This is a genomic window from Pseudomonas sp. LBUM1678 (genome assembly GCF_059695575.1).
The window spans coordinates 4,577,820-4,693,162 of record NZ_CP166775.1 but is presented as its reverse complement, the minus strand read 5'-3'; the positions used below and the strand labels follow the sequence as shown (position 1 = coordinate 4,693,162).

The window sequence follows — 115,343 nt, the reverse complement described above, 5'->3', positions numbered from 1 at the left end:
TTGCGCCGGGCGCTGAGGTTGTGGATATGCCGGGCCACCAGCTCCTTGCCGGTGCCGGTTTCGCCGATGATCAGCACGCTGGCTTCACTCGGCGCGACTTGTTGAATGTGGGCGAGCAAGGCCTGGGATTTAGGGTCTTCGAACACCTGCGCGGTCGCGCGGATCGAAGTGGCCAGAGCGGGCGAGGGCGGTAAGGTCAGAAGTTGCATCGGGCAGGCTCCATGAATGGAAGGCTATGAATAGAAAGTCGGGATCGGCAGGGACTGGTTCAGCGCCCAGTCACCCAGTTCATGGAGTTTGTAATCCACCGGGTCGTGCAGGGTCTGCGTGCGCAGGTTGCGCCAGTGGCGGTCCAGTCGCAGGGAGGCATGGGTCGAACGCGCGCCGGTGACTTCAAACAACCGGCTACAGATGTCCAGGCCATTGCGCGTGGCCGCGACTTTCGCGGTGGCGATGGCCGTGGCGAGTTGCCCGCGTTCTTCGGCGCTGAGATTCGGGCCTTTGGCCCACGCCTTGTCGAGCAACTCGGCGGCGCGTTCCACCAGCAGTCGAACGCCTTCGAGGGCGACCCAGAATTCGCCGTAATGGCCGAGCACATACGGATCCTGACGCACATCCTGCGCGCTGGATTTGTGCCACGGACGGGTTTCGGTGAGCGTGTATTGCCGCGCTTCTTCGAAAGCCCCTTCGGCAATGCCGAGGAACATGTGGGTAAAGGTCAGTTGGGCAATCAACGGCCGCAGGCAGGCAAACGGTGTGCTCAGCGGACCCGGATCGAGCAGCAGTTCCGATTCCTCGACCCGTACTCGCTCGAACGTCGCGCTGCCGCTGTCGGTCTGGCGCTGGCCCATGTTGTTCCAGTCGTTGTGCAGGGTGATGCCGCTGCGACCGCTGGGGATGGCGGCGATCAACAGCTTGCCGCCGGCACTTTCGTCAACGGCCGACGCGATCAGCATTTCCGAGTCGCTGGCACCGGAGCAGAAACTTTTCTTGCCGGAAAACTCCCGCCACCCGCCGAGGTTTTTCACCACGGTGCGGGTGTCCAGCGGGTTGAGGGCGTTGCCCCAGAACCAGTTCTTGCGCGCGGTCTGTTCAAACCACGGCTGCCACTGCTCGGGCTTGGCGAACAGGCGCACGGTGGCGAGCATCAGGTGATGGAAGCCGAAGACATGGGCGATCGAACTGTCGACCTTGGCGAACTCGCGCACGATGCTCAGGGTTTCACTCCAGCTGGCACCGAGGCCGCCGTACTGGACGGGAATGCTTAACGCGAGCAGACCGCTGTGGCGCAGCGCGTCACGTTCGGCCTTGGGCGTACCGCCACGCTCGTCGCGCTCGACGGCGGTCAGGGCAAACCCGGCGGCCAATTGGCGGGCGGTCTGCAAGGGGCACAACAGGGCGCTTTGCGGCTTGGCAGTCACGTGGGGTTCCTCATAGGACTCATCTCAAGTTTCCTGGGGGACTGGGGCTTTTGTGGCGAGGGAGCTTGCTCCCGCTCGGCTGCGAAGCAGTCGTAAATCGGCTTGCACGGTCTTTCAGAAGATCCGCGCTGAGCGGTTAAGGGACTGCTTCGCAGTCCAGCGGGAGCAAGCTCCCTCGCCACAAGTTTCTTGATCCACAGGAGAACGGTTTTCAGGCCGTGGCTTTGGTGGGCAGTACGTCATTGGCGATCATTTCGCCAAACGGCCCGGTGAGGTTGGTGACGCCGCGCCCCGCGAGACTCGCGTACGGCTCAGGCAGAAGCGGGAACACCAGCTCGGCAAAGCGATAAGCCTCTTCGAGGTGCGGGTAGCCGGAGAAGATGAAACTCTCGATGCCCAGGTCCGCGTACTCCTTGATCCGCGCCGCCACTTGCTGCGGGTCACCGACCAGCGCCGTCCCGGCACCGCCGCGCACCAGGCCGACACCGGCCCAGAGGTTGGGCGAGATTTCCAGGTTGTCGCGGCGCCCGTCGTGCAACGCGGCCATGCGACGCTGGCCTTCGGAGTCGAAACGCGAGAACGACTTCTGCGCCGCGGCGATGGTCTCGTCGCTGATGTGCTCGATCAGTTTGTCCGCCGCTTTCCAGGCTTCCTCGGCGGTCTCGCGAACGATCACGTGCAAGCGAATCCCGAACTTCACCGTACGACCGTTTCGCGTTGCACGCTCACGCACATCAGCCAGTTTTTCTGCGACGGCGGCCGGCGGTTCACCCCAGGTCAGGTAGACATCAACCTGCTCGGCGGCGAGTTCGTGGGCGGCTTCGGATGAACCGCCGAAGTACAGCGGCGGATACGGTTTCTGCACTGGCGGGTACAGCGCCTTGGCGTTCTGCACTTGCAGGTGTTTGCCTTCGAAATCCACCGATTCGCCTTGCAGCACGCGGCGCCAGATCTGCAGGAACTCCTCGGTGACTTCATAGCGTTCGCTGTGATCGAGGAAGATGCCGTCGCCACGGTTTTCATCCGGATCACCGCCGGTCACCACGTTGATCAGCAAACGGCCATTGGACAGCCGATCCAGCGTGGCGGCCATGCGTGCCGAGACCGTCGGCGAGATGATCCCGGGGCGGATCGCCACAAGATACCGCAGGCGTTCGGTCAACGGCACCAGCGCCGAGGCAATCACCCACGAATCCTCGCAGGAGCGCCCGGTAGGAATCAGCACGCCGTGGTAGCCGAGGCTGTCAGCGGCCTGCGCCACTTGTTTGAGGTAGTTGAGGGTCACCGGGCGCGCGCCCAGGGTGGTGCCCAGGTAATGGCCGTCACCGTGGGTCGGCAGGAACCAGAAAACATCCATGAAGAAATCCTTAAGCGATTTTCAGCAGATTTTTGGGCTGTACGCCAAACAACGGCGCGGCGCGTTCTGCAGCAAGACGAATGCGGGCCTTCAAGGGCTCACTGGTTATTTGGTAATTGGCAAAATCGGCTTCAGTGGCGTAGACGCCAATTGGCAAGGTCAGGGCCTGGAAGAAACTGAACAGCGGCCGCAACTGATGATCGAGCACCAGCGCATGCCGCTCGCTGCCACCGGTGGCGGCCAGCAACACGGGCGTGTCGATCAGCGCATTGAGGTCGATCAGGTCGAACAGATGCTTGAGCAGGCCAGGGTAGGAGCCGCGATAAACCGGCGCGGCGACGATCAGCAGGTCGGCGTTCTCGATCGCTTGCAGCTCGGCTTCGATCTCGGCGCTCAATTCCTGGCGGGACAGCGCGGCGCCCAGTGGCCGGGCGATGTCGCCCAACTCGATCAGCTTGCTCTCGATCGGCAATTGCTCGGACAGCTCGGCCAATAGCGCTTGGGTCAGCACCAAGGTGCGAGACGGACGCCAGGTGCCACCGGAGAGGGCAACGACTTTCAATGGACGCGACATGATCAGTTCCTTTTTAAACAGTTGCTCAGGGAGCAGTGAGGAGTCACTGACTTGAGCAAGAGCTGTACCAATCCTTGCAAGCCCCGTTTTCCGGGGCTTGCAACGCATCGGTCAGTGGGCGCTGTGCGATTTCGAGGGTTGTTTGTTGAATGACTGTTGCCTGGCAAACAGTTGCGTGAGCAACAGTGCGTGGAGGCGGTGGAGTCGTTATAGAGGCTCGTTGTTATTCCGTAAAAGACATTAAATTAATATTTATAGATCTTTTGGAAATATGTGATGGGCTGGCTGAGCGTCGTTAGCCAAATTCGATAGCCACTATCGAGAGCGTTGATTTCTGCCCATCGAAGGGCGCGAGTAGCCTGTGTTCATTGCCCCGAACCCAGATGCCAGGACGCCACAGATGAAAACTCTAATCGCCACTTTCTTGCTGCTCGCGGTCTCCGTTCTCGCCGGATGTGCCAGCCATGTTTCACCTGAATTGCGGCCGTACACCGCAGAAGAAAGTCGCGAACTGGCGTTGGAAGCCTTGAACCGTCGTGGTTTGTCCTTCGACGAGTACCATGCGAAAAAAGCCGAATTGCTCGGCCAGCCGCAAAAATCGTTCAGTTTCGACAAACAAGGCGAGATGAACGCCGAACGTGCTGTACAGCTCCACGGTCGTCCAAGCTGATCGCAAACTGTACCGTTCGAAGTTTCACGTAACTGTCCATGGGTTTCCCTCGGGGCGTGCGATAGGGTCAACACCTGACTGACCCTGATTGGACTGCCGCTCATGCTCTCGCTCGATCTGCTGCTGGGCTTCGCCCTGTTTGCCCTCGTCACCTCGATAACGCCTGGCCCCAACAACACCATGTTGCTGGCATCGGGTGTGAACTTCGGTTTTCACCGCACCATCCCGCACATGCTGGGCATTACTTGCGGCTTCTTCGTGCTCGTCGTGGCGGTCGGTTTCGGCCTGGGCGCCGTGTTTCAAACCTATCCATTGCTCTATACGGTGCTGCGTTACGTCGGTGCGGCGTACTTGCTGTACCTGGCGTGGAAAATCGCCCATTCAGGTCCGGTTTCCGAGAGTGAAAAGGGCGACAGCAAACCGATAACCTATCTGGGTGCGGCGGCGTTTCAGTGGGTCAATCCCAAGGCGTGGATCATGGCCATCGGTGCCATCAGTACCTACACGCCAATGCAGGGCTACTTCACCAATGTCATCGTGATTGCCGCGGTCTTTGCCGTGATCAACCTGCCGAGCGTTGGCGTCTGGGCCGGCTGCGGCACGTTGTTACGCAATGTGTTGAAGGATCGCCGCTGGTTGCGGCTGTTCAACTGGGGCATGGCCTTGCTGTTGGTGGCTTCGCTGTACCCGTTGTTGCTCGAGAGCTTTAGCTGACACATCGCTTCAACCGGTTGGCCGATGCCTGTTAAGCTCGACTTCAGGAGCGTTCCTACGCACTTTTAAATGAAGTTGTTCTTCTTTAACGGCCTCCGATCAGGTATTTCTAACGCTCTGAACGATCGGCGCAGCTCACGAGGCTGCGCTTTGATGTTTCAGTGACGAGCCTCCTGATCCCGGAACATGCTCTGCGAGTTTTCTATGAATAAACGTCCTCTGTATTTTGACTACGCCGCCACCACGCCGGTGGATGAGCGGGTCATCAAGGTCATGGTCGAGTGTCTGGGTTTCAACGGAAACTTTGGCAACCCGGCGTCCAGCTCCCATGCCTTCGGCCAACAGGCCCGGCAAACGGTCGAGCAGGCGCGGCGCCAGGTCGCCGAACTGGTCGGCGCCCAGGCAGAACAGATCGTCTGGACCTCCGGCGCGACCGAATCGAACAACCTTGCCCTCAAGGGCGTGGCCCAGGCTCGCGGGGTGTCCGGCGGCCACATCATCACCAGCCAGATCGAACACAAGGCCATCCTCGACACGGCGAAGCAATTGCAGGACGCCGGCGTTGCCGTGACTTATCTGGTGCCTGACGCCGAGGGTCTGATTACCCCGCAAGCGGTCAGCGAGGCGATGCGCGAGGACACCTTCCTGGTGTCGCTGATGCTGGTCAACAACGAACTGGGCACGGTCAATGACATCTCGGTCATCGGCCAGATCGTGCGTGATCGTGATGCGTTGTTCCATGTTGACGCGGCCCAGGGCGCGGGCAAAGTCGCGATCGACCTTGCTGTATTGCCAGTGGACCTGATGTCGTTTTCGGCACACAAGATTTACGGCCCCAAAGGCATCGGCGCCCTGTACGTCGGCCCACGCGCGCAGCAACGTTTGCAGGCGCAGATTCACGGTGGCGGTCACGAGGGCGGTTTGCGTTCCGGGACCCTGGCGACTCACCAGATCGCCGCCATGGGCGTGGCCTTCGCCTTGGCCGCCGCGGCGTTCGAGGAAGAAAAAGCCACGATCGTGGGGCTTCGCGAACGCTTGCTCGAGCAACTGCTGGGCATCCCCGGCGTTCGGCTCAATGGCAGCCCGACCCAGCGCATTCCCCATACCCTGAGCCTGACCTTCAACGAAGGCGACTTCAATTCCGCGGCGTTGAGCAGCGCGATCGCATTTTCCGCGACCTCGGCCTGTAACTCCGCCAGCAATGCGCCTTCCCATGTGCTGCTGGCCCTGGGGCATGACGCCCGCTCGGCGAGTCGCACCATCCGCTTGAGTCTCGGCCGGTTCACCACCGAGCTGGACGTCGACCAAGCGGCACAACTGATCAAAGCAGCCTGCGCCAGTGCCCCGGCATTCTGGCAATAAGGCCTGACAGTACCGGCGTTGATCGGCACTCAACAATAATGATGATGAAGTGATTAGCAGGAGACATGATGAGTACGCAGCTTTCGATCAATGAATCGGTGCCCGAGCGCCTGGCGCAAACCCGCGAACTGATGAGCCGCGAGGGCATTCATGCCCTGCTGGTGCCGTCGGCCGATCCGCACCTGTCGGAATACCTGCCTGGCTATTGGCAAGGGCGGCAGTGGTTGTCGGGCTTTCATGGTTCGGTCGGCACGCTGATCGTTACACCGGACTTTGCCGGTGTCTGGGCCGACAGCCGTTATTGGGAACAAGCGACCAAGGAACTCAACGGCAGCGGTATCGAACTGGTCAAGCTGCAACCGGGCGAGCCTGGCCCGCTGGACTGGCTGGCCGAGCAAACCCCTGAAGGCGGCGTCGTCGCGGTGGATGGCGCGGTAATGGCCGTGGCGTCGGCGCGTACGCTGGGTGGCAAGCTCGAAGAACGCGGTGCACGTCTGCGCACCGACATCGACCTGTTGAGTGAAGTCTGGTGTGACCGTCCGACGCTGCCGAATGAGCCGATCTATCAGCACTTGCCGCCGCAGGCGACCGTCAGCCGGGGTGAAAAACTCGCCAAGCTGCGTGAGGTTTTGAAGGCTCGCGATGCTGACTGGCACTTCATCGCCACCCTCGATGACATCGCCTGGCTGTTCAACCTGCGTGGCGGCGACGTGTCGTTCAACCCGGTATTTGTTTCCTTCGCCTTGATCAGCCAGGAGCAGGCCACCTTGTTCGTGGCCCTGAGCAAGGTCGATGCCGAGCTACGTGCGGTCCTCGAACAGGACGGCGTAACCCTGCGCGATTACAGCGAAGTGGCAGACGCCTTGAGTGCCGTGCCGAGTGGCGCGAGCCTGCAAGTCGATCCGGCGCGCGTGACGGCCGGTTTGCTGGATAACCTGAACAGCGGCGTGAAACTGGTCGAAGGTCTGAACCCGACCACCTTGGCCAAATCACAGAAGAGCCTGGCCGATGCCGAGCACATTCGTCAGGCCATGGAGCAGGACGGAGCGGCGCTGTGCGAATTCTTCACCTGGCTGGACACCGCGTTGGGTCGTGAACGCATCACTGAACTGACCATCGACGAACACCTGACGGCCGCACGTACCCGACGTCCGGGGTACGTTTCGCTCAGTTTCAACACCATTGCCGCATTCAATGCCAATGGCGCGATGCCGCACTACCACGCCACCGAAGAAGAACACGCGGTGATCGAGGGTGACGGTCTGTTGCTGATCGACTCCGGTGGTCAATACCTGGGTGGTACCACCGACATCACACGGATGGTGCCGGTCGGTACGCCGACGGATGAGCAGAAACGCGATTGCACGCGAGTGCTTAAAGGCGTCATTGCGTTATCCAGAGCTCAATTCCCTCGTGGCATTCTCTCGCCGTTGCTTGATTCGATTGCCCGCGCGCCGATCTGGGCCGAAAGCGTTGATTACGGACACGGCACCGGTCATGGCGTCGGCTATTTCCTCAACGTGCACGAAGGCCCGCAAGTCATCGCCTATCAGGCCGCCGCTGCCCCGCAAACCGCGATGCAACCGGGCATGATCACGTCGATCGAACCGGGTACTTATCGCCCTGGCCGTTGGGGTGTGCGGATCGAGAACCTGGTGTTGAACACCGAAGCGGGCAAGAGCGAATTCGGCGAGTTCCTGAAATTCGAAACCCTGACCCTGTGCCCGATCGACACCCGCTGCCTGGAACCGTCGCTGCTGACGTTGGACGAAAAGCAGTGGTTCAACGCTTACCACGCCGAGGTGCGCGAGCGCTTGAGCCCGTTGCTGGATGGCGCGGCCCTCGAGTGGCTGAACACCCGCACTGCGGCTATTTGATCGGCTGGAGTTCAGGCGCTGTTTCGAGCGCCTGGCTCATGTAGTCGACAAAGGCTTTGACCCTGGCGGATTGGCGACGATTCGCCGGGGACACTGCATGAATCGGTAAAGACTGCGCGGTGTAGTCCTGCAAAATCGCGGTTACTCGACCGGCGTTCAGATCCTCGCTGAACAACCACACCGGCGACAACGCAATTCCCAGTCCTCCCAGTACCATCTCCCGGATCGCCTCGGAGTTGTTGCTTTGCGCATTGCCCTTGATTCGTACTTCGTGACGCTGGGCACCCCTCTCGTAAATCCATAGGTTCTGACTGTTCAGCAAGTTGAATGGCAGGCAATTGTGTCCGCGCAGTTCTTCCGGTGTTGTCGGCTGGCCGTGTTGCTTGAGATAGCCCGGCGCTGCGACGGTCACCCGGTGGGTGGTGCCGATGCGGCGGGCGATGAGGCCGCTGTCCGTCAACTCACCGATTCTGAACGTAACGTCCAGGCCTTCGCTGACCAGGTCCTGATTCTGATCACTGAGTTGCAGGTCTATCTGAACCTGCGGGTGTTGCTTGAGAAATTCAGGCAGTCGCGGTGCAATCTGCAAGCGCCCGAAACTGACGGAGGAACCGATCTTCAGGTTGCCGGCCACGGTTTCGCGTCCTGATTGGAAGCTGTGTTCCGCCGCGTCCACGGCCGCCAGGATTTGTCGGCATTCGCTGTAGTAGCGTTGACCTTCGTCGGTCAGCGAGAGTTGGCGCGTGCTGCGGGAAATAAGCTTCCCGCCCAGTTCAGTTTCCAGCGCCCTTATTACTTTGCTGATGGTCGGCTGGCTGGTCTGCATCTCCCGGGCCACGGCAGAAAAGCTGCCGCGTTCGACGACCCGGGCGAAGATGGCCATTGCATTGAGTTTGTCCACGGGGTTTCTCATTGATGCCAGATGGGCATGGTCACTATAGCTATATAGCGTCTTATCGGCATGAGTGTGTGGGAGGAAGATCGGTCCTACAGCCACCTCTGACGGGAATTTGCGAAATGACTGACTCATTTGAAATGCGTGCTCTGATTGTTGATTCGGCCAATGGGCCTTTACGCTTGGCTTCCATCCAGCGGCCCGTACCTGGACCGGGTCAGGTGTTGGTCTGGATCAAAGCCAGCGGGGTGAACCCGTTGGATGCAAAGATTCGTTCAGGGCAGGCTGCTCATGCGCGTCAGCCGTTGCCGGCGGTGCTGGGTATGGATCTCGCGGGGACGGTTGAGGCGTTGGGAGAGGGCGTCAGCGGGTGGCTGCCGGGTGATGAGGTCTATGCGATGGCGACAGGAATCGGCGGTGCGCAAGGTTCACTTGCGGAATTCGCGGTGGTCGATGCGCGGCAGCTGGCGCACAAACCGGGCAATCTGAGTATGCGTGAGGCAGCCGGGTTGCCGCTGGTGCTGATTACAGCATGGGAAGGATTGGTGGACCGGGCTCGGGTTCGAGCGGGTCAGAAGGTGTTGATTCACGGCGGTGCGGGCGGTGTCGGGCACGTGGCTGTCCAAATAGCCCGGGCTTTGGGTGCTGAAGTGTTCGCCACTGGCTCGGCGGGGCAACAGGCGACCATCGAAAGCTTCGGTGCGACGTTCATCGATTACCGTAGGTCCTCGGTCGAGGACTATGTGACCGAGCACACGGCGGGAGAGGGGTTCGATATTGTCTACGACACGGTGGGCGGTGAAACGCTGGACGCTTCCTTCAAGGCCGCTCGGGTTTACGAGGGGCATGTGGTGAGCTGCCTCGGGTGGGGACAGCACAGTTTGGCGCCGTTGTCGTTTCGGGGCGCGACGTACTCCGGGGTGTTTACCTTGTTGCCATTGTTGACCGGCAAGGGAGGCGAGCATCACGGGCAGATTCTTCGGGATGCCGCGCAGTTGATTGAGGCCGGTAAGCTGAAGCCATTGCTCGACCCGCGGCAGTTCACATTGCAAACCGCCGGGGCCGCCCATGAACTGCTCACTACTGGAACGGCTCAAGGTCGCTTGGTTATCGAGATCTAACTCAGGGCTTCAAGGACGAAGTCCAGCCGATCCTGACCGAAGAACAACTGGTCACCGACGAACATGCTCGGTGCGCCGAATACACCTCGTTGGACCGCATTCTCGGTGTTGTCCTTGAGTGCGGTTTTGACTTCTTCGTCGGCGGTGAGCGCCAGTACTTCGTTCGGATCGAAACCGTTTTGCATCAGCACGGCTGCAACGGTCGCCGGATCATTAAGGCTGCGTCCCTCGACCCAGAGTGCGTGGAACAGGCAATCGACAAACGCGTGGAAGCGTTCGGGATGACGCAATTGCATACCCGTGACGGCACGCATCAGCATCAGGGTATTGATAGGAAAGTGGGGATTGAACTTCAGTGGTACGCCGTAACGTTTGGCGTAACGGTCCAGGTCCTGAAACATGTAGCGACCTTTGGCCGGGATGGTTGCCGGTGACGCGTTGCCGGTGGCTTTGAAGACCCCACCCAGCAGCATCGGTTTGTAGATCAGCTGGCTGTCGGTCTGCTCGCAGATTTTCGGCAACTGGGTATAGGCCAGGTAGGTGGCGGGGCTGCCAAGATCGAAAAAGAACTCCACGGTTTTGCTCATGGTCGGTGCGCTCTGCTTATTGTTGTAGGGGGGGAGGGCTTACCAGCGTTCGTTCCAGGGGCGCAGATCCAGCTCGAAAGTCCAGGCGTCCCGGGGCTGGCTGTGCAAATACCAATAGTTCTCGGCGATGTGCTCAGGATTGAGGATGCCGTCCTCGTCCTTGGTCGCGTACTTCTCGGGAAAACTGGTGCGAATGAAGTCGGTATCGATGGCGCCGTCGACGACGACGTGGGCAACGTGAATGTTCATCGGTCCCAGTTCGCGGGCCATGCTTTGAGCCAGTGCGCGAATTCCGTGCTTGGCGCCGGCAAACGCTGCAAATCCCGACGCACCCCGCAGGCCTGCGGTGGCACCGGTGAACAGGATCGTACCTCGTTGACGCTTGGCCATCCGCTTGGCCACTTCACGGGCATTGAGAAAACCCGAGAAGCAGGCCATTTCCCAGATCTTGAAATACTTGCGGGCGGTTTCTTCGAGAATGCTGCACGGCACATTGGCGCCGATGTTGAAAACGAACGCTTCGATGGGGCCGATCTCGGTTTCAATCTGCTCGACCAGCGCAATCACATCCTCTTCCTTGCGTGCATCACAGGCAAATCCGTGGGCGTCACCGCCATTGGCCTTGATTGCATCAACCAACGGCTGGAGTTTGTCCGCGCTGCGACGAGTGACGCAGGCAACGAAACCTTCCTGGGCAAAGCGCTTGGCAATGGCGCCGCCGGTGGCATCACCTGCGCCGACAACCAGTACGACCTTCTTGTTATTCATGGTAGATCCCTTTGCTAAACGATCGTTAACTAAACGAACGTTATGCTACGATTCGGCAGACGTCAAGACGATCAACCCTGAGGGAAAGGCGATGCGTTACTCAGCCAATCACAAGCTGGAAACCAAAGAGAAACTGCTGAGCAGCAGCGCGGTGCTGGCCAAGAAATCCGGTTTTTCCACGGTGGGTGTCGACGGCTTGATGAAGGCGATCGGCTTGAGTGGCGGCGCTTTCTACAGTCACTTTTCGTCGAAGGACGAACTGTTCGCCTCGATCGTCGAGCGCGAGTTGTGCCAAAGCCTGGAGCGATTGGGGGCTGATCAGGATCGCGACAGGCTGGAACGTTGCCTGAAGCATTATCTGAGCATGGCCCATGTCGAGCACCCGGAGTCCGGTTGTGCGTTACCGGTATTGGGAGCCGAAATTGCCCGTTCAGATATCGCTGTTCGCCAGCAAGCAGAGATCTGGATTTGCCAGTTGCAGGAGAGTTGGGCGAGGATTCTGGAAAGCGACAGCCAGGCATGGTCGGTGCTGTCGCAATGCATCGGTGCTTTGGTCGTGGCGCGAATGTTGGCCACTCCAGACGTTCAGCGCACCGTGCTGAAGTCCAGCTACGATGAGATTGGCCGCCAGATTGCCGGGCGGCCTCAATCTACTTGCAGATAACGATCATGCTTCGGCTGGTATAACCGGCAGGGTTGAGACCAAATGGATAATCGCCTGGCTCTTCCACTGCATCCCCCGACTTGGCGATGACTTTGTAACCCTTTGGTGCGCACGAGTTAGCGGCGCTGGTGTAGCACTTGTCCCAGGATGACGAGAGCCCTGAACAGTTGATATGCAGCCCTTTCTTGCCATGTTTGACTTGTGTTTTCGATGTCGCCGCGCAGCCCGCAACTGCAAGTACGGCGATCAGTAGCAAAATTCGTTTCATTACTGTCCTTATAGCGTTCCCGGATCTCGTGCCCGGGTCTGGCTGCATTCGCTTTCGATTGGAGCGTTCCGATATCCCTATCCTGAAAAATCCATGTCTGACACTGGGTTACGGGCCTAAACATGGCCTAATTGAGCGTTAAATACCAGACCTGCGTCAAATCCTGTATCAATCCGCCGCTACCGCAGGCTTGGCGGCGCTTCCCATGGTCATGGTCGCCCCTACGGAGGCCAAAATGATGCACAGGATCGCCATCCACTGCGACAGCGTGAGGTACTCGTTCAGGAACAGCAGGCCGGACAGCGCGCCAATAGCAGGTTCAATACTCATCAATGTGCCGAAGGTCCTGGTCGGCATTCGGGTGAGAGCGACCATTTCCAGCGTGTATGGCAAGGCTGTGGATAGTAGGGCTACACCGATCGCCACGGGGATCAATGACGGTGTCAGCAGGGCGGCACCGGCATGGACGATGCCGATAGGGGCGACGAACAGTGCGGCAATCATCACTCCCAGTGCTGCGGTCTGCACGCCATTGTCGGCACCCGCTTTCTGGCCGAACAGGATGTACAGCGCCCAGCAGACACCCGCGCCCAAGGCATAACCGGCACCTGCCAGGTCGATTCCCGCAGTCGTCGCTCCAGTCGGTATTAATAGCAGCAACCCGATGGCAGCCAGGGCTATCCACAAAAAGTCGATCGCGCGGCGTGAGGCATAGATAGCCACCGCAAGTGGTCCGGTGAACTCCAGGGCCACGGCAATACCCAGGGGGACAGTGCGCAAAGACATATAGAAGAGGAAGTTCATGCCACCCAGTGCCATGCCGTAGACGATGACGGTGCGCAGGGACTTTTTGGTGAGTTTCGCCCGCCACGGGCGCAAAAGGAGGAGCATGATCACGCTGGCGAAGATCAGCCGCAGGGTGGTAGTCCCCTGAGCACCGATAATCGGGAACATGCTTTTAGCCAGCGAGGCTCCGGACTGGATCGACGCCATGGCTATTAATAGCAGGCCAACCGAGAACAGGGTCGAGGCGAGACTGCGGGGATGTTCATTCATTGCGTGGCATCGTCCGAAGTGGGAAGCGAGAGTGTTGTACTGTGTATTGGGCAATATACTGCGCATTCGCGACGGTTGCGTCTATATGTAAGCAATGATTTTGAACATCCTGATAGAAAGGCTGAATTTGGGGTTGACGGCAGATTCTGGAAGTCTATAATTCGCCCCACTTCCGGCGCAGTCGAAACGGAAAACTCCTTGGAAAACAAAGAGTTACGCAGTTTTCGACAGCGAGTTGCTTCAGTTCATCGAAGCCCAGAAGGAGTTGATCAGGCAGGGTTGTTTGGCGTGATTGACGGTTCGATCTTCTCGGTCGAAAGCGGAGAAAAAGAGGTGTTGACAGCAGCGAGTAACGCTGTAGAATTCGCCTCCCGCTAACGAGAGATCGGAAGCGCAAGTGGTTGAAGTTGCAAAGGAAACTTTGAAAACTTCTGAAAATAACCGCTTGACAGCAACAGAGGCTGCTGTAGAATGCGCGCCTCGGTTGAGACGAAAGATCTTAACCAACCGCTCTTTAACAACTGAATCAAGCAATTCGTGTGGGTGCTTGTGGAGTCAGACTGATAGTCAACAAGATTATCAGCATCACAAGTTACTCCGCGAGAAATCAAGGATGTAACCAACGATTGCTGAGCCAAGTTTAGGGTTTCTTAAAAACCCAAAGATGTTTGAACTGAAGAGTTTGATCATGGCTCAGATTGAACGCTGGCGGCAGGCCTAACACATGCAAGTCGAGCGGCAGCACGGGTACTTGTACCTGGTGGCGAGCGGCGGACGGGTGAGTAATGCCTAGGAATCTGCCTGGTAGTGGGGGATAACGCTCGGAAACGGACGCTAATACCGCATACGTCCTACGGGAGAAAGCAGGGGACCTTCGGGCCTTGCGCTATCAGATGAGCCTAGGTCGGATTAGCTAGTTGGTGAGGTAATGGCTCACCAAGGCGACGATCCGTAACTGGTCTGAGAGGATGATCAGTCACACTGGAACTGAGACACGGTCCAGACTCCTACGGGAGGCAGCAGTGGGGAATATTGGACAATGGGCGAAAGCCTGATCCAGCCATGCCGCGTGTGTGAAGAAGGTCTTCGGATTGTAAAGCACTTTAAGTTGGGAGGAAGGGCATTAACCTAATACGTTAGTGTTTTGACGTTACCGACAGAATAAGCACCGGCTAACTCTGTGCCAGCAGCCGCGGTAATACAGAGGGTGCAAGCGTTAATCGGAATTACTGGGCGTAAAGCGCGCGTAGGTGGTTTGTTAAGTTGGATGTGAAATCCCCGGGCTCAACCTGGGAACTGCATTCAAAACTGACAAGCTAGAGTATGGTAGAGGGTGGTGGAATTTCCTGTGTAGCGGTGAAATGCGTAGATATAGGAAGGAACACCAGTGGCGAAGGCGACCACCTGGACTGATACTGACACTGAGGTGCGAAAGCGTGGGGAGCAAACAGGATTAGATACCCTGGTAGTCCACGCCGTAAACGATGTCAACTAGCCGTTGGGAGCCTTGAGCTCTTAGTGGCGCAGCTAACGCATTAAGTTGACCGCCTGGGGAGTACGGCCGCAAGGTTAAAACTCAAATGAATTGACGGGGGCCCGCACAAGCGGTGGAGCATGTGGTTTAATTCGAAGCAACGCGAAGAACCTTACCAGGCCTTGACATCCAATGAACTTTCCAGAGATGGATTGGTGCCTTCGGGAACATTGAGACAGGTGCTGCATGGCTGTCGTCAGCTCGTGTCGTGAGATGTTGGGTTAAGTCCCGTAACGAGCGCAACCCTTGTCCTTAGTTACCAGCACGTAATGGTGGGCACTCTAAGGAGACTGCCGGTGACAAACCGGAGGAAGGTGGGGATGACGTCAAGTCATCATGGCCCTTACGGCCTGGGCTACACACGTGCTACAATGGTCGGTACAGAGGGTTGCCAAGCCGCGAGGTGGAGCTAATCCCAGAAAACCGATCGTAGTCCGGATCGCAGTCTGCAACTCGACTGCGTGAAGTCGGAATCGCTAGTAATCGCGAATCAGAATGTCGCGGTGAATACGTTCCCGGGCCTTGTACACACCGCCCGTCACACCATGGGAGTGGGTTGCACCAGAAGTAGCTAGTCTAACCTTCGGGAGGACGGTTACCACGGTGTGATTCATGACTGGGGTGAAGTCGTAACAAGGTAGCCGTAGGGGAACCTGCGGCTGGATCACCTCCTTAATCGACGACATCAGCTGCTCCATAAGTTCCCACACGAATTGCTTGATTCATTGAAGAAGACGATAAGAAGCAGCCCGAAATTGGGTCTGTAGCTCAGTTGGTTAGAGCGCACCCCTGATAAGGGTGAGGTCGGCAGTTCGAATCTGCCCAGACCCACCAATTTTGTGTGGGAACCTGTAGAAATACGGGGCCATAGCTCAGCTGGGAGAGCGCCTGCCTTGCACGCAGGAGGTCAACGGTTCGATCCCGTTTGGCTCCACCACTACTGCTTCTGTTTGTTGAAAGCTTAGAAATGAGCATTCCACCAAGACGGTGATGAATGTTGATTTCTAGTCTTTGATTAGATCGTTCTTTAAAAATTTGGGTATGTGATAGAAAGATAGACTGAACGTTACTTTCACTGGTAACGGATCAGGCTAAGGTAAAATTTGTGAGTTGCTCTTAATTGAGTATTATCGAATTTTCGGCGAATGTCGTCTTCACAGTATAACCAGATTGCTTGGGGTTATATGGTCAAGTGAAGAAGCGCATACGGTGGATGCCTTGGCAGTCAGAGGCGATGAAAGACGTGGTAGCCTGCGAAAAGCTTCGGGGAGTCGGCAAACAGACTTTGATCCGGAGATGTCTGAATGGGGGAACCCAGCCATCATAAGATGGTTATCTTAAGCTGAATACATAGGCTTAAGAGGCGAACCAGGGGAACTGAAACATCTAAGTACCCTGAGGAAAAGAAATCAACCGAGATTCCCTTAGTAGTGGCGAGCGAACGGGGACTAGCCCTTAAGTGGCTTTGAGATTAGCGGAACGTTCTGGAAAGTACGGCCATAGTGGGTGATAGCCCTGTACGCGAAAATCTCTTAGTCATGAAATCGAGTAGGACGGAGCACGAGAAACTTTGTCTGAATATGGGGGGACCATCCTCCAAGGCTAAATACTACTGACTGACCGATAGTGAACTAGTACCGTGAGGGAAAGGCGAAAAGAACCCCGGAGAGGGGAGTGAAATAGATCCTGAAACCGTATGCGTACAAGCAGTGGGAGCCCACTTTGTTGGGTGACTGCGTACCTTTTGTATAATGGGTCAGCGACTTATTTTCAGTGGCGAGCTTAACCGAATAGGGGAGGCGTAGCGAAAGCGAGTCTTAATAGGGCGTCTAGTCGCTGGGAATAGACCCGAAACCGGGCGATCTATCCATGGGCAGGTTGAAGGTTGGGTAACACTAACTGGAGGACCGAACCGACTACCGTTGAAAAGTTAGCGGATGACCTGTGGATCGGAGTGAAAGGCTAATCAAGCTCGGAGATAGCTGGTTCTCCTCGAAAGCTATTTAGGTAGCGCCTCATGTATCACTGTAGGGGGTAGAGCACTGTTTCGGCTAGGGGGTCATCCCGACTTACCAAACCGATGCAAACTCCGAATACCTACAAGTGCCGAGCATGGGAGACACACGGCGGGTGCTAACGTCCGTCGTGAAAAGGGAAACAACCCAGACCGTCAGCTAAGGTCCCAAAGTTATGGTTAAGTGGGAAACGATGTGGGAAGGCTTAGACAGCTAGGAGGTTGGCTTAGAAGCAGCCACCCTTTAAAGAAAGCGTAATAGCTCACTAGTCGAGTCGGCCTGCGCGGAAGATGTAACGGGGCTCAAACCATACACCGAAGCTACGGGTATCACTTAGGTGATGCGGTAGAGGAGCGTTCTGTAAGCCTGTGAAGGTGAGTTGAGAAGCTTGCTGGAGGTATCAGAAGTGCGAATGCTGACATGAGTAACGACAATGGGTGTGAAAAACACCCACGCCGAAAGACCAAGGTTTCCTGCGCAACGTTAATCGACGCAGGGTTAGTCGGTCCCTAAGGCGAGGCTGAAAAGCGTAGTCGATGGAAAACAGGTTAATATTCCTGTACTTCTGGTTATTGCGATGGAGGGACGGAGAAGGCTAGGCCAGCTTGGCGTTGGTTGTCCAAGTTTAAGGTGGTAGGCTGGAATCTTAGGTAAATCCGGGATTCTAAGGCCGAGAGCTGATGACGAGTGTTCTTTTAGAACACGAAGTGGTTGATGCCATGCTTCCAAGAAAAGCTTCTAAGCTTCAGGTAACCAGGAACCGTACCCCAAACCGACACAGGTGGTTGGGTAGAGAATACCAAGGCGCTTGAGAGAACTCGGGTGAAGGAACTAGGCAAAATGGCACCGTAACTTCGGGAGAAGGTGCGCCGGTGAGGGTGAAGCATTTACTGCGTAAGCCCATGCCGGTCGAAGATACCAGGCCGCTGCGACTGTTTATTAAAAACACAGCACTCTGCAAACACGAAAGTGGACGTATAGGGTGTGACGCCTGCCCGGTGCCGGAAGGTTAATTGATGGGGTTAGCTAACGCGAAGCTCTTGATCGAAGCCCCGGTAAACGGCGGCCGTAACTATAACGGTCCTAAGGTAGCGAAATTCCTTGTCGGGTAAGTTCCGACCTGCACGAATGGCGTAACGATGGCGGCGCTGTCTCCACCCGAGACTCAGTGAAATTGAAATCGCTGTGAAGATGCAGTGTATCCGCGGCTAGACGGAAAGACCCCGTGAACCTTTACTATAGCTTTGCACTGGACTTTGAATTTGCTTGTGTAGGATAGGTGGGAGGCTTTGAAGCGTGGACGCCAGTTCGCGTGGAGCCAACCTTGAAATACCACCCTGGCAACTTTGAGGTTCTAACTCAGGTCCGTTATCCGGATCGAGGACAGTGTATGGTGGGTAGTTTGACTGGGGCGGTCTCCTCCTAAAGAGTAACGGAGGAGTACGAAGGTGCGCTCAGACCGGTCGGAAATCGGTCGTAGAGTATAAAGGCAAAAGCGCGCTTGACTGCGAGACAGACACGTCGAGCAGGTACGAAAGTAGGTCTTAGTGATCCGGTGGTTCTGTATGGAAGGGCCATCGCTCAACGGATAAAAGGTACTCCGGGGATAACAGGCTGATACCGCCCAAGAGTTCATATCGACGGCGGTGTTTGGCACCTCGATGTCGGCTCATCACATCCTGGGGCTGAAGCCGGTCCCAAGGGTATGGCTGTTCGCCATTTAAAGTGGTACGCGAGCTGGGTTTAGAACGTCGTGAGACAGTTCGGTCCCTATCTGCCGTGGACGTTTGAGATTTGAGAGGGGCTGCTCCTAGTACGAGAGGACCGGAGTGGACGAACCTCTGGTGTTCCGGTTGTCACGCCAGTGGCATTGCCGGGTAGCTATGTTCGGAATAGATAACCGCTGAAAGCATCTAAGCGGGAAACTAGCCTCAAGATGAGATCTCACTGGGACCTTGAGTCCCCTGAAGGGCCGTCGAAGACTACGACGTTGATAGGTTGGGTGTGTAAGCGCTGTGAGGCGTTGAGCTAACCAATACTAATTGCCCGTGAGGCTTGACCATATAACACCCAAGCAATTTGCTTGCTTCGAGCTGAAAAGCGAAAGAGCGCCAGATTGCGGTGTGTGAAGACGAAACGAACCGAAAGTTCGACTGTACTCACAAAAGCAGCACAAAACACCAAAAGCTGTCACATACCCATTCGCTGGAGCGTGAACCTGCAAAGGCCCACGACCTGGCTACCGAATTTCTTGACGACCATAGAGCATTGGAACCACCTGATCCCATCCCGAACTCAGCAGTGAAACGATGCATCGCCGATGGTAGTGTGGGGTTTCCCCATGTGAGAGTAGGTCATCGTCAAGATTAAATTCCGAAACCCCAATTGCGAAAGCAGTTGGGGTTTTGTTTTGTCCGCAGGAAAGTGACGTGGCTAACCAAGGATAGCCAGACGGCTATTCCTGGTTCCAGCAGCACCGTTAGTGAAACTTCGGCAGAACGTATTCAGCGATCTCTTCAATAACTTCAGCAACCGGTCGCTCGCTACGGCGCAGATGTAAGCCAACGTGCTGAACGCCCACGTCACGCAACGCCTGAAGCTCATCAATCAATGCCAACCGTCCACAACTGCCACCGAAACGTACACGTCGCATCGGTGCATGAGGGTTGGCGGATAAATCCAGGTGAACGAAGCTGATGTAGGGTTTATCGCCGCCGACTTCCCGCCACAGTCCGACTCGGCGTCGATGCTCATCCGGAGTGCCCGGATAGGCGAGCCAGCCGTCCATGTGTTGGCCAATCCAGGCAGGGGATTGTTGACCAAGACCCGCAATCAGCAAGGGCACCGGCTGATCTCGCTCCGGCAGCAGACGAGCACCCTCGGGCAAGCGGCCTTCACCTTGGCTGCGCAATAGCTCAACCGTGTCGCGAAAGATCTCCCCGCGCTGATCATAGTCCACGCCAAACAACGGGTATTCCATCGGACGGTCACCACTGGCGACCCCAAGAAGCAGGCGTCCGTCACTCAATTCATCGACACTGTTGGCGGCCTTGAGCGTTAGCCAAGGCTGACGCAACGGCAGCACAACCGCCGCCGTACCCAGCATGATGTTGGCAGTAATTCCAGCCAGATACCCAAGGTAGGAAAAGGTTTCAAAGACCTGTGCGGCATCGCCAAAGTCCGGGTCATAAACCGGCACATCACGTACCCAAAGTGCGCGAAAACCAGTGTTGTCAGCCAAGCGCGCCATCGTCGCGTGCTGCTTCAAATCCGGGACACCGAACGGTCGATCCTCAGTAATCCGCAGCCGCTGTCCATCGCTGGACCAATCGTTATCCAGCGGCAGTTCCAGTCCAATGGAAAACCCATTCGAGCCGAGTAAACGTTGAAATCGTGGATGCATGAAAAGACTCCCAAACAACAAAATGGAATGACATGCACCCAGTATCTACAGGCCCATCTGCAAGAAAAATGCATGAATCGGAATATCAATCTTGAGTAAAACGCACGAGTCAGACAAATAGCCGACTGTCGTTTTGGCCCTCAAGGACAGCCGTTCGAGAAAATCGCGCTAAAGTGACTGCACGGTTTTTGGTATGGTGCAGCTCGTTTTTTCACGGACTGATTTCAAGCCTACGGATCGGCACCCCCTTTTAAGTCAAAGAGCTGCTGCAGAAATGCCCGAACCGATACCCATCAAGGACCACGAAAAAGAAACGCGCCTGGTCAACAAGCGGCTGATCGCCTGCGCCTTGTTCGTCGCCGCCATTTCCTGCGCACTCGTGGTGCGCATGTATGTGTTGCAAGTGGTCGAATTCGACTATCACTCGACAATCTCCGAAAACAACCGTGTACATGTCCTGCCGATCACCCCTACGAGAGGGCTGATCTACGACCGCAACGGTGTCGTCCTCGCAGACAACCGCCCCAGTTTCAACCTGACCATCACCCGCGAACGCGCCTCCGACGTCAAAGAAGAACTCGATGAGGTGGTCAACCTCCTGCACTTGCCCGCCGAGGATCGGACACTGTTCGCTAAGGCAATGAAGCAGGCGCGCCATCCGTTCGTGCCGGTCACGCTGTTCTATGAACTCAGTGAGCAGCAAATCGCGGTACTCGCGGTCAACGAGTTCCGTCTGCCGGGGATCGAGGTCGAGCCCCAATTCGTCCGGCATTACCCGATGGGCGCACACTTCGCACACTCGATCGGCTACGTCGGTCGTATCAACGAAAAAGAATCCAAAGTCCTCGACACGGTGGAGTACCGCGGCACCCAATCCATCGGCAAGACTGGCATTGAAAAATTCTACGAGTCCGAATTGCACGGCCAGGTGGGTTACGAAGAAGTCGAAACCAATGCGCAGGGCCGCGTACTGCGAGTGCTCAAACACACCGATCCGATCCCCGGCAAAAACATTGTCCTGAGCCTGGACGTAAAACTCCAGGAAGCGGCTGAGGAAGCCTTGGGCGATCGTCGTGGTTCAATCGTCGCGCTCGACCCGTCGACCGGAGAAGTGCTGGCAATGGTCAGCAAGCCCAGCTTCGACCCGAATCTGTTCGTCACCGGCATCAGCTTCAAGGAATACGCGGCGCTGCACGATTCCATCGATCGACCGCTGTTCAACCGCGTCCTGCGTGGCCTCTACGCGCCGGGTTCGACCATCAAGCCCGAAGTGGCCATTGCCGGCCTCGATGCCGGGGTTGTCACCCCTCAGACCCGCGTCTTCGACCCGGGTTATTACCAACTCCCGGACTTCGATCACAAATACCGTAACTGGAACCACAGCGGCGACGGTTGGGTAGACATGGACGCGGCGATCATGCGCTCCAACGACACCTACTTCTACGACCTGGCCCACAAGCTGGGCATCGATCGCCTGCATGACTACATGGCGATGTTCGGCCTCGGCGAGAAGGTCTCGCTGGACATGTTCGAGGAGTCTGCCGGGTTGATGCCATCCCAGGCCTGGAAGCGTGCCACGCGCCGTCAGGCATGGTTTCCGGGCGAGACGGTTATCCTTGGCATCGGCCAGGGTTACATGCAAGTCACGCCGCTTCAGCTGGCCCAGGCCACCGCGCTGATCGCCAACAAAGGTGTGTGGAACCGACCGCGCCTGGCCAAGACCGTGGACGGCGTCGCGCCGGTGGACGAGCATCCGATGCCGAACATCCTGCTCAAGGACCCGCGTGACTGGGAGCAGGTCAACCACGGCATGCAAATGGTGATGCACGACGCTCGCGGGATTGCCCGAGCGGCCGCGCAGGGCGCCCAATATCGCATCGCCGGCAAGAGTGGTACCGCGCAAGTCGTCGCGATCAAGCAGGGCGAGCGTTACAACCGGGCGAAAACCCTGGAGCGTAACCGCGACAATGCCTTGTTCGTCGGTTTTGCCCCGGCCGAGCATCCGAAGATCGTCATCTCGGTGATGATCGAGAACGGTGAGGCCGGTGGTCGCGTTGCCGGCCCGGTCGTGCGGCAGATCATGGACGCCTGGTTACTCGATCAGGACGGCCATCTCAAGCCGCAATACGCCACGCCAAGCAAAGCGGGCGACCCTCACGTCTAAGCACTCAAGGATTGATGGTGTCTGGTAAATCGCCTTCGCGAGCAGGCTCGTTCCCACAACCAACGAATCGAACCACAAATTTGTGCACGACACTAAACCTGTGGGAGCGAGCCTGCTCGCGAAGAACGATAACGCGGTCCCCCAGATGAAGCACAAGCGCCGTAAGGCACTTGCCATCGCCCTGACGTTAACGTAAAGATTGCGGCAGGGCGCTGAAATACAAAGGCGCAAAGCGGACCGATCCGGAGCGCTTGATGACGCTAATAAAAACGACTCCTCCCAAGCTGCACCGCGAAGCCCGGCTGGCCCGGGAAAAGCTCCATCTCGAGGGCGAAGTCCCCGATGGCGTGCTGCGGGCAGAAATCGATGCATCGTGGCGGCGCAGTCTCAGCCATGGCGTGCATTTCAACGCCAAGCACGAACTGGCGCTGGAATCGAGCGCGGGTCTCGACGTGCTGCTGGCGAGCAATCGCCTGCTGATCGATGCCGCATTGCCGGCGATCGATTACCTGGCGGAACGCCAAGGCAAGGAAGGCCTGATTATCCTGGCCAATTCCGACGCCACCATTCTTGCCGTCGAAGGTCGCGCTGACCGCCTCAAGGGCAGCGGCCTGCAAGACATCACCCTCGGCGCCTGCTGGAGCGAAGCCGCACGCGGAACCAACGCACTGGGCACCGCACTGGTGGAAGCCCGGCCAACGATGATCGATTGCGGCGAGCATTACCTCGATCGTCTCAGCGATTTCTCTTGCACGTCGGTGCCGATCCATTGCCCCCAAGGCGACATCCTCGGGGTCCTCGACCTGACCCGCGAAGGCCCGCTCGGCCGCGTTCATGACAGCACCGCGTTGCTGGCCATGGCCGTCAGCCAGATCGAAAGCCGCGTCTTTAACTCAAGCTATCCGGACGAAATCGTCCTCGCCTTCCACAGCCGTCGGCAATACCTCGAATCCCCTTGGCAGGGCCTGTTGGCAGTGAGCCTCGGCGGCCAGATCCTCGCGGTCAGCGCTCAGGCCTGTCAGTTGCTGCGTGCCGAGCGCTCGGCACTGGTCGGCCGACGTTGCGAAGAGTTTCTGGGGGTCGATGGCCTGCAACTGCTCTCGCGTCTGCATCAGGGCGGCGTTGGCAGTTTGCAGACCGCCAAAGGCGAATTCTTCTACAAAACCCTGCGTGCGCCACAGCGTTCAATCAATGTCAGCACACCGCCGCGCACCACCGCGAAAACCGCCAAACCGCAACCGGATCTCGAATCCCTCGCGGGCAGCAACGTCCGTTATGCCCGGGCCTTGCGCATGGCCCGCCAAGGGCTGGCCAATGGATTGCCGGTGTTGCTGCTCGGTGAAACCGGCACCGGTAAAGAAGTCATCGCCCGCGCCCTGCACATGGCCGGAAACCGCTGCGACAAATCTTTCGTCGCGGTGAACTGCGCGGCGATTCCCGAAGGCCTGATCGAGTCGGAACTGTTCGGCTACCGCGAAGGCGCCTTCACCGGCTCCCGTCGTGGCGGCATGATCGGGCGGCTGCAACAGGCCCACGGCGGCACGTTGTTCCTCGACGAAATCGGCGACATGCCGTTGGCTTTGCAGGCCCGTCTGCTGCGCGTGTTGCAGGACCGCAAAGTGGCACCGCTGGGTGCCGGCGAGGAACAAGACATCGACGTCGCGCTGATCTGCGCCACCCACCGCGATCTCAAACGCCTGGTGGAAGAAAAGCACTTCCGAGAGGACCTGTTCTACCGGGTCAACGGCATCAGCGTGATGCTCCCGGCCCTGCGCGAGCGCGAGGATTTCAGCGGTTTGGTCGCTCGTCTGCTGGCCAAACTTGATGCCCCGGCGATGGTCCTGCATGACGACTTGAGCCGCTTGCTCGACGGCTACCATTGGCCGGGCAACATCCGCCAACTGGAAATGGTCTTGCGCACGGCGCTGGCCATGCGTGAGCCCGGGGACACGGTCCTCACCCTCGACCACTTGCCCGACAGCATGCTCGATGAACTGACCGCCACTGAACGCCCGGCGTCGGGCAGCATTCGCGAAAACGAACTGGAGCTGATTCGCCAATCCCTGGACAGCCATCAGGGCAACGTCTCGGCCGCCGCCGACGCCTTGGGCATCAGCCGCGCGACCCTGTATCGCAAGCTCAAACAGTTGCGCTCGTGATGCAGCGCTTGATCGTTCGGCTGATCGACAGCCAGAACCCCGAAGCCCTGCAAGCGGCGTTGCGTTGGCTCTACAGCTTTGTGCGGCCGCATCGATTGGCGATTGCCGGGCTGCTCGGTCTGTCGGTCTGCGCCTCCTCGCTGGTGCTGGTGCAACCGTGGCTGACCAAACTGCTGATCGACGATGGCTTGTTGGCGAAAAACTTTCCGATGCTGGTGCTGATTGCCGGGTTGATGATTCTTGCCGGCCTGCTGGGCACCGCGTTGTCGGGGATTAATCGCTACCTGCATACGCGATTGTCCGGGCGGATTCTGTTCTCGCTGCGCGACGACCTCTATCGACATCTGCAAACCCTGTCGCCGAGTTTCTACGGCCAGCGACGCATCGGTGACTTGATGTCGCGCCTCGATGGCGACGTCGCGGAGATCCAGCGCTTTGCTGTGGATTCGATGTTCTCTGCAGTATCCAGCGTCATTGGCCTGGTAGTCGCGGTGGCGATGCTGCTGACCCTGTCTTGGAAACTCTCGCTGCTGGCATTGGTTCTGATTCCCCTCGATGTGCTCTGGCTGCGTTGGATGCGGCGCAAGGTCGAACGCGATGTGCGTCAGTTGCGCGAGCGTTCGGCGGACATGTCTTCATTCATGGTCGAGACCTTGCCGGTGATGAAATTCATCCAGTCTGCCGGCCAACAACAACGTGAATCGCGACGTCTGGAAACGCTCGGTCAAGGCTACATGAGCCAGTTGCTGCGCCTGCAAGTCACCGAGTTTTTCACCCAGGCGGTGCCTGGCACGCTGACGTCATTGTCCCGGGCCTGCGCGTTTTTGATTGGCGGTTATTGGGTGGTGCAGGGGACCTGGCAACTGGGCGCGCTGATTGCGTTTTCCACCTACCTGGGGATGGCCGTCGGGCCGGTTCAGAGCTTGCTCGGGCTCTATGTTGCGATTCAGCGAATGACCGTCAGCCTTGGACGTGTCATGGAGTTGCGCGGTGAAGAACCGACCGTTCTCACACCGGTTGAACCCAAACCGATGCCGACTTCCGGCGAGCTGCGTTTCGACGATGTGCACTTCAGCCATCCCGGTCGCCCTACCACTTTGCGCGGCATCGAAGCGCGAATTCCCTATGGCTTGAAAGTCGCCCTGAGCGGCGGTTCCGGGGTCGGTAAATCAACGCTCATCGATCTGCTGCAACGCCATCACGATCCGCAGTCCGGTCGAGTGCTGCTGGGGGAAGTCGACTTGCGAGAACTGGACCTGTTCCAGCTGCGTCGACGGATAGCCGTGGTCAGTCAGGACATCGTGCTGTTTCGCGGCAGCCTAGCCGACAACCTCGCATACGCCGTGCCGGACGCCAGTCGTGAAGCGATTGCCGAAGTCGCGCGGCTGGCGCAACTCGACAGCCTGATCGAGTCGTTGCCCGAAGGTCTCGACAGCCCGTTGGGCGAGCGCGGCCAGCAACTCTCCGGCGGGCAGAAACAGCGCATCGCCATCGCCCGCGCGTTGTTGCAGGATCCGCTGATTCTGGTGCTGGACGAAGCGACCTCGGCGGTGGACGAAGCCACCGAGCGCGAAGTGATCGAGGCCATCGACCGACTGTTTGCCGGGCGTACGCGGATCCTGATCAGCCATCGACCTTCCACGCTGGCCGATGCCGATTTGCGCTTTGAATTGCTCGACGGTGTGCTCACTTCGAAAACGGTGCTGCATGAAGCCTGAGCTGCGGATTGGCGTGGTCGACAGCGGACATTCGGCGGCACAACGGGTGCAGGTGATCGCGGGGCGGCGCTTTTCGCTGCTGGAGGATGGTCTGGCTGAAAGCGACTTGCGTGACGACCCGCTCGGCCACGGCAGTGCGGTGATCGAAGCAATCGGACGACGGGCGCCTGCGGCAGTGTTTTGCGTGGGGCAGGTGTTTGATCAGCGCGGCGTCACCAGTGCCTTGCAGATCGCCACTGCCATCGACTGGCTGGTGGCGCAAGACGTTCGGTTGATCAATTTGAGCCTCGGTTTGCGTCAGGATCGAAGCCTGTTGCGCGAAGCTTGCGCAGCGGCGGTGGCGCACGGCATTTTGCTGTGTGCGTCCAGCCCGGCGCAGGGCGAGGGCGTGTTTCCGGCGAATTATCCTCAGGTGCTGCGCGTCACTGGCGATGCGCGTTGCGCCGAACATGAATGGTCGTGGCTCAACAGTGCGCAAGCCGATTTCGCGGCGTGCGTGCATGGGACCTATCCGGGGCAGTCGGGTGCGAGCCTTGGGTGTGCGGCGTTGAGCGGGCACATTGCGGGTTTCCTGGTTGCACATCCCCAAGCAAGCAACGAACACGTCATCGAGTGGCTGCGGGAGAACGCCCGTTATCGCGGCCCTGAACGGCGTTTCGGCCCATGATTCTGATTCTTGGTGCGGGGCCGGCGGGAGCAGCGGTTGCCTTGGGTCTGCGGCGGCTCGGTTATGCGGTGACGCTGGTCAGCGAGTGGCGCCGGTTTGCGGCACTGGAAGGCGTTTCCGTGCGGGTGCTGGAGGCCTTGCGCGGTGCGGGGTTGCATCAGGCGCTGGCGGATGCGGCGTTGCCCTCCCAGCGGCAGGTGTCGTGGAACGGCCAGCAACATGCGCAGAACATCGAATTTCTCTTGGACCGTCCGAGCTTCGACCGAGGCTTGCGCGAAGACCTGCGACTGGCCGGTGTCGAGTTGATCGAAGGCCGGGTGCTGAGCGTCCAGCCATCCGCTTCGGGGTGCCGGGTCGAGATTGAAGGACGCGAGGCGCTGAACGTGGATTTTCTGGTGGAAGCCCGTGGACGTCAGGCGCCCGCGCTTGGCAAAGGCCTGCGCGGGCCGGAGACGGTCAGTCTGCTCAATCGCTGGCAAGGCACGCCGGGCAGTACCGCCAGTGCGGTGGAAAGCCTTGAGGACGGTTGGGCCTGGATGGCACGACGAGCCGACGGTGAGTGTTATTGGCAATGGACGGTGGACGTGGCCAGTGCCGAGTTGCCGGGTAAGGCGACGTTGCTGGATTACTGTCGCGCGCGACGTCAGGGCTCGGCAGTGGCGCGTGAGTTTTTCGGTGACGGGCCTGAGATCGATCTTCAACTGCATGCGCGCAGCAGCACGGCGATTCTGTGTCCGCAGGTGTGTGGCGATCACTGGATTCGGGTCGGCGATGCGGCGATGGCGGTGGATCCGCTGTCGGGCAATGGCATCTTTCAGTCCTTGTCTTCAGCGTTACAGGCGCCCACGGTGATCAACACATTGTTGCGTAAACCGGAACGCGCGGCGCTGGCCCAGCGCTTTCATCAGCAGCGGGTGGAGCAGCTGTTTTTGCGTTTTGCGCGGATCGGTCGGGATTTTTATGCCGATGAGCAGCGGTGGCTCGATCAGCCGTTCTGGCAGGCGCGGCGACAGTGGCCTGATGCTGAAGTGGCCCATGCCGAGGCAAATTTTTCCTCGTTGAGCATCGAGCGCGCGCCCGTGTTGAAGGATGGTTTTGTGGATGAGGCCGAGGTGGTGATCACGGCGGATCAGCCGCTGGGGATCTGGCATGTGCAAGGGATTGAGCTGGCGCCGTTGGTGCGGCGATTGCGGACCGAACCGGCCGAGCAGGCGTTGGCCGGGTTGACGGTGGAGCAGGGGCGGGTGGTTCGGGGTTGGTTGTTGGCCCAGGGGTTTAAACCCTGAATGTTTGGTGACTGGTCTGGCCTCTTCGCGGGCAAGCCTCGCTCCTACAGGGTTGCGCAGCCCTTTGTAGGAGCGAGGCTTGCCCGCGAAGGCGACCTGAAGAACGCCGCAGATCAGAGCTTGATCAACACAGACTTCAACTCGGTGTAATGCTCAATCGCCGCATACCCCATCTCCCGTCCAACCCCCGACATTTTGTACCCGCCAAACGGCAGCGCCGGGTCCAGGGCGCTGTGGCAATTGACCCACACCGAACCCGACTTGATCCGCGGAATCATCCGGTGCACCGCCGCCAGATCGTTCGACCAGATACTCGCGCCCAGCCCGTAAGGACTGTCATTGGCCATGCGCAAGGCATCGGCCTCATCATCGAATGGAATCGCCACCAGCACCGGGCCGAAGATCTCCTCTTGCACCAGCGAGTGCTTCTGATCGACATCGACAATCACCGTCGGCTTGACGAAGAATCCCGGCCCGAACTGCTCACCACCGCAGGCAATGGTCGCGCCACTTTCCCGACCTTTTTCGATGTAACCGTAGACCCGTTCCTGCTGCCGCGCCGAGATCAGCGGTCCCATCTCGACACTCGGGTCCAGCCCGTTGCCGAGCTTCATGGCGTTGGCAATGTCAGCGATATCCGCCACCACATTGTCGAAATGCTTGCGCTGCACATACAGCCGCGAACCTGCGCAGCACACCTGGCCCTGATTGAAGAAAATCGCGCTGGCGGCTCCGGCTGCGGCGGTTTTCAGGTCGGCATCGGCCATGACGATGGTCGGCGATTTGCCGCCCAGTTCCAGGGTGACCCGGGTCATGGACTCCATGGCGATCTTGCCGATCTGCTTGCCCACGGCGGTGGAGCCGGTGAAGGTCAGCTTGTCCACCAGCGGGTTGTGGGTCAGCGCCGAGCCTGCGGTGATACCGGTGCCGGTGACCACGTTGAATACACCCTCGGGATAACCGGCTTCCAGCACCAATTCGGCAAGTTTCAGCGCGGTCAGCGGGGTTTCGTCGGCAGGTTTGAGCACCACGGTGCAACCGGTGGCCAGGGCCGGGCCGAGTTTCCAGCAGGCCAGCAGCAACGGGAAGTTCCAGGCGACGATGGCACCGACCACGCCCACCGCTTCGCGGCGGATGAAGCTGTGGAACTGATCGTTGGGCATCAGCGGCAACGACACTTCAACGCTGGAACCTTCGATCTTGGTCGCCCAGCCTGCCATGTAGCGCAGGAAATCGATGGACAGCTGCACGTCCATCACCTGGGCCACCGCCGCGCTTTTGCCGTTGTTCAGGCATTCCAGTTGCGCCAGCAGTTCGGCGTTGCGTTCCATCAGGTCGGCGAGTTTCCACAACAGGTTCTGCCGCTCCCGTGGGCGAGTACGGGTCCAGGCTGAATCATCGAAGGCCTGACGCGCGGCGAGCACGGCGCGGTCGACATCTTCAGGTGTTGCCTTCGGAACGACACACAGCACTTCACCGGTGGCCGGGTTGTGCAGGGGCATGGTCTGGCCGTCGGCGGCCTCGACCCAGTCACCGCCGATGAGCATGCGCGGGGCACGCTGGATGAACGCGGAAGTGGCGGGAAGCAAATAAGGGAGGGGCATGGCGAGACCTCTTTTTGTTCGTGAAAACAAGGCTTTCGCAATGGCTGTGCCAAGTACCTGCAAAGGCAGGAACACCCTTGGCCGGCGGGGTTTTGTGACGCTCAAGGGTGAGGCGGACGCTGTGCGGCTGTTGCAAATTGCGACAAGCATGAGACGACGAGCGACCCGGTTGAAGTCTTGAGGCACTCAGTGTTCAGGACTAGAATTTTCAGGCTCGGTGGGTGATATGAAGGAGCATTCACCCGGCAATACATCTGGCGTGAGGGAGGTAACGATGTTCCTTTCAACTCTGGAAATTCAAAACATCATTGAACACAGCATGCTGCCCGCCGTCTGCACGTGCAGCATGGAGGCAGACCAGTCCATGACGATCCGGGTCTGTGATTGCATGACGGGCAAAGTGGACCTGGTGGCGACCCATGTTCCGCTGTGGGAACTGGACAGCCCCCACGCGATCGCCACGTTGGTGGCGGATATGCGGCAAGAAATCGAAGCGCACAAACGCATTCAGCCGACGTCCTTCAGCTGAGGTGGCGACACGCCGCACCACAGAGGTGGTGCGGCGAGCCGCCGACGTTTCACGCGGGTATTTTCCGCAAAATCTCTTCGAACGTGGCGCCATCTACGGCAGCCAACAGCTTTTTGTCGTCTTTCAGCGTCGCCAGGAAGGTCACTTCGGTTTCCTTGCCGGCCAACATGAACCCTGCTATCGCGCCAATAGGCCCCAACAGCATCGCGCCCGCCACGCCGAAGCCGATGGCGTCCTTGATGTTGTTGATCGATTCCTCGTTGGCGACTTCCACGTGCTTGAACGATGAGAGCGGGAGGGTGATGCCGGGCCACGGGTGAAGCGACGTTCTAAGGGTAAAAACGCCGTCTCGGTACTCTCCATCACCCTGCAGAAAGTCCCCCGCCAGGACAGTGATGCTTGCCATTTTGTCCGCTCCTGACTGGCAATCGGTGAACACCCATTTCGCGCCCGCCTGCAACGGCCGTCAATCGTCGGGCGATGAACTGTTCCGGGCGGGGCATCTATGCTTGTCTCAGGTTGCAACACCTGTCGCGATATTAGACGCAAGTCAACGCGTCCAGACGCGAATCAAAGGCCTTCTTTTCACGTAACTGCTTGATAAAAAAGGCTATCGGCAAGCTGGCACGCTCCGTGTATTGCTCATCGCAGACGTTTCTCTTGCCTCCGTCAGCGGTGCGCTGCCGACGGCAGAAACCATAAAAACGATAAGCCACAAAAATAAGAAAGCACCGTGCGAGGTTCGACGTTGATGAAGAGAAGACTCCGATCAGGCCTGAGCGCCAGTCTGCTGGCCGTGGCCGCGTGTGTGGCACTGCATTCGCCTGACAGCCTGGCAGCCCGTGACGCCCAGACCATCCTCAAGGAAACCTGCCAGGGCTGTCACACCCCCGAAGCCGACAATGCCCTGAGCCGCATCAGCCACCAGCGCAAAACTCCGGAAGGGTGGCTGATGAGCATCGCCCGGATGCAGACCATGCACGGTTTGCAGATCAGCGATGACGACCGCCGCACCCTGGTCAAATACCTGGCCGACACCCAGGGCCTGGCGCCGAGCGAGACCGATGGCGTGCGGTATGCGCTGGAGCGTCGACTCAATACCGTCGAGAAGTTCGACGACCAGACCAGCCAGATGTGCGGCCGCTGCCACTCCGGTGCGCGGGTCGCCTTGCAACGGCGTCCGGCACAGGAATGGGAACGCCTGGTGAACTTCCACCTCGGCCAATGGCCGTCCCTGGAATACCAGGCCCTGTCTCGCGACCGCGACTGGTTCGACCTGGCCCGAAAAGACATGGTGCCGCTGTTGGCCAAGCGTTATCCGCTGGACAACCCGGCCTGGAAAAAATGGCTGAGCACTGCACCGAAAGCCGACGCGCTTGTGGGCGACTGGAGCTTCAGCGGCCACTTGCCGGGTAAAGGCGAACTGGCCGGGGTGATGAGCGTGACGGCCGATGGCAGCGACACGTTCAAGGTCAGCGTCAAAGGCCAATACGCCGACGGCAGCCCGTTCAATGGCGACGGCACTGCGATTCTCTACACCGGTTACGAATGGCGCGGCAGCGTGACCATCGACGGCGTGACCATGCGTCAGGTGTTCGCCGCTCAAGGCAATGCGATGCAGGGCCGGATGTTCGAGGCCGAGCATGACGAGCGCGGGCTGGACTTCGTCGCCGCCAAGCAGGGCAGCAGTCGTTTGCTGGCGGTTCAACCGGGTTACCTGAAGGCTGGCGCCGAGACCGAAGTCACCCTGATCGGCAGCGGTCTCACCGGTAAACCGAATTTCGGTAAAGGCGTGGAAGTGGTCGAAGTCGTCGAGCAAAGCCCGGATCGGATCAAGGTCAAACTCAAGGCCGCCGCCAACGCCCAACCGGGCCTGCGCACTGTCACCGTCGGCACGCTGAAAGGCCCGACCCTGTCGGTCTACAGCAAAATCGCCGAGGTCAAAGTGGTGCCCGAGTTCTCGGTGGCCCGAGTCGGTGACGGCGGTGGTTCGACGCCGAAAGTCCAGGGCCGTTTCGATGCCGAAGCCTGGGGCAAGGGCGCTGATGGAAAGCCGTACCGCATCGGCGTGTTCCCGGCGCAGTGGTCGGTCGAAGCCTTCGACGACCGCGCCAAGGAAGACGAGGACGTCAAGTTCGCCGGCACCATGCAGGCCGACAGCGGCGTGTTTACACCGGGCGATGCCGGGCCGAACCCGCAGCGCAAAATGTCCACCAACAATGCCGGCAACCTGAAGGTGATCGCCGCGGTCGACGACGCAGGGAAGTCCCTGACCGGCGAAGGCCACATGATCGTCACCGTGCAACGCTGGAACAATCCACCCATTCCATGAGTTGGCTGAAACCACAGGCTTCAGACACTTTTTCGGAATGACCGCAGGCCCCGTCAAACGGGGTTTGCACAGGAGGTTGCAATGGGCGCTATTTTGAATCTGGTCGAACGGAACCTGCACGAAGTGCACGTCGATGCGGACCGCATGCTGTTCCACATTCCCAGCAGTTCGCTGTTCGCCAGCGATGAGCTGACGGGCACCATCATCGATACGCTGCGCGGTCCCGGCTGTTCGTCGGACGACCTGATCCAGCGTTTGGCTTCGCGTTTCAACGGCGAGGAAATCACCGAGACCCTGCGTGAGCTGATGTCCCTGGAACTGGTCAGTGACGGCTCGCCGCTGACCCCGGACATCGGCACCAAACGGGTTGAGCGCACCGCGATCAACACCGTGGTGCTCAACGTCAACACCGGCTGCAATCTGAGCTGCACCTACTGCTACAAGGAAGACCTCGATAAGCCGTCGGCCGGCAAGAAGATGGACGTCGAAACGGCGGTGGCGTCGGTGGAAATGCTGCTGCGCGAATCGCCGGATGAAGAGCGTTTCACCGTGGTGTTTTTCGGTGGCGAACCGCTGAGCAATCGCAAGCTGATCGAGTACATGGTCGACTATTGCGAGAAGCGTTTCCGCGAGGCCGGCAAGTTCGTCGAGTTCGTCATGACCACCAACGCCACGCTGCTCACCGAAGAGACCGTGGACTACCTCAATGCCCACCGTTTCGGGCTGTCGGTGAGTATCGACGGGCCGAAAACCGTGCACGACCGCAACCGCATCACGGTGGGCGGGCAGGGCACGTATGACGTGGTACGGCGCAAGGCCGAAATGCTGCTGTCGCGCTACAACAGCCGTCCGGTGGGCGCTCGGGTCACGCTGACCACCGGCGTTACCGACGTCGAAACCATCTGGGATCATTTGTTCAACGAATTGGGTTTTGCCGAAGTCGGCTTCGCCCCTGTGACCTCCGGCGACATCAGCACCTTCAACCTGTCCAGCGACGAGCTGATCGAAGTGTTCGCCAACATGAAGAAGCTCGGTCGGCGTTATCTGGAGGCGGCGCTGGAGCACCGCAATATCGGTTTCTCCAACCTGCACCAGCTGATCACCGACATCCACGAAGGCCACAAAAAAGCCCTGCCATGCGGCGCGGGCCTGAAAATGCTGGCGGTGGATCACAAGGGCGAACTGAACCTGTGCCACCGGTTTACCGGTTCGAGTCTGCCGACCTTTGGCAACGTCCACAGCGGTGTGAAACAAGTGGAGTTGAACGACTTCCTGTCCCAGCGCCTGGACCGTACCAACACCGGATGCGAGGACTGCCAGATCCGCAATCTCTGCTCCGGTGGCTGCTACCACGAGAGCTACGCCCGTTACGGCGACCCGACCCACCCGACCTATCACTACTGCGAACTGATGCGTGACTGGGTCGACTTCGGCATCGAGGTCTACACCCGGATCATGGCCCACAACCCTGCGTTTATCAGCAGCTACATCACTCCGCGCAAGGCTCACTGATATGAAACATCTCAAGGCAATCAATAACAAAGCGTTGAAACTCGATGAGGCCGCGGCCGAAAACCGTATCGAAGAAGTGGTGGCGATGAGTTCTGTTGCGGGCTGCGCTTCGACCACTGACCCGGGTTGGGAAATCGATGCGTTTGGCGGTGTGTCGTCGCTGTGCCAGCCGATGGAAGCCGACCTTTATGGCTGCTCCGACCCGTGCTGGTGGCCGGCCCAGGTGCCCGACATGATGAGCACCTACCCGGACTGGAACAAGGATGCCCAAGCGTCCAACGACAACTGGCGCAACCTCGGGACTGTCTTTCCAAAAGACAAGTGATCGGTCAGATAAAAGGATTACAGCATGCCTAGCATCAAAGCCTGCGGCGTGGCCGCGTTTGCCGTCCTGAACGTCTGTTCGCTCACTGTTCTGGCCGATGAAAACACTGCATTGCAAGAGGGTCACGAGTACATGGTGACCACCAATTACCCGAATAACCTGCACGTCATCGACCTGGCCACCGACACGGTGCTCAAGACCTGCAAGATGCCGGACGCCTTCGGTCCCGGCAGCGTCCAGCTGTCGCCGGATCGCAAGACCGCTTACGTGCTGAACAATCACTATGCCGATGTCTATGGCGTCGAGCTCGACAGCTGCAAGCAGGTGTTCCACGCCAGCATCACCCAGAAGCCGGGGGAGAAAGCGAAGTCGATGTTCGCCTTTACCCTCAGTCACGATGGCAAGGAGCTGTTTGCCATCGCCAACCCGACGTTGATGCTCAACGATCGCTACGAAGTGCAGCAACCCCGGCTCGACGTGTATGCCACCGACGCCGGTCTGGACGCCAAACCCGTGCGCAGTTTCCCGGCGCCACGGCAACTGACGATCATGCAGAGCGGTGACGACGGCACGCTGTACGTGGCGGGGGCGGATATCTACAAGGTCGACGTGAAAACCGGCAAGTTCGACGTGCTGATCCCCAGTCGCCACTGGAAACGGGCGAACTACAGCGCGCCGGACGTGCTTTACGTGTGGAACCAGCAGACCTATCGCCATGACTTCTCGCTGCTCTACACCACCGCGAAATTCAAGGACAAGAAACAGGATCCAGCGACGGCCGAGTACCTGTATGGACTGTTCAGCATCGACCTGAAAACCGGCAAGACCGAAACCACCGACTTCGGCCCGCTGACGGAAATCTACTTCAGCGGCATGCGCTCGCCCAAGGATCCGAACCTGATGTTTGGCGTGCTCAACCGCTTGGCCAAGTACGACATCAAGGAGAAGAAAATGCTTCAGGCGGCAACGCTGGATCATTCCTACTACTGCATTTCCTTCAACAAGGACGGCAGCAAGATCTATCTGGCGGGGACGTTTAATGACGTGGCGATCTTTGATCCCGAGAGCATGAAGCAGATTGGCAACATCAAATTGCCGGGTGGGGATATGGCGATCACCACTGCGCAGATATTTGTCCGTTAACGGCGGCGTCTCATCTGACGCCATCGCGAGCAGGCTCACTCCCACAGTGGATCTTCAGTGTGATCACTATTGTGTGAACACCCTGAACCCTGTGGGAGCGAGCCTGCTCGCGATGAGGCCCTCACAGGCGCCAGAGCATCAAGCCCCAGGCACCGGGCAACTCATATCCCCTTCCTGGCACTTCAGATAATTCTTGAACGTCTCCACCCGCGCCTTGGTCAATTCCGTCACGCAGTTGCTGTAGACCAGCGGATACACACTCCCACCTTCCACCCCGGCGCTCGAAAACTTGCACTCGTTATCCCGAAACGCAATCCACGAACGCTGCGCCCCCAACAGCAACTTTTTACTGTCCGGATTGCTCTTCAACCGATTGGTGATCTGCTGGTAAAGCGCATTCAGTTCCTTATCCGCCGCCTTGTGCTGCTGCGCCGCGCACTGGTTCATCGTGGCCTGGTCGGTGGCGTTGTCGCAGTCCGCCGCGTGAACAATGGTGGTGAACAGCAAAGGCGTCAGCGCCAGAAGGAAGCGTGGATTCATGAGGGAAGCTCGCTGTGACAGGGGAAATTGAGGCGCAGTGTAGCGAAGCGGTGTCAGCTATCGACAGGTGCGCGTGACGTCGTGAGCAGATTATCCGCGTAAGTCTCGATGTCTTCACGCCCGTGCAGCTTTGCCAGCCAGCCTTGGGGAATGCCCCGCACACCGTAATGAGCCCCCGCCAACTGGCCGGCGATCGCGGCAGTAGTATCGGCGTCGTCACCCAGATTCGCGGCTTCCAGGATGCAGGCTTCAAAGCTGTCGGTATGGTGAAAGCACCATAGAGCCGCTTCCAGTGACGCAACGCAGTAGCCGCTGCCACGGATATCGCTTTTGGCTTTGCCGAGATAGTCGCCTCGGGCGATGGCTTTGACCTTGGGCTCCAGAAAAGCTGTCTCTAGTACGTTGCGCAGGTTGCGCTTGGACTCACCCTGCAAAGCCTTGTAGATCAACTCGGCAAACAGCTGGCAGCATTCAACGGCTTCCGGCGCTGCATGGGTGGTCAGTGAACTGTTCGCAGAAAATGTCCCGACTCGGTCGCGATCCGGGAAGTAATACAGAACCACCGGCACCAGCCTCATCAACGAGCCGTTGCCGGCGGTGTAAGGATCGGTGGAGCCTGCGAAGGGTTCACCGGTTTGCTGGAAACGCGTCAGGGCGTCACGCACGGTCATGCCAATATCGAAGCATTCGCCGGTTGAACTCAGGTAACCCCATTGCCACCAAATGAGGTAGCGGCCCATCTGGTCCGCCGCATCGAATCCCTTTTTTGTCAGCAGGCTTTCGGCCAGGCAAAGCGCCATCGAGGTGTCATCGGTCCATTGCCCTGGCTTCAAGCTGAAGGGGCCGCCGCCCACCATATCGGTCAAAGGTTCGAACGAACCACGTGGCTGGAATTCCACACTGGTGCCAACGGCATCGCCGCAAGCCAGGCCCAATAGGGCTCCGAGATAACGTTCCGTGAGTGAGGGCTGCATGAATCTTCCTTGTCTGGTTAACGTCGACCTTGCAAACGGTAGCAGTTCCAGAACGTTGGCTCTCGCTCCTGCACCAGAACTTATGGTCAGAAATGCAGCCGAATATTTCAGGCATGCTTGATAACAACTACCCATTGATACAACTTTAGGGTTGGTCTTGTGGTCTTACAGGCCTACTGTTCAGTACAGGAGGTGACTTATGAACCCAGCATCAGATCGCATCGAAAGGAAAATCCTGCTCAAATCGCCGCGCTCGCACGTCTGGCGTGTGGTGGCCAATGCCGAAGCCTTCGGGCAGTGGTTTGGCGTGGCGCTGGAGGGTAAGCGCTTTGTCGCCGGTGAATGGACGCAAGGGCAGATTACTTACCCAGGTTATGAGCACCTGCTGTGGAACGTGCTGGTGGAGCGGGTCGAGCCGGAGCGGGTGTTTTCGTTTCGCTGGCACCCGTATGCGATTGAGCCCGAAATCGATTACTCCCAGGAGCCCACCACGCTGGTGAAATTCGAGCTCGAAGACATGGATGACGGCACCTTGTTGAAGGTCACTGAGTCCGGTTTCGATCACATCCCGCAAACGCGCAGGCTCAAGGCGTTCCGCATGGACAGCCGTGGCTGGGATGAGCAGATGAACAATATCGAAGAGTTTCTGAAAACCAGCGCCAAGGCTCGCGAGGGTCAGGCTGAGTAAAGGCTGCATGTTTGAACCTTGGTTAAAGCGCTGGGCCCTGGTGCCGGACGGCGAACCGATCATCACGCCCGGCAGTCGTTTGCTGCCGGTACGGATGGGTGATTCGTCGGCCATGTTGAAGATTGCCGTCGATGCCGAGGAAAAGTTCGGCAATCTGCTGATGACCTGGTGGGTCGGCGAGGGCGCTGCGCGGGTTTACGCTCATCACGGCGATGCGTTGGTGCTGGAACGCGCCGAGGGCGAACGATCGCTGATGCACATGGCGCTCAACGGCCAGGATGACGAGGCCAGCCGGATCCTGTGCGCGGCGTTGGCTCGGCTGCACGCTCCGCGTCCCTCTATGCCACCGCCGCTGGTTCCTTTGTCATCATGGTTCGCTTCGTTGCGCCTGGCAGCCGAGCAGCAGGGTGGCATTTATTTACTCAGCCTGAAAACCGCCGAAGCGTTGCTCGCCGAGCCGCAGGATGTGGTGGTTTTGCACGGCGATATGCACCACGACAATGTTCTGGATTTCGGCCCGCGAGGCTGGCTGGCCATCGATCCCAAGCGAGTGATCGGCGAGCGCGGATTCGACTACGCCAACCTGATCTGCAATCCCGAATTGCCGACGGCGACTGATCCGCAGCGTTTCAAAAGACAAATCGATGTAGTGGCCCACACCGCAGGGCTCGAACATCGCCGGCTGCTGCAATGGGTGCTGGCGTTTGCCGGTTTGTCAGCGGCATGGTTTCTTGAGGATAACGATGACGTAGCGGCGCAAGGTCAGCTGCAGGCCGCTGAACTCGCGGCTTCCCTGCTGATTGCCTGACGCGTCTAAGGGTTTTCGGAAGGGCGGGTATAGCGAATGTCTTACACGCGATGGTAGCTATGTCGTCTATTGCACATTGGATCCGAAGCGTAATCTAGCCTCATCAACTGAAGCACAGGAAGTGCTCCAGGATCACGGATGATCGACCATTAGCAAGGATTCGCTGCCGACAGGGAGTCGACATGGTCTTGGGAAAACCCGCTTCGGCGGGTTTTTTTTCGTCTGCTGAAAACTGCGATCCCTTGTAGCAGCTGCAGCCGCTTCTTGATGTGTTAACCGATGAATTGCAGACATGGCGCGAAGTGTCGGTCTCCACCGATTTCTAAACCTAAATACGGTCCGTAGCAGCTGCCGAGCCTGCGAGGCTGCGTTCGGCGACGAAGTCGTCGTGAAATCAGCCCCCGCGATGTGTCAGGAAAACCGCATTTGCAGGGTTTACGACGACTGCGTCGCCGGACGCAGCCTCGCAGGCTCGACAGCTGCTACAAGGGTGGTGTTTCAGGCTCAAATGGTCAAAGGCTTACACCGGCTGACGGGTATATCGACTTTTGATGCTTCACTGAAGCGCTTATTCTGGATCCATCAACTGAAGCGCAAGGAGTGCTCAGGATCACGGATGATCGGCCATTGGCCAGGACGGCTGCCGACAGGATGTCGAAAATGGTCTTGAGAAACCCGCCGAGGCGGGTTTTTTTTCGCCTGTCGAAAAGTACAACTACAGTCTGGCGGCCGCCCGCTCAGTGATCTGCGTGCGTTGTTGCAGCGACGGCGCCGCACGCCGCTGAGCTTCTGCCAGCACGCCCTGCGGTGCTGTTACAGGGCAGCCTGCCTCGAACGGCGGTGCCGGGGCGTATTCCAGTTGCAGCTGCACCAGCTCTGCCGTGTCCTTATCGAACAACTCAGCGGCCAAGGTCAGGGCAAAATCGATCCCTGCGGTAATCCCGCCACCGGTCAGCAAATTGCCATCGCGCACCACCCGATCCTTCACCGGGATCGCCCCCAACGGCGCCAACAATTCGTGATAGGCCCAGTGAGTGGTCGCGCGTTTGCCCTTCAGCAGGCCGGCCGCGCCGAGCACCAGCGCCCCGGTGCACACCGATGTGACATAACGCGCGTTGGCCGCCTGAGCCTTGATGAAGGCCAATGTTTGTTCATCCTCCATCAATGGCCCGACACCGCTGCCACCGGGAATGCAGATCACATCCAGCGCCGGGCAATCGTCGAAGGTGGTGGTCGGCTTCAGCACCAGCCCGGTGCTCGAAGTCACCGGCACCAGGTCCTTCCAGATCAGATACACCTTCACGTCCGGCAGTGAGGCCAGCACGTCGTAAGGGCCGGTGAGGTCCAGTTGTTGAACCTGTGGAAACAACAGAAAACCGATCTGCAACGTCATGGTGTTTTTCTCATGAAGTGGGTGGACGACTTCACTCTAGGCTCGTAGGATCTGGCGTATACGCCAATAACCCCACGAATTACGCCAAATGTCTAAGACCATCCATGTGCTCGCATTCGCCAACGTGCAATTGCTCGACGTCACCGGACCATTGCAGGTGTTCGCCTCGGCCAACGACATCGCCCGCCAACAAGGCCTACCGCCGCCCTATGCCCCGACGGTGATTGTCAGCGGTGGCGGGGCGGTAATGTCGTCGGCGGGGCTGGCGCTGTTGGCCGAGCCGTTGCCCGAGCAAGGCAGCGACACCTTGATCATCGCTGGCGGCTGGGGTGTTTACGCGGCGGCGGAGGATCTGCCGCTGGTGGCCTGGGTGCGTGAGCATGCGACGGCGTGCCGGCGGGTGTCATCGGTGTGCACCGGGGCATTTTTACTGGCGGCCAGTGGTTGGCTCGATGGTCGGCGGGTGGTGACTCACTGGACCCGCTGCGAGCAATTGGCGCAGAAACATCCCCGATTGCGGGTCGAACCCAACCCGATCTTTATCAACGACGGCCCGGTCTGGACCTCGGCCGGCGTCACGGCCGGCATCGATCTTTCGCTGGCGATGGTCGAAGAGGATCTCGGGCGCACGATGGCCCTGGAAGTCGCCCGGCAACTGGTGGTGTTCCTCAAGCGTCCGGGCGGTCAGTCGCAGTTCAGCGTGACCCTGTCTCTGCAAAAGGAAGGCAGCCGGTTCGACGACCTTCACGCCTGGATCAGTGAACATCTCACCATGGACCTTGGCATTCCGACCCTCGCCTTGCAGGCCGGCATGAGCGAACGCAGTTTCGTTCGCCATTACCGCGCCGACACCGGCCAGACCCCGGCGCGAGCCATTGAACTGATCCGGGTCGAAACGGCGCGACGTTTGCTCAGTGATACCGGTCTGCCGATCAAACGGGTGGCGGTGCAGTGTGGGTTCGGCAGTGAAGAGACGCTTCGACGCAGTTTTCTGCGGGCCATGGGCGTGACGCCACAAGCGTATCGCGAGCGGTTTTCTGTCAGCGCTGAAGCAGATCCAGTATTGCCTTGAGTGTCGCTTCGGGCGCTTCTTCGGGAATGTTATGACCAACGCCCGCCAGCACTCGCCGCTCATAAACTCCAGTGAAATGCTCGATGTCGTCATCGACCTCCGGTGCCGGACCGACGCCATCGTCAGCACCACACAGGGAAATCGTCGGCACGCTGATTGGCGGCTGTCGGGTCAGCGCTTTTTCCATCCACTCCAGTGCCGGATCGCCGGGCGTGTACATGAATCGGTGACGGTAAGAGTGAATCACCACCTCGACGAAATCCGGGTTGTCGAAGGCCGGCGCGCTCAGCGGGTAGCGCTCAGGGCCTTTGGCCCAGGTCGGTGACCATAACTTCCAGAGTAACTCGCACAAATCATGGCGATTTTTCGTCAGCCCTTCGACTCCGCGCGGGGTGTGAAAGTAATACTGATACCAGAGGCGATGTTCGGTTTCCGGGGCCCGCGGCTGAGTGGAGTGGGGAATGTTCTGAAGGTTGTAGCCGTCGCCAGTCACCAGGCAACGAACCCGCTCCGGCCAAAGGGCCGCCACGATGCACGCCGCCCGACCGCCCCAGTCGTAGCCGCAGAGGGCGGCTTTTTTTATGTCCAATGCATCCATCAAATCAAGCAGATCCTGGGCGAGGACGGCTTGCTGGCCGGAGCGCAGGGTGTCGGGGCTGTTGAAACGGGTCGCACCGTAGCCGCGCAGGTACGGGACGATGACGCGGTAGCCCTGAGCGGCGAGGGCAGGCGCGATTTCGTCATAGGCGCGGGGAGAGTAGGGGAAGCCGTGGAGGAGGATGACCGGGTCGCCGGTGGTGGGGCCGTGTTCTTCGTAGGCAACCGTCAAAACCGGGGTTTTGGCGAACTGGATCAACGCTTCATTGTTCATCGGACACTCCAGGGGTGTTTTTTTGAAACGGATGATGCAAATCGAAGAGGGTGCCGTCGTCTCAGGCTTCGACTTCCGCCACCTGATTGAAGTACTTCGACCGGTCCGGCGTAAACGTCACCACCATCCTCGTCCGCGAACACGTCAGGGCCCGCTCTTCACCCAGATCAACATCCAGATCCTCTCCACGCAAGCCCTGCCATTGGGCGAGGTATTTGAGGGATCCGTATTTTTCGAGTTTCTTCAGGCTGCGGCTGACGCCACCTTTCCAGCCCAGCACGGGGAGTTCGCCGGCAAGGCTGCGTCGGGCGAGTTCGGGGAAGCGGGCGGCGCGTTGGCGGCCGATTTCCCAACATTTGATCAGGCCCTTGTCCTGGGCTTCCCACAATTCGTTGCGGTTCAGGCCTGAACGCAGTGGGGAGTCGATGTGACGGTGGATACGCTGGCTCATTCTGGTTCCTTGAATTCGGGTTTTATTGGGCAGCTCCGCTGCACCCGTTGAGCGTGGATGTTAGGGGGGGATGTAACGGCTGGCAACAAGGTATTTCCGGGGGGAGGAGTCAGGTGTTGTGTAACTAAACAGTAGGATTTGTATGGTCAGTGTAGGGCGCAAGCCTGCGCGTCTTGGGGTGGTGGGGCTTGCCCTCGACGGTACGCGGCAGTCTAGAAACCAGCAATCGCGGGGTTTCTGAGGGAGTGGGGTTGCAGATTTTGGGGCCGCTTCGCTGCCCAACGGGGGTAAACCCCCTCGCCACAGTAATGTGTTTTGTCAGAGAGGGCCGTGTTTAAGTGCTTCGCGGGTTAGCCTTGTTCCTACAAGCAGCGTCGTGAAAAGCGACGTTTTCGACACGCTTTGGCGGATAGTGAATTCAATTGTTTCTCTGTTCCGACTGATGGCCTCTTCGCGGGCAAGCCGCGCTCCCACAGGTTTCGAGTCGTTCGCAAATAGCGTGTTCGACACAAGACCCTGTGGGAGCGAGGCTTGCCCGCGAAGGCGGCAACGCGGTCTCAAGGCTGCCAGTAATTCTTCTCCCCGCTCAATTTCCGATCCAGAAAACTCGCCGCGCTGATCAGCGCCAGGTGCGTCAGCGCTTGCGGCGTGTTGCCCAAATGCCGCGCATGGCTGTCGAATTCTTCGGCGTACAACCCCAGTGGGTTGGCATACCTCAGCAACTGTTCGAATTCCAGATGCGCCTTTTCCACCTGACCCGCCCGGGCCAGGCATTCGACGTACCAGAACGAACACGCGGCGAATGCGCCTTCGGTGCCGTCGAGGCCGTCGATCTGGCTGTCTTCGTTGCGGTAGCGGTAGACCATGCCGTCGCGCACCAGGGTTTTCTGGATGGCTTGGAGGGTCGAGAGCCAGCGCGGGTCCTTGGCGCTGACGAAGCGCACCAGCGGCATCAGCAGCATCGAGCCATCCAGCGCGGTGCTGCCGATGTGCTGGACGAAATGCCCGCGTTCTTCGTTCCAGAAGTTGTCCCAGATGTCGGCGTAGATCGCTTGGCGGGTCTGGTCCCAGCGGGCGAACGGGGCGGGCAGGGAGCGTTTGGAAGCGAGACGGATGGCCCGGTCCAGGGCGACCCAGCACATCAGCCGCGAGTGCAGGAAGTGATGCTGCTCGCCGCGCATTTCCCAGATGCCTACGTCCTTTTGCTGCCAGGTTTCACAGACTTGATCCACCACGTCCACCGCGTGTTTCCAGCCCTCATGGGAGATGGCGTCGCCGTACTTGTTGACCAGGTACACCGCGTCCATCAGTTCGCCGAAGATGTCGAGCTGGACCTGATCGTACGCCTGATTGCCGATGCGCACCGGCGTCGAGCCGCCGTGGCCGGACAGGTGCGAAAGCTCGGTTTCCGGCAGTTCCTGACGGCCGTCGATGGCATAGAGGATGTTGAGTTTCATCGGTTTGCCGTGACAATCGCTGACCCGCCCGCGCAGCCAGCGCATGTAATCGTTGGCCTCTTGAACGAAGCCCAGGCGCATGAACGCGTAGACGGTGAACGAGGCGTCGCGGATCCAGGTGTAGCGGTAGTCCCAGTTGCGTTCGCCGCCGGGCGTTTCCGGCAGGCCGAACGTGGCCGCGGCGAGGATAGCGCCGTGTTTGCGCGAGGTCAGCAGCTTCAGGGCCAGGGCCGAACGATTGACCATTTCCCGCCAGCGACCGCGGTAGTTGGATTGGCCGCTCCAGTCGCGCCAGAACTTCAATGTGCGTTCCAGGCACAACCCGGCGGCGCCTTCCTTGAAACGCGGGTCATCAATGCCACCGAGCAGGAATTCGGCGTTCTGGTCTTGTTTGAGGGTGAATTCGGCCACTGCCGCGTTGCCGTCGATACTTAAGGTCTGATCGGATGACAGGCGCAGAGAGGGCTGATCGTCGGCCTCGAACGCCACGTCTTTTTCTTCCATGCGCGCGCGAGTCTTGGCGCGAGCGTAGTCATGCCGCACGGCGCAGCGCATATGAAACGTTGCCTGGCCGCTGACCACCCGAACCCGGCGCATCAGCACCGGCAGATCGTCTTCACTGTCGCCGATCGGCAGCAGGTCGGTCACTTCAACCACGGCGCTGTCGCTGAGCCAGCGGGTTTGCAGCACGTTGGTGTCGGGCAGGTAAATCTGTTCGCGGCGCGCATCGGGCAAGTCCGGCGACAGTTGAAAAATACCGGCCTCGGGCGTGTCCAGCAGCGAGCAGAAGATAGAAGGGCTGTCGAATTCCGGCCAGCAGAAAAAGTCCACGCTGCCCTTGTCATTGACCAGTGCCGCGCTGCGCATGTCGCCGATGATGCCGTGGGCGGCGATGGCGCTTTGTCGTTCGAGATGATGATCAGCCATTGCCGCGAAACTCCGGATAGAGGCTCATGCCGCCGTCGATGAACAGGGTAGTGCCGACGATGTAGTCGGAGGCATCGGAGGCGAGGAAGACCACCGCATTAGCGATGTCCTCGACCTCACCGACCCGGCCGTAAGGAATGAGTTTGAGTAGGTCCTGCAGGTGGTCACCCGAGGTGGCGTCGCGATTGATCGCCGTGCGAATCGCCCCCGGCGCGATGCCATTGATGCGGATGCGCTGGTGGCTGACTTCCTGGGCGAGGGTTTGCATCAGCATGTCCACGCCACCTTTGGACGCGGCGTAATTGACGTGGCCGGCCCAGGGAATCCGCTGGTGCACCGAGCTCATATGAATAATCTTGCCGGCGGCCCGGGACACGCCTTCGCGAACACCTTGCCGGTTGAAAATCCGCAGCGCGGCACGGGCGCAGAGAAACTGGCCGGTGAGGTTGACGCCGATCACCTGGTTCCAGTCGGCAAGGCTCATGTCCATCGCATTGGCGTCTTTCTGCATACCTGAGTTGGCGACCAAAATGTCCAGCGAACCGAACGCTTCGAGGGTTTGCGCGAACAGTCGTTCGACGTCCGCTTCCTGGGAAACATCGGCCCCGATGGCAATGGCGCGACCCCCTTCAGCGTTGATCTGCCGGGCCAGTTCCTCGGCGGGAGCGGACTGGGAGTTGTAGTTGATCACCACCGCGGCCCCGGCGGCAGCCAAAGCCTTGGCGGCGCCCGCGCCGATGCCGGAACTGGAACCGGTGACGAGGGCGACTTGATGGTCGAGGGAAATCTGCATCAGCGGTGGCGCCTTGAGTTGAGGGCTTAATTAGCTGACTGGCGGGTGCTGGAGAGAGTTCACGCCGAACTGTGAAAGTTTCGTCACCTGTCCGTTTCCATGTTTTGTGCGGGAACGATAAAGGAGGCGACTACGCTGGCCCCATCGCGAGCAGGCTCACTCCCACAGGGGATCTGCGCTAATGCCTAGATCAAATGTGGGAGCGAGCTTGCTCGCGATGGAGCCTTAACACTCACCCAACAATTGCCTGCTTTCCCCTTGATCAGCCTTATGGCAACTTGCACGCCCCAGCTGAGACCTGACCTCATGGCCAACCCCTACCGCGACCTCTTCAAAGCCCCTGGCAGCAAAGCTTTTGTGCTGGCCGGCATGATCGCGCGCATGCCGATTTCCATGACCGGCATCGGCCTGATCACCATGCTCTCGCAACTGCAAGGCGGCTACGGTCTGGCCGGTGCAGTGGCGGCGACGTTTGCCTTGGCCACGGCGTTTTGTGCGCCGCAAGTCTCGCGGCTGGTGGATCGCTATGGCCAGGGCCGGGTTCTGCCGATCTCGGCGCTGATAGGCGGTGGGGCGTTGTTGCTGGTGTTGCTGTGCACTCGCTTGCAGGCGCCGCAGTGGACGTTGTTTGTGTTCGCCGCGCTGGCCGGTTGCATGCCGAGCATGTCGGCGATGGTCCGGGCGCGCTGGACCGAGGTGTATCGCGGCGAACCGGAGCTGCAAACCGCTTACGCGCTGGAATCGGTGCTGGACGAAGTCTGTTTTATCGTCGGGCCGCCGCTGTCGGTGGGACTGTGTGTAGTGGCGTTCCCCGAGGCCGGACCATTGGCGGCGTTGCTGATGCTGGCGATCGGGGTGACGGCGTTTGTGTTGCAACGCGACACCGAGCCGGCGATTCATCCCCATGAAGAACACCATCAGGGCTCGATCATCCGTTCTCTCGACATTCAATTGCTGATGCTGTTGATGGTCGCCATGGGCACCATCGTTGGCGTTGTGGATGTGGTCAGCGTCGCCTTCGCTCAACAACAGGGCCAGCCGGCGGCGGCGAGCATTGTGTTGTCGGTGTATGCCATCGGTTCCTGCCTCGCGGGATTGGCGTTCGGGGCGTTACGCTCGAAAGTGCCGCTGCCACGATTGTTTCTGTATGGCGGGGTGGCGACGGCGGTGACCACACTGCCGTTGCTGCTGGCGACGAACATTCTCGGGCTGTCGCTGGCGGTGTTTGTCGCCGGGCTTTTCTTTGCGCCGACGCTGATTGTGGCGATGGCGTTGGTGGAGCAAATTGTACCGCCGGCCAAACTGACGGAAGGCCTGACATGGTTGGTCACCGGGTTAAGCATTGGCGTGGCAATGGGTGCGGCGAGTTCGGGTTGGCTGATCGATGCCTATGGAGCGCGTAGCGGGTTTTGGGTGGCCATCGCTGCCGGTGCTGTCGTCCTCGGTTCCGCAGTCCAAAGCTTCCGTCACTTGAAATAAAGAACCCCTGTAGGAGTACGACTAATTCTCGGCGGCGCTCATCCGTTCTCTTGATAGACAACTTTTCGAGGTAAGCCCGGTGACCCAGCTGACATTGCTGTGCCTGCCCTATTCAGGCGCGAGCGCCATGGTCTACAGCCGCTGGCGGCGCAAATTGCCGGAGTGGCTGAAGTTGCAACCGGTTGAGCTGCCAGGGCGCGGCGCACGGTTTGGCGAAGCACTGCAGACCGATATGCGCGCGTTGGCCCGCCAATTGGCGGCAGAGTTGCAAACGTCCTTGCGCGCGCCTTACGCATTGTTCGGCCATAGCCTGGGTGCGTTGCTGGCTTGTGAACTGGCCCACGCCTTGCGCGCGCTGGGTTGCCCGGAACCGGTGGCTCTGTTCGCCTCGGGCACCGCCGCGCCGACGATGCGCAGTGATTACGACCGTGGCTTTGGCGAGCCCAGGAGCGACGCAGAACTGATTGATCAGTTGCGCACGCTCAATGGCACCAGCGAAGAGATTCTGGCCAACGAAGAGTTGATGAGCCTGACGTTGCCGGTCCTGCGTGCCGACTTTTTGCTGTGCGGACGTTTTGAGCCGTTGCCGCGTCCATTGCTCAAATGTCCCGTGCACGTGCTTGGTGGCACCACCGACCGTGCCACCACCGAACAGTTGATCGGCTGGAGCAAGGAAACCCACGGCAGCTTTTCCGTGGACATGCTGGCTGGCGGGCACTTCTTTATTCATGAGCACGAAGCCAAGGTGTTGCGGGTGATCAAGGACCAGCTCGACGTGCATCATCGCCGACACGCCATGGCCGCCAGCGCCTGACCCCATCTCCCGCATCACAAAATCCCCTGTAGGAGTGAGCCTGCTCGCGATAGCGGTGTATCAGTCAACTTGATGGTGACTGACACACCGCTATCGCGAGCAGGCTCGCTCCCACAGGGGTTTATGACACCCTGACACTCCGCGTTTCACCTCCTTTCTGACACTTGTTCTCATTCGCTAATTTTTCCGGTCTGCATTCGTTTTATAGGGACGACGTGCCTTTGTGCTTCCTGCCAACGATCCGGATGCTTAGAAATGAATGCTGAAGACTCCTTGAAACTTGCTCGCCGGTTTATCGGGCTGCCCCTGGAAAAGCGGCACATGTTCCTTGCGGCCTTGCAAAAGGAAGGCGTTGATTTCGCCCGGTTCCCCATTCCTGCCGGTGTAGAGGCCGAGGATCGCCAGGCGCTGTCATACGCCCAGCAACGCATGTGGTTTCTCTGGCAACTGGACCCGCAAAGCGGCGCGTACAACCTGCCCGGCGCGGTGCGGCTGACCGGGCGTCTGAACCTGTCGGCGCTGGAGCAAGCCTTCGCCAGCCTGGTGGTGCGTCACGAAACCCTGCGCACGGTGTTCCAGCGCCAGGCCGACGACACCTTGCTGCAAGTGCCGGCCAGCGCGCCGCTAGTCATCGATCAGGTGGATTTCAGCGCGTTACCCGCCTCGGAGCGCGAAGTGGCAGTCGCTCAAGCGGCCGAGCACCAATCGGTGTTGCCGTTTGACCTGTCGGTTGGCCCACTGCTGCGCGTCACCTTGCTCAAGCTCGCTGACGAAGAACACGTCCTGCTGCTGACCCTGCACCACATCGTTTCCGACGGCTGGTCGATGAACGTGCTGATCGACGAATTCATCCGCTGCTACGACGCCTTTGAGGCGGGCACGCAACCGCAACTCGCGGCGTTGCCGATCCAGTACAGCGACTATGCCTTGTGGCAGCGCCGCTGGCTGGAGGCGGGCGAACAGGCGCGTCAACTCGATTACTGGCAGGCGCAACTGGGTGACGAACATCCAGTGCTGGAACTGCCGCTGGACCATTCGCGCCCGGCCATGCCGAGCTATCGCGGCACTCGCTATGAATTCGCGGTGGACAGCCATCTCGCCGAGCAACTGCGCAGCACTGCACAGAAACACAACATCACGCTGTTCATGCTCTTGCTTGGCGCATTCAACGTGCTGCTGCATCGCTACACCGGGCAGACCGATATCCGCGTCGGCGTGCCGATCGCCAACCGCAACCGCGCCGAGATCGAAGGCCTGATCGGTTTCTTCGTCAACACCCAGGTGCTGCGCACTCAACTTGACGGCCAGACCCGGGTCGACGACTTGCTGCAGGCGATCAAGGAAACCGCCCTCGGTGCCCAGGCTCATCAGGACTTGCCGTTCGAACGGCTGGTCGATGCGCTGAAACTGGAGCGCAGCCTCAGCCACACGCCGCTGTTCCAGGTGATGTATAACCACCAGCCGCAGGTTGCGGACGTGTCTTCGATCAGCACCGGCTCGGGCCTGGAGCTGGGCAGCATTGCCTGGCAAAGCCGCACCACCCAGTTCGACCTGACCCTGGATACCTGGGAGAAGGGCGGCAAACTGCACGCTGCGCTGACCTATGCGGACGACCTTTTCGACGCCGCCACCATCGAGCGGATGGCGCGCCACTGGAGCAATCTGCTGACGGCGCTGGTCGCTGACCAGCACCAGCGGATCGGTGAAATGCCGCTGCTGGAGGCGGGTGAACAGCAGGTGCTGGTGCATGACTGGAACCGCACTCAGGCTGCTTACCCGACCGATGTCTGCATTCACGCGTTGATCGAAGATCAGGTTCAGCGAACCCCGGATGCGCCGGCCCTGATGTTCGGTGCACGGACGTTGACCTATGGACAGCTCGATGCCCGCGCCAATCAACTGGCTCATCGGCTGCGCGAGCAGGGCGTGGGCCCGGATGTGTTGGTGGGCATTTGCGTCGAGCGCTCGCTGGAAATGGTCATCGGCCTGCTGGCGATTCTGAAGGCCGGGGGTGCCTACGTCCCGCTGGACCCCGAATACCCGCAAGAACGCCTGGCCTACATGATCGAAGACAGCGGCATTGCCCTGTTGCTCACTCAATCTTCACTGTTGCCAGCCTTGCCGACCGTTGCGATCGATGTCATTACCCTCGATCAGGACACTGGCTGGCTGGCTGCCTACAGCGAGCAGCGTCCCGAGGTGGCGGTGGTTCCTTTGAGCCTCGCGTATGTGATTTACACCTCCGGTTCCACCGGAAAACCCAAGGGTGCCGGCAACAGTCATGCGGCGCTGGTCAACCGTTTGTGCTGGATGCAGGAAGCCTATGGGCTGGACGCCAGCGACGCGGTGCTGCAAAAAACCCCGTTCAGTTTCGACGTGTCGGTGTGGGAATTTTTCTGGCCGCTGATGACCGGTGCCCGGCTGGTGGTGGCAGAGCCCGGGGCGCATCGAGAACCGGCGCGCCTGATCGAGACCATCGTCGAGTACGGCATCAGCACGTTGCACTTCGTGCCGTCGATGTTGCAGGCGTTTATCCACGAGCCGGGTGTCGAGGCCTGTGTCGGCCTCAAGCGCATCGTGTGCAGTGGTGAAGCCTTGCCACTCGACGCCCAGCAACAGGTCTTCGCCAAACTGCCCAAGGCTGGGTTGTTCAACCTGTATGGCCCGACCGAAGCGGCCATCGACGTCACCCACTGGACCTGTGTCGATGAAGGTGCCGACAGCGTGCCCATCGGTCGGCCGATTGCCAACCTGCGCACCCATGTACTCGATGCCGAACACTTGCCGGTGCCCAGCGGCGTGGCCGGTGAGTTGTACCTCGGCGGTGCCGGGCTTGCGCGCAGCTACCACCGACGTCCGGGCCTGACCGCCGAGCGATTTGTGCCGTGCCCGTTCCATGACGGTGCGCGTTTGTACCGCACGGGTGACCGGGTACGCCAACGCGCCGACGGGGTGATCGAATACCTGGGCCGTCTCGATCATCAAGTCAAGTTGCGTGGCCTGCGGATCGAACTGGGGGAAATCGAAACCCGGTTGATGCAGCATCCGCTGGTGCGTGAAGCGGTGGTTCTGGTGCAGGGCGGCAAACACCTGGTGGCGTATCTGGTACTTGAGAGTGCCGAGCCCGCCGAACAATGGCAGCAGGACGTCAAGGCCTGGCTGCTGGGCAGCCTGCCGGAATACATGGTCCCGACCTACCTGATGACTCTGGCGAAATTGCCGGTCACCGCTAACGGCAAGCTTGACCGCAAAGCCTTGCCGCAGCCGGATGCGGCGCCGCAACAAGCCTTCGTCGAACCTCAAGACGTCATGCAAAAGACGCTCGCCGCCATTTGGCAGGAGGTGCTGGGCCTTGCGCGTGTCGGCCTCGAAGACAACTTTTTCGAACTCGGCGGCGACTCGATCATTTCCATTCAAGTGGTCAGTCGGGCTCGGCAGGCCGGCATCCGCCTGAGCCCACGGGACTTGTTCCAGTACCAGAGCGTGCGCAGTCTGGCGCTGGTGGCCACGCTCGACAGCCACAGCGCTGTCGATCAGGGGCCAGTCAGTGGTGAAGCACGGCTGTCGCCGGTGCAAGCGCTGTTTTTCGAACAACCGGTGGTCGAGCGTGAGCACTGGAACCAATCACTGCTGTTGACGCCTCGTGAACCGTTGAACGCGGCATGGCTCGAGGCGGCGTTGACCCACGTATTGAATCACCATGATGCCCTGCGCCTGCGCTTCAGCCACAGCGCGGATGGCTGGCACCAGGTGCACGGATCGCTGGTCGAGCGCGCAGAGCTGTGGCAGCGCGCAGCCACGTCTACCGAGCAGTTGACCGCCGCCTGCGACGAAGCGCAGCGCAGCCTGAACCTGGAAAACGGGCCGCTGCTGCGTGCATTGCTGGTCAGCATGGCCGATGGCAGCCAGCGCTTGTCGCTGATCATTCATCACTTGGTCGTAGACGGCGTTTCCTGGCGCGTGTTGCTGGAAGACCTGCAGCAGGCCTACGAACAACTGGCCGGTGCCGGACGCGTGTCGTTGCCGGCCAAAACCAGTGCTTATCAGGCCTGGACAGAACGGCTGGCCGAGCAGGCGCAACGGTTTGATGGGCAACTGGCGTACTGGAAACACCAGCAAAGCCGCGCGGCAGAGCTGCCGTGCGATCGCCCCGAAGGCGGTTTGCAGAATGTACATGGGCAGAAAATCGAATGGCGCCTCGGTGCCGAGCTTACGCGGCAACTGTTGCAGCAGGCGCCAATGGCCTATCGGACTCAGGTCAACGACCTGTTGCTGACGGCGCTGGCGCGCACCATCAGCCGCTGGACCGGCCAGCCGGACACTTTGATCCAGCTGGAAGGCCATGGCCGCGAAGACCTGTTCGACGATGTCGATCTGACGCGTACGGTGGGCTGGTTCACCAGTCTGTTCCCGGTCAATCTGACCAGCACCGACGACCTCGATGGCTCGATCAAGACGGTCAAGGAGCAGCTGCGTGCCGTCCCTGACAAAGGCCTGGGTTATGGCGTGCTGCGCTACCTGGCGGATCCGGCGATCGGCGCGCAGCTGTCGGCCCTGACGCCACCGCGCATCACGTTCAACTACCTGGGGCAGTTCGACCGGCAGTTCGACGAGAAGGCCTTGCTGGTGCCCGCGACCGAGCCGGGCGGTACGGCTCAGGATGAGCAGGCGCCGCTGGCCAACTGGCTGACCGTCGAAGGTCAGGTGTATGGCGGTGAGCTGGCCCTGAGCTGGGGCTTCAGCCACGAGATGTTTGATGCCGCGACGATCCAGCGCCTGGCGGATGATTACGCCGTTCAGTTGCAAGACTTGATTGAACACTGCTGTGCCTTGAAGGCGTCGCTGGCCACCCCGTCCGACTTCCCGTTGGCGCGCATCACCCAGGCACAACTGGATGCCTTGCCGATGGCGGCCTCGACCATCGAGGATGTGTACCCGCTGTCTCCGATGCAGCAGGGCATGCTGTTCCATACCCTCTATGAGCCGGAAGTCGGCGCCTATATCAGCCAGTTGCGCCTGGACATCCAGGGCCTGGATCCGCAGCGATTCGCCAAGGCCTGGCAAGCGGCCCTTGATCGTCACGATATTTTGCGCAGTAGCTTCCACTGGCAGGGCCTCGATACCGCGCACCAAGTGATTGCCCGTCAGGTGACATTGCCCCTTGAGGTGCTTGAAACGGCCGATCTGGATACGTTGGCCGATACCGAGCGTGCCCTCGGTTTCGCGCTGGATACGGCGCCGCTGTTGCGCTTGAAACTGGTGCGTACCGGCGCCGATGCATGGCACCTGATTTACACCAGCCACCACATCTTGATGGACGGCTGGAGCAACGCGCAGTTGCTGGGCGAAGTGATTGAACATTATGCCGCCGGGCAGGCGTTGCCGACGCCATTGGGGCAGTACCGTGATTACCTTGGCTGGTTGCAACAGCAATCGGCCGCCGCTGGCGAGCAATTCTGGAAAGCTGCATTGGCACCGCTGCAAGCGCCAACGCTGTTGGCCGAAGCCTTGCGCCCACCGGTGGGCGGGCAGGGCAGTGAAGCCCTTCGCGTTGCCCTGGACCCGCAGGCAACCCTGCGTCTGTCCGAGTTCGCGCGGCAACAGAAAGTCACGCTCAACACCCTGTTTCAAGCGGCCTGGAGCCTGGTGCTTCAGCGTTACACCGGTCAGGATTGCGTGGCTTTTGGCGCCACGGTTGCCGGCCGTTCGGCGCCGCTGCCGGGAATCGAGCAACAGCTGGGCCTGTTCATCAACACCCTGCCGCTGGTGTGTGCGATGAGCCCGGATCAGACCGTCAGTCAGTGGCTGGGGGAGCTGCAAGGGCTGAACCTGGCCCTGCGCGAGTTCGAGCATGTGCCGTTGTACGATATTCAGGGCTGGGCAGGGCAACAGGGTTCGGCGCTGTTCGACAGCCTGCTGGTGTTCGAAAACTTCCCGGTGGCTGAAGCGCTGAAACAAGGTGCTCCGGCCGGTCTGTCGTTCGCTAACCTGCACAACCACGAACGCACGCACTATCCCCTGACGCTGGGCATCGAACTGGGTGAAGGTTTGAGCCTGGAGTTCAGCTACGACGCGGCGCGCTTCAGTGCTTCGCAAGTCATTGAGCTGAGCGCCAACCTGCAGCACCTGCTCACCCAGTTGAGCACTCAGCCAAACGCCCGGCTGGGCGCTCTAAAGTTGCTCGACGACGCGGGTGCCCAGGCCATGCTGACGCTCTGCCAGCCGCCAGCGGTGTGCCTCCATGACTACGCGCTGGTGCACCAGCGCATTGCCGCCCAGGCGCAAGCGACTCCGGATGCGCTGGCCGTGCAGGCAGGTGAACTGACCCTGAGCTACGGCCAATTGAACGCTCAGGCCAACCGTCTAGCACACCGCCTGCTCGCCAGCGGCGTCGGCCCCGGCCAGCGTGTCGGCCTGGCAATGCGTCGCGGCCCACAGCTGATTGTCAGCCTGCTCGCGGTCCTCAAAAGCGGCGCGGCCTATGTACCACTAGACCCGAAATACCCGGCCCAGCGACTGGCCTACATGATCGAAGACAGCCGCCTGGAGCTGTTGTTGTGTGAATCCGGTCTGCTGAGCGACGTGCCGCTGCCATCACACATTACTCGCCTGAGTCTGAGTGAGCAGGCGGACGAACTGGCCGGCTACCCCGAGACTGATCCGTTGAATCGTGCGGTGGCCGAGGACCTGGCCTACGTGATCTACACCTCGGGTTCGACCGGGCTACCCAAGGGTGTTGCCATTGCCCACGGTGCCTTGCGCGAGTTCTGCCAGAGCGCTGCCGAGTATTCGGTGCTTGACGCCAGCGACCGGGTGCTGCAGTTCGCGACGTTCAGCTTCGACGGCTTTGTCGAGCAGTGCTACCCGCCGTTGTGTGTGGGCGCAGCGCTGGTCATGCGCGGTGACGATCTGTGGGATGCCACGCAACTGGCCGACGAAATCGTCCGCCGTGGTGTGACGCTCGCTGACCTGCCGGCCGCTTACTGGTATCTGCTGGCGCGCGAGTGCGCCAGTGGTGTCATCAAAACCCTCGGCGATTTGCGTCAGGTACACGTCGGTGGCGAAGCCATGTCGGTGGAGGGGCTGCGCCTTTGGCACGAGGCCGGCCTGAATCATGTACGTTTGCTCAACACCTACGGGCCAACCGAGGCAACGGTCGTGTCCAGCGTGCATGAGTGCCGCCTGACGGATGCCAACGACAGTTTCGGTATCCCGATCGGTCGGGCGATTCCCGGTCGCGCGTTGTACGTGCTCGACAGTGCCGGGCAATTGTTGCCTGCCGGTGGCGTCGGCGAGTTGTGCATCGGTGCACCGGCCAGCCTCGCCCAGAGTTACTTCGACCGCCCGGCACTCACCGCCGAACGTTTCCTTCCCGATCCATTTGCCCTTGAGCCGGGCGCACGGCTGTACCGCAGCGGTGACCTTGCGCGCTACAACAACGTCGGTGATCTCGAATATGCCGGGCGCATCGACCACCAGGTGAAAATTCGCGGTTTGCGCATCGAAATGGGCGAAATCGAGGCCTGCCTGCAAGCCCGCGATCACGTCCGCGAAGCCGCCGTCATCGCCCAGGACGGTCCGACCGGTGCGCAACTGGTGGCGTACGTGGTGCCGAGTGATGCCGGGTTGCCTGACGCCGAACAGTCCGTGCAAGCGCAATGGATCGATCAACTCAAATCGGCGTTGCGCCAGGCATTGCCCGACTACATGGTGCCGGCACACCTGGTGTTGCTGGCCGCGTTGCCGCTCAACAACAACGGCAAACTCGACCGCAATGCGCTGCCCAAGGTTGACCTGACTCAGGGGCCGCACACCTGTGTGGCGCCGCAAAGCGACCTTGAAATTCAGCTTGGAAGAATCTGGGAAGCGGTGTTGCACATCCCCTCGATTGGCCTGACCGACCACTTCTTCGAACGTGGCGGACACTCCTTGCTGGCCACCCAGGTGATTTCCCGGGTGCGTCACGAACTGACCCTCGATGTGCCGATGCGCGCCCTGTTCGAACATCCGACGCTAGGGGACTTTGCGGCGTGTTGCGCGACGTTCCAGCACAGCGTAACGCTGTCGATGGTTGCGCTTGAGCGCGGCCAGCCCATGCCGTTGTCCTATGCCCAGGAACGCCAGTGGTTTCTTTGGCAACTGGAACCGGACAGCGCCGCCTACCACGTGCCGAGTGCCTTGCGCCTGCACGGTCCGCTGGACGTCAGGGCGCTGCAACGCAGTGTCGACCGGTTGGTGGCGCGTCACGAACCGCTGCGCACCACGTTTCGCCAGGATGACGAACACACCGTTCAGATCATTCACCCGCAGGGCTCGGTGGCTATCCACCAGCAAACCCTTGAAGCCGGCGAAGACGCAATTCCGGGCTGGGTGCAGACGCAGATCCGTCAGCCATTCGATCTGACGAGCGGGCCGCTGTTGCGAATCAATTTGCTGCAGGTGGCGGCGGATGATCATGTCTTGGTGATCACTCAGCACCACATCGTTTCCGATGGCTGGTCGATGCAGGTCATGGTGCAGGAACTGGTTGAACTGTACGCCAGTGAACACGCTGGCCGGCCGCACCCCCTGACGCCATTGACCCTGCAATACGCCGATTTTGCCCAGTGGCAACGTCAGTGGATGGACGCGGGCGAGCGCGAGCGACAACTGGCGTACTGGGTCGCGCAGTTGGGCGGTGAGCAGCCGGTGCTGGAGTTGCCGCTGGATCACGCGCGGCCAGCGGTGCAAAGCTATCGCGGCGCACGCCTGGACCTGGCGCTGGACTCGAACCTGAGCACGCAACTGCATGACGTTGCACGACGCGAAGGTGTGACCTTGTTCATGCTGTTGCTGGCCTCGTTCCAGATCCTGTTGCACCGTTACAGCGGTCAAAACGATGTTCGCGTCGGCGTGCCGATTGCCAACCGCAACCGCGCCGAAACCGAGGGTTTGATCGGCTTCTTCGTCAATACCCAAGTGATGCGTGGGCAAATCGACGGCGAGCTGAGTGTGCGTGATTTGCTGGAGCAAACCCGACAAGCCGCGCTGGGTGCGCAATCCCATCAAGACCTGCCGTTCGAGCAACTGGTCGACGCCTTGGCGCCGGAGCGCAGCCTGAGCCGCAGCCCGTTGTTCCAGGTGTTGTTCAACCACCAGAGCGCCGAGGCACCGAGGGCCGGACTGGATGATTTGCGTATCGAAAGTCTGGCGTGGGACAGCGCCACGGCGCAGTTCGACCTGACCCTGGATTCGACCGAAACCGCTGCCGGTTTGCGGGTCTCGCTGACCTACGCCACCGACTTGTTCGAAGCGTCTTCCATTGCGCGCATGGCCGGGCATTGGCAGGCATTGCTGACCGGTATCGTGGCGGAGCCAGGCCAGCGGATCAGCGATTTGTCGATGCTGGCGCCGGCCGAGCGCCAAGTCATCCTGCACGACTGGAACGCGACGGCCACCGATTACCCGCTGACCTCAAGCGTGCAGCAGTTGATCGAAGCCCAGGTCTTGACCACCCCCCACGCTCCGGCGCTGGTCTTCGCTGACCAAACTCTGAGCTACGCGCAACTCAATGCCCGCGCCAACCAGTTGGCCCACAAGCTGATCGGCTCGGGTGTCGGTGCCGAAAGCCTGGTGGGCGTCGCCGCCGAGCGTTCGCTGGAAATGGTCATCGGCCTGCTGGCGGTGCTCAAGGCCGGCGGTGCCTACGTGCCACTGGACCCGGAATACCCGCAGGATCGCTTGCGCTACATGATCGAAGACAGCGGCGTGCAATTACTGCTGACCCAGAGCCATTTGCGCGACGCACTGCCGCTGTTCGCCAGCGTGCAGACGCTGCTGCTGGATGAACCGTTGGGCGGTTATGCCGAGAGCAACCCGAACGTGGCGGTCGATGGTGAAAACCTCGCCTACGTGATCTACACCTCGGGCTCCACCGGCCAGCCAAAAGGCGCGGGCAACCGCCATTCGGCGCTGACCAACCGCTTGTGCTGGATGCAGCAAGCCTACGGTCTGGGCGCTGGCGACAGCGTGCTGCAAAAAACCCCGTTCAGCTTCGACGTTTCGGTGTGGGAGTTCTTCTGGCCGTTGATGACCGGCGCACGACTGGTCGTCGCCGCGCCAGGGGATCATCGCGATCCGGCGAAACTGGTGGCGTTGATCAACCGTGAGCAGATCAGCACGCTGCACTTTGTGCCGTCGATGTTGCAGGCCTTTGTGCAGGATATCGACGTCGCGAGCTGCACCAGCCTCAAACGTATCGTTTGCAGCGGCGAAGCCCTGCCGGCGGATGCGCAGCAGCAAGTGTTCGCCAAGTTGCCGAACGCCGCGCTGTACAACCTGTACGGCCCGACCGAGGCGGCCATCGACGTCACCCACTGGACCTGCGTGGAAGAGGGGCGCGACAGCGTGCCGATCGGCCAACCGATCGCCAACCTCGGTTGCTACATCCTCGACGACAACCTGGAGCCGGTGCCAAGCGGTGTGTTGGGCGAGTTGTACCTGGCCGGTGAAGGTCTGGCCCGGGGTTACCACCAGCGTCCGGCGCTGACCGCCGAGCGGTTCGCGGTCAGCCCGTTTGGTGATGGCGAGCGGATCTACCGCACCGGCGACCTGGCCCGTTATCGCGCCGATGGCGTGATCGAATACGCCGGGCGGATCGACCATCAGGTCAAGCTGCGTGGCTTGCGCATCGAGTTGGGTGAAATCGAAGCGCGACTGCTGGAGCACGCCACTGTGCGCGAAGCCGCAGTGTCAGTGGTCGATGGCAAGCAACTGGTGGCCTACGTGGTGCTGGCCGACGACAGCGCCGATTGGCGCCCGGACCTGGTCGCGCACTTGCAGCGTGGACTGCCGGACTACATGGTGCCAAATCACTGGCTTAGCCTGGCGCAGATGCCGCTGAGCCCCAACGGCAAACTGGATCGCAAAGCCTTGCCCAAACCTGATATCAGCACCGGCAAGGCCGACTATGTTGCGCCGCGCAGTGAACTGGAACAGCGCATCGCCGCGGTCTGGGCCGATGTGTTGAAGCTTGAGCGGGTCGGGCTGACGGATAACTTCTTCGAACTGGGCGGCGATTCGATCATCTCGATTCAGGTGGTCGGGCGTGCGCGCCAGGCCGGGATCCAGTTCACCCCTAAAGACCTGTTCCAGCACCAGAACGTCCAGGCGCTGGCCACCGTCGTCCGCCTGGGTGTCAGCGGGTCGGTTGTCGCTCAGGGACCGGTCAGCGGCGCGACGCCCTTGCTGCCGTTCCAGCAGTTGTTCTTCGGCAGCGAGATTGCCGAGCGTCATCACTGGAACCAGTCGGTGCTGCTCAAGCCGGCCGAAGCCTTGAACGCACAAACTCTGGAGCAGGCCCTGCAAAGCCTGGTCGCGCATCACGATGCGTTGCGCCTGTCGTTCAATCAAACCAGCGAAGGCTGGACGGCCACCCATCGCCCGCTCGACAGCGCACACACGCTGCTGTGGCAAGGCGCTGTGACCGACGATGCGCAACTGCACGAGGCCTGCCTGCAAGCCCAGCGTAGTTTCAATCTGGCCGATGGCCCACTGGTGCGCGGTCTGTTGCTGGACCTGGCCGATGGTTCCCAGCGCTTGCTGCTGGCGGTGCATCACTTGGTGGTGGACGGCGTGTCATGGCGGATTTTGCTGGAGGATCTGCAAAGTGCCTATCAGCAGCTCTGCAACGCACAGGTGGCGAAGCTGCCGGCGAAAACCAACGCGTTCAAGCACTGGGCCGAACGCTTGCAGCAGCATGCGCCAAACCTTGAAGGCGAACTGGACCTGTGGCGCGGACAATTGCAAGGTGCGCCCACTGACCTGCCGTGCGACAACCCGTACGGCAGCGTGCAGAACCGCCATGCCCTGACGGTGCAGACGCGCCTTGACCAGGACCTGACCCGGCAACTGCTGCAACAGGCCCCGGCGGCGTATCGGACGCAGGTCAACGACCTGTTGATGACGGCACTGGCGCGGGTGATCTGTCGCTGGACCGGCCACGACTCGACGCTGATCCAGCTTGAGGGCCACGGTCGCGAAGACCTGTTCGACGACATCGACGTAACCCGCACGGTCGGTTGGTTCACCAGTGTGTTCCCGGTGCGCCTCACACCGGCCGCCAGCCTCGATGCCTCGATCAAGCAGATCAAGGAACAGCTGCGAGCGATCCCCGACAAAGGGCTCGGCTTCGGAGTGTTGCGTTACATGGGCGATGAGGCCACGCGCCGTGTGCTCGGCGAGTTGCCGTCACCGCGCATCACCTTCAACTACCTGGGGCAGTTCGACAGTCAGTTCGATGACGCCGCATTGTTCGTGCCGGCCAGCGAAAGTGCCGGCGAAGAGCAGAGCCCGCTGGCACCGCTGGGCAACTGGCTGGAGCTCAATGGCCGTGTGTATGGCGGTGAGCTGAGCCTGGGCTGGACCTTCAGCCGCGAGATGTTCGATGAAGCCACCGTCCAGCGCCTGGCCGATGAGTATGCCGTGGAACTGAAGGCGCTGATCGAGCATTGCAGCCACGATCGTCACGCCGGTATCACGCCGTCCGACGTTCCGCTGGCGGCACTGACCCAGGCGCAGCTCGATGCCTTGCCGAATGCCGGAGCGGACGTCGAAGACATCTATCCGCTGTCGCCGATGCAGCAGGGCATGTTGTTCCACAGCCTTTACGAGCAAGGGTCGGGCGACTACATCAATCAGATGCGTGTCAGCGTCCAGGGCCTGGACGCCGAGCGTCTGCGCCAGGCCTGGCAGGCCGCGCTGGATAATCATGCGATCCTGCGCACCCGTTTCGTCTGGTCCACCGAGCAGGAGCAGCCGTTACAGATCGTGCAGCGTCGGGCTGACCTGCCGTTCGCCTTGCATGACTGGCGTGATCGCTCCGACCTGATGCCCGCGCTGGACGCGCTGGCAGAAGAACAACTGCGTGAAGGCTTTGATCTGCTCCAGGCGCCACTGTTACGCCTGGTGCTGGTGCGTACCGGCAATGACAGCCACGAGATGATCTACACCAGTCATCATATTTTGATGGATGGCTGGAGCAACTCGCAGTTGCTCGGCGAGGTGTTGCAGCGCTATGCCGGGCAGACGCCGGCCGCCACGGTGGGACGTTACGCGGATTACATCGGCTGGTTGCAGCGCCAGGACGCACAGGCCAGCGAGCAGTTCTGGAAAGGGCAGTTGGCGACGCTCGATGAGCCGACGCGACTGGCCCAGGGCCGGATCGATAGCACTCCGGCACTGGATGCCAGCGGCCATGATCAGCACACGCGCCTGATGGATCGTGACCAGACGCAACGCCTGAGCGAGTTTGCCCGTCAGCAGAAAGTCACCCTCAACACCTTGGTGCAAGCGGCGTGGCTGCTCTTGCTGCAACGCTATACCGGACAGGCTACGGTCGCGTTCGGCGCCACGGTCGCCGGGCGTCCGGCCGATTTGCCAGGCGTCGAACATCAGGTCGGGTTGTTCATCAACACCTTGCCGGTGATTGCCAGCCCAAGTGCCGAGCAAACGATCGGTGCCTGGTTGCAGCAGGTACAGGCGCAGAACCTGGCCTTGCGCGAGTTCGAATACACGCCGTTGGCGGACATTCAACGCTGGTCGGGCCATCGGGGTGATGGCTTGTTCGACAGCCTGCTGGTGTTCGAGAACTACCCGGTGTCCGAGGCACTGGACAAGGGTGCGCCGCAAGGCATGCGCTTTGGCCAGGTGTCCAGCCACGAACAAACCAACCTGCCGCTGACCGTGCTGGTGGATCTGGGTGACACGCTGTCGTTGCAGTTCGCCTATGCGCGCCGGCATTTCAGCGCCGAGATCATCGAGCAGATCGCCAGCCAGATGCAGCACCTGTTGCGGCAAATGGCCGGATCGACGGCGGATCATCTGCTGGGCGAGTTGCGCCTGATGGATGACGCGCAGCAGCAATTGATTGTGCGCGACTGGAACCGCAACAGCGCCAGCTACCCGCAAACCGAGAGCCTGCATCAGCTAATCGCGGCTCAGGCGCACAAAACGCCTGGCGCGATTGCCGTGAGTCTGGACGATCAGCAACTCAGCTACAGCGAGTTGAATCGCCGGGCCAACCGGCTCGCGCATTTGCTCATCGAGCGCGGCGTAGGTGCCGACGTACTGGTAGGGTTGGCGGCGGAACGTTCGATCGAGATGATCGTCGGCCTGCTGGCTATCCTCAAGGCGGGCGGTGCCTACCTGCCGCTGGATCCTCAATACCCTGCCGAGCGCTTGCAGTACATGGTCGAGGACAGCGGCATCGACTTGCTGTTGATGCAGCCTGGCGTGCTCGCGCACCTGACGCTACCGACACAGATTCAGACCTTGCTGCTGGGCAGCGACGGCGATGTGCAGCCGGATCAACCGGACACCGACCCGCAAGTGACGGTGGACAGCGACAACCTGGCGTATGTGATCTACACCTCCGGTTCTACCGGCAAGCCCAAGGGCACGCTGCTCGCCCATCAGCATGTGTTGCGTTTGTTCGAGGCCACCGACCACTGGTTCAACTTCGGCGCCGAGGATCGCTGGACGTTGTTCCACTCCTACGCGTTCGACTTTTCGGTCTGGGAAATCTTTGGCGCGTTGCTGCACGGTGGCCGACTGGTGATCGTGCCGCACAGCGTCAGCCGTTCGCCGCAAGAGTTTTACGCGCTGTTGTGTCGCGAGCAGATCACGGTGCTGAACCAGACGCCATCGGCCTTCAAGCAATTGATGCAGGTGGCCACCGATGCTCAGGAGAGCGGGCAACCATCACTGCGTTATGTGGTGTTCGGCGGCGAGGCGCTGGAGGTCAAGAGTCTGCGGCCATGGTTCGAGCGCTTCGGCGATAGTGCGCCACAACTGGTCAACATGTACGGCATCACCGAAACCACGGTGCACGTCACCTATCGACCGCTGACCCTGGCCGACCTGCACAACGACGCTGGCAGTCCGTTGGGCGAGCCGATTGCGGATTTGTCCTGGTACGTGCTGGATGCCGATCTCCACCCGGTGCCCAAGGGTTGCATCGGTGAGTTGCACGTCAGCGGCGCCGGACTCGCCCGCGGTTATCTGAACCGCGCCGATTTCAGTGCCACGCGCTTCGTACCCAACCCGTTCAGCGACAGCGGTGCGCGGCTGTATCGCACCGGCGACCTGGCGCGCTACTGCGCCGACGGGCGGATTGAGTACTGCGGACGGATCGACCATCAAGTGAAAATTCGCGGCTTCCGCATCGAGCTCGGCGAAATCGAAGCACAACTGCTGGCCTTGCCCGAAATCCGCCAGGCCGTGGTGCTCGATCAGCCGGGCGCCGGTGGCGCGCAACTTGTGGCTTACCTCGTCGCTGCGCAGTCTGTCGCCCCGACAGAGCAGGGCGCATGGCGCGAACAGGTACGCCAGGTACTTAAGGGCAATCTGCCGGATTACATGGTGCCGGCGCATTGGCTGTTGCTCGATCAACTGCCGCTGACCGCCAACGGCAAACTCGACCGCAGGGCGCTGCCACAGCCGGATGCGAATCTGTTGCAGAACGCCTACGTGGCACCGGTCAGCCCGTTGCAAGAGCAACTCGCCGAGGTCTGGGCCGACGTGTTGAAAGTGGAGCGAGTGGGCCTGGCGGATAACTTCTTCGAACTCGGCGGTCATTCGTTGCTGGCGACCCAAGTGGTGCTGCGTTTGCGCGAGCTGCTGGGCTTCGAAATCCCCCTTGCCAGCCTGTTCGGCAGTGCCGATCTGGCGACATTCAGCGACGCCGTTCAAGCCCTGCAACCCGATTTGCAGCCCGTTCATGATGTTTTGGCTAAATCCTTGGAGGCCCTCAATCGTTTATCAGCAGATGAACTTGAAAAACTGATTTCCTAACGAGGACCACGGCATGCAGCAGTTGATTGAATCGGTAGGCGCACTCTCTCCCGAGAAACGCAAGGCGCTGGCGATTCTACTGGGCAAACAGGGCATTAACCTCTATGGCATTGCTCCGATTTTTCGGCGCACTGCCGGTGAGCCCCTGTTGCTTTCCTATGCTCAGGAGCGGCAGTGGTTTCTTTGGCAAATGGAACCGGACAGTGCGGCTTACCACATTCCGACGGCTCTGCGATTGCGCGGAGCGTTGGACATGGCGGTGCTGCAACGCAGCTTCGATACGCTGATCGAGCGTCACGAAAGCCTGCGCACCGGTTTTGCCCGTGGGGATCAGGACCGGGCCATTCAACTCATCAACCCACCGTTTGCGCTGCCGCTTGAGGTGCGCGCCGTGAACTCGGCAATCGATGAGGCCGCACTGCGCGGTCTGATCGAGGCTGAAATCGCCCAACCGTTCGACCTGGAACAGGACCCGCTGTTGCGAGTCCGCTTGCTGCGTCTGGCCGAGGACGATCACGTGTTGGTGATGGTCCAGCATCACATCGTTTCCGATGGCTGGTCGATGCAGGTGATGGTCGGCGAGCTGATTGAACTGTACGCCGGTTTCGCCCGCGGCACGCCTGCGGTGCTGGCGCCGTTACCGATTCAGTACGCCGACTTCGCACAGTGGCAGCGCAGCTGGATGGACGCGGGGGAGCGCGAGCGTCAGTTGGCCTATTGGGTCGAACACTTGGGCCGCGATCCGGGTGTGCTGGAGTTGCCGACCGATCATCCGCGTCCGCTGGTGCAAAGTTACCGGGGCGCACGACTCGACTTGCCGCTTGAAGGCGCACTGGGCAAAGGCTTGCAGGAGGTTGCCCGGCGCGAAGGCGTGACGCTGTTCATGTTGCTGCTGGCCTCGTTCCAGACCTTGTTGCACCGTTACAGCGGTCAAGACGATATCCGTATCGGCGTGCCGATTGCCAACCGCAATCGCGCTGAAACCGAAGGGTTGATCGGCTTCTTCGTCAACACTCAGGTCTTGCGCGCGACGATCGACAGCAGCATGACGTTCAGCGCGCTGCTGGCCCAGGCCAAGCAGTCGGCCCTGGGGGCGCAGGCGCATCAGGACCTGCCGTTCGAGCAATTGGTCGAAGCCTTGGCGCCGGAGCGCAGCCTGAGTCGCAGCCCGTTGTTCCAGGTGATGTTCAACCATCAGAGCGGTGCCCGACAGACCGGTCAGGCCATGCAGCTGCCGGGCCTGGCGGTCGAGAGCGTGAACTGGGACAGCCTCACGGCGCAGTTTGACCTGACCCTGGAAACCCATGAGTCGCCTGAAGGGGTCTGGGCGTCGCTGATTTACGCCACTGACTTGTTCGACGCCGCCACCATCGAGCGCATGGGTCGGCACTGGCAGTCGTTGCTCAAGGGCATCGTGGCCAGTGCGCAGCAACGGGTCGGTGAATTGCCAATGCTCGACGGGGCCGAGCAGCAATTGATGTTGCGCGACTGGAACCGGGCGGACGAACCGTTCGCCAGCGATCTGTGCATTCACCAGCTCATTGCCCGGCAAGCCGCTGCAACGCCTGATGCCCGGGCGGTGACGTTCGCCGAGCGTCACCTGACGTACGCCGCCCTCGAAGGCCGGGCCAATCAGTTGGCGCATGCCTTGATCGAGCGCGGGGTCGGCCCGGAAGTGCGGGTCGGCGTCGCCATGCAGCGTTCGGAAAACCTGCTGATTGCATTGCTCGCCGTACTCAAGGCCGGCGGTGTGTATGTGCCGCTGGACCCGGACTATCCCGGCGAGCGCGTGGCTTACATGCTGGAAGATAGCCGCGCCTTGTGCCTGCTGACCGAGCGTGAGGTGGCTGCGAGTCTGTCGGTCGCCAGCGGCACCGATGTGCTGCTGATGGACAATGCCGAGGCCGACTTTGCCGGTTTTCCGCAGACGGCGCCGGTCACTCGGGTGCAGGCGGACAACCTCGCCTATGTGATTTACACCTCCGGTTCCACCGGCAAACCCAAGGGCGTGGCGATTGCCCATCGCAACGTACTGGCGCTGATCGACTGGTCGAAATCGGTCTACAGCCGCGACGACATCCAGGGTGTTCTGGCTTCCACGTCGGTGTGTTTCGACCTGTCCGTGTGGGAGCTGTTTGTCACCCTGGCCAATGGCGGGTCGCTGATCATTGCCCGCAATGCCCTCGAGCTGGCGCAGTTGCCAGCACGCGATCAAGTGCGCCTGATCAACACCGTGCCCTCGGCCATTGCCGCGTTGCAGCGCAGCGGCGACATTCCACCCGGCGTGCGCATCATCAACCTGGCCGGTGAGCCGCTCAAACAGAGCCTGGTCGACACGTTGTATGCACGCGCCACGGTCGAGCATGTCTACGACTTGTACGGCCCTTCGGAAGACACCACCTATTCCACCTGGACCCGCCGCACCGCCGGCGGTCAGCCGAGCATCGGCCGGCCACTCAAGCACACCGCCAGTTATGTCCTCGACGGCGAGTTGCAACCCGTGCCACAGGGCGTCGCAGCCGAGCTGTACCTGGCCGGCGCCGGGATCACCCGAGGTTACCTGGCGCGTCCCGGCCTGACCGCGGAAAAATACTTGCCCAACCCGTTTGGCGCACCGGGCGAGCGGTTCTATCGCACCGGCGACCTGACCCGTTATCACGCGGACGGCAACTTGCAGTACGTCGGGCGTATCGACCATCAGGTCAAGGTCCGCGGGTTCCGTATCGAGCTGGGCGAAATCGAAGCGCGGCTGTTGCAGCAAGACGCCGTGCGTGAGTTGGCGGTCCTGGCTCAGGACGGCGCGAGCGGTCAGCAATTGGTGGCTTACATCGTGCCAACCGTTGTCACCCGTGACGCCGAGGCACAAGCGCGCTTGAGTGAGGTGCTCAAAGCGGCGCTACGCGAACATTTGCCGGAATACATGGTGCCGGCGCACTTGCTGTTTCTCGACGCCTTGCCGCTGACGCCCAATGGCAAGCTGGATCGCAAGGCCCTGCCCAAACCGGATGCAGCGCTGGTGCAGCAAACCTACCTGGCCCCTGTCAACGAGATCGAGCAGCAGTTATGCGAGATCTGGCAGGGCGTATTGGGGGGGGAACGCGTCGGCGTGACCGACAACTTTTTTGCGCTGGGCGGCGACTCGATCATCTCCATTCAAGTGGTCAGCCGAGCCCGTCAGGCGGGCCTGCGCCTCACGCCAAAGGATTTGTTCCAGTTCCAGACCATTCAAGGCCTGGCCCGTGTTGTCCAGGTGGGCGACTCGTCCCTGAGCATTGAGCAAGGCCCGATCACCGGCATCACGCCGCTGTTGCCGTTCCAGCAGCGGTTTTTCGACACCGAGATTCCCGAGCGTCAGCGCTGGAACCAGGCGTTGTTGCTCAAGCCGGCCGGCGCGGTAAACGCCGCCATCCTTGAGCGGGCCTTGCAGGCGCTGGTGTTGCACCACGATGCCCTGCGTCTGAGCTTTACTCAAACCGACGGTGGCTGGACCGCGACTCACCGCGCGGGCAATGCCCAAACGCTGCTGCAATGCGTGACGCTGCAGCAGGCCAGTGAAGTCGAAGCCGTGTGCGATGCGGCGCAAGGCAGCTTGAACCTGGAGACTGGGCCGTTGTTGCGCGCGGTGTTGATGGAGTTGGCCGATGGCAGTCAGCGCCTGTTGCTGGCGATCCATCACCTGGTGGTCGATGGCGTGTCCTGGCGGGTGCTGCTGGAAGATTTGCAGCGCGCCTGTGAGCAGCTGCAAAGCGGTCAGGGGGTCTCGCTCGCGGCCAAGACCAGCCCGTTCAAGGCCTGGGCCGAACACCTTCAGACTTATGCCGGCGATGCCTTGCAACCCGAACTGCACTGGTGGACTGAGCAACTGGCTGGCGTCACCGTCGATCTGCCGTGCGACAACCCGGACGGTGGTTTGCAGAACGCCCAGGCGCTGAGTGTCGAAACCCGACTGGATCCGGACCTGACGCGTCAGTTGCTGCAACAGGCCCCGGCCGCGTATCGCACACAAATCAACGACCTGTTGCTGACGGCACTGGCGCGGGTCATCTGCCGCTGGACCGGGCAGGCATCGGCCTTGATTCAACTTGAGGGCCATGGTCGCGAGGAGTTGTTCGACGACATCGATCTGAGCCGCACCGTGGGCTGGTTCACCAGCCTGTTCCCGGTCAAGTTGACCCCGGCCACTGCGTTGGCCGACTCGCTCAAAGCGGTCAAGGAACAACTGCGCGCGGTGCCGAACAAAGGCATCGGTTTCGGCGCCTTGCGCTATCTGGGCGATGCCCGGGCCCGTGAAACCCTGGCGGCACAGCCCGTGCCGCGCATCACCTTCAACTACCTGGGGCAGTTCGACAGCCAGTTCGACGAGACGGCGCTGTTCGTGCCGGCCAGTGAAAGCACCGGTCGCGAGCAGAGCCCGCAGGCACCGCTGGCCAACTGGCTGGACGTCAACGGCAAGGTTTATGGCGGCGAGCTCAACCTGAGCTGGACATTCAGCCGTGACATGTTCGATCCAGCGACGATTCAGCGCCTGGCCGACGACTATGCCAGCGAGCTGAGCGCACTGATCGCTCACTGCTGCGATGCCAGTCATCGCGGCGTCACGCCTTCAGACTTCCCGCTGGCAGGGTTGAACCAGCAACAGCTGGATGCGCTGGTCGCCGATCCGCAGTGTGTCGATAACATTTATCCGCTGTCGCCGATGCAGCAGGGCATGCTGTTCCACAGCGTGTATGAGCAGGATTCGGGCGAGTACATCAACCAGATGCGCGTCGCGGTGCAAGGGCTGGATGTCGAGCGTTTCCGCCAGGCCTGGCAAGCGGCGCTGGAGGCGCACGACATCTTGCGCACGCGGTTTGTCTGGGGCGGCGAGCAGGCCCGACCGCTGCAAATTGTCGAACGCCATGCCGAGCTGCCATTCACCGTTTACGACTGGCGCGGGCAACCGGCCGACAACCTGGATGCACTGGCCGAGGCCGAGCGCAACCAGCCCTTCGACCTGACGCGGGTGCCGCTGTTGCGCCTGGTGGTGATACGCACCGCTGACGACCAGCACGAATTGCTCTACACCAGCCACCACATTCTCATGGATGGCTGGAGCAACTCGCAGCTGTTGGGCGAGGTGCTCCAGCGTTATGCCGGCCAGACACCGGCCGCGACAGTCGGGCGCTACAGCGATTACATCGCTTGGCTGCAATGTCAGGACGGCCAGGCCAGCGAACAGTTCTGGATGGCCCAATTGGCCCGGCTCGATGAGCCGACACGCCTGGCTCAAGGCCTGGCGGACCGCTCGGCGCCGGGCATCGGCACTGGACATGACCAGCATCAGCACTTGATCGATGCCACCGCCACACTGCGCCTGGGCGAGTTCGCCCGGGCGCAGAAAGTCACCCTCAACACCCTGGTGCAAGCGGCCTGGCTGCTGCTGTTGCAACGCTACACCGGCCAGTCGACCGTGGCGTTCGGCGCCACGGTGTCTGGGCGTCCGGCCGACTTGCCGGGCGTCGAGCAACAGGTTGGGCTGTTCATCAACACGTTGCCGGTGATCGCCCGTCCCGAACCGCAACTGACCGTCAGCGAGTGGCTGCAATCGGTGCAGGCGTTGAACCTGTCGCTGCGCGACTTCGAGCACACGCCGCTGGCCGACATTCAACGCTGGTCGGGGCAGGGTAGCGATGGTCTGTTCGACAACCTGCTGGTGTTCGAGAACTATCCAATTTCCGAAGCGCTGGAGCAGGGCGCGCCGCTGGGTCTGAGTTTCGGCCCGGTGGACACCCGAGAGCAGACCAACTACCCGCTGACCGTGGGGGTCAACCTGGGTCAGACGCTGTCGCTGCATTACAGCTTTACCCGGGAACATTTCAGCCTGGAGGCGATTGTTCGGCTGAACGCGCAACTGGCTTCGTTGCTGGAACAATTCTGCCAATCCGCCAGCGTGCGCCTTGGTGCCCTGACGCTGCTCAGCGCCGCCGAACAGGCGCGTCTGCACGCCAGCAATATCCCGCAACCGTGCACTGACCCGCTGCCGGTGCATCAACGCATTGGCGTGATCGCGGCGCAACTGCCTCACCGTGAAGCGGTTCGGTGCGGCGATCAGGTGCTCAGCTTTGGCGAGCTGGACACCCAGGCCAACCGACTTGCGCACCTGCTGATCGCCGAAGGCGTGGGGCCGGAAGTTCGAGTCGGTGTGGCGTTGCCCCGCAGCCCTTCGATGCTGGTGGCCTTGCTGGCTGTCCTGAAGGCTGGCGGCGCCTATGTGCCGCTGGATGCCAGCTACCCCCGTGAACGTCTGGCTTATCTGATCGAAGACTCGGGCATCGCACTGTTGCTGACCGATTCGGTGTTGAGCCAGCAATTGCCCCTGAGCAATGGTTTGCGTGCACTGGAACTGGATCGACTGTCGACCGAAGATTTCCCCGGCACTGCCGCGCAGACCAGCGTTCACGACGAAAACCTCGCGTACGTGATTTATACCTCCGGCTCCACGGGTCAACCCAAAGGCGTGTGTGTCGCCCATGGCCCACTGGCGATGCATTGCCAGGCCATCGGCCAACGCTACGAAATGACCCCGGACGATTGCGAACTGCACTTCATGTCGTTCGCTTTCGACGGTGCCCACGAGCGTTGGTTGACGCCGTTGACCCATGGTTCGCGCCTGCTGATGCGCGACGACAGCCTCTGGAGCCCGGAACAGACCTACACCGCCATGCAGCAGCACGGCGTGACCGTGGCGGCATTTCCGCCGGTGTATTTGCAGCAATTGGCTGAACACGCCGAGCACGTCGGCAACCCGCCAGCCGTGCGTATCTACTGCTTCGGCGGCGACGCCGTGCCCAACGACAGCTTCGAGCGGGCACGGGCAGCGCTGGCGCCGCAGTACATCATCAATGGCTATGGGCCGACCGAAACCGTGGTCACGCCGCTGATCTGGAAGGCCGGCCGCAATGACGTTTGCGGTGCGGCTTATGCGCCCATCGGCACGCGCATCGGTGACCGCAGTACCTGTGTGCTCAGCGACGATTTGAACGCACTGCCTCAAGGCGTCATGGGCGAGTTGTTCCTGGGCGGCACGGGCCTGGCCCGGGGTTATCTGGACCGTCCGGCGATGACCGCCGAACGCTTTGTCCCGGACCCGTTCGGTGCGCCGGGGGCGCGGCTGTACCGCAGCGGCGACCTGGTGCGCGAGCGTAAGGACGGCGTGTTCGACTATCAAGGTCGCGTGGATAACCAGGTGAAAATCCGTGGTTTCCGCATCGAGCTGGGTGAGATCGAAGCACGCTTGCTGGTGCTTGCCGCCGTCCGCGAAGCGGTGGTGCTGGCGCATGCCGGGCCGAGCGGCAAACAATTGGCTGCCTATCTGGTGCCGACGCAACCGCTTGCAGAGCATCTGCAAGTCGCGTGGCGTGACGACGTCAGGAGCCGGCTCAAGGACAGCCTGCCGGCCCACATGGTGCCGGCGCATCTGATGCTGCTGGCGCAGTTGCCGTTGACGCCCAATGGCAAGCTGGATCGCAAGGCATTGCCAAAGCCGGATGCCAACCTGACGCAACACAGCTACGTGGCGCCACGCACCGACATGGAACAGCGCATCGCCGCGATCTGGGCCGATGTGCTGCGCCTGGAGCGCGTCAGTTCGACGGATAACTTCTTTGAATTGGGCGGTGATTCGATCATCTCGATTCAAGTGGTCGGTCGTGCCCGTCAAGCGGGTATCCAATTCACGCCCAAGGATCTTTTCCAGCACCAGACCGTGCAGGCCCTGGCCGCTGTAGCGCAACTGGGCAGTTCCGCGCTGACGATTGATCAAGGTCCGGTCAGCGGCGAAGCCCTGTTGTTGCCTTTACAGCAGCTGTTCTTTGCCGGCGACATTCCCGAGCGTCATCACTGGAACCAGTCGCTGCTGCTCAAACCGTCCATTCAGTTGCACGCCGATACCGTCGAGCAAGTGCTACAGGCCTTGGTGCAGCATCACGATGCACTGCGTCTTTGCTTCAACGAGTCGGCGTCGGGCTGGACCGCCCGTCACCAGCCGCTGGAGGCCGGTCAAAGATTGTTGTGGCAAAGGGTGTTGGCCGATGCCGGCGAGCTTGAAGCCAGCTGCCAGCAAGCCCAGCGCAGCCTGAACCTGCAAAACGGTCCGCTGCTGCGCGGTGTGTTGCTCGATTTACCGGACAACAGCCAGCGCTTTTTGCTGGTGGTGCATCATTTGGTGGTCGATGGCGTGTCCTGGCGCGTGTTGCTCGAAGACCTGCAAACCGCGTTCACCCAGGTCCAGGCCGGCCGCTCGATTGCCTTGCCGGCCAAGACCAGCGCGTTCAAGACCTGGGGCGAACACCTGCAGCAATACGCTGGCACCCTGGATGCTGAACTCGCGCTTTGGTCTGAACAACTGCAAGGTGCCGCACCGGCGTTGCCTTGCGAACGTCCTGACGCCAGCCTGCAAAACCGCTACGCGCACAGTGTGCAGACCCGACTCGACAAAGCCCTGACCGGCCAGTTGCTGCAACAGGCGCCAGCGGCTTATCGCACCCAGGTCAACGACCTGCTGTTGACCGCGTTGGCGCGGGTCATCTGCCGCTGGACCGGTGATGCCTCGACTCTGATCCAGCTCGAAGGTCACGGTCGTGAAGACCTGTTCGACGCGGTGGATCTGAGCCGCACCCTGGGCTGGTTCACCAGCCTGTTCCCGGTACGCTTGACGCCGTCAGCGACGGTCGATGACTCGATCAAGCAGATCAAGGAACAACTGCGGGCGATCCCCAACAAAGGCATTGGCTTCGGCGCCTTGCGTTACCTGGGCAACGAGTCGGCGCGTCAGCAACTGGCCGCGCTGCCCATGCCGCGGATCACCTTCAACTACCTGGGCCAGTTCGACAGCCAGTTCGACGAGGCCGCGTTGTTCGTTCCGGCCAGTGAAAGTGCCGGCGCCGAACTCAGTGAGCTCGCCCCGCTGGGCAACTGGCTGACCCTCAACGGTCAGGTGTATGGCGGTGAGTTGAGCCTGTCCTGGACGTTCAGCCAACAGATGTTCGACACCGCCACCGTGCAGGCGCTGGCCGACGATTACGCTCGGGAACTGACGTTGCTGATCGAGCATTGCCTGGCGCCGGACAGCCATGGACTGACTCCGTCGGACTTCCCGTTGGCGGCATTGAGCCAGGCCCGTCTGGACAGTTTGCCGGTGCCGGTGCGGGAGATCGAAGACGTTTACCCGTTGTCGCCGATGCAACAGGGGATGCTGTTCCACACCCTGTCCGACGATGGCAACGACCTGTACGTCAATCAGCTGAACTTGTCGGTGGAAGGCCTCGACATCGAGCGCTTTCGCGCGGCATGGGAATGCGTGGTGCAGCGTCACGAGATCCTGCGCACTTCGTTCCATTGGCAGGATGGCCAGGCCTCGCCGGTGCAGGTGGTGCATCGTCAGGGGGTGGTTGATCTGCAAGCGGTCGACGGCCCGATGGATGAAGCCCGACTGGCCGAGTTCGCGCGTCTGGAGCGGGTCAAGGGTTTCGAACTGAACCGCATGCCGCTGCAACGCACGCGGCTGGTGCTCACCGGAGCCGATCAGTATCAGTTGATCTGGACCAGCCACCACATCCTCATGGACGGCTGGAGCAGTTCGCAGCTGTTCGGTGAAGTGCTGCAGCATTACGCCACCGGGCAGGTGGAAGGTGAGAGCGGACGCTATCGTGACTTCATTGCGTGGTTGCAGGATCAGGATCAGGGGCGCCTGGAGCAATTCTGGAAAGGCCACCTGCAGACCCTGGCCGAACCGACGGCGCTCAGTCAGGCCATGCACCCGCGTCATGACTCCACGGAGTATGGGCACCAAGCCCTGTACACCCAATGGAATGCGCAACAGACCGCGACGCTGCAACAGCATTGCCGCGCCCAGGGCATCACGGCCAACACGCTGATTCAAGGCGCGTGGCTGCTGGTGTTGCAGCGCTACACCGGTCAGCACAGCGTGGCGTTTGGTGCGACGGTGGCCGGGCGTCCGGAAGGTTTACCGAATGCCGGCAGCATGCTCGGGTTGTTTATCAACACCTTGCCGGTGATCCAGACCCTGCAACCGGCCCAACGCCTGAATGACTGGCTGGGCGGCTTGCAAGCCTACAACCTTGACCTGCGCGAGCACGCCCACGCGCCGCTGGCGGATATCCAGCGTTGGTCCGGGCAGGGCGGGCAGCCGTTGTTCGACAGCATCATCGTGTTCGAAAACTACCCGATCGACCAACGTCTGGAACAGGCTCAAGGCGGGCTGCGTTTCGGCGCCTCGGCCAGCCACGACGTGACCAACTTCCCGATGGACCTGGCGGTACACCTCGGCGAAGAACTGTCGATCGAGTACCTGTTCCTGCGGGATCGTTTCAGTGTCGAAGCGGTCGAGCGGATTCGCCAGACCATGGAGATGACCCTGCAAGCGATGCTCGATGCGCCGCTTGAACGGCTCGGTAATCTGCAACGCCTGGCGCCGCAGCAATGGCAGGCGCTGCAACAGTGGGGTGGGGAACCGCAAGCGGTCCATCGTCGTGAGCTGCTGCCGGCATTGATCGCTGCGCACGTGGTCCCGCGTCCGCACGCAGTGGCGGCAGAGTGTGCCGGGCAGGTCCTGAGCTACGCCGACCTGGAGCGTCGTTCCAATCAACTGGCCCATCACCTGATGGCCACCGGTGCCGGTCCTGAAGTGGTGATCGGTGTGGCGCTGGAGCGTTCGCTCGACATGTTGGTGGCGTTGCTTGCGGTACTCAAAAGCGGCGCGGCCTATGTGCCGCTGGACATCGATTACCCGAGCGAACGTCTGGCTTTCATGATCGAAGACTCCGGCATGACCCAGATGATCAGCCGTGGCGCCGCCGCTTCGCGCCTGCCACTGCCGGCCGAACTGCCGCTGCTGGACCTGGACCATTTCGACGGTAATCAATACCCCGACAGTGTGCCGGCGGTACAGATGTGGGAAGAAAGCCTGGCGTATCTGATTTACACCTCCGGCTCCACCGGTGTGCCCAAAGGCGTGGCGGTGACCCATGGACCGCTGAGCATGCATTGCCAGGCGATCCGCGAGCTGTATGAGATGGACCACACGACCCGCGAATTGCATTTCATGTCGTTCGCCTTCGACGGGGCCCACGAGCGTTGGCTTACCACGCTGGCGTTCGGTGGCACGCTGGTGCTGCGCGACAATGAACTGTGGACGCCGGAGCAGACCAGTCAGGCGTTGCAGAGCCTGTCGATCGATATCGCCTGCTTCCCGCCGGCCTATCTCAAACAGGTGGCCGAATACGTTGAAGGCAGCGGCATGAGCGCGCCAAAGGTGCGTATTTATTGCCTGGGCGGGGACGCCGTGCCGGAGCAGACGCTGGCGCAAGTACGCCGGGTACTGCGTCCGCAATACATCACCAATGGTTACGGCCCGACAGAAACGGTGGTCACGCCGATGCTCTGGAAGGCGGCCAACGATGAAGCGTGTGCGGCGGCTTATGCGCCGATCGGAAGGGTGGTCGGTCAGCGTTCGTTGTGGGTTCTGGACGATGATCTCAATCCGTTGCCGGAAGGCTTGTCCGGGCAATTGCACATTGGCGGTTACGGGGTTGCCCGGGGTTATCACGGTCGCCCGTCGATCACCGCCGAGCGCTTCGTGCCGGACCCATTCGGCGAGCCGGGTAGCCGGCTGTATCGCAGTGGCGACCTGGTGCGTTTGCGCGCCGATGGCATCCTCGATTACGTCGGGCGTGTCGACCATCAGGTCAAGGTCCGTGGCTTTCGTATCGAACTGGGTGAAATCGAGGCCTGCTTGCGGGCCCAGGACGGCGTCAGCGATGCCGTGGTGATTGCCCGTGACGGCGTTTCCGGCAAGCAGCTGATCGGCTACGTGGTCAGTGCGCAAGACGATGCCGGTGATCGCCTCAAGTCCGCGCTGCGGGCGCAGTTGCCGGAATACATGGTGCCACTGCAGGTGATCTGTCTGGCGCGGATGCCGATTTCACCGAACGGCAAACTTGATCGCAAAGCCCTGCCGGAACCCGAATTCCAGGCCGAGCATTACGTGGCGCCGCGCACCGCTGAAGAGGCGTTGCTGGCGCAGATCTGGGCCGACGTCCTGCAAGTGGAGCAAGTAGGGATCAGCGACAACTTCTTCGAGTTGGGTGGTGATTCGATTCTCAGCCTGCAGGTGATCTCCAAGGCGCGTAACCACCCTGAGTTGAAACTGGACATCAAGCTGCGTGACCTGATGCGCTTCCAGACCATTGGCAATCTGTTCGATCAGCACGTGGTCGCCCAGGCTGGCCTGGCGCCGGATACCACCCATGTGGCACAGGCCGGTGCCTTTGGCCTGATTCCGATTCAGGCGTGGTTCTTCGACGAGAAGATGAGCGAACCGCATCATTTCAACCAGGCCATGATGTTGCGCGCCCGCCAAGGGCTCAACGCTCTGGCACTGGAGCGCACGCTGCAGCGGATGCTGGAGCAGCACGACTCCCTGCGCTTGCGCTTCTTCCAGGATGGCGGTCGCTGGTTCCAGCACTACCAATCGGTGCAGGACAGCTTGCGTCTGGCCGAGCAGAATCCGTTGCTGTGGCAACGTGAAGTCAGTGACGTCGCGCAACTGGAGGCGCTGACCAATGAGGCGCAACGCAGTTTGAACCTGGCTGAAGGTCCGTTGTTGCGAGCCATGCTGGTGAGCCTGCCGGACGGCGAGGTGCGCTTGCTGCTGGTGGTTCATCACCTGGTTATCGATGCGGTGTCCTGGCGTGTGCTGTTGCAGGACTTGCAACTCAGTTACGAAGCCTTCAGCCAGAACCGTGAGCCGGTGCTGGATGTGCGCACCAGCAGCTATCGTGCCTGGGCCGATGGCCTGGCGGCGCAGGTGCCGATGCTGGTCGACAGCGAGCTGGGTTATTGGCTGGAACAGCTCGATCAACCGGGTCAGGACTTGCCGTGCGACAACCCGCGGGGCAAAAACCAGGTGCGTTACCGCGAAGAGACCTTCATGGGCCTGGACGCAATACGCACCGGGCAACTGCTCAAACAGGCACCTGCGGTCTACGGCACGCAAATCAACGACCTGTTGCTGACGGCCCTGAGCCGTGTGTTGTGCCGCTGGAGTGAAGCGTCTTCGGTGCTGGTGCAACTCGAAGGGCACGGCCGTGAGGATCTGGTCGAAGGCCTGGACTTGAGTCGCACCCTGGGCTGGTTCACCAGCATGTTCCCGGTGCGTCTTGCCCCGGTGGCAGAGCAGAATTTCGGTGCCTCCATCGTCGCCGTCCGGGATCAGCTGGCGGGGGTGCCGAACAAAGGTGTCGGCTACGGCGCATTGCGCTACATGGCCGAGGATCCCGTGCAGGCGCAACTGGCGGCATTGCCTCAGGCGCGGCTGACCTTCAACTACCTGGGGCAGTTCGACCAGACCTTCGATGAGCAGGCGATGCTGATGCCGGCTGAAGAGGGAATCGGCGATACCTACAGCCTCGAAGCCGGGCTGGGCAACTGGCTGGAAGTGGTCGGCCAGGTGTTCGACGGCAAGTTGTCGATGCGCTGCATCTACAGCACCCGACGTTATCGCCCGAGCACCATCGAAACCTTGATGCAGCACTATCAGGCGGAGCTGGAAGCGCTGGTCGAACATTGTCTGCAAGAGGCGGCGGTGTAGTCGACTTCTCAACCTTTACTCAAAGGGTCGGTCGCTCTTGATGAGCATCGACCCGGGATGTCATTCATGTCATTGAATTCTGAAGTGGCCGCGTTTCTCGATCTGATCGAAGACAATCAGGACGGCGCCATGGCTTTCCACCGCTCGACGCCCGAGCAGGCGCGGCACGCGTTCGAACAGTCCTCGCAACAGATGCGCTGGGCAGCACCTGACGTCGAAGTGAGCGAGGTGCAGCACACCGCCCGTGACGGCAGTGTCCTGGCCTTGCGCGTGTACCGTCCGTTGCAACGCACCACCGCGCTACCCGTGCTGCTGTTCTTGCACGGTGGTGGCTTTGTGGTCGGCAGCCTCGACTCCCACGACGGCATCTGCCGTGAGTTTTGCGCGCGTACCCCGTGTGCGGTGTTGTCGGTGGGCTACCGCTGCGCACCCGAGCATAAATTCCCCACGGCGCTGCACGACTGCGCCGACGCGCTGGACTGGTTGCGCAGCCAGGCCGGCGAGTTTGGCCTCGACCTTTCGCGTCTGGTGTTCGGCGGTGACAGCGTCGGCGCCACCCTGGCGACGGTGTTGGCACTCGAGGCGCGCGAACCGGATGCGTTGAAACCGTGCCTTCAATTGTTGTGCTATCCGGTGACCGATGCTTCGCAGCGACACGAATCCATGGACCTGCTGGGCGAGGGTTACCTGCTGGAAAGCGATACCCTGGAATGGTTTTGCCAGCATTACGCGCGCAGCATCGAGGATCGCAGCGACTGGCGCTTCTCGCCCCTGTTGTGTCCCGACCTCAAGGACGTGGCGCCTGCCTATGTGGCGCTGGCGGGCTTCGATCCGCTGGTGGACGAGGGACGGGCTTACGCCGAGCGTCTGGCTGGGGTGAATGGGCTGGTGGAGTGTCGTGAGTTTGGGGGGCATGTGCATGACTTTTTACGGATGCGCATGGTGACCGAGGAAGTTGAGGAGATCTATCAGGTGTTGGTTGGGGTGTTGCGAGGGGGGATGTATCCGGTAGTTGCCTGAAAAAAAGGATTGCAGGTCACCAAGCCGCAGGAGTGTGGCTGGGTGACCTTTTTTGTATTAGCCGTACGGCCTTACAAAACCTTCACCCATAAAAAAAGCGCACCGGTTTTGCCGGTGCGCTTTTTTGTTACGCCTGTTAAATCAGAAGTTGTACTTGAAGCCCGTCATGATGTTGCGCGGTGCGCCGTACATGCCGTGGTCGCCGGCGTAGCTCAGGTACTCGCGGTCGAACACGTTGTTCAGGTTGACCGAGGCACTCAGGTTTTTGCTGATGTCGTAACGGGCCAGCAGGTTGGTAACGGCGTAGCTGCCCTGGGTGAAGGTGTGCAGGTCGGCACCCGTCTTGCTCTGCCAGTTCACGCCACCTCCGAGGGTGACCTTGTCCAGCACGCCAGGCAGGCGATAGCTGGTGAACGTCTTGAGGCTGTGACGGGGCAGGGTCGTGACGATGCGCTGGTCATCGGAATCGGTGCTGACGGCGTAGGCATAGCCGGCAGACGCCTGCCAGCCTTCGGCCAGTTCACCGTCAAGCGTGAACTCGACACCTTTGGTGGTGGTGCCTTGCTCGGACTTGTAGGTGTTGCCGCCAGGGGTATCGATCCAGATGGCCAGGTTGTCTTGTTCAAGCTTGAACAGCGCGAGGCTGGAGTTCAACTTGCCGTCGAAGTGACTGCCCTTGACCCCGACCTCGTAGCCGGTGCCTTCCATCGGGTCCAGGGGTTTGTTGTTGATATCGCGAACCCAGGACGATTGCGGGTTGAAGATTTTGGTGTAGCTGGCGTACAGCGACCAGGTGTCGTTCAGGTCATAAACCACGCCGGTGTACGGGATGAACACGCCGGTTTCGGACTCTTCGGTTTTGGTCTCTGCCGCATTGTATGGCTTGTCTTCAATGTCGCGATGCCAGTCGATGACACGGCTACCCAACAGCACGCTCAGGTCGTCGGTGACGTGCAGACGGGTGGCCAGATAGGCCGCGTACTGGGTTTCGTCGGTGGTGGATTTGCCGGTGACAGCGAAGTCCGGTTTGACCGAGTCGCCGTTCCAGTTCAACAGATTGTCGATGGCGCCGGCCGGGGAGCCCGAATAGTCATATTTCCAGCCACCGTAGCTCGGCACGTTTTCGTAGTAGTTGGACAGCGTCACACCGGCGATCAGCTCGTGCTCGCGCCCCAGCAGGCTGAACGGCCCGGTGAGGTAGGCGTCGAGGTTGTTCTGACGTGGTGTGCCGGAGAAGCGAACCGGCAACTGCGTGGTGCCACTGCCGTCGGGGTTGAGGCCGCCGTTGACGTAGTTGAACACCTCGTCGAATTTGTTCTCGGAGTGAGTGAACTCGACCTTGCCGCTCCAGCCGTTGTCGAACTGGTGTTCGATCGAGGTGAAGTAGCTCGTCTGTTCGTGGTCGTTATAGGACCAGGTCTGTGCCGAGTTCAGCGAACGCTTGAGGTTGGTGCGCGAGCCGTCGGTGAAACGGGTTGGCAGACCGGAACGCATCGGCGAGTCAACGTCGGTTTGCTGGTAGCTGAAACCCATGGTCAGCAGGGTGCTTTCGCTCAGGTCGAACTCGGTGATGCCATAGACCAGTTGCGAATCCTGTTTGTAACGGTCGATCCAGGATTGCTCGGTCTTGAAGTCGGCGACCAGGCGGCCGCGGATGTTGCCGGTTTCGTTCAGCGGGCCGGAGACGTCGAAGCCGCTGCCGTAGCGATCCCAGTTGCCGGCTTCACCGGTGATGCTCGCCTGGGCTTCGGCCGTCGGGCGTTTGCGGATCAGGTTGATGGTCGCCGATGGGCTGCCCATGCCACTGATCAGGCCGGTGGCACCGCGCACGACTTCAACGCGGTCGTACATGGCCATGCTCTGGGTGTAGTTGTCCATGCGCTTGACGGTGGGGACGCCGTCGATTTCGAAGTTCTGAATCTCGAAACCACGGGAGAAGTAACCGTCGGATTCGGCACCCTGGCCGTCGCGCAACACGATGATGCCGGGAGTGGCGTCAAGGGTGTCGCTGAGGTTGGTCAGGTGCTGGTCGTCCAGACGCTGGCGGGTCATGACGGTCAGCGACTGTGGTGTTTCTTTGGGGGTCAGGTTCAGACGCGTCGAACTACTGGACGAGTACGTGGTGTAGAGCCCGGTGCCTTCGGTGGTCGAACCCGGCGCCTTGCCGGAAATCGATACCGCGCCGAGTTCCAGCGCGCTGCCGGTACCTGCCGGCGGAATCAGCGAGACCGTGTTGCCGGTCATCTGGAATGTGATGCCGCTCCCCAGCAGCAAGTTATTAAGCGCCTGTTCCGGTTCCAGGTGACCGGACACCGCGCTCGATTTCAGGCCCGACAACGTCTCCGGGCTGTAGAGAATCTGCAGGTTGGCTTGTTGCCCCAATTGCTGCAGTGCGCTGGGCAGCGGCTGCGCCGGTACATTCACATCGACCGGGGTCGCTTGTACCTGTGTGGTGCCCAGCAACAGCAGGGTCAGCAGGGCGCCGGACAATATGGTGCGGCGGGGATTCTGTCGGGAGACGGCCAATGCCAGAGGTGCGCGGGACAACGTTAAGCTTTGCATCGCTCGGAATGCTCCTGAAGTACGTGTGCAGTTTTAATAGTTAATGATAATTAGACGCAACACCGCAGAAAAACCGGAAAAAAATCCCGCAAACCGCGAACTTATTTGCTATCGCGAGCGTGCGGGACCGTTTTTGCCTTGATTAAACGCGCTGCGGGGTCGTATCAGGCTGGGTTGAGGGCCGTCATTACTTGTCCGGCTTCCATGCGCACCAACTGGTCAGCCACGTCGAAATAACGGTCGTCGTGAGAGATCACGATGATCGTCTTGCCCAGGCGCTTGAGGTCTGGAAGCAGCTCGGTGTAGAAAATCCGCCGGAATGTCGGGTCCTGGTCGGCCGCCCATTCGTCGAACACCAGCACCGGCCGTTCTTCCAGCCAGGCGTTGACCAGCGCCAGCCGCTTGCGCTGGCCGGTCGAAAGGTCAGTCGTGGTGAAGCTGCCGTCCTGGACGCTGACCTTGTGGGCAATTTCCAGGCGTTGCAGATATTTGTTCGCGTCTTCGGGAATGTGCGTGTCGCCCTGCACCACGTCGTCGAACAGGTAGTAGTCGGCAAAGATCGTGGTGAACAACTGACGGTAATCGTCGCGGTTGACGGCGCTGATGATCTCCCCGTTGAGGCGGATTTCCCCTTGCTGCGGCGGGTAAAGTCCCAGCAGCAATTTGATCAGGGTGGTCTTGCCGCAACCGTTCTCGCCGACGATGAAGATGATGTCGCCCTGTTCGATCTTCAGGTTGACCGGCCCCAGGGAAAAGGCGTTGCTGCCCGGTGCGGCAGGGAAGGTGTAACGCACATCGTTGAGTTCCAGGCTGTGCACCGGCGACGCTTTTTTACCCTGGTCGCTGAGTAGCAGGTGCGGTTCCGGCGACGAGAATTGCTCGGACAGTTCGGCAATGCGGCGGAAGGCGATCTGCGCACGACTGACAATCGGCAATGTGCCGACCAGATGTTCCAGTGGCCCTTTCATGTACAGCAGCACCAGGACAAAACCGCTCATCACCGATTTGTCAGCGCTCGGCCAGAACGATTGCAGGGCCAGTGCCAGGCCGATGACAACGAAGAACAGCATCGAGCCGAAGGTCTTGGCAATGACGAACGTATTAATCGATTTGATCTGGGTTTTGCAGATGAAGTCGGCCGTACCCTTGATACCCGCGTTGAACATGCGCTGGCGGCGTGGGCGGTGAATGCGCAGTTCCTTGGCGCCTTCGGCAATGGCGTTGTAGTGCTTTTGCAATTCGTCTTCGGCTTCGCGGGCGGCGAAGAAGCCCTTGATGCCGAGGCTCTGGGCGAAGTATTGAATGCCGGTGCCGATGATGATTGCCACGACCATGATCAGAAACATCGGCCACGACAGCATCGCCAGATAGCCCATGCAACCCAGGGTCACGGTCATGGAAATGGCCAGCGGGGCGAAGGCAAAGGCGAAATCGCTGATGGTGTCGACGTCGTGGGTCAATACCGGAATCAGGCGATGGCTACGGTAGCGTTCGATCTGTTCGATCGGCGCCGATAGCACTTTTTCGCCCAGCTGCTTACGCAGGGTGGCGATGATGTGCTGGCCGACGTAGTTGGTGCCAATGTCCGAGCAGATCGAACTCAGCAGCGCCACCAGACACAGACCGCCGAACAGTGCGACGACGCCCTGGGTCAGGCCGGTGTCCGAATGAAGGGCATTGTTGATGGTCGCCAGCAGCACGGTGACACTCAGGCCGCCGACCATGCCCAGGATAACGGAGATCGCGACGACGAGCCGGAAGGGTTTGAGTAGGGTGAACAATTCATGAATTGCACCGCGCGTAGGCTGGATCATGAGAGGACAGTTCCTTGGGTATAAAGGCAGATACCCAGTAGAACGTCTGATCGAAGGGTTAATTTAACTGGCTGGCGACTGACGGCAACCCATGAACCTGTGGGAGCGAGCTTGCTCGCGATGGCGGCCTCAGACTCACCACAAATCTCTGGCGAAAAAAAAGCCCGCATCTCAAGACGCGGGCATTTTTCATTTCAGCTCACGACTCAGAAGTCATACTTCGCGGTGACCTGCACGTTGCGCGGCTCGCCGTAGAACGTGGTATCGAAGTTGCCCAGGCCCGTCAGATAGTTCTTGTCGAAGACGTTGTTGGCATTGACCGTGAAGCTCAGGTGATCGTCGAACTGGTAACGGGTCATCAGGTCCACGAGGGTGTAGCCACCTTGCTTGATCTGGGTGTAGTCGCCCACGTTGGCGCTGTAGATCTTGCCGTAGAACGCGCTCTGCCAGCTCACGCCGCCGCCGACGGTGAACTTGTTCATCACGCCAGGCAAACGGTAAGTAGTGAAGGTACGCACGACGTGTTCAGGACGGGTGGTGGACAGCGGGTAGCCGAAGATCCGTTGCTCGTCCTGGTCACGGGTACGGGCGTAGGTGTAGCCGGCGGACAGGTTCCAGCCCTCGGCCAGTTCACCGGCCAGTTCCAGTTCCACCCCCTTGGTGGTCGCGCCGTCGATGGCTTTGTAGATGCCTTCGTTGGTGACCGGGTTGGTGCCGATCGATTCTGCGACGTTTTCCTGCTCGATGCGGAAGAAGGCCAGGCTGGCGTTCAGCTTGCCTTCGAAGTAGGCCGCTTTCAGACCGGTCTCGTAAGCGTTGCCTTCAACCGGTTCCAGGGTGGAACCGTTGGCGTCCTTGTTGATTTGCGGCTGGTAGACATTGGTGTAGCTGGCGTACGCGGAGTACGTGTCGTTCAGGTCGTAAACCACACCGGCGTAAGGGGTGACGACGCCATGTTCCTTGTAGCTGGCGTGAGTGTCGGTCTGACCGGCACCCGGGTTGTAGCTGTAGTCTTCGTTGTACTTGAAGGTGCTCAGACGGGTGCCGAGGATGAACGACAGGTCGTCGGTCGGACGCAGGCGCGTGGCCAGGTAAACGCCATTCTGGCTCTGGGTGCGTTCGTATTTGCCGTTCTTCGGGAATTCCTGTTTCGGCAACTCGCCGTTCCAGTCATAGATGCTGCCTGGCACTTGGCCGGACGCGCTGCTGTCGTAAGTCGCGCCAGTCTGACGCGAGTGGGATGCCATGACACCGGCGACCAGTTCGTGCTCACGACCGCCCAGGCTGAACGGACCGGAGACGTTCACGTCAGCGGTGTTCTGCACGCGATGGCCTTCCCAGCGACCCCAGTACATGAACATGCCTTCACCGGTGGCGCGGTTCGGGTTACCGCCGCTGGCCGAGGCCAGTTGAGTGTCGTGATCGGTGGTTTTCTGGTCCAGGCTGACTTTGAGCTTCCAGTCATTGGCCAGCGCTTGTTCCAGCGATGCGAAGTAGGTGGTGCTGTCGAAGTCGCGACGGCTCCAGTCGGCAGCCGGGTTGAAGTGACGCGGGAACTCGGTACGGCCGCCATCGGCGAAGTACGTCGGGTTACCGGTCCACGACGAACCGCGCGGGGTCGCACTGGACTTGTCGATGCCGAAGGTCAGCAGGGTGTCGTCGGTCAGGTCGGCTTCGAGGACGCCGTAAAACAGGTCCTTCTTCTGGCTGTAGTGATCCAGGTACGAGTTGGCATCCTGATAGGTGGTCACGAAGCGACCGCGGACGTTGCCGGAATCGGTCAGCGAACCGGAAATGTCACCTTCAGCCCGGTATTTGTCCCAGCGGCCGGCGGTGGCGCTGACCGAGGCCTTGAAGTCCTTGGTCGGTTTCTTGCGGATCAGGTTGACGGTGGCGGACGGGTCGCCGGTGCCGGTCATCAGGCCGGTAGCGCCCTTGATGACTTCGATGTGGTCCAGGCTGGCCGAGTCGTCGCTGTTGTTCGGGTTTTCACCGTACACACCGTCGTAGAGGGTGTTGACACCATCGTACTGAAAGTTGGTGATGGCCTGGCCACGGGCGGAAAACTCGGTACGGTCACTGTCGTACTTCTGTGTGGTAACGCCAGGCGTGTTACGCAACGCGTCGCCGACGCTCTGTGCACCGCGATCGTCCATTTGCTGACGGGTCACCACAGTCACCGATTGCGGCGTTTCGCGAAGGCTCAGCGGCAGCTTGGTCGCGGTGGTGGTGGCACCAGTGGTGTAGGAGTGGGTGTCTTCAGTGGTCAGGCCCAGGGCCTGGCCGGAAATCGTGGTCGCACCCAGTTGCAGGCCCGAACCGCCGCCGGATACCAGGGTGACGCTGTTGCCATTGATCTGGAACGAAATGCCGGTGCCTTTGAGCAAGACGCTCAAGGCCTCGGACGGCTCCAGCGAACCGGACACTGCACGGGAATTGATACCCGCAACCTGATCCGGGCTGTAGAGGATCTGCAGGTTGGTTTGCATGCCCAACTCGGTCAGCGCGTTGGAAAGCGGCTGCCCGGCAATATTCACTTTTACAGGTGCAGCATTGGCCATCGAGCTCCCCAGCAAGGTGGCGGTCAGCAGTACGCTGGTGAACAGGGTGCGATGCAATGTCGGGCGCTGTACGGCCAACGCGAGAGGTGTGCGGCGTGGTTGAGGTCGCATGACTTGCCTGAGTTCCTGAAAAGTGTTGTGCAGAGTTTTGTTAATAAGAATTGTTTTTAGACGCGGCGCGAGTAGAAAACCGGAAAGAAGCCCGTCATATAAATTTTCGCAGGGTAAAAAGTGAACCCTGTGGGAGCGAGCAGGCTCGCTCCCACAGGGAATTTTGGTGATGCACGAAAGTGTAGGGTTAGAGATCACGCACGATACGGAACCCCATCCAGTCGCCACGCTCTTGCGGGTACTGGCTGTTGCGGTTACCGGAGCGGGAGAACACCGGCGCTTCGCCCCAGTCGTTACCACGGATGCGCACCCCTTCGCAGTTGGCTTCTACCCACGCGCTACCATCGGTGGGGGCGCCAACGTAGTCCGGGTGCTCGCAGTCTTCGACCCACTCGTAGACATTGCCGTGCATGTCATACATGCCGAACGCATTCGGCGGATAGCTGCCGACCGGCGAGCTGTAGCTGTAGCCGTCCGCCGGGCCGTAAGTGTTGGCGTGTTTGCTGATGCTGTATTCCTTGCCTTCATCGAACGGGAAGGGGAACGGTCCTTTGGTGCCGCCGCGAGCGGCATATTCGCGTTGGGCTTCGCTGACCATGTGGTACTTCTGCCCGGTTTTTTTCGAGAGCCAGGCGACGTAATTCTTCACGTCATCGAAGTTCATGCACACCGCCGGCTGGCGCGGGCCCTGCGGATAACGCGGTTTGCTGGCGACGCACTCGCGACCCGGCCGGGTATCGCCGTTGGCGATGGTCACGCCGCTCTCGCGCACGTAACTGTCCCATTCTCCGGCGGTGACCTGGAAACGGCTCATGGCGAATGGCTTGGCGAAGGTCACTTCGTGCATCGGACCTTCGTCGGGCTCGCGACCGACTTCATCGTCCGGCGTGCCCATGGTGAAGGTGCCGGCCGGCAACACGACCATTTCCGGGCAATCGCGGCAGTCCTTGAACACTTTGCCGGGTTGCGGGGCGGCGGCTGCCTGGGCGGCGGTCGGCAGGAGGCCGGCGATGAGGGCGGTCAGGGCGAGTGCCTTGAGCGGCACGGTCAATAGATCTCGGTTCATGCGTCATCTCAATTTAAAAGAAAACGGGGTGTCCCTGTGGCGAGGGAGCTTGCTCCCGCTGGGCAGCGAAGCGGCCCCAAAGAAAGGGACTGCTGCGCAGTCCAGCGGGAGCAAGCTCCCTCGCCACAGGGTCAAGCTTCACGCGAACTTGCTCAGCAAGGCCATGAAGCGGTCGATGTGGTTTTCGGTGTTGAGCAGGCCAGGTGCGATGCGGATCACCGGGCCGACGTCACGGTCCACCGAGTCGCAGACCACGCGGTTTTTCATCAACTGGACGGCGACTTTTTCACAGTCGCGGTCCTTGATCCGGAAGAAGGTGAAACCGGCCGACAGGTCCGGGCTCTTTGGCGTGACCAGTTCGATCTGCGGGTGTTCCAGCAGTCGGTTTTTCGCATAAGTGTTGAGCGCGTGGATGCGCGTCTGCACCTCGGCCTTGCCCAGTTCCAAATGCAGCTTGAACGCCTCGTCCAATGCCCAGCGATGTTCGAAGCTGTGGTAGCCACCCGGCGTCATGATGGTTGAAAAGGCGGTGGCTTCGGAGAACGTCGGAATCGTCGGCGTCACATCCTTGAGCTCCGCGGAGCGGGCACAGATGATCCCGGTGCCGCGAGGGCCGAACATCCATTTGTGGGTGCCGGCGATAAAGAAGTCGCAGTGCATGTCGGGGAAGTCGAGGTCTTCGACGCCGAACCCGTGCACGCCATCGACTACATACAGGATGCGGTCCTTTTCCTCGCGGTTGCGATTCTGTTCGTTCACCAGTTTGCCGATTTCACCGATCGGCAGTTTCACGCCGCTGCCGGACTGCACCCAGGTCATGCCCAGCACGCGGGTTTCGGGGCGGATGCCTTTGGCGATCGAACCCAGCACCTCATCCGCCGACACGTTGTGGCTGTTCTCGAACAGCTTGAGCTTGCGCACCTTGACCCCGTCCTTTTGCTGGCGGTAACCCAAGGCATAGTGGGTGGCGTAGTGTTCGTGCTCGGTAGTGAGGATTTCCTGATCCGGGCGCACATGGATGCCGCCGTAGATCAGCGACAGGCCTTCAGTGGTGCTGCCGGTGAGCGCGATTTGCTCAGGCTTGGCCTTGAGGTAACGGCCGGCCCAGACGCGAACTTCTTGCTCGCGTTTTTCGGTTTCACCGAGGTCCCAGTCCATCGCCAGGCCCGGATTGCGGTCGAGGTTGGCGCGGTGACGTTCAATCGCCTCACGCACCGGGCGTGGGTGGGACGTCACCAGAAAGTTGGCGAAGTGCAGGTAGTCCGGATCCTGGTCGAACAACGAGCGCAATTGCGCCCATTTGTCCTTGGGCAACGGCGTTGGATTGGCAGCCAGCGCCGGTAGATTCACGGCAGAACTCAGGGGCAGGCCCGCCGCGAGAATACCGGCCTGCTTGAGGAATGAACGGCGGTTAGTCATGAGCTCGGTTCGCTTTTGCAAAGAGGGAATCAGTTTTTCGCCACGGGTCTGGACGACTTCTGCACCTGGTCCCACACCCGCAGGAAATTCCCGCCCCAGAGCTTGGCGATATCGGCCTCGCCGTAGCCGCGACTGATCAGCTCGGCCGTCACGTTGCGTGCTTCGCTGACATCCTTCCAGCCATCCAGACCGCCGCCGTCGTTGAAGTCGGAACTGATGCCGACGTGGTCGATACCGATTTTCTTCACCGCGTAGTCGATCGCGTCGCCGTAGTCCTTGAGCGTGGCTTTCGGTTCTTCGTCAACGATGGCGTAGAGCTGGCTGGCGTACTCGCCGAAACGCTGTTCGGACCAGACGGTGATGATCGGGTCGCCCGGCATCAGCGCCATCTCCAGGCCTTGCAACGGTTGCAGGTCGAAGCGTGCGCGCAGGGCGTTGAGTTTGTCCTGGGTGGCCTGGCTCAGCGGGCGGATGTAGGTCGGGAAGCCGACAATCTGCACCACGCCGCCGCTGTTTTTGATCAGCAGCATTTCCTGATCGCTGAGGTTGCGCGGGATGTCCACCAGTGCACGCGGTGCCGAGTGCGAGGCGACCATCGGGGTGCGGCTCAGTTGGGCGACCTGCTCCAGAGCCTTGGTCGACATCTGCGACACATCGATGATCACCCCCAGATCGTTGAGGCGATGCACCGCTTGTTTGCCGATCTCCGACAGGCCACCGAGGGCGTCTCGCGAATCATTGAAGAACGGCAGCGGTCGGGAAGAATCGGCCCAGGCGTTGTTGCCCACGTAACTGAAACCGAACATGCGCATGCCGCGAGCGGCCCACGTGTCCAGGGCGTTCAGGTCGTTGCCCAGCGGATAGGCGTTGAGCATGCTCATGAAAATCGCGAACTTGCCTTCGCCGTGCAGGCGGCGGAAATCGTCCGGGGTGTAGGCGATGGCGACCTGGTTGGGGAAGTCGCGAACCATCGTGCTGATGATTTTGTAGCGGGTTTCCTGCTCGAACCGGGCTTCGTCGACGAAACCGGCGGTGGGGCGATGCGGGGCGTTGGCGCCGTTCCAGATTTCCGGCCAGCCGAAAATCGTCAGGGCCGCGCCGGACAAGCGTCCGCGCCCGGTCTTGACCAGGTCGAATTGGCCGGTGCCGTCCTTGTCGGCTTCATTGCCGGCGGTGCCGAAATCCAGCGGGACGGTGACGTGGCTATCGAAGGAGAGGATGCGCTCTTGCAGCTCATCGGCCTGTTTCATGACTTTGACCGGGTAACCGGGATTGTCCTTGAACCAGTAATCCCAGGCCGCGAAGCCTGCACCGGCACTGATCGCCAGAGCCAGGGGCAGGCCGAGGTACAGCGCCTTTTTTGAACGTGGTTTTTTCATGTTCATCTCAGTCAGGTTCGTTGCCCCGGTGCGGGCGCAGGGGCCTTTGCTATCTGGGAAGAACGAGTGGCCCGGTTGGGAATTTAGTGGGGCTGATGACCCCATCGCCAGCAGGCTGGCTCCCACAGGGGATTTGTGAGCGACACAGATCACCTGTGGGAGCCAGCCTGCTGGCGATGCTTTTAAATTTTCGGAGGCAACAAACGTTCTAGCTTGGATAAAGCCTGCTTCATGGCTGACACAGGTAGGGCAATGACGATTTCTCGACGATGGTTCATGGCAGGCCTGGCGCTGACCGGCGCCGCCGTGCCTGCGGCTTTTTATGGGCATCGCGAATGGACGAAGCCGGATCCGACGATCACCCCCGGCGAAGCTTCATTCGATGTGGCGGATGTTGCCGGCCAGCATTTGGCGAACACTTTACGGGGCGTCTGGCAGATTCGTTTCGAAGGCCGTGACGCCGGTATCGAAGGCCTGCCACGGGACGGGCTGGAACTGTTTCTCGACGTCGGCCACAAAGGTCGCGGCTTGATCGGGTTCCTCGACACCGCCCAGCGTTTGCGTGCCAGCGATGAACCGCGCTACCGCGTACTTGGCGATCTGGCGGAAGCCAAACCGGCGCAATTGAGCTGGCGGCTGGTCAGTGCCAACGCCGCCAACGGCACGCCGGATTACGAATTCAGCATGACGCTGGACGAAGTCTGGGCCGGTTTCGGCAATGCCGGCAGCGGTACGCTCAGTGGCCGGGTGTTGAACCTCGATCGCCCGCTGATGATGACCGCGCAGGACAATCGCTTCATCGCCGTGAAACGGGTTTTCCCCGAAGCCCGCGAGCGCGCCGGTCTCAATGCGCCGCTGCTGGCCTGGCTGGTTTCAGCCGAGCATCGGCTGTTTCACCAGCTCTGGCATGCCTCGCGGGACAAGTGGCACACCTTGTCCGAAGACAAGCGCAATGCCCTGCGTGGCATCGGCTGGCAGCCCGGCCCGCGGGACAAGGAGCGTGATGCCCGTGGTGCGCGCAAGGATCGCAACGGCTCGGGCGTGGATTTTTTCTTCATGCACCGGCACATGCTCGGCACGGCGCGGTCGATGCAGGACTTGCCGTCGTGGCAGCACTTTCCGTTGCCGCAGCCGGAACTGGCCCGCGATCGCATCGGCTTCGCCAATTACTGTGACAACCACGACGGCACCGCGCTGCCGCCGACCTGGCAGGCCGACGACGATGCCGAGTACTCGCAATGGGTCAGCGACATCAAAACCGCCGAGACTTACCACAGCAACTTCCAGGTCTGGGAGTCGCGCTACCGTGATCCGCGTTATCTGTCGAAACTCACCTTGGGGCAGTTCGGTTCAGAGGTCGAGCTGGGGCTGCATGACTGGCTGCACATGCGCTGGGCCTCGGTGCCGCGCGATCCTTCCAATGGCCAGCCGGTGCCGTTTGCCCGGGATCCGGCAGACTTCTCCGCGCGCTGGTATGCGCCGGAAAACGACTTCCTTGGCGACCCGTTTTCCTCCCATGTGAATCCGGTGTTCTGGCATTTTCACGGTTGGATCGATGATCGCCTGGAAGACTGGTTCCGTGCGCATGAGCGCTTTCATCCTGAAGAGGTCAGTCGGCTGGAAGTCAACGGGGTGGCGTGGTTTGCGCCGGGGCGTTGGGTCGAAGTGGCTGATCCGTGGCTGGGGCCGAGCACCCATGGCTGCAGCACCACGCCGGGGTTGCAGGCGGGCAAGTCGGTTGAGATGGACCCCGAAACCATGAAACTGGCGTTGCGCATTACCTTCGGCGAAGACGAGAAGAAACTGGCGGACCTGTTCCGCAAAGTGCCGCAGCGGCCCTGGTATGCGCGGCATTTGAAGGCCAAGCCGATTACCACTTAAGCAGGTGAAACCGCGTTATCGTTCAATCGCGAGCAGGCTCGCTCCCACAGGTTATGTGTCGTGCCCAAAATATGTGGCAAACATAGAACCCTGTGGGAGCGAGCCTGCTCGCGATGGCGGCCTCACGGGCGACACAAATTACAAAACCTGCCACCCACCCCCCAGCGCCTTGTACAGCGTAATGCTCGCCTGCAACCGCGACAACCGCAGCTGCACATTCAAATCCTGCGCCGCGTACAACGTGCGCTGGGTTTCCAGCACCGTCAGCAAATCTTCGGCCCCGGCCTGATAACGGCTTTGCGCGATGTTGAATGCGGTCTGCGCCTGGTTCAGTTCTTCGCTTTGCCACTGGCGCTGTGCATCCAGCCCGCGAATGCTGTTGAGGGCTTTTTCCACGTCGGCGAAGCCATTGATGATCGCCCCGCGATACGTCTCCAGCAGTTCTTCCTGGCGGGCCGTGGCTTTATCGCGCTGGGCGCTCAAGCGACCGTTATTGAACACCGGCGCAAGCAATCCGGCGGTGAGGTTATAGAAAGGATTGCGCAGCATGTCGGCCGCCCGATCCGCGCCCGATCCGAGTTCCGCGCTCAACGTGACCTTCGGCAGCATTGCCGCGCGGGCGACGGTGACGTCGGCCTGTGCGGCGGCAAGCTGCGCTTCGGCGCGGGCAATGTCCGGACGACGGGTGAGCAGTTCGCTGGGTACGCCGGCCGCGATGGTCGGCCATGACAGTTGCTCAAAGCGCTCCTGGCCCAGCGCCAGCTCCTGAACCGGCCGACCGAGCAGGGCGGCCAATCCGATCAAAGCGTCCTGCGCCTGTTGCTGCACCAGCGGCAATTGCCGTTGTTGCGCCGCCACCAGGCTTTTCTGCTGCGCCAGTTCCAGCGCCGTCGCAGAGCCTGAATCAAAGCGCGTCTGCACCAGTTTCAACACGTTCTGAGCGTTCGCCAGATTCAGCTCGGCGATGCGACTTTGCTCGCGCAGCGACAAGGCCTGCGCGTAAGTATTCGCAACGCCGCTAAGCAGCGTCAACTCCACAGTCGCCTGATCGAACTCGCTGGCCTGCAAAGCGAATTGCGCGCTGTCACGGGATGCCCGTTGACCGCCCCAGAAATCGATTTCGTAACTGGCGGTGAGGCTGGCGTTGAAGTAATCGACGGCCTTGTTATCGCTGTCGGCATCGAGTTGGCTGTAACCGTTGCCGCGCAGCAGTTTTTGTCGATTGGCGTTCAGGGCACCCTTGACTTCGGGTAGCTGCGAACCGCCAGCAACCACCGTTTCAGCCTGCGCCTGGCGCACCCGTGCGATGGCGGCGGCCAGGTCGTAACTGCCGACCCGCGCCTGCTCGATCAGTTGATCCAGCTGCGGGCTGCCGAACTGCGTCCACCATTGCAGGTTGCTGCGGGTGGCGCTTTGCGTGTGCGGCGATTGCCAGGAGGAGGGCGGCGCAATGCCGCTGTCCGGGCGCTGGGCGGGCGTGCCGCAGGCGCCGAGCAACAGGCAGAGGGTCAGTAAACTCAGTTGCGGCTTCATGGAGAGATCATTCACTGGTAAGGGCCGTGACCGGGTCGAGTCGGGCAGCTTTGCGGGCCGGCATGAAGCCGAAGACAACACCGGTGACCAGGGCGCAGCCGAAGGCGCCGAGCACCGCTATCAAGGAGAACGCGACGGCGACTTCGCTGAGGATCAGCACACCACCGACGATCAGCGCCAGGGCGATCCCGGCGAGGCCGCCGACCACCGACAGCATCACCGCTTCCGTCAGGAACTGACGGAGGATGTCGCGCTGGCGGGCGCCGGTGGCCATGCGGATGCCGATCTCCCGGGTTCGCTCGCGCACGGTCATCAGCATGATGTTCATCACCCCGATCCCGCCCACCAGCAGCGAAATCGCGGCAATCGAGCCCAGCATCAGCGACAGGGTGTTTTGCGTGCGCGCTTCGGCCTGGATCATCGCGGCGTTGTTGGTCAGTTCGAAATCCTTCTTGCCGTTATGCAGGCGCAGCATCAATTGCTCGATGGCGATTTCGGTCTCCTTGACCTTGCGCGCGTCGGCAGCGGCGATGGCCACGTACTCGGGATTGTGGGTGCCGAACAGCCGCACACTCGCGGCGGAATACGGGATGGCGATGCGGTCGTCGCTGTCGGAGTCGCCGGAGCTGGCGCCTTTTTCCGCGAGCACGCCGACCACCTGGAACGGCACGTTCTCGATCAGGATGTACTGGCCGATCGGGTTGGCCACGTCCTTGAGCAACTTGGTCCGCACCTTGTGGCCAATCACGGCCACTGCTGCGGCGTTGCGTTCATCGTCCTGGGTGAAATAGCTGCCTTGCACCACTGGCCAGTTGAAAATGGCCGGGAAATTGGTGTCGTTGCCGCCGACGTAGCTCAAGTGGTCGAGGTTGCCGAAGCGCACCCCGGCTTCCTGGCCGTTGACCGGCATGATCCGCGTCACCTGCGGCAGGCTTCCCACCGCCGCGACATCATCCAGGGTGACGATGCCCAACGGCGTTCGCGGGTTCGGTGATGAGCCACCGAGGTAAATAATGTTCGAGCCGAAGGCGCCCATTTGCGCCATCACCTGGCGCTTGCTCCCTTCGCCGACGGCCAGCATCACCACCACCGACGCCACGCCGATGATGATCCCGAGCAGCGTCAGTGCCGTGCGAAAACGGTTGATCCACATCACCCGCCACGCGGCTTGTACGGCGTCAATCAGCTCGCCTTTCCACGCACCGTTGGCTTGCGCACCTTCGGTCAGGCGCTTGCGCAGATCCACCGCTTGCAGCGCGCCGGGGTTGGCCGAGGTTTGCGCTTCAGGGTTTTCGTGGGCGCTGTCGCTGATGATCAACCCGTCACGGATTTCGATGATGCGTTTGGCCCGGGCCGCCACTTCGCGGTCGTGGGTAATGAGGATCACCACGTGGCCCTGGCTCGCCAGCTCGTCGAGCAGGGTCATTACCTCGGCGCCGCTGTGGCTGTCGAGGGCGCCGGTGGGTTCGTCGGCGAGGATGATGTGGCCGCCGTTCATCAAGGCGCGGGCAATCGACACCCGTTGTTGCTGACCACCAGAGAGCTGATGCGGGCGGTTGCTGGTGCGCGAGGCCAGGCCGAGGCGGTCGAGCAGGGCGGCGGCGCGGGCGTGGCGTTCCGCCGCCGGCAAGCCTGCATAGATGGCCGGCATCTCGACGTTTTCCTGGGCAGAGCCGGACGGGATCAGGTGATAACCCTGGAACACAAAACCAAAGGCTTCGCGGCGCAGCCAGGCCAGCTCGTCGCTGTCGAGGGCGGCGACGTTTTGCCCGGCGAAGCGGTATTCGCCCGACGTGGGGCGGTCGAGGCAACCGAGGATGTTCATCAGCGTCGATTTGCCGGAGCCGGAGGCGCCGACAATCGCCACGAATTCCCCGGCATGGATCGAAAGGTCGATGCCGCGCAATACATGAACTTCCGGTGAATCGCCGCCGCCGTAGGCTTTGCGAATGTCCTGCAGGTCGATCAGGGGCGTCTGCATTCAGCCGCCACTCCCGTCAGCCGGGCCGATCAGCAGGTGATCGCCTTCCTGCAAACCGTCGAGGATCTGCACCCGCAGACGATCGCTGATGCCGGTGCGCACGTCGCGCTGCTGGATGCTGCCGTTTTTGGCGACGACCTGGGCAATTTGCATATTCGCTTCAGTGCCGGCCTGCAACGCTGCGATAGGCGCGGTCAGGGTGTTTTTCGCCTGATCGGAAACGAAGAAGACCTGGGTGGTCATTTCCGCCATCAACGCGTTGTCGGCGTTATCGACGTCCAGCAACACCGTATACAGCACCACGCGCGCGCTGCCGCTTTTGCTCGAACTGGCCGGGCTGCCCCCGCCCTGGCTGGTCTGGTCCAGCGGCTTGGGCGGCACCGGCAGAATCTGCCGCACGGTGCTGCTCCAGCGCCGGTTGCCGCCGCTGAGGGTGGTGAACCACGCGGTCATGCCGGGTTTGACGTGGCCGATGTCGGCTTCCGAGACTTCGGCCCACACGGTCATCGGCGACAACTTGGCGATGCGCAGAATCAGCGGTGTTTGCTGCTGGGCATTCAGGGTCTGGCCGACCCGGGCGTCGAGGGCGACCACGGTGCCGGCCATCGGCGCGTAGATCCGCGTGTAACCGAGTTCGGCCTGATCGCTGCGCAGGCTGGCTTGGGCCTGGCGGATCTGCGCCTGGAACATGTCGATGCGCGCTTGGGTGGCGTGCAGTTCGGCCTGGGCGGTTTGCACGTCTTCTTCGCGGGTCGCGCCGCCGGCCTTGAGGTTCTGTTGGCGCTGGAACTTCTGCCGGGCCAGTTCGTGCTGGGCGCGCTGTTCCTGGAGCTGCGCCTTGAGGTTCTCGATGGAGAAGCGTCCGGCGTCGAGCTTCGCCTGCTGGGTCGACGGATCGATCTCCACCAGCAGTTGGCCTTCCTTGATCACGTCGCCGACTTCCACGTGAATCTTCTGGATCTGCCCGGACGCCTGCGCGCCGACGTCGACATAACGCCGCGGTTGCAGGGTGCCCAACGCGGTGACGCTGCTTTCAATGTCGCCACGGCTGACTTGCACGGTAGCGAATTTGTCCCGCCCAGGCGGGATCACTTGCCAGGCGGCGATGGCAATAACGGGGATCAGACAAAGTGCTACAAGCAGGGCGCGTCGGGTCTGTCGGGGACGTTTCATGCAGGGTTCCGGCCAATGGATATCGGCCCGTCGTTCAGCCTGCGCACATAAACCGGCGACAGCCAAACGCTGTCGGTGAGCCGACAGACACGGGGAGCTGTCCTGTAAACGAGGAAAGTAGCGGGGAATTTAGGCGCGGACATATAGGGTTACAGGTGTAGCACATGACTATTTATCAGGTAAGTCAAACCAGCACTTTAAATCTATATGAGAATTACTATAAATTACGCGGCTCGAACTGCCACCATCTTGCCATTGCCTATTTCGGCGGTCGCCGAAGTGGCTCAAGGACAGAAAACCGCACTCTGTGCGGCCGGGAGTCATGTTGGAAAACTACTATCGCGAGCTGGTGTGTTTCCTGAACGCCAAGCTAGGCAACCGTCAGGTGGCCGAAGATGTGGTGCATGACGCTTATCTGCGGGTGCTGGAGCGTTCCAGTGACACGCCGATCGAGCAGCCCCGGGCATTCCTTTATCGCACCGCGCTGAACCTGGTGATCGACGATCATCGGCGCAATGCCTTGCGTCAGGTCGAGTCGCTGGACGTGCTCGACAACGAAGAGCGCTACTTCACGCCATCGCCGCACAACTGCATCGATCACGGCCAGCGTCTGGAGATGCTCCAGCGTGCCTTGGCGGAATTGCCACGGCTGTGTCGCGAAAGTTTTCTGCTGCGCAAGATCGATGGCCTGTCGCACCCGGAAATTGCTGAACAACTTGGCATCTCGCGCGCGCTGGTGGAGAAGCACATCGTCAATGCCATGAAACATTGCCGCGTGCGGATGCGGCAGTGGGACGCCCATTGATCCCTTCTCTCTAAATTTTTTTTCATTGTCCTCGTTCCTACTCAACAGACGACCTGCTGTCCTGCATCAGGTCACTTAGGCTTATTCCCCTTGTTGAGGGGTTCATCCAGAGGACACTGGAAATGACACAGGCAATTGCATCGCCCATCGTTCACGACCTGATCGGCGTCGGTTTCGGCCCTTCGAACCTGGCGCTGGCCATCGCTCTGCAAGAGCGCGGGCCTAGCCAGGGCGAGCTGGATGTATTGTTTCTCGACAAGCAGCCCAACTACAGCTGGCACGGCAATACCCTGTCGACCCAAAGCGAGCTGCAGATTTCCTTCCTCAAAGACCTGGTGACCCTGCGCAACCCGACCAGCCCGTATTCGTTCGTCAACTACCTCAAGCATCACGGCCGCCTGGTGGACTTCATCAACCTCGGTACGTTCTATCCGTGCCGCATGGAGTACAACGATTACCTGCGCTGGGTCGCCGGCCAGTTTGAAGCGCAGAGCCGCTACGGCGAAGAAGTGCTGACCATCGAGCCGGTGCTGCACAACCAACAGGTCGAGGCGCTGCGGGTGATCTCTCGCGACTCCACGGGTCATCAACACGTGCGCACCACTCGCTCAGTGGTGGTCAGCACCGGCGGCACGCCGCGCATTCCCGAAGCGTTCAAGTCGCTGAAGGATGACGGCCGCGTGTTCCACCACTCCCAGTACCTGGCGCAGATGGCCAGGCAGCCTTGCGTGAACAATCAGCCGATGAGCATCGCGATCATCGGCGGCGGCCAGAGCGCGGCGGAAGCTTTCATCGATTTGAACGACAGCTTCCCGTCGGTGCAGGTGGACATGATCCTGCGTGGCTCGGCGCTGAAGCCTGCGGATGACAGCCCGTTCGTCAACGAAGTGTTCTCGCCGGAGTTCACCGATCTGGTGTTCCAGCAGTCGAGCAGCGAGCGCGAGCGGCTGGTCAACGAGTACCACAACACCAACTATTCGGTGGTGGACATCGACCTGATCGAACGCATCTACGGCATCTTCTATCGTCAGAAAGTCTCGGGCATCGCGCGTCATACCTTCCGTACCCTGACCACCGTTGAAAAAGCCACCGCCACCGAGCGCGGCATCGAGCTGGCGGTGCGCAACAATGCCACCGGTGAAGTGACGGTTCGTCTCTACGATGCCGTGGTCCTGGCCACCGGTTACGAACGCCAGATGCACCGCAAACTGCTGGCGCCGCTGGAGCAATACCTGGGTGATTTCGAGGTGGATCGCAACTACAAACTGATTACCGATGAACGCTGCAAAGCCGGCATTTATATGCAGGGCTTCTGCCAGGCGAGCCATGGTTTGAGCGACACCCTGTTGTCGATCCTGCCGATTCGGGCGGATGAGATTGCCGGTTCCTTGTATGACCATGGCAAGAACCGTGGGCATAGCCGGTCAGTGGTGGATTTGTTGCTAGCGACTGCCAGCTAAATCTTCGTCGCCTGTCAGGCCGCCATCGCGAGCAGGCTCGCTCCCACATTTGACCTCTGTCTTACACTGAATCTGTGTTCACTGGAGATCCACTGTGGGAGCGAGCCTGCTCGCGATGGGGCCCTAAAAAGCACCTCATGTTCAGAAAGCTGAACCCTTCCTGAAGAACCCCGCAATTCCCCCACCACCCACCGTTCCTTCGTTTACTCTCCAGAAGTCGGGGCGTAAGCTTCGCGCGTTTTCATCAATAGCGGAGACCCTCAGTGGGTACTTGTTCGAGTGACAGTAGTCGGCCGGTTTCGATAACCGGCACCTTCCCGGCAAGATAACGCGCAGCCTGTTGTGCCGTTGTCTCGCCGAAAAGCGAGCAGCGGAAATCCCGATCGCAGCCAGCCCTGGCCGTGTCCCGATATCCCTCTCATCGACGCTTGACCGTGTGTGATGTTCGACGTGCCTGTCGTCATCGCAGCGACTCGACACGCCTGCTCGAAGGTCTCCCGGCTGACTCTGGGGGCAACACCATGAACCTTACCCTGCTCAAGGAATTTTTCGCCGGATTCCTGCGCACCCGTCACATCGGCCGGCACTTTCGCCGACTGGCGCTGCTGGAAAGCTTCACCGACACCACGGTCAGCCGTGAAGTGCCGCCGACGCTGGCGCAAACCCTGGTCACCGCCGCCAACAACGACACCGGCCCATTGCTGAAAAAACTCGGCAGCCACACCGACGGTCTCAGTGACCTGGAAGCCGACACCCTGCGCGAGCAATTCGGGCTCAACGAGGTCGAGCATGAACAGCCATTACCGTGGTGGACCCACCTGTGGCACTGCTACAAAAACCCCTTCAACCTGCTGCTGACCTTGCTCGCGGTGATCTCCTGGCTGACGGAGGACATGAAAGCCGCCATCGTGATTTTCTCGATGGTGGTGCTCTCCACCTTGCTGCGCTTCTGGCAGGAAACCAAATCCAACCAGGCCGCCGACGCGCTCAAGGCGATGGTCAGCAACACTGCCACGGTGATGCGCCGTGATGCGCCACGTATCGAGTTGCCGATCAAGCAATTGGTGCCGGGCGATCTGATCGTGCTCTCGGCCGGTGACATGATCCCTGCCGATTGCCGGGTGCTCAGCGCCAAGGACCTGTTCGTCAGCCAGGCCGCGATGACCGGCGAATCGATGCCGGTGGAAAAATTCCCGCGCCAGCAGAACAGCGATACGTGCAATCCGCTGGACCTCGAGAACATCCTGTTCATGGGCACCAACGTGGTGTCTGGCACGGCGATGGCGGTAATCCTCACCACCGGCAATAACACCTATTTCGGCGCCTTGGCCCAGCGGGTCGGCGCCACCGAACGCGCACCGACCTCGTTCCAGACCGGGGTCAACAAAGTCAGCTGGCTGTTGATCCGCTTCATGTTTGTCATGGCACCGCTGGTGCTGTTCATCAACGGCTTTACCAAAGGCGACTGGACCCAGGCGCTGTTGTTCGCGCTGTCGATTGCCGTGGGCCTGACCCCGGAAATGCTGCCGATGATCGTCACCTCGACCCTGGCCAAAGGTGCGGTGTTCCTGTCGCGTAAAAAAGTCATCGTCAAACGCCTCGACGCGATCCAGAACTTCGGTGCCATGGACGTGCTGTGCACCGACAAGACAGGCACCCTGACCCAGGACAAAATCTTTCTCGCGCGCAATGTCGATGTCTGGGGCAACGATTCCGACGACGTGCTGGAAATGGCCTACCTCAACAGCTACTACCAGACCGGTCTGAAAAACCTGCTGGACGTGGCGGTGCTGGAGCACGTGGAAATCCACCGTGAACTGAAGGTCGGCACGGCGTTTCGCAAGGTCGATGAAATTCCGTTCGACTTCATCCGCCGACGCATGTCGGTGGTGGTCGCCCGGCACGATCAGCCGCATCTGCTGATTTGCAAAGGCGCGGTGGAGGAGGTGCTGGCGGTCTGCACGCGCGCGCGTCACGGCGTGGTTGACGAAGCACTGAGCGATAAATTGCTGGTGCGGATTCGCCAGGTCACTGCCGCCTTCAATGCCGAAGGCCTGCGGGTGGTCGCCGTCGCCGCGCGCCCCATGATCGAGGGCCGGGACACCTACAGCCTGGCGGATGAACAGGGACTGACGCTGATCGGCTATGTCGCCTTCCTCGATCCACCGAAAGAAAGCACCGCCCCGGCGCTGAAGGCGCTGGCCGCTCACGGCGTCGCGGTAAAAGTGCTGACCGGTGATAACGAACGGGTGACCGCGAAGGTCTGCCGCGAGGTTGGCCTGGAGCAACAAGGCCTGCTGATGGGCAACGACATCGAGCGCATGAGCGATGCGCAACTGGCGGTCGCGGTCGAGACCACCAACGTCTTCGCCAGACTCACGCCGTCGCACAAGGAACGCATCGTGCGGTTGCTCAAAGGCAACGGCCAGGTGGTCGGTTTCATGGGCGACGGCATCAACGACGCCCCCGCGCTGCGCACCGCCGACATCGGTATTTCGGTGGACAGCGCCGTGGACATCGCCAAGGAAGCGGCCGATATCATCCTCTTGGAAAAGAGCCTGATGGTGCTGGAGGAGGGCGTGCTGGAAGGGCGTCGGACCTTCGCCAACATGCTCAAGTACATCAAAATGACCGCCAGCTCGAACTTCGGCAACGTGTTCTCGGTGCTGGTGGCCAGCGCGTTCATCCCGTTCCTGCCGATGCTGCCGATGCACCTGCTGGTGCAAAACCTGCTCTACGATATTTCGCAGATCGCCATCCCGTTCGATAACGTCGATGCAGAAATGCTCAGCAAGCCGCAGCGCTGGCAGCCGGCGGATGTCGGGCGTTTCATGCTGTTTTTCGGCCCGATCAGTTCGATCTTCGACATCACCACGTTTGCCCTGATGTGGTACGTGTTCGACGCCAACACCCCGGACCATCAAACCCTGTTCCAGTCCGGCTGGTTCGTGGTCGGGCTGCTGACCCAGACGTTGATCGTGCACATGATCCGCACACCGAAAATTCCGTTCCTGCAAAGCCGCGCGGCGATGCCGTTGATGATCATGACCGGGATCATCATGGCGGTCGGGATCTTCCTGCCGATGGGGCCGTTGGCGCACTACTTCAAACTGCAGGCGCTGCCGTCGCTGTATTTCGTGTTCCTGCCGGTGATTCTGCTGGCGTACATGGCGCTGACTCAAGCGGTGAAGGGGTTCTACATTCGGCGGTTCGGATGGCAGTAATTGTCGGAATCTGCAGTCATTTAGGAAAAGTCCTACAGAAACCTCTGCGCGCCTCCCGTAGCCTCGCCGCATCAAAAATCAGCCATCACCCAAGAGGCTACGATGCCGACTAAAGCCTTACGCATCCTGATCGCCGACCAGCAGCACTTTCACCGGATGATCATCGAACGGCTGTTCAATCAACTCGACTATTACCGAGTGGCACCCGTGCACGACCTTGCGTCAATGCTGACCCTGATCGAGTACGGTTGCGAGCCGTTCGACCTGGTGGTGGTCAATGCCGCGCTGGCGGCGGGCGAACTGGATTTGCTCAGGTACTTCCTCGATAACCGGCAGGTTCGCCACGCGCTGATTTTCGACGGCCAACTTGCACAGTTGCCGCCGATCCCGGCCTGCGGGCAACAAAAGATTCAGGTGAGCCACGCAGCGCTTCCAGATGGGGTGTGCATTCAGCGGTTGATGACAATCATTGATCCATCGCAGAGGGAGCGCGATCAGCGGTACGCCGGGTGAGAGCGGTATACCGTTCGTCGGAACTGTCATTTCTTACAGGTAGATTCTGCCTTTCCTCCATGCAAGAGTCTTGGCGCAGCCGTTGCGTCTGCCCCGGCGTGAACCCGTGGGCATTCGTTGAGTTTTTGCACAGGAAGTTGCCATGAAAAATGTGCTGATCGTGGACGATCATCCGGTGATTCGCGCCGCACTCAAGCTTGTACTTGAGCGGGAAGGTTTCAAACAGATTTATGAGGCGGCAAGTGTCGGGGAAGCCTTGACGATACTCCGTGAGCATAGGGTCGATCTGTTGATCCTGGATCTGGTGATGCCCGACGGCAACGGGCTGGATCTTCTGGAGCGAATCAGGTCCAGTGACTGGACATGTGTGGTGCTGGTTTTCACCTCGCTCGATCCGCTGTTTTTCCAGGAGCGTTGCATGCGGGGTGGGGCTTTGGCGTATGTCTCAAAAACCAACAGTCTGGATCAATTGCACAAGGCTGTGCACGCATTGAGGGCGGGCTATACCTATTTCGCGCAGCTAATTTCCAGACCGATGAACCCACTGCAACACAACGAAAAAAAGATGATCGACTCACTGTCCAACCGCGAGTTGACCATCTTGCAACACCTTGCCCGAGGCTTGTCCAACAAGGCGATCGCCGACGCCATGAACCTGAGCCACAAAACCGTCAGCACCTACAAAACGCGTTTGATCATAAAACTGGGGGTCGTGGCGGCGGTGCATCTGCGCGATTTCGCCATCCGCAATCACCTGATCTGAGTGCGCCCGACCGTGCGTAGCTTGCTGCTGATCCTGATGGTGTGCCTCGTGCCGCCGGCGTTGGCCTCGATCGCCGGCGAGCCCGAGCGCTTGCAGCTGCTGGGGCGTTCCACAGTGGAAGGGTACGCGGTCCATCTGGAGGAACAGGACCGCCAATGGCTGCGCAACAAGCGTGTGTTGCGCCTCGGGGTGAGTGGGCCGGACTACCCGCCGTTCGAGGTGACGCGCAATCACGATGAGCTGGAAGGCATCACCGCCGATTACGCCGCGCTGGTCGCGCAATTGCTGAACGTGCAGATCGAGGTGCTGCGTTATGCCACGCGTGAAGCGGCCATGGAGGCCCTCAAGTACGGTGAACTGGATCTGCTCGGGACCTCGAACAACTTCGAAGTGGCCAACCCCGAGCTGGAACTCTCCAAGGCCTACGCTGAAGATCAGCCGATGCTGGTCACCCGCCTGGACGAGCGCATGCCCGAAGATCTGGCGGGTAAACGCATTGCCATGGCCGATGACTATCTGCCGGCGCAGACCGTTGAATCGTTCTATCCCGAGGCCAGCCTGCAACGTTATCCGTCGACGCTCGATGCGCTCGGGGCGGTGGCGTACGGGCAGGATGACGTGTACCTCGGTGACCTCATCAGCGCCAATTACCTGATCAACAACAACTACTTCAGTTCCGTTCATCTGGAGGTGCCGTCGGGCCTCGACGCTAACCCGTTCGGCTTCGCACTGGCCCGGGACAACCTGCCGCTGAAGGACCTCATCGACAAGGCGCTGGCCGCGATCCCCATGGATCAGCGCTCGGTCATCGAACAGCGCTGGAGCGCCGGCAGGGCCAAAGTGGCGGGGCAGCAACGCGTGAGTCTGAGTGAGAGTGAACAGCGCTGGCTGGATCTGCATCCGATGGTGAAGGTGGGGGTGGTCGACGACTTTGCGCCGTTGACGTTCTACACGTCCGAGGGACAATTCAGAGGGTTGACGGCGCAATTGCTGAAGCTGATCAGCCAGCGCACAGGTTTGAATTTCATAGTGCTGCGAGGCCAATCCCTGGACAAGCAGATCCAGCGACTCAAGGCCGGCGAGATCGATGTCTTGCCCGCCATCATCCCCACGACTGAAGAGGTCGCCGGACTGCACTTCACCCGGTCCTATGTGACCAATCCGTTCGTCCTGGTCAGTGCAACGACCCCCGGTAGCCCGACGACGCTGGACGATCTGGCCGGTAAACGCCTGGCGATTTATCCCCGTCACCCAATGCGCGCATTCATTCAGGCGCGGGCGCCGCAGGTGCAGATGGTGGACGTACAAAACCCGGCCCAAGGTCTGGAATTTGTGGCGAAGGGGCAGGCCGATGCCGCGCTCAGTTCTTTGTACATGACCCGCTACCTGATTGCCCGGTATTACCAGGGACGTTTACGGATCAGCAGCACCGTAGGCGATGAACCGGCGCGCATCGCCATGGCAACCGGCCGTGACGAGCCGGTGTTGAACTCGATTTTGAACAAGGCGCTGCTGAGCATTTCGCCCGAGGAAATGGAAGTTCTGGTCGCCCGCTGGAGCAATGATGTGGTGGTCGATGACAGTTATTGGCTGCGTCATCGCCAAGGTATTTTGCAGGGGTTTGCCGCGGCCGCGGCGTTGTTGTTGCTGGCCCTGGGGTGGATCGCCTGGCAGCGTCGGCAGATTCGCCAGCGCCAGCAGTGGATGCAGCAGTTACAGGAGGCCAAGGATGCGGCGGACGATGCCAGTCGCGCGAAAACCACATTCCTGGCGACCATGAGCCATGAAATCCGCACACCGATGAGTGCCCTGATCGGCTTTCTGGAAATGGCCTGCAAGCGTGCAGAAGAGGGGGTCGCCGATCGCGTCTCCCTCGAAGTCGCCTCCACGGCGGCGCAGCAGTTGCTGGCGTTGATCGGCGATATTCTGGACATCGCGCGTATTGAGTCAGGGCATTTATCGCTGACGCCCGAACGCGTCAATCTGCATGATCTGGTGGCGTCGGTGTGCCGGATCTTTGAAGGACTTGCCCGGGAAAAGCATCTGGCGTGGCGCGTCGACCTGGACCCACGTAGCGACCGAGAGGTGTTGATCGACCCCACACGCTTCAAGCAAGTGTTGTCCAATCTGTTGAGCAATGCGATCAAGTTCACCCGCGAAGGCGAAGTGAGCCTGACGCTTCGGTTATCACCCGGTACGTCGGGGCATTTAGTGGTGAATGTGCTTATTCAAGACAGTGGCATTGGCATCAGCGCAGCCGACCAGCAGCGGTTGTTCAGTCCGTTCGTTCAGGCCGGTAACAGCCAGCAATCTGCGCGCACGGGGGCCGGGCTGGGGTTGGTGATCAGCCGCACGTTGTGCGAAATGATGGGCGGCCGGCTGGTGCTGAGCAGCGTCCTCGGACGGGGTTCGCAGGTCGAGATCAGCCTGTCGCTGATCGCGTTGAAAGCGCTGCCTGCCGATGAATCGCTCAACAGGGCGGTGGTGCCAGTCCCCACGCGGCCACTGACTGTTCTGGTGGTCGACGATCACCCGCCCAATCGGCTGTTGCTCTCAAGTCAGCTGAGCTATCTGGGGCATCGCGTGATGGAGGCCGAGGATGGCGAGCAGGGGCTGGAACTGTGGGGGGGCCACGAGTTTGATGTGGTTATTACTGACTGCAATATGCCAAAGCTCGACGGTTATGAATTAACCGGCGCGATACGCGATGAAGAGCACGCGCAACGCCTGCCGCCGACGCTGATTCTGGGTTTTACCGCCAATGCGCAGCCTGAGGAAAAGGTCCTGTGCCTTGAAGCGGGCATGGACGACTGCCTGTTCAAACCCATTCGGCTGGCGGACCTGAGTGTGTGGTTGGCTGACCGGTTTGTAGAGACGACGGTCGAACCACCCTCATCGTCCGAGATCGACTTGAGCGGGCTGGAGCAATACGTCGGAAAAGACCGGACGTTGATCAATCAATTGCTGCGCCAACTGGCAGTGACCAATCGGGATGACCGTGAACATCTGCTTCAAGCCCACGCCGGCAAAAATCTTCCCGTTCTGCATGACCTGGCGCACCGCATCAAGGGCGGTGCGCGCATGGTCCGGGCTCAGCGGCTGATCGAGTGTTGCGAGGCGCTGGAACGTGCCTGCGGCGGGGGGCTTGGAGCATCGGTCGACGAAGCCGTCAATCATTTGCAGCACGCCATGCAACGTCTCGATCAGAGCCTAAAGCAGGGCTGACGCTTAATCCCAGTGCGGCGCGATGCCTTTCGGGCTGGTCAATCGATGGCCGCGCTCCAGGCCTGCGATCAACGCCATGTCGACCTCGCTCAATTGCAGGGCACAGGCTTGCAAATTGCTTTGCAGGTTGGCGCGTTTAGTGGAGGAGGGGATGACCGCGTAACCCAGCTGCATGGCCCAGGCCAGTGTGACTTGGGCCGGGGTTGCCTGCAGACGATCAGCGATTTGCTGGATGACCGGGTCTTTCAACACTTCGCCGTAGGCCAGGGTCATGTAGGAGGTGATCTGGATGCCCTGCTGCTGGGCAAACTCGACGACTTTGCGGTTTTGCAGGTACGGGTGCAGCTCGATCTGATTGGTGGCGATGTTCTCGGCTCCGACCGCTGCAATCGCCTGCTGCATCAGGTCGACCGTGAAGTTGGAGACACCGATCTGCCGGGTCAGACCCAGTCGTTTGGCTTCGAGCAAGGCCCCCATGAACTCCTCGACCGGTACTTGATCTTCCGGGGACGGCCAGTGGATCAGCGTCAGGTCCAGGTAGTCGGTTTGCAGTTTGCGCAGGCTCTCTTTGAGGCTGTCGATCAACCGGTCTTTGGCGAAGTTGGCGACCCAGATTTTGCTGGTGATGAACAGCTCTTCACGGGCGATACCGCTGGCGGCGATGGCCTCGCCGACCTCGGCTTCGTTTTCATAGATTTGCGCGGTGTCGATCACCCGGTAGCCCAGCGCCAGGCCGGTGCTCACCGAATCGATGACCACCTGGCCTTGCAAGCGAAAGGTACCGAGACCGAATGCGGGAATAGACATCAATGACTCCAAGGGTTGCAGTGGGAATGGACTGGAGTATCCCCGGCTGCCTCCCCGGGAAAAACCGCTGGATGGGCAAAGCAATGTTTACCGCAAGTCATGAATCAAAAGATCGCAGCCTCGTTTCACTCGACAGCTGCTACACCGTACGCAATCCCCTGTAGCAGCTGTCGAGTGAAACGAGGCTGCGATCTTTCGATCTTGAGCCTTACCCCCGAGCCTCAAGAATCATGCAAGTGGTCGACCCGGTCGCATACAACCGCCCATCCACATCATAAATCCGCCCCTCGGCCAGCGCAGTGGAACGACCCAAATGCACAATTTTGCCCTCGGCCCGAACCGGTCCGCTGGCACCGGTCAATGCGCGGACGTAGCTGATGCGCAAGTCCAGCGTCGTATACCCCTGGCCCTTCTTCAGTTGCGTATGAATCGCGCAGCCCATGCACGAATCCAGCAAGGTCGCCGCATAGCCGCCATGCACGCTGCCCAGCGGGTTGTAATGCCGTGAATCCGGCGTGCCCTGGAAAATGAACAGCCCGGCCGACCATTCGATCGGGATGAAATCCATCAAGGCGCCGATGGGCGGTGAAGGCAGTACACCGTCGCCGATACCCTCGAAAAACTCGGCGGGCGACAGCGCGCTGACCTCGGCCATGGACAAACTGCCCGGCCCGGCCAGACGCGAGCGCATGGCCTGTTCCTGGGCGATCCATTGGGCGAGGTTGACGTCGCGGTTGGGGCTTTGCATGATGATGTCCTCAGGCGGGAGCGGATATTATGGTTGTAATTCGCACCGATATTATGTCCGAAATAAAAACTCCGCCAGCCCCGCGTGTCGAGTTCTCAAGCGATGTCGCTGAGGCTGAATTCCTCGCCTAGAAAGTCGATCAACGCTCTCACCGAGGGCAGCAGCCCGCGACGTGACGGAAAGATTGCGTGCACGATTCCGCATTTCGGCGCCCACCCTGGCACCAGTTCAACCAGTCGCCCGGCCGTGATGTCATCGCGCACCACCACGCTTGGCAGGTGCGCAACGCCGATCCCGGCGAGCACGGCATGGCGCAAGGCCAACAGGTCATCGGTGACCATCCGCGGTGCGTGTCGAATCATCGCGCTGGCGCCGTCTGCGCCGAACAATTCCCACTGATATTCGCGTTGTGCGGCACCCCAGTGCAGGCTCGGCAAACCACTGAGATCGGCCGGGGAGGCGGGCGACGACAGGCGTTCGCGAAAGGCCGGGCTGCCCACAAGGCACTGCGTACTGTTGCCCAGCACCTTCATCACCATGTCGGTGTTTTCCAGCGGTGGAAAGCGCACTCGCAGGGCGATGTCGAACCCCTCGTGAATCAGGTCGACCCGGCGGTTGGTGCTCTCGATGAACAACTCCACCAACGGGTACTTGAGCATGTAGCGGGTCAGCATCGGCCCGACCCAGGAGTTGAGCAGCGCCGTCGGGCAACTGATGCGCACCAGCCCTTGTGGCTCGGAGCGATTGCGTTCGATGAGTTCGGCGGCGCTTTCCGCTTCCACACGCATGGCCAGGCAGCGCTGGTAATAGGCCTGGCCGATTTCAGTCAGCGAACAGTGTCGGCTGGTGCGGTGCAGCAGGCGTACACCGAGGCGGTCCTCAAGCTCGGCAATGCGCCGGCTGAGCTTGGACTTGGGCATGTCCAGCGCTCGCCCGGCCGGGGCGAAACCGCCGTGTTCCACCACTTGGGTGAAGTAGTAAAGGGTGTTGAGGTCTTCCACCATCGTTCTCCAGATAGAACGCTAAGGCTGATTTTTGCAGTCTAGTGCATCAAAGGCTGCGGTTTTAAGCTTTATCCATCGCGTCAAACAACGAATTTGGAGGCAGGATGAAAAACATCATCGGTATCTACACCAGCCCACGGACCCACTGGGTCGGCGACGGTTTTCCGGTTCGCACGCTGTTTTCCTACGACAACCTCGGCAAACACATCAGCCCGTTTTTGCTGCTCGATCATGCGGGCCCTGCCGAATTCACCCCGACCACCGAACGTCGTGGCGTTGGTCAGCATCCGCACCGCGGGTTCGAAACCGTGACTATCGTTTACAAGGGCGAACTGGAGCACCGCGACTCCACCGGCAGCGGCGGCAAGATTGGCCCTGGCGATGTGCAATGGATGACCGCGGCCTCGGGGATTCTCCATGAGGAATTCCACTCCGAAGGGTTCGCCAAAACCGGCGGCACCCTGGAAATGGTTCAGCTATGGGTCAACCTGCCGGCCAGGGACAAAATGGCCGAAGCCGGTTACCAGACGATTCTCGATGGCGACATCCCGAGCATCCCGCTCAAGGACAAGGCCGGCAGCCTGCGCTTGATCGCTGGCGAGTTCGAGGGGCACACCGGTCCGGCACGCACGTTCACGCCAATCGACGTCTGGGATCTGCGCCTCAACGGCGGCAAGTCGTTGATCCTGGATTTGCACGAAGGTCGCAACACCGCGCTGGTGGTGCTGCGCGGCACGGTTCAGGTCAATGGCCAGGAACTGGTGCGTGAAGGGCAGTTGGCGTTGTTCGAGCGCGATGGCCATCAGCTCAGCCTGGAAGCCAATAACGACGCTGTGGTGTTGCTGCTCAGCGGCGAGCCGATCGACGAACCGATTGTCGGCCACGGTCCGTTCGTGATGAACAGCGAGCAAGAGATTCATCAGGCCTTTGCTGACTTTCAGTCCGGCCGGTTCGGTCGGATGAGCGATTGAACACATTGTTGGACTGCGCTGGCGTGCCGGACTTGGGCGACTACCCTTGCCTGGCCGCGTTTTAACCGACATCAGGATTCATTCAAGCCGAGCCGTTCGGCATCGATATAAAGCGAGGATTACTCCCATGACTACTTCTTACAAACGTCTCGACAAGGATAACGCCGCCGTTCTGTTGGTCGATCACCAGGCAGGCCTGCTTTCTCTGGTGCGCGACATCGAGCCCGACCGTTTCAAAAATAACGTGCTGGCCCTGGCTGACCTGGCCAAGTACTTCAAGCTGCCAACGATCCTCACCACCAGTTTCGAAACCGGCCCGAACGGCCCGCTGGTGCCTGAACTCAAGGCGCTGTTCCCGGACGCACCGTACATTGCCCGTCCCGGCCAGATCAATGCCTGGGACAACGAAGACTTCGTCAAGGCGATCAAGGCGACCGGCAAGAAACAACTGATCATCGCTGGCGTGGTGACTGAGGTTTGCGTGGCTTTCCCCGCACTCTCGGCCCTGGCTGAAGGCTTCGACGTGTTCGTGGTGACCGACGCTTCCGGCACCTTCAACGAACTGACCCGTCAATCGGCCTGGGATCGCATGTCGGCCTCCGGCGCGCAATTGATGACCTGGTTCGGCCTGGCCTGTGAGCTGCATCGCGACTGGCGAAACGACGTGGAAGGCCTGGGCACCTTGTTCTCCAACCATATCCCGGACTACCGCAACCTGTTTACCAGCTACAACGCCCTGACCAGCGACAAGTAACCCTGGCAACACACATCACCCCTGTGGGAGCGAGCCTGCTCGCGATAGCGATCTGACAGTCACTGCAAATGTAACTGATCAACCGCCATCGCGAGCAGGCTCGCTCCCACAGTGTTTTGTGTTGTTCTGAAGTCATCAATTGCTCCTACACTGTGCCCATCCGTACATGGCTGGAGTCGCTTGATGCTGTCATTGCTTACCAATCACCCCTTGATCTGCGCACTGGTCCTGATCCTGATCGATCTCGGATTGTGGCGCTTGATCAGTGCCAATGGCAGCAACTGGAAACTGGTCGTGCGGCTGGTGATTTTCGCGTTGTTCAGCATCCTCCTGTTCAACGAAGGCATGAACCCGCTGGAGCCGGCACCCTGGGCCGATAACGTGCCGCTGCACCTGGCGGCCACGGGGTTGCAGATTGGTTGGTGGCTGTTCGGCGCGCGTACTTTGACGGTGTTGATCGGTGCGGTGATGATGCAGCGGGTCGGGCATACCGGGCGGTTGCTCCAGGATTTGCTCGGTGCGGTGATCTTTTTGATCGCCGTTATTGCCGCCCTGGCCTACGTGCTCGAACTGCCGGTCAAAGGCGTGCTCGCCACTTCCGGTGCGTTGGCGATCATCGTCGGCCTGGCTTTGCAAAGCACCCTCAGCGACGTGTTCTCCGGAATCGTCCTCAACACCACCAAACCCTATCAACTGGATGACTGGATCTCCATCGACGGCACCGAAGGCCGGGTCACTGACATCGACTGGCGCGCCACGCGCCTGCAAACCTCCCAAGGCAGCATGGCGGTGATTCCCAACTCGCTGGCGGCCAAGGCCAAGATCATCAACTTCAGCCGGCCCAGCGATATGTTCGGCGTCTCGATCAGCCTGCAACTGAGCCCGCACGCGCGCCCGCAAACGGTGCTCGACGCGCTGGAGCGGGCGATGCAGGGTTGCCGTCATCTGTTGAGCAAACCGGCGCCAAATGTATCGCTCAAGGGTTTCAGCGCCAGTGGCGTCGAGTACGAAATCAGCGGCTTTGTGGTCTCCATGGATCAGAAACGCATGGTGCGCAATCTGCTGTTCGACCTGGCGTACCGGCACTTGCAGGCGTCCGGTGTCAGCCTGCTGTCGAGCGTCGAATCCAACGCACCTGCCGAGCTGTCACGGCCGCGGGCGCTGCTGGACAGCTCGAACATTTTCTCGACCCTGCGTCAGGAAGAGAAAGAAACCTTCAGCCAGAACATGAAACTGCAAACCTTCCGCGCCGGTGAAATGATCTTGCCGGCGGGGGAGGTCAGCGATCATCTGTTCATCATCGAATCGGGCGTGGTCTCTGTGCAGTTGAGTCGGGGCGGCGTCAAGTTTGAATCCGGGCGCATGGGGCCGGGCGAGGTGATCGGCGAGGGTGGGGTTTTGTCCGATACCGCGCTGCCGGCAGAGTTCAGCGCCAAGACCGCTTGCAGCGTGTATCGGATCGAAAAAGACTACCTCAAGCCATGCCTGGATGCGCGCCATGACATCAGCGAAGCGATGAAGGCGTTGCTGGATTTCCGCTTGCACAAGGCGCAGACCCTGACCCAGGAAGTGCCGAAGGTTGTGGAGAAGAGAGGGTTTTTGCAGTGGTTGCGTAACCGGGCTTAGTTCTTCGGTGGATGGCCGCTATGCGGTTCGCGGGCAAGCCTCGCTCCTACATAGAATCGCTAACTCCTGTAGGAGCGAGGCTTGCCCGCGAAGACGGCAGCAGGCCCGCCGCAGAACGTGCGGATCAGCAATCCACCGTCGCCAAATCCTTCAATGGCCTCCTCGACTTCTGAAATATTGGCTATTTGTCAGCGGCGCCGACAGGACTAACTTAGCTCCACCCCCACTTGCTATTGGACTCCCCATGAAACCTCGCATCGATTTCTACACCGCTTCCCCCGACGCACTCAAAGCCATGATCGCGCTGGAAACCGCGGTGTCGAAGCTGCCGCTGGAAAAGACCCTGATCGAACTGGTCAAGCTGCGCACTTCGCAAATCAACGGCTGTGCCTTCTGCCTGGATATGCACAGCGCCGACGCCCGCAAGGGCGGTGAAGACGAGCGCCGGCTGTACACACTCTCGGCCTGGCGTGAAACGCCGTTCTTCACCCCGCGTGAACGTGCTGCGCTGACGTGGACCGAATCCTTGACACTGCTGAGCCAGACTCACGCGCCGGATGAGGACTACGAACTGGCGGCATCCGAGTTCAGCCCGAAGGAATTGGTCGACTTGACCGTGGCCATTACCACCATCAACGCCTGGAACCGTCTGGCCGTCGGTTTCCGCAAAATGCCTCAAGCCTGATCAGTGAGCGTCTGCTGACGGCGCGGCCGGTGGTTGCACCTTGCGCATCAAGGGCACCATCGCCGTGGCGATGATGAAGCAGACCATGATCATCAGAAACGCGTCGCCGTAGGTCTGGGTCTGGGCTTCGCGGTAGGTCAGCATCCAGAGTTGATGCAGGCTGGCGGTGACGCCGGCATCGCCGCTCTGGCCAAGGGCCGCGAAGTTGTTGCCCACCTGGGACAGCCATTGATTCAGCGCTTCGTTGGTGCTGTTGAGGTTTTCCGCCAACCGGGTGAAGTGCAGGTTAGTCCGGTCGTTGAGGATGGTCGCACACGCGGCGATACCGATGGCGCCCCCCAGGTTTCGCATCAGGTTGAATAGCCCCGAAGCATGTTTGAGCCGCGCGGGCGCGAGTCCGCCGAGGGTCAATGTCACCGCTGGCGGCACCGCCAGTTGCTGGGCAATTCCGCGCAAGGCTTGCGGCAGCATCAATTCTTTAGCCCCCCAGTCATGGGTGATCGGGCTGAAATCCCACATCGACAGCGCGAACAGCCCAAGGCCGGTCATCATGATCCAGCGCAGGTCAATGCGATTGGCCAGAAAGGCGTACAGCGGAATCGCCATGATCTGGAACACCCCGGTGGAGAAAACCGCCAGACCAATGTCCAGCGCACCGTAGCCACGCACCCGGCCGAGAAACAGCGGCGTCAGGTAAATGGTCGCGAACAGGCCGATCCCGGTGACGAACGAGAAGAAACAGCCGAGGGCGAAGTTACGGTCTTTCAACGCGCGCAGATCGACGATCGGGTTGGCTACGTGCAAGGTCCGGCCGATGAAGGCCAGTCCGGCTAGGCCGCTGATCCACGCGGTGGTCAGAATCGTACTGTCACTGAACCAGTTCCAGCGCGGGCCTTCTTCGAGGGTGTATTGCAGGCAGCCGAGAAACAGCGCCATGAACACCATGCTCAAGTAGTCGGCGCCCTTGAGCAGCGACAGTTCCGGCTGGTCGATTTTCACCAGCATCGGCACCGCCACCGCGACGAAAATTCCCGGCACCAGATTGATGTAGAACAGCCAGTGCCAGGACGAAATGTCGGTGATCCAGCCACCAATCACCGGGCCCAGGGTCGGTGCCAGCGAAGCCACTGCGCCGATGGTCGCGGCCGCGATCACCCGTTGTTTTCCGGTGAAGAAAAAGAACGCGGTGGTGAACACCAGCGGAATCATCGAACCGCCGAGAAAACCTTGCAGGGCACGGAAGGCGATCATGCTCTGGATGTTCCAGGCCGCGCCGCAGAGCAGGCTGGCGAGAGTAAAACCCACCGCTGAAGCGCAAAACAGCCAACGCGTCGAGAACACCCGCGACAGCCAGCCGGATAATGGAATCACGATGATCTCGGCGATCAGGTAACTGGTTTGCACCCACGCCGTTTCATCGGTGCCGGCCGAGAGCCCGCCGCCGATGTCACGCAACGAGGCGGAGACGATCTGGATGTCCAGCAGCGCAATGAACATGCCGATGCACATGCTGGCGAAGGCAAAGACTTTGGTCGCCGTCGTCATGCTGGCAGCATTGAACGGTTGCGCAGGGGCGGCGAGGGCGCGACTCATGGCGCGCTGGCCACGGCCGAGGTTTCGGGTTCCTTGCGGGTGTCCACTTCAGCGGTCACGGAAAGGCCTGGACGCAGGTGACCGAGTACGCCATCGGCTGGATCAAAGATGATTCTCACCGGCACCCGCTGAACGATTTTTGTGAAGTTGCCGGTGGCGTTTTCCGGTGGCAACACGCTGAACTGTGAGCCGCTGGCCGGCGCGAGGCTGCCCAGATGACCGTGGAATTCCTGCCCGGACAGCACGTCGGCATGAATGATCACCCGTTGGCCCGGAATCATGCGCGCCAGTTGATCTTCCTTGAAATTGGCATCGACCCACAGACCACTGGACGGTACGACCGACAGCAGTTGCGAGCCCGCTTGCGCGTAGGCACCAGTTCGCGCCCGACGATTGCCGATCACGCCGTCCACCGGGGCCTTCAGTTCGGTGTAGCCCACGTTCAATTGCGCCAGATCACGTTCGGCGTGAGCCTGCATCAGGGCGGCACGGGCTTGCTGTTTTTGCGTTGCGATCACGTTCAACTGACGTTGCGCCGCCAGCAGTTCGGCCTGGGCTCGCGAACTGAGCGCCTGAGCCGTTTTGAACGTGGCGTCTGCGCGTTGGGCGCTTTCCACCGAAACCGCATTGCTGCCGACCAGTTTTTTGTAGCGCGCATTGTCGTCCCGCGAGCGGGCGGTTTCGGCACCGGCAGCATCGATACCGGCGCGGGCCTGGCCGATCACCGCGTGTTGCAGTTGTTCGGTGGCGTCGAGGTTGGCGAGCAACGCTTCTTCGGCCGCCACCGCGCCTTCTGCCTTGGCCAGGTTGGCGCGGTAGTCGCGGGAGTCGAGGCGGATCAGCACATCGCCGGCCTTGACCTTCTGATTGTCGGTGACCAGCACTTCTTCGATGTACCCCGCGACTTTCGGGCCGATCACCGTCACGTCGCCGCCGATGTAGGCATCGTCGGTTTCTTCGATGAAGCGGCCGGCCGTCCACCAGTGAGTCGCGTACAGCCCGGCAAACACCAGAGCCGCGATGGCCGCCGTCAGCAGGATCAAGCGTTTGAGCAGGGGAGGCTTGGGTGTGCTCACCGGGACAGCAACGTCGGGTTCAAGGCTGGGCATGCTGGTCATTGAGTGAGTACCTGTGGAAATCGGGTCTTTATTACACGCGTAATATGACGTAGATAATATTTAGTGACAAATGATT

At 60.6% G+C, this 115,343-nt stretch carries 69 protein-coding genes, 2 tRNA genes and 3 rRNA genes (1 of these 74 only partly in view); 41 read left to right on the top strand and 33 right to left on the bottom strand.

From position 1 onward, the window contains the following. The 4 genes from ACA070_RS21265 to msuE all read right to left on the bottom strand — a co-directional run. Positions 1-209 carry the 5' end (the start) of a sigma-54 interaction domain-containing protein gene (locus ACA070_RS21265; protein WP_497448226.1) on the bottom strand. The gene continues 895 nt to the left of window position 1, outside the view, so only the first 209 of its 1,104 coding nucleotides appear in the window; it begins with the start codon at positions 207-209; its stop codon lies beyond the left edge, outside the window. A 24-nt stretch (positions 210-233) separates the two neighbouring features. Next, the gene (locus ACA070_RS21260) at positions 234-1,421 is read right to left on the bottom strand and encodes an acyl-CoA dehydrogenase family protein (RefSeq protein ID WP_497448225.1); all 1,188 of its coding nucleotides are present in this window, start codon (positions 1,419-1,421) and stop codon (positions 234-236) included. A gap of 211 nt (positions 1,422-1,632) precedes the next feature. Continuing rightward, positions 1,633-2,778 (bottom strand): FMNH2-dependent alkanesulfonate monooxygenase, encoded by a 1,146-nt coding sequence (ssuD, locus tag ACA070_RS21255; RefSeq protein ID WP_497448224.1) that lies wholly within the window; start codon positions 2,776-2,778, stop codon positions 1,633-1,635. A gap of 10 nt (positions 2,779-2,788) precedes the next feature. Next, positions 2,789-3,352: an FMN reductase gene (msuE, locus tag ACA070_RS21250; RefSeq protein ID WP_497448223.1), complete on the bottom strand. Its 564-nt coding sequence runs from the start codon at positions 3,350-3,352 to the stop codon at positions 2,789-2,791. Between the two features lie 400 nt (positions 3,353-3,752). On the opposite strand from msuE, the gene ACA070_RS21245 reads away from it, so the two are divergent. From ACA070_RS21245 to ACA070_RS21230, 4 genes are all read left to right on the top strand, one after another. Then, a complete protein-coding gene (locus ACA070_RS21245; RefSeq protein ID WP_497448222.1) occupies positions 3,753-4,022 on the top strand; it encodes a hypothetical protein in 270 nt (89 codons plus the stop codon). Between the two features lie 102 nt (positions 4,023-4,124). Further along, positions 4,125-4,736, top strand: a complete 612-nt coding sequence (locus tag ACA070_RS21240) for a LysE family translocator (protein ID WP_462028022.1) — start codon at positions 4,125-4,127, stop codon at positions 4,734-4,736. Between the two features lie 204 nt (positions 4,737-4,940). Continuing rightward, positions 4,941-6,098 carry a cysteine desulfurase family protein gene (locus tag ACA070_RS21235; protein WP_497448221.1) on the top strand — a complete coding sequence of 386 codons (1,158 nt, stop codon included), beginning with the start codon at positions 4,941-4,943 and terminating at the stop codon, positions 6,096-6,098. 68 nt (positions 6,099-6,166) lie between these two features. Then, positions 6,167-7,975, top strand: a complete 1,809-nt coding sequence (locus tag ACA070_RS21230; RefSeq protein ID WP_497448220.1) for an aminopeptidase P family protein — start codon at positions 6,167-6,169, stop codon at positions 7,973-7,975. Here the strand turns inward: ACA070_RS21230 and ACA070_RS21225 are convergent. Next, positions 7,968-8,888 (bottom strand): LysR family transcriptional regulator, encoded by a 921-nt coding sequence (locus ACA070_RS21225; RefSeq protein ID WP_497448219.1) that lies wholly within the window; start codon positions 8,886-8,888, stop codon positions 7,968-7,970. The genes ACA070_RS21230 and ACA070_RS21225 overlap by 8 nt on opposite strands. A 104-nt stretch (positions 8,889-8,992) precedes the next feature. On the opposite strand from ACA070_RS21225, the gene ACA070_RS21220 reads away from it, so the two are divergent. Further along, complete coding sequence (locus ACA070_RS21220; RefSeq protein WP_497448218.1) at positions 8,993-9,991, top strand: zinc-dependent alcohol dehydrogenase family protein; 999 nt, start codon at positions 8,993-8,995, stop codon at positions 9,989-9,991. On the opposite strand, the gene ACA070_RS21215 is transcribed toward ACA070_RS21220, so the two are convergent. Beyond that, positions 9,988-10,578, bottom strand: a complete 591-nt coding sequence (locus ACA070_RS21215) for a 2-hydroxychromene-2-carboxylate isomerase (RefSeq protein WP_497448217.1) — start codon at positions 10,576-10,578, stop codon at positions 9,988-9,990. The two genes, ACA070_RS21220 and ACA070_RS21215, sit on opposite strands and share 4 nt — an antisense overlap. 39 nt (positions 10,579-10,617) lie before the next feature. After that, positions 10,618-11,346, bottom strand: coding sequence for an SDR family oxidoreductase (locus ACA070_RS21210; protein WP_497448216.1), 729 nt, complete (start codon positions 11,344-11,346; stop codon positions 10,618-10,620). A 91-nt stretch (positions 11,347-11,437) separates the two neighbouring features. Here ACA070_RS21210 and ACA070_RS21205 point away from each other — a divergent pair, with 91 nt between their 5' ends. After that, positions 11,438-12,010 carry a TetR/AcrR family transcriptional regulator gene (locus ACA070_RS21205; RefSeq protein WP_497448215.1) on the top strand — a complete coding sequence of 191 codons (573 nt, stop codon included), beginning with the start codon at positions 11,438-11,440 and terminating at the stop codon, positions 12,008-12,010. On the opposite strand, the gene ACA070_RS21200 is transcribed toward ACA070_RS21205, so the two are convergent. After that, entirely contained in the window at positions 11,997-12,278 is a 282-nt protein-coding gene (locus ACA070_RS21200) for a hypothetical protein (protein ID WP_222587803.1), read from the bottom strand. The two genes, ACA070_RS21205 and ACA070_RS21200, sit on opposite strands and share 14 nt — an antisense overlap. Before the next feature lie 168 nt (positions 12,279-12,446). Beyond that, positions 12,447-13,334, bottom strand: a complete 888-nt coding sequence (gene rhtA / locus ACA070_RS21195; protein ID WP_497448214.1) for a threonine/homoserine exporter RhtA — start codon at positions 13,332-13,334, stop codon at positions 12,447-12,449. Between the two features lie 198 nt (positions 13,335-13,532). Here rhtA and ACA070_RS21190 point away from each other — a divergent pair, with 198 nt between their 5' ends. From ACA070_RS21190 to rrf, 6 genes are all read left to right on the top strand, one after another. Further along, the gene (locus ACA070_RS21190; protein ID WP_497448213.1) at positions 13,533-13,712 is read left to right on the top strand and encodes a hypothetical protein; all 180 of its coding nucleotides are present in this window, start codon (positions 13,533-13,535) and stop codon (positions 13,710-13,712) included. Between the two features lie 292 nt (positions 13,713-14,004). Then, positions 14,005-15,543, top strand: a 16S ribosomal RNA gene (locus ACA070_RS21185). An 82-nt stretch (positions 15,544-15,625) separates the two neighbouring features. Beyond that, positions 15,626-15,702: transfer RNA gene (locus ACA070_RS21180), tRNA-Ile, on the top strand. A 27-nt stretch (positions 15,703-15,729) separates the two neighbouring features. Beyond that, positions 15,730-15,805, top strand: a tRNA-Ala gene (locus tag ACA070_RS21175). Between the two features lie 249 nt (positions 15,806-16,054). Continuing rightward, a 23S ribosomal RNA gene (locus ACA070_RS21170) occupies positions 16,055-18,946 on the top strand. Between the two features lie 187 nt (positions 18,947-19,133). Further along, positions 19,134-19,249: ribosomal RNA gene (gene rrf / locus ACA070_RS21165) — 5S ribosomal RNA — on the top strand. Together the 16S, 23S and 5S rRNA genes with 2 tRNA genes alongside form the textbook arrangement of a ribosomal RNA operon. 113 nt (positions 19,250-19,362) lie before the next feature. Here rrf and ACA070_RS21160 read toward each other — a convergent pair. Beyond that, the gene (locus ACA070_RS21160; RefSeq protein WP_497448212.1) at positions 19,363-20,286 is read right to left on the bottom strand and encodes a TIGR03571 family LLM class oxidoreductase; all 924 of its coding nucleotides are present in this window, start codon (positions 20,284-20,286) and stop codon (positions 19,363-19,365) included. Between the two features lie 274 nt (positions 20,287-20,560). Between ACA070_RS21160 and mrdA the strand changes: the two genes are divergently transcribed. The 5 genes from mrdA (at position 20,561) to qhpG (ending at position 28,280) form a co-directional block, all read left to right on the top strand. Continuing rightward, positions 20,561-22,450, top strand: coding sequence for a penicillin-binding protein 2 (gene mrdA / locus ACA070_RS21155; protein WP_497448211.1), 1,890 nt, complete (start codon positions 20,561-20,563; stop codon positions 22,448-22,450). Positions 22,451-22,704: 254 nt separating this feature from the next. Then, positions 22,705-24,609, top strand: a complete 1,905-nt coding sequence (locus ACA070_RS21150; RefSeq protein ID WP_497448210.1) for a sigma-54-dependent Fis family transcriptional regulator — start codon at positions 22,705-22,707, stop codon at positions 24,607-24,609. Further along, complete coding sequence (locus tag ACA070_RS21145) at positions 24,609-26,327, top strand: ABC transporter ATP-binding protein (protein ID WP_497448209.1); 1,719 nt, start codon at positions 24,609-24,611, stop codon at positions 26,325-26,327. The genes ACA070_RS21150 and ACA070_RS21145 overlap by 1 nt, the downstream gene beginning before the upstream one ends. Next, positions 26,317-26,994: a subtilisin-like serine protease QhpE gene (gene qhpE, locus ACA070_RS21140; RefSeq protein WP_497448208.1), complete on the top strand. Its 678-nt coding sequence runs from the start codon at positions 26,317-26,319 to the stop codon at positions 26,992-26,994. The genes ACA070_RS21145 and qhpE overlap by 11 nt, the downstream gene beginning before the upstream one ends. Continuing rightward, the gene (qhpG, locus tag ACA070_RS21135; protein WP_497448207.1) at positions 26,991-28,280 is read left to right on the top strand and encodes a flavin-dependent monooxygenase QhpG; all 1,290 of its coding nucleotides are present in this window, start codon (positions 26,991-26,993) and stop codon (positions 28,278-28,280) included. The genes qhpE and qhpG overlap by 4 nt, the downstream gene beginning before the upstream one ends. A 113-nt stretch (positions 28,281-28,393) precedes the next feature. Here the strand turns inward: qhpG and ACA070_RS21130 are convergent, their stop codons facing one another. Continuing rightward, positions 28,394-29,884: an aldehyde dehydrogenase family protein gene (locus ACA070_RS21130; RefSeq protein WP_497448206.1), complete on the bottom strand. Its 1,491-nt coding sequence runs from the start codon at positions 29,882-29,884 to the stop codon at positions 28,394-28,396. 274 nt (positions 29,885-30,158) lie between these two features. On the opposite strand from ACA070_RS21130, the gene ACA070_RS21125 reads away from it, so the two are divergent. Then, a complete protein-coding gene (locus ACA070_RS21125; protein WP_497448205.1) occupies positions 30,159-30,413 on the top strand; it encodes a DUF1652 domain-containing protein in 255 nt (84 codons plus the stop codon). 49 nt (positions 30,414-30,462) lie between these two features. On the opposite strand, the gene ACA070_RS21120 is transcribed toward ACA070_RS21125, so the two are convergent. Beyond that, on the bottom strand, positions 30,463-30,819 hold the full coding sequence (locus ACA070_RS21120; protein WP_497448204.1) for a hypothetical protein: 357 nt from the start codon (positions 30,817-30,819) through the stop codon (positions 30,463-30,465). 345 nt (positions 30,820-31,164) lie between these two features. Between ACA070_RS21120 and peaA the strand changes: the two genes are divergently transcribed. The 4 genes from peaA (at position 31,165) to peaD (ending at position 35,725) form a co-directional block, all read left to right on the top strand. Continuing rightward, positions 31,165-32,745, top strand: a complete 1,581-nt coding sequence (gene peaA, locus ACA070_RS21115; protein WP_497448203.1) for a quinohemoprotein amine dehydrogenase subunit alpha — start codon at positions 31,165-31,167, stop codon at positions 32,743-32,745. Positions 32,746-32,826: 81 nt separating this feature from the next. Next, the gene (gene peaB, locus ACA070_RS21110; protein ID WP_131059818.1) at positions 32,827-34,257 is read left to right on the top strand and encodes a quinohemoprotein amine dehydrogenase maturation protein; all 1,431 of its coding nucleotides are present in this window, start codon (positions 32,827-32,829) and stop codon (positions 34,255-34,257) included. A gap of 1 nt (position 34,258) precedes the next feature. Further along, positions 34,259-34,582, top strand: coding sequence for a quinohemoprotein amine dehydrogenase subunit gamma (gene qhpC / locus ACA070_RS21105; protein ID WP_008027961.1), 324 nt, complete (start codon positions 34,259-34,261; stop codon positions 34,580-34,582). Positions 34,583-34,606: 24 nt separating this feature from the next. Further along, positions 34,607-35,725: a quinohemoprotein amine dehydrogenase subunit beta gene (gene peaD, locus ACA070_RS21100; protein ID WP_497448202.1), complete on the top strand. Its 1,119-nt coding sequence runs from the start codon at positions 34,607-34,609 to the stop codon at positions 35,723-35,725. Positions 35,726-35,863: 138 nt separating this feature from the next. On the opposite strand, the gene ACA070_RS21095 is transcribed toward peaD, so the two are convergent. Both ACA070_RS21095 and ACA070_RS21090 read right to left on the bottom strand, forming a co-directional pair. Then, positions 35,864-36,265: a lysozyme inhibitor LprI family protein gene (locus ACA070_RS21095; protein WP_497448201.1), complete on the bottom strand. Its 402-nt coding sequence runs from the start codon at positions 36,263-36,265 to the stop codon at positions 35,864-35,866. 53 nt (positions 36,266-36,318) lie between these two features. Further along, entirely contained in the window at positions 36,319-37,239 is a 921-nt protein-coding gene (locus ACA070_RS21090; RefSeq protein ID WP_497448200.1) for an ADP-ribosylglycohydrolase family protein, read from the bottom strand. 199 nt (positions 37,240-37,438) lie between these two features. Here ACA070_RS21090 and ACA070_RS21085 point away from each other — a divergent pair, with 199 nt between their 5' ends. Continuing rightward, positions 37,439-37,927, top strand: a complete 489-nt coding sequence (locus ACA070_RS21085) for an SRPBCC family protein (RefSeq protein WP_497448199.1) — start codon at positions 37,439-37,441, stop codon at positions 37,925-37,927. 7 nt (positions 37,928-37,934) lie between these two features. Next, on the top strand, positions 37,935-38,735 hold the full coding sequence (locus ACA070_RS21080) for an aminoglycoside phosphotransferase family protein (RefSeq protein WP_497448198.1): 801 nt from the start codon (positions 37,935-37,937) through the stop codon (positions 38,733-38,735). 715 nt (positions 38,736-39,450) lie between these two features. Here the strand turns inward: ACA070_RS21080 and inhA are convergent. Then, positions 39,451-40,128: an isonitrile hydratase gene (gene inhA / locus ACA070_RS21075; RefSeq protein ID WP_497448197.1), complete on the bottom strand. Its 678-nt coding sequence runs from the start codon at positions 40,126-40,128 to the stop codon at positions 39,451-39,453. Positions 40,129-40,216: 88 nt separating this feature from the next. Here inhA and ACA070_RS21070 point away from each other — a divergent pair, with 88 nt between their 5' ends. Then, entirely contained in the window at positions 40,217-41,200 is a 984-nt protein-coding gene (locus ACA070_RS21070; RefSeq protein ID WP_497448196.1) for a GlxA family transcriptional regulator, read from the top strand. On the opposite strand, the gene ACA070_RS21065 is transcribed toward ACA070_RS21070, so the two are convergent. From ACA070_RS21065 to ACA070_RS21050, 4 genes are all read right to left on the bottom strand, one after another. Beyond that, positions 41,169-42,071, bottom strand: a complete 903-nt coding sequence (locus tag ACA070_RS21065; protein ID WP_497448195.1) for an alpha/beta fold hydrolase — start codon at positions 42,069-42,071, stop codon at positions 41,169-41,171. The genes ACA070_RS21070 and ACA070_RS21065 overlap by 32 nt on opposite strands. 61 nt (positions 42,072-42,132) lie before the next feature. After that, positions 42,133-42,522: a hypothetical protein gene (locus ACA070_RS21060; protein WP_497448194.1), complete on the bottom strand. Its 390-nt coding sequence runs from the start codon at positions 42,520-42,522 to the stop codon at positions 42,133-42,135. Positions 42,523-43,079: 557 nt separating this feature from the next. Then, the gene (locus tag ACA070_RS21055) at positions 43,080-44,906 is read right to left on the bottom strand and encodes a glycoside hydrolase family 15 protein (RefSeq protein WP_497448193.1); all 1,827 of its coding nucleotides are present in this window, start codon (positions 44,904-44,906) and stop codon (positions 43,080-43,082) included. Continuing rightward, the gene (locus ACA070_RS21050; RefSeq protein WP_497448192.1) at positions 44,899-45,699 is read right to left on the bottom strand and encodes a glucose 1-dehydrogenase; all 801 of its coding nucleotides are present in this window, start codon (positions 45,697-45,699) and stop codon (positions 44,899-44,901) included. The genes ACA070_RS21055 and ACA070_RS21050 overlap by 8 nt, the downstream gene beginning before the upstream one ends. A gap of 306 nt (positions 45,700-46,005) precedes the next feature. Here ACA070_RS21050 and ACA070_RS21045 point away from each other — a divergent pair, with 306 nt between their 5' ends. The 5 genes from ACA070_RS21045 to ACA070_RS21025 all read left to right on the top strand — a co-directional run bounded on the left by ACA070_RS21045 (position 46,006) and on the right by ACA070_RS21025 (position 78,491). After that, positions 46,006-47,178: an MFS transporter gene (locus tag ACA070_RS21045; protein WP_497448191.1), complete on the top strand. Its 1,173-nt coding sequence runs from the start codon at positions 46,006-46,008 to the stop codon at positions 47,176-47,178. Positions 47,179-47,305: 127 nt separating this feature from the next. After that, a complete protein-coding gene (locus ACA070_RS21040) occupies positions 47,306-47,992 on the top strand; it encodes a thioesterase II family protein (RefSeq protein ID WP_497451999.1) in 687 nt (228 codons plus the stop codon). Between the two features lie 255 nt (positions 47,993-48,247). Next, positions 48,248-63,823 (top strand): non-ribosomal peptide synthetase, encoded by a 15,576-nt coding sequence (locus ACA070_RS21035; protein ID WP_497448190.1) that lies wholly within the window; start codon positions 48,248-48,250, stop codon positions 63,821-63,823. A 13-nt stretch (positions 63,824-63,836) separates the two neighbouring features. After that, entirely contained in the window at positions 63,837-77,471 is a 13,635-nt protein-coding gene (locus tag ACA070_RS21030; protein ID WP_497448189.1) for a non-ribosomal peptide synthase/polyketide synthase, read from the top strand. A 66-nt stretch (positions 77,472-77,537) separates the two neighbouring features. Beyond that, positions 77,538-78,491, top strand: a complete 954-nt coding sequence (locus tag ACA070_RS21025) for an alpha/beta hydrolase (RefSeq protein WP_497448188.1) — start codon at positions 77,538-77,540, stop codon at positions 78,489-78,491. 141 nt (positions 78,492-78,632) lie between these two features. Here ACA070_RS21025 and ACA070_RS21020 read toward each other — a convergent pair whose 3' ends face one another. From ACA070_RS21020 to pvdM, 6 genes are all read right to left on the bottom strand, one after another. After that, positions 78,633-81,053 (bottom strand): TonB-dependent siderophore receptor, encoded by a 2,421-nt coding sequence (locus ACA070_RS21020; RefSeq protein ID WP_497448187.1) that lies wholly within the window; start codon positions 81,051-81,053, stop codon positions 78,633-78,635. Positions 81,054-81,217: 164 nt separating this feature from the next. Beyond that, entirely contained in the window at positions 81,218-82,867 is a 1,650-nt protein-coding gene (locus ACA070_RS21015) for a cyclic peptide export ABC transporter (RefSeq protein ID WP_497448186.1), read from the bottom strand. Between the two features lie 206 nt (positions 82,868-83,073). Next, positions 83,074-85,539, bottom strand: a complete 2,466-nt coding sequence (locus ACA070_RS21010) for a TonB-dependent siderophore receptor (RefSeq protein WP_497448185.1) — start codon at positions 85,537-85,539, stop codon at positions 83,074-83,076. A 187-nt stretch (positions 85,540-85,726) separates the two neighbouring features. Further along, entirely contained in the window at positions 85,727-86,605 is an 879-nt protein-coding gene (gene pvdO / locus ACA070_RS21005) for a dihydropyoverdine dehydrogenase (RefSeq protein ID WP_497448184.1), read from the bottom strand. Positions 86,606-86,743: 138 nt separating this feature from the next. Continuing rightward, complete coding sequence (gene pvdN, locus ACA070_RS21000; RefSeq protein WP_497448183.1) at positions 86,744-88,024, bottom strand: pyoverdine-tailoring periplasmic protein PvdN; 1,281 nt, start codon at positions 88,022-88,024, stop codon at positions 86,744-86,746. A gap of 29 nt (positions 88,025-88,053) precedes the next feature. Beyond that, on the bottom strand, positions 88,054-89,403 hold the full coding sequence (pvdM, locus tag ACA070_RS20995; RefSeq protein WP_497448182.1) for a pyoverdine-tailoring dipeptidase-like protein PvdM: 1,350 nt from the start codon (positions 89,401-89,403) through the stop codon (positions 88,054-88,056). A 252-nt stretch (positions 89,404-89,655) separates the two neighbouring features. Between pvdM and pvdP the strand changes: the two genes are divergently transcribed. Next, positions 89,656-91,284, top strand: coding sequence for a pyoverdine maturation tyrosinase PvdP (gene pvdP / locus ACA070_RS20990; protein WP_497448181.1), 1,629 nt, complete (start codon positions 89,656-89,658; stop codon positions 91,282-91,284). Positions 91,285-91,422: 138 nt separating this feature from the next. On the opposite strand, the gene ACA070_RS20985 is transcribed toward pvdP, so the two are convergent. The 3 genes from ACA070_RS20985 to ACA070_RS20975 are packed head-to-tail and all read right to left on the bottom strand — an operon-like array spanning position 91,423 to position 95,971. Then, positions 91,423-92,817, bottom strand: a complete 1,395-nt coding sequence (locus tag ACA070_RS20985) for an efflux transporter outer membrane subunit (RefSeq protein WP_497448180.1) — start codon at positions 92,815-92,817, stop codon at positions 91,423-91,425. Between the two features lie 7 nt (positions 92,818-92,824). Continuing rightward, positions 92,825-94,798 (bottom strand): MacB family efflux pump subunit, encoded by a 1,974-nt coding sequence (locus ACA070_RS20980; RefSeq protein WP_497448179.1) that lies wholly within the window; start codon positions 94,796-94,798, stop codon positions 92,825-92,827. After that, on the bottom strand, positions 94,799-95,971 hold the full coding sequence (locus ACA070_RS20975; RefSeq protein WP_497448178.1) for an efflux RND transporter periplasmic adaptor subunit: 1,173 nt from the start codon (positions 95,969-95,971) through the stop codon (positions 94,799-94,801). A 322-nt stretch (positions 95,972-96,293) separates the two neighbouring features. Between ACA070_RS20975 and ACA070_RS20970 the strand changes: the two genes are divergently transcribed. The 6 genes from ACA070_RS20970 (at position 96,294) to ACA070_RS20945 (ending at position 105,961) form a co-directional block, all read left to right on the top strand. Further along, positions 96,294-96,776 (top strand): sigma-70 family RNA polymerase sigma factor, encoded by a 483-nt coding sequence (locus ACA070_RS20970; RefSeq protein WP_497448177.1) that lies wholly within the window; start codon positions 96,294-96,296, stop codon positions 96,774-96,776. 122 nt (positions 96,777-96,898) lie between these two features. Then, positions 96,899-98,236: a lysine N(6)-hydroxylase/L-ornithine N(5)-oxygenase family protein gene (locus ACA070_RS20965; protein WP_497448176.1), complete on the top strand. Its 1,338-nt coding sequence runs from the start codon at positions 96,899-96,901 to the stop codon at positions 98,234-98,236. A 521-nt stretch (positions 98,237-98,757) separates the two neighbouring features. Beyond that, positions 98,758-101,460: a magnesium-translocating P-type ATPase gene (mgtA, locus tag ACA070_RS20960; RefSeq protein WP_497448175.1), complete on the top strand. Its 2,703-nt coding sequence runs from the start codon at positions 98,758-98,760 to the stop codon at positions 101,458-101,460. A gap of 102 nt (positions 101,461-101,562) precedes the next feature. Then, a complete protein-coding gene (locus tag ACA070_RS20955) occupies positions 101,563-101,973 on the top strand; it encodes a response regulator (RefSeq protein ID WP_497448174.1) in 411 nt (136 codons plus the stop codon). A gap of 142 nt (positions 101,974-102,115) precedes the next feature. Continuing rightward, entirely contained in the window at positions 102,116-102,736 is a 621-nt protein-coding gene (locus ACA070_RS20950) for a response regulator (RefSeq protein ID WP_462027972.1), read from the top strand. Next, positions 102,737-105,961, top strand: coding sequence for a transporter substrate-binding domain-containing protein (locus tag ACA070_RS20945; RefSeq protein ID WP_497448173.1), 3,225 nt, complete (start codon positions 102,737-102,739; stop codon positions 105,959-105,961). Positions 105,962-105,964: 3 nt separating this feature from the next. On the opposite strand, the gene dkgB is transcribed toward ACA070_RS20945, so the two are convergent. The 3 genes from dkgB to ACA070_RS20930 form a co-directional block, all read right to left on the bottom strand. Beyond that, positions 105,965-106,768 (bottom strand): 2,5-didehydrogluconate reductase DkgB, encoded by an 804-nt coding sequence (gene dkgB / locus ACA070_RS20940; protein WP_497448172.1) that lies wholly within the window; start codon positions 106,766-106,768, stop codon positions 105,965-105,967. A gap of 208 nt (positions 106,769-106,976) precedes the next feature. Next, on the bottom strand, positions 106,977-107,516 hold the full coding sequence (locus tag ACA070_RS20935) for a PaaI family thioesterase (protein WP_497448171.1): 540 nt from the start codon (positions 107,514-107,516) through the stop codon (positions 106,977-106,979). A 95-nt stretch (positions 107,517-107,611) separates the two neighbouring features. Further along, the gene (locus ACA070_RS20930; protein WP_497448170.1) at positions 107,612-108,520 is read right to left on the bottom strand and encodes a LysR substrate-binding domain-containing protein; all 909 of its coding nucleotides are present in this window, start codon (positions 108,518-108,520) and stop codon (positions 107,612-107,614) included. A gap of 104 nt (positions 108,521-108,624) precedes the next feature. On the opposite strand from ACA070_RS20930, the gene ACA070_RS20925 reads away from it, so the two are divergent. The 4 genes from ACA070_RS20925 to ACA070_RS20910 all read left to right on the top strand — a co-directional run bounded on the left by ACA070_RS20925 (position 108,625) and on the right by ACA070_RS20910 (position 112,556). Further along, positions 108,625-109,491, top strand: a complete 867-nt coding sequence (locus tag ACA070_RS20925) for a pirin family protein (protein WP_497448169.1) — start codon at positions 108,625-108,627, stop codon at positions 109,489-109,491. Between the two features lie 127 nt (positions 109,492-109,618). Continuing rightward, positions 109,619-110,245: an isochorismate family cysteine hydrolase YcaC gene (gene ycaC / locus ACA070_RS20920; RefSeq protein ID WP_497448168.1), complete on the top strand. Its 627-nt coding sequence runs from the start codon at positions 109,619-109,621 to the stop codon at positions 110,243-110,245. A 183-nt stretch (positions 110,246-110,428) separates the two neighbouring features. Next, positions 110,429-111,871 carry a mechanosensitive ion channel domain-containing protein gene (locus ACA070_RS20915; protein ID WP_497448167.1) on the top strand — a complete coding sequence of 481 codons (1,443 nt, stop codon included), beginning with the start codon at positions 110,429-110,431 and terminating at the stop codon, positions 111,869-111,871. A 244-nt stretch (positions 111,872-112,115) separates the two neighbouring features. Then, positions 112,116-112,556: a carboxymuconolactone decarboxylase family protein gene (locus ACA070_RS20910; RefSeq protein ID WP_497448166.1), complete on the top strand. Its 441-nt coding sequence runs from the start codon at positions 112,116-112,118 to the stop codon at positions 112,554-112,556. Here ACA070_RS20910 and ACA070_RS20905 read toward each other — a convergent pair whose 3' ends face one another. Both ACA070_RS20905 and ACA070_RS20900 read right to left on the bottom strand, forming a co-directional pair. Further along, positions 112,557-114,149 (bottom strand): DHA2 family efflux MFS transporter permease subunit, encoded by a 1,593-nt coding sequence (locus ACA070_RS20905; protein ID WP_497448165.1) that lies wholly within the window; start codon positions 114,147-114,149, stop codon positions 112,557-112,559. Beyond that, positions 114,146-115,267, bottom strand: coding sequence for an HlyD family secretion protein (locus ACA070_RS20900; RefSeq protein ID WP_497448164.1), 1,122 nt, complete (start codon positions 115,265-115,267; stop codon positions 114,146-114,148). The genes ACA070_RS20905 and ACA070_RS20900 overlap by 4 nt, the downstream gene beginning before the upstream one ends. Positions 115,268-115,343 lie beyond the last annotated feature (76 nt).

Bases quoted from the DNA above. Each gene is read 5' to 3' on its own strand.
- ACA070_RS21215 (WP_497448217.1), bottom strand. From the start codon at position 10,578: ATGAGCAAAACCGTGGAGTTCTTTTTCGATCTTGGCAGCCCCGCCACC.
- ACA070_RS21200 (WP_222587803.1), bottom strand. From the start codon at position 12,278: ATGAAACGAATTTTGCTACTGATCGCCGTACTTGCAGTTGCGGGCTGC.
- ACA070_RS20915 (WP_497448167.1), top strand. From the start codon at position 110,429: ATGCTGTCATTGCTTACCAATCACCCCTTGATCTGCGCACTGGTCCTG.
- ycaC (WP_497448168.1), top strand. From the start codon at position 109,619: ATGACTACTTCTTACAAACGTCTCGACAAGGATAACGCCGCCGTTCTG.
- mgtA (WP_497448175.1), top strand. From the start codon at position 98,758: ATGAACCTTACCCTGCTCAAGGAATTTTTCGCCGGATTCCTGCGCACC.
- pvdM (WP_497448182.1), bottom strand. From the start codon at position 89,403: ATGAAAAAACCACGTTCAAAAAAGGCGCTGTACCTCGGCCTGCCCCTG.
- ACA070_RS20910 (WP_497448166.1), top strand. From the start codon at position 112,116: ATGAAACCTCGCATCGATTTCTACACCGCTTCCCCCGACGCACTCAAA.
- peaB (WP_131059818.1), top strand. From the start codon at position 32,827: ATGGGCGCTATTTTGAATCTGGTCGAACGGAACCTGCACGAAGTGCAC.
- ACA070_RS21030 (WP_497448189.1), top strand. From the start codon at position 63,837: ATGCAGCAGTTGATTGAATCGGTAGGCGCACTCTCTCCCGAGAAACGC.
- ACA070_RS21220 (WP_497448218.1), top strand. From the start codon at position 8,993: ATGACTGACTCATTTGAAATGCGTGCTCTGATTGTTGATTCGGCCAAT.
- ACA070_RS21125 (WP_497448205.1), top strand. From the start codon at position 30,159: ATGTTCCTTTCAACTCTGGAAATTCAAAACATCATTGAACACAGCATG.
- pvdO (WP_497448184.1), bottom strand. From the start codon at position 86,605: ATGAACCGAGATCTATTGACCGTGCCGCTCAAGGCACTCGCCCTGACC.
- pvdN (WP_497448183.1), bottom strand. From the start codon at position 88,024: ATGACTAACCGCCGTTCATTCCTCAAGCAGGCCGGTATTCTCGCGGCG.
- ACA070_RS21045 (WP_497448191.1), top strand. From the start codon at position 46,006: ATGGCCAACCCCTACCGCGACCTCTTCAAAGCCCCTGGCAGCAAAGCT.
- ACA070_RS20925 (WP_497448169.1), top strand. From the start codon at position 108,625: ATGAAAAACATCATCGGTATCTACACCAGCCCACGGACCCACTGGGTC.
- ACA070_RS21035 (WP_497448190.1), top strand. From the start codon at position 48,248: ATGAATGCTGAAGACTCCTTGAAACTTGCTCGCCGGTTTATCGGGCTG.
- ACA070_RS21025 (WP_497448188.1), top strand. From the start codon at position 77,538: ATGTCATTGAATTCTGAAGTGGCCGCGTTTCTCGATCTGATCGAAGAC.
- ACA070_RS21055 (WP_497448193.1), bottom strand. From the start codon at position 44,906: ATGGCTGATCATCATCTCGAACGACAAAGCGCCATCGCCGCCCACGGC.
- ACA070_RS21070 (WP_497448196.1), top strand. From the start codon at position 40,217: ATGTCTAAGACCATCCATGTGCTCGCATTCGCCAACGTGCAATTGCTC.
- ACA070_RS21050 (WP_497448192.1), bottom strand. From the start codon at position 45,699: ATGCAGATTTCCCTCGACCATCAAGTCGCCCTCGTCACCGGTTCCAGT.
- ACA070_RS20970 (WP_497448177.1), top strand. From the start codon at position 96,294: ATGTTGGAAAACTACTATCGCGAGCTGGTGTGTTTCCTGAACGCCAAG.
- ACA070_RS21230 (WP_497448220.1), top strand. From the start codon at position 6,167: ATGAGTACGCAGCTTTCGATCAATGAATCGGTGCCCGAGCGCCTGGCG.
- peaA (WP_497448203.1), top strand. From the start codon at position 31,165: ATGAAGAGAAGACTCCGATCAGGCCTGAGCGCCAGTCTGCTGGCCGTG.
- mrdA (WP_497448211.1), top strand. From the start codon at position 20,561: ATGCCCGAACCGATACCCATCAAGGACCACGAAAAAGAAACGCGCCTG.
- dkgB (WP_497448172.1), bottom strand. From the start codon at position 106,768: ATGTCTATTCCCGCATTCGGTCTCGGTACCTTTCGCTTGCAAGGCCAG.
- ACA070_RS20900 (WP_497448164.1), bottom strand. From the start codon at position 115,267: ATGACCAGCATGCCCAGCCTTGAACCCGACGTTGCTGTCCCGGTGAGC.
- ACA070_RS21015 (WP_497448186.1), bottom strand. From the start codon at position 82,867: ATGATCCAGCCTACGCGCGGTGCAATTCATGAATTGTTCACCCTACTC.
- ACA070_RS21085 (WP_497448199.1), top strand. From the start codon at position 37,439: ATGAACCCAGCATCAGATCGCATCGAAAGGAAAATCCTGCTCAAATCG.
- ACA070_RS21060 (WP_497448194.1), bottom strand. From the start codon at position 42,522: ATGAGCCAGCGTATCCACCGTCACATCGACTCCCCACTGCGTTCAGGC.
- ACA070_RS20965 (WP_497448176.1), top strand. From the start codon at position 96,899: ATGACACAGGCAATTGCATCGCCCATCGTTCACGACCTGATCGGCGTC.
- ACA070_RS21065 (WP_497448195.1), bottom strand. From the start codon at position 42,071: ATGAACAATGAAGCGTTGATCCAGTTCGCCAAAACCCCGGTTTTGACG.
- ACA070_RS20950 (WP_462027972.1), top strand. From the start codon at position 102,116: ATGAAAAATGTGCTGATCGTGGACGATCATCCGGTGATTCGCGCCGCA.
- ACA070_RS21160 (WP_497448212.1), bottom strand. From the start codon at position 20,286: ATGCATCCACGATTTCAACGTTTACTCGGCTCGAATGGGTTTTCCATT.
- ACA070_RS21150 (WP_497448210.1), top strand. From the start codon at position 22,705: ATGACGCTAATAAAAACGACTCCTCCCAAGCTGCACCGCGAAGCCCGG.
- qhpC (WP_008027961.1), top strand. From the start codon at position 34,259: ATGAAACATCTCAAGGCAATCAATAACAAAGCGTTGAAACTCGATGAG.
- ACA070_RS21205 (WP_497448215.1), top strand. From the start codon at position 11,438: ATGCGTTACTCAGCCAATCACAAGCTGGAAACCAAAGAGAAACTGCTG.
- qhpG (WP_497448207.1), top strand. From the start codon at position 26,991: ATGATTCTGATTCTTGGTGCGGGGCCGGCGGGAGCAGCGGTTGCCTTG.
- ACA070_RS20935 (WP_497448171.1), bottom strand. From the start codon at position 107,516: ATGCAAAGCCCCAACCGCGACGTCAACCTCGCCCAATGGATCGCCCAG.
- ACA070_RS21095 (WP_497448201.1), bottom strand. From the start codon at position 36,265: ATGAATCCACGCTTCCTTCTGGCGCTGACGCCTTTGCTGTTCACCACC.
- ssuD (WP_497448224.1), bottom strand. From the start codon at position 2,778: ATGGATGTTTTCTGGTTCCTGCCGACCCACGGTGACGGCCATTACCTG.
- ACA070_RS21240 (WP_462028022.1), top strand. From the start codon at position 4,125: ATGCTCTCGCTCGATCTGCTGCTGGGCTTCGCCCTGTTTGCCCTCGTC.
- ACA070_RS21120 (WP_497448204.1), bottom strand. From the start codon at position 30,819: ATGGCAAGCATCACTGTCCTGGCGGGGGACTTTCTGCAGGGTGATGGA.
- ACA070_RS20985 (WP_497448180.1), bottom strand. From the start codon at position 92,817: ATGAAGCCGCAACTGAGTTTACTGACCCTCTGCCTGTTGCTCGGCGCC.
- ACA070_RS20930 (WP_497448170.1), bottom strand. From the start codon at position 108,520: ATGGTGGAAGACCTCAACACCCTTTACTACTTCACCCAAGTGGTGGAA.
- ACA070_RS20980 (WP_497448179.1), bottom strand. From the start codon at position 94,798: ATGCAGACGCCCCTGATCGACCTGCAGGACATTCGCAAAGCCTACGGC.
- ACA070_RS21210 (WP_497448216.1), bottom strand. From the start codon at position 11,346: ATGAATAACAAGAAGGTCGTACTGGTTGTCGGCGCAGGTGATGCCACC.
- msuE (WP_497448223.1), bottom strand. From the start codon at position 3,352: ATGTCGCGTCCATTGAAAGTCGTTGCCCTCTCCGGTGGCACCTGGCGT.
- ACA070_RS21245 (WP_497448222.1), top strand. From the start codon at position 3,753: ATGAAAACTCTAATCGCCACTTTCTTGCTGCTCGCGGTCTCCGTTCTC.
- ACA070_RS21020 (WP_497448187.1), bottom strand. From the start codon at position 81,053: ATGCAAAGCTTAACGTTGTCCCGCGCACCTCTGGCATTGGCCGTCTCC.
- qhpE (WP_497448208.1), top strand. From the start codon at position 26,317: ATGAAGCCTGAGCTGCGGATTGGCGTGGTCGACAGCGGACATTCGGCG.
- ACA070_RS21225 (WP_497448219.1), bottom strand. From the start codon at position 8,888: ATGAGAAACCCCGTGGACAAACTCAATGCAATGGCCATCTTCGCCCGG.
- ACA070_RS21130 (WP_497448206.1), bottom strand. From the start codon at position 29,884: ATGCCCCTCCCTTATTTGCTTCCCGCCACTTCCGCGTTCATCCAGCGT.
- ACA070_RS20955 (WP_497448174.1), top strand. From the start codon at position 101,563: ATGCCGACTAAAGCCTTACGCATCCTGATCGCCGACCAGCAGCACTTT.
- rhtA (WP_497448214.1), bottom strand. From the start codon at position 13,334: ATGAATGAACATCCCCGCAGTCTCGCCTCGACCCTGTTCTCGGTTGGC.
- ACA070_RS21040 (WP_497451999.1), top strand. From the start codon at position 47,306: ATGGTCTACAGCCGCTGGCGGCGCAAATTGCCGGAGTGGCTGAAGTTG.
- peaD (WP_497448202.1), top strand. From the start codon at position 34,607: ATGCCTAGCATCAAAGCCTGCGGCGTGGCCGCGTTTGCCGTCCTGAAC.
- ACA070_RS20975 (WP_497448178.1), bottom strand. From the start codon at position 95,971: ATGAAACGTCCCCGACAGACCCGACGCGCCCTGCTTGTAGCACTTTGT.
- inhA (WP_497448197.1), bottom strand. From the start codon at position 40,128: ATGACGTTGCAGATCGGTTTTCTGTTGTTTCCACAGGTTCAACAACTG.
- ACA070_RS20905 (WP_497448165.1), bottom strand. From the start codon at position 114,149: ATGAGTCGCGCCCTCGCCGCCCCTGCGCAACCGTTCAATGCTGCCAGC.
- pvdP (WP_497448181.1), top strand. From the start codon at position 89,656: ATGACGATTTCTCGACGATGGTTCATGGCAGGCCTGGCGCTGACCGGC.
- ACA070_RS21145 (WP_497448209.1), top strand. From the start codon at position 24,609: ATGCAGCGCTTGATCGTTCGGCTGATCGACAGCCAGAACCCCGAAGCC.
- ACA070_RS21235 (WP_497448221.1), top strand. From the start codon at position 4,941: ATGAATAAACGTCCTCTGTATTTTGACTACGCCGCCACCACGCCGGTG.
- ACA070_RS21090 (WP_497448200.1), bottom strand. From the start codon at position 37,239: ATGCAGCCCTCACTCACGGAACGTTATCTCGGAGCCCTATTGGGCCTG.
- ACA070_RS21080 (WP_497448198.1), top strand. From the start codon at position 37,935: ATGTTTGAACCTTGGTTAAAGCGCTGGGCCCTGGTGCCGGACGGCGAA.
- ACA070_RS21010 (WP_497448185.1), bottom strand. From the start codon at position 85,539: ATGCGACCTCAACCACGCCGCACACCTCTCGCGTTGGCCGTACAGCGC.